The organism is Streptomyces sp. NPDC016845 (genome assembly GCF_044332585.1).
GTDB lineage: Bacteria > Actinomycetota > Actinomycetes > Streptomycetales > Streptomycetaceae > Streptomyces.
In genome coordinates, this window is record NZ_JBIRPI010000021.1 from 1 (window position 1) to 113,880 (window position 113,880).

A 113,880-nucleotide genomic window follows, 5' to 3' on the forward strand; every position below is an offset into this window, starting at 1 on the left:
TGGCGAGCATCGCCTTGATGCGCTCGTGCTCGCTCGGCGCGCGTCCGGTGGTCGGGTCGACCGTGACGTCGCCGACGGTGAAGATTCCGAACTGCATGATGCTCACCCTTCCCGGGTTTTTGTTGACTGTTCAACTATACCCCGGAACGGATGTGCCGGCTCCCCTATTCCCGGCCGCCGTGCTGTTCGGTCACCGCTGCTGCGGATGGCGTCCCGTCGCTGCCAGAAGCCGGTCGAAGGGCGACGCGTCGGCCCCCGCCGGTACGGGCTCGCCGAACACGCCCATCGCCCTGGCCGTCGGCGCCAGCTCCGCGACCGCCTCCGCGAGCGCCCCGACCACCTGCGGCGGAGCCTCGTACGGCTGTCCGGTGGCCCGCGCCAGGTCCCACGCGTGCACGGTGAGATCGAGCAGCGCCATCGCTCCGACGAGGCGGGCGGGCATGTTCATCGCGCCGCTCGTCCCGTCCTCGGCGCCGGGCGCCGACCACGCGGCGACCAGCTCCTGCGCCGCGCTCGCGAACCGCGCCCGCCAGTCGTCGCCCTCCCCCACGCGGTCCCGCGTCACGGCGAAGTCGGAGTCCTGCTTCGCGGCGAGCTTCCGGAACTCGACGACCACCTGGAAGACGTGGTTGACCAGGGCTTTCACGTCGTAGTCGGCGCACGGTGTGGGGGCTGTGAGCGCGGTGTCCGGGATACCGGCCACGACGGGGAGGGCGCGCTCGGCGGCGATGTCGAGGAGGTCCCCGATCCCGTGAGGCTGTCGCTGCCGCGTCTGCTGCTCGTCTGTGTCCATGGATCCGACGCTACGAGCGCGTCGTCCCACGCCTCTTGAACAAACGCGACGGGCCGTCGTCCAGGGCGGGCTGTCAGTGCCCCGCCGTACGATCCGGAGATGGAGCGGGACACACGGGACACCCGAGGGATCGTCGACCCGGCCGCGCTGCTCACGCGCGTGCGCTTCCGGCGCCACGAGCCCGCCGAGGCGTTGCGCCCGTACGTCGAGAACTACTGGTTCATCGACTGGGACCTGCCCGCGCCCTACGCCTCGCACATCGTGCCGCATCCGTCCGTGAACCTGACGTTCCAGTGGGACGAGGACGAGGGGCCGCCCTACGGGGAGCTGACCGGCGTCTCGGCGCCCGGTCTCTACACCCGCAAGATCGGTGGGCGGGGCCGGGTGTGCGGGGCGAAGTTCTGGCCGGGGGCGTTCCGGCCGTTCGTGCCCGGGGTGCCGGTCACCGAGTGGACCGGGCGGGTGCTGCCGTACGAAGAGGTGTTCCCGGCGACGGAGGTGGCGGCGATCGTCGACCCCGACCCCGACTCCCAGCGCGATCCCGGTCCGGATTCCGACCCGGATTCCGCTGCCGGTGACGACCGCGCCCGGGTCGCCGCCCTGGACGCCTATCTGCTCCCCCGCACACCCGCCGAGCCCGACCCGGTGGCCGAGCTGGCGCGCGGGCTCGTCGCCCGGATCCGGGCCGAGCGCGGGGTGCGCCGCGTCGCGGATCTCGCGCGGGACGAGGGGATGTCGGTGCGGTCGCTGCAGCGGCTGTTCTCGGGCCACGTCGGCGTGAGCCCCAAATGGTGCATCCTGCGCTACCGCATCCACGAGGCGCTGGAGACGGCCGCCGCGCGCGCGGGCGCCGACGGGGGCGGCGGGGTCGACTGGGCCGCGCTCGCCGCCGACCTCGGCTACGCGGACCAGGCACACCTCGTCCGCGACTTCACGGCGACGGTGGGCGTCCCGCCGACGGCGTACCCGACCTCCTGAGGCCCGTCCTCACCGCTGCTCGCGATGGACCTTCGTGTTGGAGGCCTGGGCGCGGGGCCGGACCACGAGCAGGTCGATGTTGACGTGGCTGGGCCGGGTGACCGCCCAGGTGATCGTGTCGGCGACGTCGTCGGCGGTGAGCGGCTCGGCGACGCCCGCGTACACCTTCGCCGCCTTCTCCTCGTCGCCGCCGAACCGGGTCAGCGCGAACTCCTCCGTCTTCACCATGCCGGGCGCCACCTCGATGACCCGGACCGGCGTGCCGACGATCTCCAGGCGCAGCGTCTCCGCGAGGACGTGCTCGGCGTGCTTGGCCGCCACGTAACCGGCGCCGCCCTCGTACGTGCTGAACCCGGCGGTCGAGGAGAGGACGACGACCGTGCCGTCGCCGGAGGCGGTGAGCGCGGGGAGCAGGGCCTGGGTGATGTTGAGGGTGCCGATGACGTTCGTCTCGTACATCTGCCGCCACTGCTCCGGGTCGCCGGTGGCCACGGGGTCCGCGCCGAGCGCGCCGCCCGCGTTGTTCACCAGGACGCCGACCGTCTTGAACGCGGTGGCGAACTCGTCGACCGCCGCCCGGTCCGTGATGTCCAGGGCGTACGCGGTGGCCTGGTGCCCGGCGCCGTTGATCTCCTCGGCGAGCGCCTCGATGCGGTCCTTGCGGCGGGCCGTGAGCACCACCCGGTACCCGGCCGCGGCCAGCTGCCGCGCGGTGGCGGCGCCGATACCGCTGCTCGCGCCGGTGACGACGGCGATACGGGAAGACGCGGCGGGGGCCATGAGCTACTCCTCGGACAGCGGGGCTACGGAACTTCCGCCCAGCGTACGTGCGGAAGATCGCCGGGTCAGTCGTTCCTCGGCGCGTACATGATCACCGCCATACCGGCCAGGCAGACCAGGGCGCCGACCACGTCCCAGCGGGTCGGCCGGTACCCGTCGGCGACCATGCCCCACGCGATCGAGCCCGCCACGAAGACGCCGCCGTACGCGGCCAGGATCCGCCCGAACTCGGCGTCCGGCTGCAACGTGGCCACGAACCCGTACACCCCGAGCGCGATCACCCCGGCCCCGGCCCACACCCACCCCCGGTGCTCCCGCACCCCCTGCCACACCAGCCACGCCCCACCGATCTCGAACAGCGCGGCGAGCACGAACAGGAACACGGAACGGGCGACGATCATGCGGCACAGGGTGCCACGCGCCGCCCGCCGAAGGCGGAAACGGCGGCTCAGCCCTTCACGCAGACGACCTGCTTCAGCTTCGCCACGACCTCCACCAGATCCCGCTGCTGGTCGATGACCTGCTCGATCGGCTTGTACGCGCCCGGGATCTCGTCCACGACGCCGGAGTCCTTGCGGCACTCCACGCCCCGTGTCTGCTCCTCCAGGTCCCGCGTCGAAAAGCGCCGCTTCGCCGCGTTCCGGCTCATCTTGCGGCCCGCGCCGTGCGAGGCGGAGTTGAAGGACGCCGCGTTGCCGAGGCCCTTCACGATGTACGAACCCGTGCCCATCGAACCGGGGATGATCCCGTACTCGCCCGAACCCGCGCGGATCGCTCCCTTACGGGTGACCAGCAGGTCCATCCCGTCGTAGCGCTCCTCGCTCACGTAGTTGTGGTGCGCGCTGATCTCCGGCTCGAAGGTCACCTTCGCCTTCTTGAACTCCCGCCGGACCACGTCCTTGAACAGCGCCATCATGATCGACCGGTTGTACTTCGCGTACTCCTGCGCCCAGAACAGGTCGTTGCGGTACGCCGCCATCTGCGGAGTCTCCGAGATGAAGACAGCCAGGTCACGGTCGACGAGGTTTTGGTTGTGCGACAGCTTCTGGGCTACGCCGATGTGGTGGTCGGCCAACTCCTTGCCGATGTTGCGGGATCCGGAGTGAAGCATGAGCCAGACCACTCCCTCAGAATCGAACGTAAGCTCGATAAAGTGGTTGCCGGCCCCGAGCGTTCCCACCTGCTTGCGCGCTCGCCCCTCCCGGAACTTCACCGCGTCCGCGACGCCCCCGAACCGCCCCCAGAAGTCGTCCCACCCCGCTGTCCCGAAGCCGTGCAGGCGGGTCGGGTCGACCGGGTCGTCGTGCATGCCTCGGCCCACCGGGATGGCCTGCTCGATCTTGGAGCGGAGGCGGGAGAGGTCGCCGGGGAGGTCGTTGGCGGTGAGGGACGTCTTCACCGCGCTCATGCCGCAGCCGATGTCGACCCCGACCGCCGCCGGGCACACGGCACCCTGCATCGCGATCACCGAGCCGACCGTGGCGCCCTTGCCGTAGTGGACGTCGGGCATGACGGCCAGGCCCTTGATCCAGGGCAGCGTCGCGACGTTGCGGAGCTGCTGCATCGCCACGTCCTCGACGGACGCCGGGTCCGCCCACATGCGGATGGGGACCTTGGCCCCCGGTACCTCTACGTACGACATGAAATCCCCTGAAAGGTGATGAAGCCTGCTGAACTCCACCGAAGTCGGCTGAAGTTCTTTGAAGTTCGGAAACGCAGATACCGGAGCCAAGGTCGACGAAACGGTCGCCGGACCGGCGTCCACGGCAGTGCGTGCGATAGACATTGTCATCATCGGCCGCCTCACCGCGGCAACCGATTAACCAGGCGCAACCCGCCGAGAGGAGCCCTTACGGTGCAGCGGAAGTCGTACGCGTACGTGCCGGGCGTCGCCGTACTCCTGACGGCACTGCTCGCCGGGTGCTCCGGAGGCTCCGGCTCCGACGACAGCGCGGGCGACTCCAAGCCGGGCGGCCTGAGCGCCTCCGCCCCGTCGGCCAAGCCGGGCAAGTACCGGACGCTGCCCGAGCCGTGTGCCCAGCCCGACCAGGGGATGCTCGACGCGATGCTCCCCGGCATCAAGGAGCTGACGGACGAGCAGACGCGGGAGAAGGCGTACGAGGGGACGGCGACGGCCACGTACGACACGGCCCGCCGGGCCGGCTGCGGCTGGAAGGACCAGTCGGCGACGGGCGGCACGCACCGTCTCACCCTGGACTTCGAGCGGGTCGTCTCCTACGACGCCGCGGTCAGTGACGATTCGCGCGCGGAGGACGTGTTCGCGGCGAAGGTGGCGAAGGCGGGCGTGCCGACGACGGCGCCGACCGGTTCCGTCACGCCGTCGAGCGGCACGGCAAGCGATGACGCGGACGGCGACGGGAAGTCCTCACCCGGCGCGGACACCGACGCCGGTACCGACGCCGACACCGGTACCGCCTCGCCCTCCTCCTCCGCCTCCGCCTCCGACGCCGCCGAACTGCAGCCCCGCATGCTCGAAGGGCTCGGTGACGAAGCCTTCATCGACGACGAGCTGTCGGGTCCGCTGGCGTCCCGGAGCCGGACGGTGACTGTGGTGTTCCGCACGTCGAACGCCTTGGTGACCGTCCAGTACGTAGCCCAGTCCGCGACCCCCGGAGAGGCCCCCGACAGCGAAGAATCGCAGGACAGGGCGCAGGAACTGGCGCAGAAGCTGGTCGGGAAATTCGACGAGTAGGGCGGTTCGGACGGCCGTTGCGGCTCCGGTGAAGTCGAGGCGTGCGGGGTGGCCACGGCGTACGGTGGCCCATCGGACCCGGGTTCGTGGTGGCTCTGTGAAGGAAGCCGCCGCATTTCCGGGACCGTGCTCCAGCCAGCGTCCTATGTAGAGGAACCATGCACCGTCCGACCAAGCGACTCACCCGCATACTCACCTGCGCAGCCGCCGTGCCGGTGGTTCTCCTCGCAGCAGGCTGCTCCTCCGACTCCGGCGGCGACTCCGGCTCCGGTGACAAGGCGGACAAGAAGTCCACGGCCACGTCCTCCGCCTCGACCGCCGCGGACGCGGCGAAGAAGGTGGCCCCGGCGACGTACAAGGCGCTGCCGCAGGCGTGCTCGGCGCTGTCGAAGAAGACGCTCGACGACCTGGTCCCGAAGGGTGACAGCAAGGCGGGCGCGTCGGACGACGAGTCGACGCGGGCCAACTGCTCCTGGTCGAGCCTGGACAACAAGGGCGTCAAGGGCTCCCAGTTCCGCTGGCTGAATGTCTCGATGGTCCGTTTTGAGTCGGATCTGAACCGGGGCAGCGGCGACAAGCTGGCCACGGAGTACTACACGAAGCAGGTCAAGGACGCGCAGGCGGCCGAGGGCGCGAAGAACGTGAAGACCGAGCCGGTCGCGGGCACGGGTGACGAGGCGACGCTGGTGCGCTTCGACAGCACGTACGAGGAAAAGAAGAAGAAGGACGTCACGTCCCGCCAGCAGACGGTCGTCTCGCGCGTGGACAACGTCGTGGTGACCGTCCACTACAACGGTTCGGGTCTCGCGGGTGAGAAGACGCCGGCCGTGGACGGGCTGGTGAAGGACGCGGAGAAGGCGGCCAAGGAGGTCGTGGCGTCGGTGGTGGACTCGAAGGCGTCTCCTTCCGCGTCCTCGCCCTCTTCCTCTTCCTCGTCCCCGTCGTCGTCCTCGTCGTCGTCCTCGTCGTCGTCGAAACCGAAGGCGTCCGCCTCCGCCTCCGCCTCGAAGAAGGCCGGCGACAAGGACAACTAGCCGTTGTCGTAAGCGGTTTGCGGAGCCCGGCCCCTTTTGGGCGCCGGGCTCCGGGCGTACCGGCCCACGGCCGTCCGCACACGTGTGCCAGTCTGTTGGGCGCAACATGCCGAACTGGGAGGGGAACTGGAGTGGCCGCGCCACTGAAGCTGACACGGACGCACCGGATACTCATCGGTCTGGTGGTGGCCGGTGCGGTCGTCATCGCGGGGATCGGCTTCGCCGGTTCCTACGCGGCCGTCCGCGAGCTGGCCCTGGAGAAGGGGTTCGGGAACTTCTCCTACGTCTTCCCGATCGGCATCGACGCGGGTATCTGTGTGCTGCTCGCGCTGGACCTGCTGCTGACGTGGATGCGTATCCCGTTCCCGATGCTCCGTCAGACGGCATGGCTGCTGACCGCGGCGACGATCGCGTTCAACGGTGCGGCGGCCTGGCCGGACCCGCTGGGCACCGGTATGCACGCCGTCATCCCGATCCTGTTCGTGGTCTCGGTCGAGGCCGCCCGGCACGCGGTCGGACGGATCGCGGACATCACCGCGGACAAGCACATGGAGGGCGTGCGCATCACGCGCTGGCTGCTCTCCCCGTTCCCCACGTTCCTGCTGTGGCGCCGGATGAAGCTGTGGGAGCTGCGCTCCTACGACGCCGTGATCAAGCTGGAGCAGGAGCGCCTCGTCTACCAGGCACGCCTGCGCTCCCGCTTCGGCCGGGCCTGGCGCCGCAAGGCCCCGGTGGAGTCGCTGATGCCGCTGCGCCTCGCCCGCTACGGGGTGCCGCTCGCCGAGACCGCCCCGGCCGGGCTCGCCGCCGCCGGGATCGAGCCGCAGCTGCTGCCGCCCGCGCCGGTCGCGGCGCAGGGCGGCCGGGAGTCCGTGCCCGAGCTGGAGCCGTCGGCGGTGCCGGCGGACCCGACGTCCGCCGTCGACGAGGTGGCCGCCGCCGACGCGCCGAGCCAGTGGTTCGCGACGCCGCGCGAGGTGGCGTACCAGGGTGACTACGACCCGAACTTCCAGCCGCCCACGTTCGTCCCCGAGCAGGAGCACCAGGAGTGGTACGAGGAGCAGCCGCAGCAGATCCCGGTGCCGCGGCCCCGTGCGGCTGAGCCCGAGCCCGCCCCCGCGCCCGAGCCCGAGCAGCAGTTCCCGGTGCCGAACGGGGCCGGGGGCACGCGCCCGCTCGGCGACGGCGCGCAGGACACGGTGAACACGGCGAACACGGCGGACACGGCGAACACGGCGCCGACCGTGGAGGACCTGTACCGGGTCTACCGGCAGGCGATAGACGGGGAGATGCCGTCGCCGGGGCGGTTCGCGGCGGACGTCGAGGCCTCGTTCGGCATCGAGCTGGACCCGCGTGACGTGAAGCGTCTCGCGGACCAGTTCGAGGCGCGGTACAACGCGGAGCTGATGGAGGACCACATCGCCTGAGACGTGGTCATGGGAAAGGGGCGGCACCGGAGAGACCCGGTGCCGCCCCTTTCCCGTCAGCTCACCTACGCGCCGAGCAGCCGGCGCACCCGGTCCGCGCCGACCGCGAGCAGCAGCGTGGGCAGGCGCGGGCCGGTGTCGCGGCCCACGAGCAGGTGGTAGAGCAGCGCGAAGAACGTGCGCTGGGCCACCTTGATCTCGGCCGGGAGCTCCTTGGCGGTGGCGTCGGCGGGGAAGCCCGCCTGCACCTTCGGGACGCCGTAGACGAGGTGGGTCAGGCCGTCGAGCGACCAGTGCGAGTCCAGTCCGTCCAGGAGGAGCTGGACGGACTTGCGGCTCTCCTCGTCGAGCGCGGCGAGCGCCTCGGTGTCCGGCTCGGAGCGGACGACGGTGCGGGACTCGGCGGGCACGTACTTGGAGATCCAGGTCTCGGCCTTGTCGAGCCGGGGGCGGACCACGGACAGGTCCGTGACCGGGTTCTCCGGGTCGAGCTCGGCGAGGATGCGCAGCGTCTGGCGCTCGTCCCCGGCCGTCACGTCGGCGACGGACGCCAGCGTGCGGTAGGGCAGCGGGCGCTCGGTGGGCTCCAGTTCACCGGCGGCGGTGCCGACGGCGCGGCTGTACGCGGCCGCGTCGGCGGGCAGCACTGAACCGTCGGCGACCTTCCCGGCGAGCTTGTCCCACTCGTCGTAGAGCCGCTGGATCTCCTGGTCGAAGGCGATCTTGAAGGACTGGTTGGGGCGGCGGCGGGCGTAGAGCCAGCGCAGGATCTGCGGCTCCATGATCTCCAGCGCGTCGCCCGGGGTCGGGACCCCGCCCTTGGACGACGACATCTTCGCCATGCCGCTGATACCGACGAACGCGTACATCGGGCCGATCGGCTGCTCGCCGCCGAAGATCGACACGATCTGGCCGCCGACCTGGAACGACGAGCCGGGCGAGGAGTGGTCGACGCCCGACGGCTCGAAGATCACGCCCTCGTACGCCCAGCGCATCGGCCAGTCGACCTTCCACACGAGCTTGCCGCGGTTGAACTCGCTCAGCCGGACGGTCTCGGTGTAGCCGTCGAGGGTGCAGGTGTAGGCCAGCTCGGTGCTCTCGTCGTCGTACGAGGTGACCGTGGTGAGGTCCTTGCCGCACTGGCCGCAGAACGGCTTGTACGGGTAGTAGCCGCCCGCGCCGCCGCTGCCGTCGTCCTCGGACGCGGCGCCGGAGCCCTCGGCGGCCTCGACCTCGGCCTCGTCCTTCGGCTTCTGCTGCTGCTTGGCCGGGGCCTTCTTCGTGCGGTACTGGGCGAGGATCGCGTCGATGTCGCCGCGGTGCTTCATCGCGTGCAGGATCTGCTCGCGGTAGACGCCGGACGTGTACTGCGCGGTCTGGCTGATCCCGTCGAACTCGACACCCATCTCGCCGAGCGCCTCGACCATGGCGGCCTTGAAGTGCTCCGCCCAGTTCGGGTACGCGGATCCGGCCGGGGCCGGCACCGAGGTCAGGGGCTTGCCGATGTGCTCGGACCAGGACGCGTCCGTGCCGGGCACGCCGTTCGGGACCTTGCGGTAGCGGTCGTAGTCGTCCCAGGAGATCAGGTGCCGCACCTCGTGGCCGCGGCGGCGGATCTCGTCGGCGACCAGGTGCGGGGTCATGACCTCGCGCAGGTTGCCCAGGTGGATCGGGCCCGACGGGGACAGGCCGGAGGCGACGACGACCGGTTTGCCCGGGGCACGACGCTCGGACTCGGCGATCACTTCGTCCGCGTAGCGCGACACCCAGTCCTGCTGGGCGCTCGGAGCGCTGCTGTCAGCCACGGTCGGCACGTCCTTCTCTCCTCGTTCGTCTCCTCCGTCGTGGAGGCCCGCCGTCCATTGTCACCCGCGCCGCTTCGTGCCGGAAAACGGATGAGGAAGCCGTACAACCTCGGGGGCCTGGCGTGTGTCCTCTCTTCGTGATCACAGACAGATTCCGCGCGGGGCTGCGCCTGGGGGCCGCCGGGCTCTCCATAGCCCTGCCGTCGGCTTGCCTCGTCCTCGCGGCGCCTTCCGCCGAAGCCGCCGTCACCTGCGGCGACACCACGTTCAAGAGGACGTTCTACAGCAATACCACCTTCTCCGGGACGCCGAAGAAGACGGACTGCGACACCACCATCGACCAGAAGTGGACCGGCGCGCCGCTCTCCGGGATGGCCACGAACAACTTCTCGGTGCGCTATTCACTCACCCGCGACTTCGGTTCGGGCGGCTGCTTCACCTACCGTCTCGCCGGTACGGACGGCCTGCGGCTCTACGTGGACAACGTCCGCAAGGTGAACAAGTGGACGAACACCGGTGACGGCGGCAACAGCGTCCCGGGCACGTTCTGCATCGGCTCGGGCAAGCACACCGTCCGCGTCGACCACACGAACTGGACCGGGCTCTCCCGGGTGAAGTTCACGTGGCCCGCCTCGTCCGACAGCAAGGCACCGCTGGCCCCGACCGGCATCACGACGTCGTACTCCACGTCGACCGGCAAGGCGTCCGCCCGCTGGACGAAGAACCGCGAGCTGGACATCGCCCGCTACCGGGTCTCGGTGGAGACCCCCGGGTCGGGTGTGTCGGGGTGGAACACCACCGGCACCAGCGCCACGTACACGCTGCCGAAGGACGGCCAGAAGTACCGGTTCTGCGTCCAGGCCGTCGACAAGTGGACGAACTACGGCAAGACCGCCTGCGGCCCGTACGTCACCCCGCCCGACAAGACGGCCCCGCCCGTCCCCTACGTGCGCACCTCGGACGTCACGGTCTCGAAGGTCTATTACGGGCCGCGCGTCAACGTCTGGCTGGGCCAGGTGCAGCCGTCCGAGGGCCCCGTCTTCAGGCTGTGGCGCGCCACGGCCGCGGCGGGCCCGTTCACCGAGGTCGCCACCATGGACCTGCGCAGGACGCCGGGTGAGCAGTACCTGTACGACGAGGCGCCGGGCGAGGGGAAGACGTACTACTACGCGGCGTCGGCGTCCGATGCCGCCGGGAACACCTCGGCGCGCACCACGCCCGTCAAGGTGAGCATCCCGGACACGACCGCGCCGGGTGCGGTGGCGGGTCTCACGGCCACACCCGACACCGACAAGAACGTGCTGACCTGGAACGCGTCGTCCGACGGCGCCGTGCGCTGGGAGGTCCACAGCGCGGACGGCAGCGCGGCTCCGACGCTGCTCGGCACCGCCACGGCCGCCGAGTACCGCGACACCACGGCCAAGCCGGGTGTGCGGCGCACGTACACGGTGTACGCGTTCGACGCGGCGGGGAACCGGTCGAAGCCGGCGACCGTCACGGCGACGCGTGAGGTGGCTCCCGCGATGCCCGTGAGCCTGCGGCCCGACGCGCAGGGCCGCCCCGAGCTGCACATCAGGGTCGCGGCGGACAACGACCACAGCGGCGGCTTCAAGGTCTGGTCGGGCTCCAGCGCGTCCACGGTCCGCACCACGCTGCGCGCCTGTGCGCCGCAGGAGGTCTTCCGGACCTCCCTGTACGTCGAGTACACCTGCGCGCTCACCGACTTCGGCGGCTCGACGGACCGCTACATCACGGTCCTCGCCGTCGCCGGGAACGGTGTGACGTCCAGCCAGTTCAAGGCCGTGCGGTACGAGGACACGGTCGCGCCGCCGGTTCCCGCCGCTCTGGACGCGACCCCCGAGCCGTGGGGTACGACCCTGCGCTGGGACGCCCCCGCCGTCGCCGACCTGCACTCCTACTGGCTGCGCGCCGGCCGCCCGGAGACGGTCGACGGCGTGCTGACCTGCGCGGGCGGGAACACGGAGGTCCTCGACAGCGACGCCACGTCCTACCAGGACACCGAGGGTCTGCCGGACGGCGAGGAGCGCTGCTGGGAGCTGCGCGCCGTGGACGGCTCGAACAACTACAGCGAGGCGGTCACGGTCTACGCGGCCGAGCAGGACACCCGGCCGACCGAGGCGACCGCGCCGGGTTCCCCTGTGAGCAGCCTGGAGGCCGCGGAGAACGCCGGTGACACCGTCCTGAACTGGGACACCCTCGACGGCGCCACCGGCTACCGGGTCTACCGCTGGGACCGGGCCGCGGGCGCGTACGAGCGCATCGCGGAGGGAGCGATGGAGAACCCGTACTCGGAGGAGTTCCGGCACTTCCGCGACGAGGACGCACCGTCCGGCACCGCCGCCTACTACCGCGTGAGCGCGGTGTTCGCGGACGGCACCGAGTCGGCCCCGGCCCTCGCGGCGGTGGCGCTGGCACCCGCGTCCTGACGTGGTGGACCGCGGGGGCGGGCGGGAATCCATGCGACCGCCCGTTCGCCCCCGTGGGAGACTGGACCGGGTTCAGGACTCAGTACACCTGACCCCCTGGACCCAGTCTCCTGGCACCTACGAGCGGAACGGCAGCTACTCCATGGCCTCGGTCACGTCCCTCACGTCCTCCGTCCACCAGCGTCTCGCCGACGCCCTCGGCACCGCCCTCCCCGAGGCCGGTGCGGGCGCGGACCCGCTGCTGCGACGTAGCGACCGGGCCGACTACCAGGCCAACGGCATCCTCGCGCTCGCCAAGAAGGCGAAGGCGAACCCGCGGGAGCTGGCCACACAGGTCGTGGAGAAGATCGTCAAGGGTGACCTCCTCGCCGACGTCGAGGTCTCCGGGCCCGGCTTCCTGAACATCACGGTCACCGACCGCGCGATCACCGAGACCCTCGCCGCCCGCTCCGCCGACGGCGACCGGCTCGGCGTGCCCCTCAAGGAGAACCCGGGCACCACGGTCATCGACTACGCGCAGCCGAACGTGGCGAAGGAGATGCACGTCGGCCACCTGCGCTCGGCCGTCATCGGCGACGCGCTGCGCTCCATGCTCGACTTCACCGGCGAGAAGACGATCGGCCGCCACCACATCGGCGACTGGGGCACCCAGTTCGGCATGCTCATCCAGTACCTGACCGAGCACCCGGGCGAGCTGGCCCCGGCCGACGAGGTCGACGGCGAGCAGGCCATGTCGAACCTGAACCGGATCTACAAGGCGTCGCGCGCGGTCTTCGACGCGGACGAGCAGTTCAAGGAGCGGGCCCGCAAGCGGGTCGTGGCGCTCCAGTCCGGCGACAAGGAGACCCTCGACCTGTGGCAGCGGTTCGTGGACGAGTCGAAGGTCTACTTCTACTCGGTCTTCGAGAAGCTCGACATGGAGATCCGTGACGAGGAGATCGTCGGCGAGTCGGCGTACAACGACCTGATGCCGGAGACGGCGCGGCTCCTTGAGGAGTCGGGTGTCGCGGTGCGCTCGGACGGCGCGCTCGTCGTGTTCTTCGACGAGATCCGCGGCAAGGACGGCGAGCCGGTCCCGCTGATCGTGCAGAAGGCGGACGGCGGCTTCGGCTACGCGGCCTCCGACCTCTCCGCGATCCGCAACCGCGTCAAGGACCTCAACGCGACGACCCTGCTCTACGTCGTCGACGTACGGCAGTCGCTGCACTTCAAGATGGTCTTCGAGGCGGCGCGCCGGATGGGCTGGCTGAGCGACGACGTCACCGCGCACAACATGGGCTACGGCACCGTGCTCGGCGCGGACGGCAAGCCGTTCAAGACCCGCGCGGGCGAGACCGTACGCCTGGAGGACCTCCTCGACGAGGCGGCCGAGCGGGCGACCGCCGTCGTGCGGGAGAAGGCCGAGAAGATCGGTCTCTCCGAGGAGGAGATCGTCGGGAACGGGCGGTACGTCGGGATCGGCGCCGTGAAGTACGCGGACCTGTCGACGTCGGCGAACCGGGACTACAAGTTCGACCTGGACCAGATGGTGTCCCTCAACGGTGACACCTCCGTCTACCTCCAGTACGCGTACGCCCGCATCAAGTCGATCCTGCGCAAGTCCGAGGGCGACACCCCCGCCGCCCGCCCGGAGCTGGCGCTCGCCCCGGCCGAGCGCGCCCTCGGCCTGCACCTGGACGCGTTCGGCGACCTGGTCTTCGAGGCGTCGGCCGAGTACGCGCCGCACAAGCTGGCCGCGTACCTGTACCAGCTGGCGTCGCTGTTCACGACGTTCTACGACCAGTGCCCGGTGATCAAGCCGCGCCCGGAGCAGGAGGTCGTGGAGAACCGGCTGTTCCTGTGCGACCTGACGGCCCGGACGCTCCACCAGGGCATGGCCCTGCTCGGCATCCGGACCCCCGAGCGCCTCTGAGCACTCAGTTCATCAGGGCCCGGCCGAGCCGCCGCAGCCCCTCCGCGATCTCCTCCGGTGTCTGCGTCACGAAGCAGAGCCGGAGGGTCGTGGAGTCGGAGTCGGCGATGTGGAACGGATCGCCCGGCACATACGCCACCTCGTACTCGACCGCCTTGCCGAGCAGGGCGGTCGAGTCGTATGCGCCGGTGCCGGGGAGCCGGGCCCACAGGAACATGCCGCCCTCGGGCCGGGTCCACGTCGAGCCCTCCGGCAGGGCTTCGGCGATGCCCGCGAGCATCGCGTCGCGGCGGCTGCCGTACGCGGCGGCGACCTTCGCGACATGCGCGTCGAGGTCGCGGTCGGCGAGGTAGCGGGCGGCGGCGAGCTGGGTGACGGTCGGGGTGTGCAGGTCGGCGGCCTGCTTGGCGACGGCGCAGGCGCGGCGCAGCGCGGCGGGCGCGCGCAGCCAGCCCAGGCGCAGGCCCGGCGCCATGACCTTGGAGAAGGAGCCGAGCAGGACGGTGCGGTCGCGGGCGTCCTCGTACGAGGCGATCCAGGGCACGCGCTCGCCCTCGAAGCGGAGTTCGCCGTACGGGTCGTCCTCGACGATCCACAGTCCGCGCCGCGCGGCGACCCGCGCGACGGCGGCGCGGCGTTCGGCGGGCAGGGTGCGGCCCGTCGGGTTCTGGAACGTGGGCACCGTGTAGAGGAACTTGGGCCGGTGCTCGGCGGCGAGCGCGTCGAGGGCGTCGGGGTCGATGCCGTCGGCGTCGCAGGGGACGGGGACGATCCGGGCGCCCGCGAGGCCGAAGGCTTGCAGGGCTGCCAGGTAACAGGGGTCCTCGACGAGGACGGTGTCGCCGGGTTCGATCAGCGCGGTCGCGAGGAGGGAGAGCGCCTGCTGGGAGCCGGTGGTGATCAGCAGGTCGTCTGCGGTGGTGGGCAGCGAGCGCGCGGTGTTGCGGGCGGCGAGCGCCTCGCGCAGGGCGGGTTCGCCCTCGGTGGTGGAGTACTGGAGCGCGCGCTGCGGGTCGGCGGCGAGGACGTGTGCGAACGCGGCCGCTATGCCGTCGGTGTCGAAGAGTTCGGGGGCCGGGAGGCCGCCCGCGAAGTTGATGACCTCGGGGCGGGCGGTGACCGCCAGGATGTCCCGGATCGGGGAGCCGCCGACGGTGGCGACGCGGGCGGCGAGCGGGGCGGGCGGCACGGGTGTGGTGACGGTCATGGGAGACGAGTCCTTCCGGGCGGTCGGCGGTTGTCCGGAACCCTAGATAGGTGATTGCCCCGTGCACCTGCTGTTTCGCGATACGGACGCGCGGACTCAACCGGCGCTCTGCTCCTCCCTCTTGACCCACTCGTTGTTGCCGAGGGGGTAGTCGTAGCCCGGGCGGCCGGTGTCGGCGCTGGTGCGGAACGGGGTGCCGGCGTTGTCGATGTGGACGGTGCCGTGCCGGTTGCCGCTGGACCACTCCAGGCTGAGGTCCCAGCGGATGTCGCGGGTCGTGGTGTGCGCGGTGACGTAGAAGACCTCGGGGTCGGACTCGCTGACCTTGTAGGGGAAGTCGCGCTGCCCGTTCTTGCCGCTGGCGGTCGGGCTTCCCGCGTCCAGGTTCACGTCGAAGGACTTGGTCCCGACACCGCCGCCGCAGCCGACGCCCATCGAGTAGTCGTTCCAGGCGAGCGGGGTGTTGCTGCTGACGACGCGGACGTGCAGCGCCTCCAGGACGACGGTGTCGTGCCCGGTGCCCTGCACGGTCAGCGCCACGCGCTGTTCCCTGGACGAGACCGCGCCGTACGCCGCCGCCCAGCGGGGGGCCTCCGGTTCGGAGGCGGGCGGGCCGACCTGCGCGGGTTCGCTGTCGACGAGGAAGTGCTGGCTGCACGGGCTCTCGTAGGCGTAGGGGCGGGTGGTGACGGTGAGCGGCGTACCCGTGGTTCCGCCATCGGCCCCGCCGGTGGTGCGGGAGGGGGCGGCGGGCGGGGCGCCCGTGCGGGCGGAGGCGGAGGCGGATGCCGGGGGACCGGCGGATCTGGACGCCGACTTGGAGGGTGACGGGGAGGCGGAGGGTGACGTCGACGGGGCACGGTCGGTGGTCCCCCGTTCCCCGGCGGCCGTGGCCCCGGCCGCCTGCGGCGCCCCGCCGCCCCCCTTGTCCCCCGCCTTCAGATTCACCGTCAGCGCGACGGCCCCGAGCACGGCGGCGACGGCGATCCCGGCGATGAGCACGGTGCGTTTGCGGCGGGGCCGGGGGTGGGGCCGGGCCTCGGCGGCACCGGGCAGGTCGATGGAGGCGGGTGCCTCCGGGGACGCGGCGGGCGGTTCCGGGTCACCAGCGGTGCCGGGCGCCTCCTGAGCCACGCGCGGCGTCGCCCCCTGAGCCGCGCTCGGCGTCGCCCCCTGAGCCGCGCTCGGCGTCGCCTCCAGGGCCGCGCTCGGTGTCGCCTTACGCCCCCGTCCCGCGTCCGCCAGGATCCAGGCCCGATGGAGTTCGACCAGCTCCTGTGGGGACGCCTTGCAGAGGCGGGCGAGGCGCTCCACAGGGGCGTAGTCCGTCGGCACCGCCGTGCCGTTGCAGTAGCGGTGCAGCGTCGACGTGCTCATGTGCAGGCGCTTGGCCAGCGTCCCGTAGCTGAGCCCCGACCGGTCCTTCAGCCCCCGCAGCAGCGTCGCGAACGCGTCCGCGCTGTCCCCCGGCAGATCCCCTGACACCCGTTCCTCCGTTCCCCCGCGTCCCGCCCAGGCGTTCCAGGCAGTGCGCATTTCCCCAGGCCAGAGCCTGTTCCAGCGTTCCAGTGTCCCGTACTGCCCGCGGATCGTGGCGGCTGGGACGGATCACCGCACAAGCTCTGGTCATCCAAGCACCACACCCACCGCAACGCCGAAGGGGACCACCAGAATGTCCAGCATCCGTACCTCCCGTACCCGCCGTGTCCGCCGTGCCCGCCTCGCCACCGCCGCCGCGACCGTCGCACTCGCGGCGTTCTCACTGACCGCCTGCAACGACGGTGCGGGCGTCAAGGACGAGGGCGCGTCGGCCGGTTCGAGCACGTCCTCGACCCCGGCCGGCACCGCCTCCCCCACCACGGACGCGAAGCCGGCCCCGGCCGGTTCGAAGCCCACCGCTTCCACGCCGGCCACCTCGGCCCCCACGAAGCAGCCGGCCGCGAAGCCCACCGCCGGCGCCGCCGCCGCCCCGAAGCCGGCCGCGTCCGAGCAGGCGTCCACCGAGCGCGCGGTCTGCGACGGCTCCAACACCCGCACCACCGCCTCGCCGGTCAACCGCCCCGTGAACCACATGCTCCTCACGGTCACCAACACCGGCTCCACCGCCTGCGACCTCTACTACTACCCGGCGGTCCGGTTCAGCGGGGCGCAGTCCGTGCCGCCGGTCATCGAGGACTCGCGGCCGCAGGCCGTGGTCTCCCTCGAACCGGGCCAGTCCGGCTATGCGGGTGTCACCCTCTCCGCGACGGACGGCAGCGGCGCGAACGGCTACTCGGCGAAGTCCCTCTCCGTCAACTTCGCGGGCCCCAAGGGCGTGTCCGACCACGACGGCGAGTCCGCACAGCCCGCGCTGCCCGCGAAGGGCGTCTGGATCGACAACACGCTCAAGGTCACGTACTGGCAGACGGAGATGGACGCCGCGCTGATGTGGTGACGTCTTCCCTTCGCGGGGCTGGAAAACTGCCCCTCATGCACTACGTAGACGAACTGGCGGCCCGCGCACACGCCCTGGCCACGGCAGCGGGCCCCCGCCGCGTCCTCGGCATCGCGGGCCCGCCCGGCGCGGGCAAGTCCACGCTGGCGGGGGCGGTCGTGGACGCCCTGGCCGGGCCGGCCGCCCTGGTCCCGATGGACGGCTTCCACCTGGCCGACGCGGAGCTGGACCGGCTCGGCCGCGCCGACCGCAAGGGCGCCCCCGACACGTTCGACGCCTACGGCTACGCGGCGCTCCTCGCCCGCCTGCGCGCACCGCACGCCGGGGAGACGGTCTACGCCCCGTCCTTCGAACGGGCCCTGGAACAACCGCTGGCGGGCGCGCTCCCGGTGCCGCCCGGGACCCCGCTGATCGTGACGGAGGGCAACTACCTCCTCCTGGACGAGGCCCCCTGGTCCACGGCGGTACGCCCGCTGCTCGACGAGGTGTGGTGGGTGGCGGTGGACGAGACCGTACGCGTCGACCGCCTGATCGCCCGCCACATCGCCTTCGGCAAGTCCCCGCGGGCCGCCCGTGACTGGGTCCTCCGCTCGGACGAGGCGAACGCCCACCGTGTGGCCTCCGGCCGGGCGCGGGCGGACGTGGTCGTGGACCTGGACAGGGGCGCGATCGCCGCCCGGTGACGAGGTCACTGCTTCCGCAGCCGCCCCTTCACCACCTTCCCGCTCGCGTTGCGCGGCAGTTCGCTGACGAAGGCGATCTCCCTCGGCACCTTGTAGTTGGCCATCTCACGGCGGGCCCAGGCGATCAGGTCGTCGCCGGTGAGGACGGAGTCGCGGCGGCGGACGACGTACGCCTTGCCGACCTCGCCGAGACGGCCGTCCGGAACGCCGACGACGGCCACGTCGGCGACGTCCGGATGCAGGCCGAGCAGCTGCTCTATCTCGGCGGGGTAGGCGTTGAAGCCACCGACGATGAACATGTCCTTGATGCGGTCGGTGATCCGGAGGTAGCCGTCGGCGTCGAGCACGCCGACGTCTCCCGTGCGCAGCCAGCCGTCCGCCGTGATCGCCTCGGCCGTCGCCGCCGGGTCCTCGAAGTACTCGCGCATGACGTTGAAGCCCCGGACCAGGACCTCCCCCGGCTCCCCGGGCCGCGCCGACCCGACCCGGAGCTCGGTACCGGGGATCGCCCGCCCCGAGGTGGCCGCGATCCGTTCGGCCGGGTCGCCGCGCCGGCACATGCTGACGATGCCGCCGGCCTCGGAGAGCCCGTACGCGGTGAGCACGGTGTCGATGTGCAGCTCGCCGCGCAACCGCTCGACCAGGCGCAACGGCACCACCGCCGCCCCGGTCACGACGAGCCGCAGCGCCGACAGGTCGTGGGCGTCGCGGCCCGGGTGGTCGAGCAGGGACTGGTGGAGGGTGGGCGGCCCGGGCAGCACGGAGACGCGTTCGGCGGCGATGTTGGCCAGGACGGTGTCCACGTCGAACACGGGCTGCGGGACCATCGTCGCGCCGCGCATCAGGCAGGCGATGATCCCGGCCTTGTAGCCGAAGGTGTGGAAGAAGGGGTTGACGATCAGGTAGCGGTCGCCCTCGCGCAGGCCCGCGAGGTCCGACCAGATCTCGTAGCCGCGCAACGTCTGCGCGTGCGTGATGACGGCGCCCTTGGGCCGCCCGGTGGTCCCCGACGTGAAGATGATGTCGGACGCCGAGGACGGGGCGATGGCGTCGGCCCGCTGCCGCACCTCCGCGCCCGTCACCCGGTCCCCGGCCGCGAGGAAGTCCTTCCAGGTGCGGTATCCGGGCACGTCGGGCGCGGTGTCGCCGAGCACCACCACCTGCTCCAGTGCGGGGAGTCCGGCGCCCGCCTGGTGGGCGCGGCGCAGCGAGGCCACGTACGACGTGCCCAGGAACGTACCGGTGACGAAGAGGAGCCGGGCCCGCGACCTTGCCAGGACGTCGGCGGCCTCGGCGCCCTTGAACCGGGTGTTGAGCGGCACGAGGACGGCGCCGGAGGTGACCGCGCCGAGTGCGGAGACGATCCAGTCGAGGGTGTTCGGCGCCCAGATCGCGACGCGGTCGCCCGGCTCGGTCCCGGCGGCCAGACAGGCGGCGGCGGACCGCTCGACGCGCTCACCGAGCTCCGCGTACGTGATCCGGACGCGCCCGTCGACGACCGCCTCGAGCCCGCCGTACCGCGCGGCCGCGTCCCGTACGAGCTCGGGGATGGTCCGCCGTCCGCCGCCTGTGTCCATCGCCCGCCGCCCTCCCGCACCACCCACGCACGCCATAGCTGACTAACCGTCAGATTAGCTGTAGCCTGACGCGCTGTCAGCAGACCGGGGACTGGGCACAGGCGGGGGCGGATACCCATGACGCACACGGCATCCGGCGGTCCGGGCAGCCTCGCATCCGGGATCAAGGACGCGACCGCCGTCGTCGGCATCGGCCGGACCGGCTTCGCGAAGCACCTCCCCGAGCCGGAGAAGACGCTGGCGTGCCGCGCGATCCTCGCCGCTCTCGACGACGCGGGCATCGAGCCGTCCGAGGTCGACGGCTTCGCCTCCTACACGATGGAGGAGACGGACGAGGTCGAGATCGCGAAGGCGATCGGCGCGGGCGACGTCACCCACTTCAGCAAGGTCGGCTACGGCGGCGGCGGTTCCTGCGCCACCCTCGCCCACCTCGCCTCCGCGATCGTCACCGGCCAGGCGAGCGTCGGCGTCGCCTGGCGCTCCCGCAAGCGCGGCAGCGGCCCCCGCCCCTGGAAGAACACCACGGCCCAACTCCCCACCCCGGCCCAGTGGACCCGCCCCTTCGGCCTCCTCCGCCCCGCGGACGAGATAGCCATGCTGGCCCGCCGCTACATGCACGAGTACGGGGCCACCCGCGACCATCTCTTCAACGTCGCCCTCGCCTGCCGCAACCGCGCCAACCAGAACCCGGCCGCGATGATGTACGAGCGCCCCCTGACCCGCGACATGTACATGAACGCCCGCTGGATCAGCGAACCCCTCTGCCTCTACGACAACTGCCTGGAGACGGACGGGGCGCTGGCCTGCGTCGTGGTCTCCGCCGAACGGGCCCGCGACTGCCGCCAGAAGCCCGTCTACATCCACTCCGCCGCGCAAGGGCTGCCCGCCCAGCACCACGGCATGGTCAATTACTGGAACGACGACCCGCTCACAGGGCCCGCCTGGACCGCCGCCCGCCACCTGTGGAAACACGCCGACCTCACCCCCGAGGACGTCGACGTGGCCCAGATCTACGACGCCTTCACCCCGCTCGTCCCGCTCTCCCTGGAGGGCTACGGCTTCTGCGGCCGCGGCGAGGGCGGCGCGTTCACCGAGGGGGGCGCCCTGGAGACGGGCGGCCGCCTCCCCATCAACACGGGCGGCGGCGGCCTCTCGGAGGCCTACGTGCACGGCTTCAATCTGATCACCGAGGGCGTCAGACAGCTGCGCGGCACGAGCACGGCCCAGGTCCCGAACGCGCGAACGTGCCTGGTGACAGCGGGCGAGGGAGTCCCCACCTCGGCGGTACTCCTGAGAAGCGCCTAGGGAAACGCCCCGCCAGGGGGCGCGGGGAACTGCGCGAACAGCCACAACGAATCCGCACCCGGCGAAGGACGGCACATGGCAGACGCGACGCGACCAGCCCTGCTGACCCCCACCATCGACGACGACGGCGCCCCCTTCTGGGCCTACGCGAGGCAGGGCGAACTAAGAATCCAGGCCTGCGCCGACCCACCCTGCGAAGAACTCCGCTTCCCGCCACGCCCCTGCTGCCCCACCTGCCACAGCTTCGACACCGAATGGCGCCAGATGACCGGCCGGGGAAAGATCTGGTCCTACGTGATCCCGCACCCCCCACTCCTCCCGGCCTATGCCGCCCAGGCCCCGTACAACGCCATCCTCGTAGAGCTGGCGGAAGCCCCCCGCATACGGCTGGTCGGCAACCTGGTCGCCTCCCCCGACGCCCGCCTCGACTCGGTGGCCCCGGACCGCGTCCGGATCGGCGCCCGCGTCCAGGTGGTCTTCACGGAGATCGACGGCGTGACGCTCCCCCGCTGGGTCCTGGAGCGCCCATGACCCTGCGCACGGAGAAGAACGCGAGAACGGGGGTGGCGGTGGTCACCCTGGACAGACCCGCCCGCCTGAACGCGATCGACACCGCCCTGGCCACCGAACTGCGCACCACCTGGCAGGGCTTCCGCTTCGACGACGAGGTACGGGCCGTCGTCCTGACCGGCGCCGGAGACCGCGCGTTCTGCACGGGCATCGACCGCGACACCGACGTACCGCAGCCCCGCTCCCCCTACTCCACGGACGACCCGCTCCTGACCGTCGGCCCGAAAGCGAACGACCTGTGGAAACCGGTGATCGCGGCGGTGGCGGGCATGGCGTGCGGCGGGGCGTTCTACCTGCTCGGCGAGGCGGAGTTCGTGATCGCCGACGAGACGGCCACCTTCTTCGACCCGCACACCACGTACGGCATGGTCAGCGCGTACGAGTCGATGCACCTGGCCCAGCGGATACCGCCCGGCGAGGTGGCACGCCTGGCCTTGATGGGCTCGGCCGAGCGGATGTCGGCGCGGCGGGCGTACGAGACGGGCCTGGTCTCCGAGATCACCGCGCCGGGCGCCGCCCTGGAGGCGGCGCTGCGGTGCGCGGAGACGATCGCCGGGTATCCGACGGCGGCGGTGCAGGGGACGGTGCGAGCGGTGTGGGCGGCCACGGAGACCGCCCGCACCCACGCGTTCGCGCAGGCCCCGCATCTGATCGCGCTCGGCAGCCTGCCGACCGCCGAACAGGCGGAGCTGTTCCGCGCGCGGACGCCGCGGAACCAGAGGATCCGGTAGTGCTACGTCCACGCCTCGGGGTCGACCTCGCAGCGGTCCACCTGGCTGACGAGCCCCTCCCCGACGTCGACCAGCACCTTCACGGTCGCCTTGTCGTCACCACCGACCTTGACCCGCGCCATCGCGTCGTCCACTTCGAAGCCCTGCTCGTCGCGGAAGGTCACGTGCACCGTGTACGTGGCGGTGCGGCTGTTCTCATTGATGACCTCGACCGTGGCGTACGGCTTCTGCGGGGTCGCGCAACGCACCAGCCGGGCCTTGGCGTACCGGGGGTCCCCGTCGCCGGCCGCCGACGACGACGGCGTGGACCGGTACCCGGGCCGCCGCGTGTACCCGCTGCCGCCCGAGGACGACGTCGACCCCGAGGAGTCGTCCCCGTACGAGGAGTCGTCGTCATCGTCGTCGTCGTAGCCGGAAGACCCCCCGGAACCGGACGAGCTCGACGAACCCGACGAGCTGTCATGGTCCTGCGACGAGCTGCTGCACCCGCCGCCCCCGCCACTCCCGCCGCTGTGCGAACCCCCGTGCCCCCGCCCGGTGGAGAACCCCGTCAGGGCCAGTACCACCATCGTCGCGACAGCCGTCAGCTTCATTCCCCGTTTCATCACGCGGGGACCCTACCGCCACGAGGCTGCCGCATGGCACCCCGCGCTCACCGGGCGTAGCGTCGTGAGGAGACCGAGGAGGCTGCTGATGCTGCGCAACGTCGTCGGATCGGTCCTCGCCCTAGTCGGAGCGGCGGCCGCCGTCACAAGCCCCTTCCGCGCCTGGAACGACGGCCGTCAGGGGCGTGCCTACCGGCTCCAGGAGCTGTTCTCGGGCGGCGGTGTCACGAGCGCCCGCGCCGAACTGTTCGGCTCCCTCTTCCTGCCGTTCGTCATCCTGGCGCTGCTCGCGCTCGTCGGCCTGGTGCTGCGCTCGCGGCTCCTGGTCGCGTTCGCCGGGGCCGTCGTGGTCGGGTTCACGGTGCTGTGGATGGTGCGGGTGGCCCAGGCGGAGGGCCGGCTGGTCCTCACGGCGGACGGGAACGGGCTCGACGACGGGGTCGCCGCCGCGCTCGGCGGTGGCGTGCTGCTCCTGCTCGGCGCGCTGGTGATGAGCGGCCGCCACCCGCACCAGGGCCGCCACAGCCACGCCCCTGCAGGGGAGCACGGGGAGCACGGGGAGCACGGGGAGCACGAGTCCGGGAACGGCTATGCCGCGCCCCCGGCGTGGCAGAACCCGCCGACCACCGCCCAGCCGCCCGTCACCTGGGGAAACGAGCGTCCCGGCACCTGGGGCCCGGCCTCCGACTCGGACCTCGACCGGACGCAGAACCTGCCGCCGGTGGACCCCGGCCCGGCCACCGACGAGGACCTCACCACGACCCGGCCCCAGCCCCGCGTCCAGCCACCCCCGGGCGGCAGCACACGCACACGAGGCGGCTGAGCCCGGCGTCTAGCGACTCGTCCCGGTCCCCTTCTCCGCGTCCAGCGCGTACACGCACCGGTCCTTGCTGCACGCGTAGACGACGCCGTCCCGCACGACCGGCGTCCCGGTGATCTCGCCGCCTGTGGCCAGCTTCCACCGGAGGCGGCCGTCGTCGGCCTTCAGCGTGTAGAGCAGGTGGTCCGTGGAGCCGAAGTGGACGCGGCCGTCGGCGACGACCGGGGAGCCGACGATCTCGCCGCCCGCCTGGAAGCGCCACTTCGGTGTCCCGGCGACGGCGTCCAGGGTGTAGAGGCCCTGGCCGCTGCCGACGTGGACGTGGCCGTGGGCGACGAGCACGGGGTCGATGGCGGCGGGCCGCGACTCGGTCGCGATGCGCCAGCGGTCGCGGCCGTCCGTGGCGTCGAGGGCGTAGACGGTGCCGAGGTGGTCGGCGAGGTAGACGCCGCCGCCGGTCACGGCGGGGCCGGGGGCGAAGGCGGGCGGCGACAGGAACACCGCGGGCGCCTCGAAGTGCCAGCGGACGTGCCCGGAGCCGGCCTCGATGGCGAGGACGCGGGTGCCCGCGGAGACGTAGACGTAGCCGTCGGGCGCGGGGGTCAGCCGGACGGGGACGCCGCCGCAGGAGGCCGCGTCGCCGATCGGGTACGACCAGCGCTCCTCGCCCGTACGCGCTTCGAGAGCGCGCAGCCGGGCGTTCTGCCACACGTAGACGGTGCCGTCGTGGACGACGGGGCCCGCCTCGGGGGTCTCGAAGTCGGTCTGGCAGCCGGTGATCTCCCACAGCTTGTCGCCGGTGACGGCTTCGCGGGCCTGGACGCCGCCGCCGCGGGTGCCGGTGACTACGGTGCCGCGGTCGGCCTGGAGCGCGTAGACCCAGGCGTCGGTCTGCAGGCGCCACAGGTCGCCGCCCTCGCGGGCGTCGAGGGCCCACAGGGTGGGGCCGTCGGAGGCGTGGATGCGGCCGTCGGCGACGGCCATGGACCAGGCGACGTCGCGGGTCTTGAAGCGGCGGCGGCCGGTGGCGACGTCGAGCGCGTGGACCTCGAAGGAGGTGACGTAGACCAGGTCGCCCGCGACCTTCGGGGTGCCCCACACATCGTTCGACATGCGGAAACGCCAGGGGCGCCAGGCCGAGCCCTCCGCCTGGGCGGGCGGCGGCACGGCCGGTTCCTGCGTCCCGTTGACGGCGGGCGCGGCGGGTTTGGCGCGGGTCCAGGACGCGACGAGCCCGGACTCGGCCGGGGGCGCCTTCACGGCCGCGGCGCGGGCGTCCGCGACGCGGGGTCCGGGGCCGATCGGCACCTGGGCACCGGCGAGGCGGACGGGGCCGTCGGCGACGCCCGCCCCCGCGAGCGCCGGGGCCGGGGACGGCCGGCGCGGCCCGTCGCCCGACACCGGGCCCGGCGGCTGCGCGGGCATGGCGGGTACCCGGGCGCCGTGGCCCGGGGTGCGGCCCGGCTGGGGCTTGGCGATGGTGCGGACGCCGCGCCGCGCCTCGATCAGCGCGACCGACCGCTCGGGCAGCCAGGCGGACGCCGTCCCGCTGTCGTCGCTGCCGGGCCCGAACAGATGCGGCGCGAGCTGCGCCTGGAGGTCGGCCGGTGAGGGCCGCAGGGAGGCGTCCATCTGCATGCACGACTCGATGAGCGGCCGCAGCTCGGCGGGCAGCCCCTCCAGGTCGGGGCCCTCGCGAAGGAGCATGAAGACCGTCTCGACGGGGTTCGCGCCGTGGAAGGGCGCGTGCCCGGTGGCGGCGAAGACGAGCGTCGAGCCCAGCGAGAAGACATCGCTGGCGCCGGTGACGCTGCGGGAGTCCTTCGCCTGCTCGGGCGACATGTAGGCGGGCGTGCCCACGGCCACGTTCGTCATGGTCAGGCGGGTGTTGGAGACGCCGGACGCGATACCGAAGTCGATGACGCGCGGCCCGTCCTCGACGACGAGGACGTTGGACGGCTTGAGGTCGCGGTGGACCAGTCCCGCGCCGTGGATGGACTGCAGCGCCTCGGCGACGCCCGCCGCGAGCCAGCGCACGGCCTGGGCGGGCAGCGGCCCGCACTCATTCACTATTTCCTCGAGGGAGGGCGCGGGCACGTACGCGGTGGCGAGCCACGGCACGGCGGCGCGCGGGTCGGCGTCGACGACGGCGGCCGTGTAGAAACCGGAGACCGCGCGGGCCGCCTCGACCTCGCGGGTGAAGCGCACCCGGAACAGCTGGTCCTCGGCCAGTTCCGTGCGCACCGTCTTGATGGCCACGCGCCGGCCGGACGCCGAGCGTGCCAGATAGACCAGACCCATGCCGCCCGCACCGAGCCGTCCCAGCACCTCGAACGGACCGATCCTTCTCGGATCGTGCTGCGTCAGCTGATCCATCACTTGCCTGCCACCTCCCCGAGCGATGCCGGAACCCCCGGGTTTCCAGGTACATCGCACATACGGCCCCCGTCAGCGTCTCACCACCGCAGCCCTACGGCGGCGCGCACCCTGATTCTTCCTGTCGAAGGCCCCGGTGGCGAACCTGGGGGCAAATCGGGGTGTCCCGCCCCCGTGCCGTGGCCTCAGACCGGCCCGAGCAGCACGAAGTCCGTCCCCTGGTCGTCGGCGAGGACGGCGATGTGCCCGTACGAGGTCGCGTGCGGCGCCACCCGGACGTGTCCGCCGAGCCGGACCGCCTCGGCGCAGCTGCCCGCGAGGTCGGCGGAGCCGAAGTACACCAGGAACCGCGCGGGCCACTCCGGGACCCGCCGCCGCCCCGCCCCGGGCGCGGCGCGGCCGGCCCCCGCCGGGGTCGCGGCCCGCCATATGCGCAGGTCGGAGCCGCCGACGGGGGTGGCCGTATAGCCGAGGACCGCCGCGTAGAAGGCGTCGCTGAGGGCCGCCTCCGGGGTCCACAGTTCGGCCCGGCAGACCGTGTCCGGCGCCCCGGCCCGCTCGAAGCCCTGGTGGCTGCCCGCCTGCCACAGCCCGAAGACCGCGCCGTCGGGGCCTCCGGCGAGCGCGACGGTGGCCACGGTGCCGGCCGACAGCGGCCCCGACAGGAGGTACCCGCCGGCCGCGACGGTCCGCTCGGCGGCGGCGTAGGCGTCCCGCACCGCGAAGTGCACGGTCCAGCCGCGCCCGCCGGGGGCGAGGGCGGCGACGGCCAGGTCACGGCTGTAGGCCGCCGTGTAGTAGCCGCGCTCGGCGCCCGCGCCCTCGTCGAAGGTCCACCCGAAGAGGTCCCCGTAGAACCGCTTGCCCGCCTCGACGTCGGGCAGCCGGGCGTCGGCCCAGCACGGTGCGCCTTCGGGGTGGTCCGGGTGCATGGCAGCACGCTAGCGAGGGGGCCGGGGGCCACGTACTTGAGTTTCGAACCTCTGGCCATTTCCCGCCCCCTCACGGGCCCCAACCCCATTTGCAGTCGGCCAGATCGCGCTCCGATCACCCCTCGGTAAGCTGACGGCATGACAGGACAAGTACGTACCGTCGACGGCCGTGTGGCCGGACGGCGTGGTCAGGCAACACGTCAGAAGCTGCTCGACTGCCTCGGCGAGATGCTCAGCTCCTCGCCCTACCGGGACGTCAAAGTCATCGATGTGGCCCGGAAGGCAGGCACGTCCCCGGCGACGTTCTACCAGTACTTTCCGGACGTCGAGGGCGCCGTCCTGGAGATCGCCGAGCAAATGGCGGCCGAGGGTGCCGGGTTGACCGACCTGGTCGCCGACCGCTCCTGGGTCGGCAAAGCGGGCTGGGCGACGGCCCAGGAGCTGGTCGACGGTTTCCTGGAGTTCTGGCGCCGCAACGACGCGATCCTGCGCGTCGTCGACCTCGGCGCGGCCGAGGGCGACAAGCGCTTCTACAAGCTCCGCATGAAGATCCTGAACTCGGTCAACAACTCCCTCGCGGACGCGGTGAAGGAGTTGCAGGGCAAGGGCAAGGTCGACAAGGACGTGAGCCCGGCGGCGGTGGCCGGTTCGCTGGTCGCGATGCTCGCGGCGGTCGCCTCGCACCAGAAGGGCTTCCAGTCCTGGGGCGTGAAGCAGGCCGAACTGCGTCCCAACCTCGCGCTGTTGGTGTACCTGGGCGTGACGGGCAAGAAGCCGACGAGGTAGCGCCCGCACCATTCCCTCTTGTCCTTTTCCGTCCTGTCGTACGGCGGCGGTTCGCGTGTGATGCGTGAACCGCCGCCGTTGCAGTTAGGGCCCGGTCCGCCTCTCCAGCCGGAACAGCCGGATCTCCCGCTCCACCCGCGCCTGGTACGCCGCGTACGGCGGCCAGAACTCCAGCGCGGCGGCCCACGCCTCCGCCCGCTCCCGGGAGTCGAGCAGCCGGGCCGTCACCGCGATGTCCTCGCCCCGCCAGCTGATCTCGGCGTCGGGATGCGCCAGCAGGTTCGCGGTCCAGGCCGGATGTCCCGGCCGCCCGAAGTTCGACCCGGTCAACAGCCAGGTCCCCCCGTCCTCGGGCATGCAGGCGAGCGGAGTACGCCGTACGATCCCGCTCCTCGCACCCCGGACGCTGAGCACGGTGCCCGGCAGCATCTGCGCGCTGAGCAGCACTTTCCCCCGGGTGAGGCGGTGCACGGCGCGGTCGAGGGCGGGGACGACGTGCGGGGCGACGCGGCCGAAGGCACGGGTCGAGGACACCTTCTGGACGAACCGGACGCCGGCCGGTGCGCCGGCCATCAGACGCTCACCCCCGCGGCGCCCGCGAACAGCGCGGCGGCCTGCGCGGCCCGCGCCCGCAGCAGGTGCACGGGCCCGAAGAGCAGCTCGTCACCGGCGGCCCGCTTGAGGTAGAGGTGCGCGTCGTGCTCCCAGGTGAACCCGATGCCGCCGTGCAGCTGGACGGCCTCGGCGGCGGCGGTGCGCAGCGCTTCGAGCCCCTGCGCGAGCGCGAGCCCGCCGACCCGCTCCCCGCCCCCGACGCCCGCGGCCCAGGCGGCGTAGTACGCGGCCGACCGCGCCGCCTGCACCTGTACGTACACGTCGGCGAGCCGGTGCTTGACCGCCTGGAACGAGCCGATGGGCCGCCCGAACTGCTCGCGCTCCTTGACGTACTCGACGGTCCGCTCAAGCACCCGGCCCGCGGCGCCGACGGCCTCGGCGGCGAGCAGGGTGGCGACCCCGTCCCCGACGGCGGCGAGCGCCCCGGGGACCCCGGCGTCCTCACCACCGAGCAACTCGCCACCCACCTGCCGCAGTTCCACCCGGGCCCGGGGCCGGGTCTCGTCGAGCGAGGTCTGCCGGGTCCGTACGAGTCCGGGCGCGTCGCCGGGTACGAGGAACAGCAGCGTCCGGGACCGGGCGAAGCCGCCGGTGTGCGCGGCGACGAGGAGCAGTCCGGCGCTGTGCCCGTCGAGCACCTGCTCCGCCTGCCCGTACAGCCGCCAGCCGGTGCCGTGCCGGGTGGCCTGGACCCCGCCCGCGCGGCCGCCGCCGGCCCAGTCGCCCACGTTGTCGGCGACGAGCCCGAGGGCGGTGGCGAGCCCGGTGCCGGGCACGGCGAGCGCGGCGGTCAGGCGGCCACCGGCGATGCGCGGGACCAGCGCGGCCTGCTGGTCCTCGGTGCCGAGGGCGGTGATCAGCGGGGCCGCGAGGCCGCTGGTGGCGAGCAGCGGGGTCGGCGCGAGCACCCGCCCCAGCTCCTCCTCGGCCAGTGCCAGCTCGGTGATCCCGGCCCCGGCCCCGCCCCGCCGCTCCGGCAGGGCGAGCCCCGGGAGCCCCAGTTCGCCGCCGAGGGTGCCCCACAGGGCGAGATCGTGCCCGCCGGGGGTGCGGACAGCGGCTTTGACGTCGTCCGGGGTGCAGCGTTCGGTGGTGAGTTCGCGCAGGGTACGGCGGATCTCCTGCTGCTCGTCGGTGAACCTGGCGTCCATACGGGCCCCTTCCTGACGGGCCGTCATGTTAGGCGGGCGGGGGCGGGATTCCCAGAGGCGGACGTCACGGTTCGAGGGGGCGACCGTCCACCCCACCTGATGTACCGTCAGCTCGCATGACCGGTGCCCATCGCAAGGCCGCCATCACGGGCATCGCCCTCTCCGACTGCGGCCGAGTGGACGAAGCCACCCCCTACACCCTGCACGCCCAGGCCGCGCGCCGCGCGCTGGCCGACGCGGGGCTCACCCCGGACGCCGTCGACGGCTTCGCGAGCGCGGGCCTCGGCACGCTCGCCCCGGTGGAGGTGGCCGAGTACCTGGGGCTCCGCCCCCGCTGGGTCGACTCGACGTCGGTCGGCGGCGCCACCTGGGAGGTCATGGCGGCGCACGCGGCGGACGCGATCGCCGCCGGGCACGCCCGCGCCGTCCTGCTCGTCTACGGTTCGACGGCCCGCGCCGACGTCAGGGCGGGGCGGCGCACGGCGAACCTGTCGTTCGGCGCGCGCGGCCCGCTGCAGTTCGAGGTCCCGTACGGCTACACGCTCATCGCCAAGTACGCGATGGCGGCCCGCCGGCACATGCACGAGTACGGCACGACGCTGGACCAGCTGGCCCAAGTGGCCGTCCAGGCACGGCAGAACGCGTCCCGGAACCCCGGCGCGATGTTCCGCGACCCCATCACCGTCGACGACGTCCTGTCCGGCCCGATGATCGCGGACCCGTTCACCAAGCTGCACTGCTGTCTGCGCTCCGACGGCGGCGCGGCGGTGCTGCTGGTGGCGGAGGAGCTGGTACGGGACTGCGCCAGGCCCCCGGCGTGGATCCTGGGCACAGGCGAGTACGTCTCGCACACCGCGATGTCGCAGTGGGAGGACTTCACCGTCTCACCGGCGGCCGTCAGCGGCCGCCTGGCCTTCGAACGGGCCGGGGTCGCCCCGGCCGAGATCGACATAGCCGAGATCTACGACGCGTTCACGTACATGACGCTGGTGACCCTCGAAGACCTCGGCTTCTGCGCCAAGGGCGAGGGCGGCGCCTTCGTGGAGAAGGGCCGCCTGCGGCACGACGGCGAGCTGCCGACCAACACGGACGGCGGCGGCCTCTCCGCCCAGCACCCCGGCATGCGCGGCCTGTTCCTGCTTGTGGAGGCGGTACGGCAACTGCGCGGCGAGGCGGGCGGCCACCAGGTGCGGCGGGCGGACGGCAGCGCGCCCGCGCTCGCGGTGGCCTCCGGCACGGGCGGCTGGTTCTGCTCGGCGGGCACGGTGGTACTGGGCCGGGACTGACCTCGAACGCCGCCTCCGAGGCACAACCGTTACTGATTGCGCACCCCACCCGATATGCCGACTCACCGCTTCCGCCCTTACCTTCGGATGCTGTGCGGGGACGTGTGATCAACGGCCGTTACCGGCTCCTGGAGACCATCGGCTCCGGCGGCATGGGCCAGGTGTGGCGCGCCCGTGACGAGGACCTCGACCGCGTCGTCGCCCTGAAACTGTTCGCCCCGCCCGACGACGTCGACGCGGCCGAGCGCCGGGAACTGGTGCGCCGCTTCCGGCGGGAGGCGCGGGCGGTGGCGGCGCTGTCCAGCGAGCACGTGGTGACGGTCCACGACCACGGCACCGACACCGCGACCGGCGCGCCCGTCCCCTACCTGGTCATGGAGGTGATCGACGGCGAGTCGTTGCAGGAGATCCTGCGGCGCGAGGTGCGCCTCCCCGTCGAGCGAGCCCTGGCCCTGGCCCGCCAGGCCGCGCTCGGCCTCGCCGCCGCGCACCGGGCGGGCATCGTCCACCGGGACATCAAGCCCGCGAACCTCATGGTCACCCCGGCCGGCACCCTCAAGATCCTCGACTTCGGGATCGCCGCGTTCCTGGAGGGCACGGAGGCGGCGACCCGCCTCACCCGCACGGGGGCGCTGCCGCTCGGGAGCGTGCTCTACATGGCCCCGGAACGGTTCCGCCAGGACCCGGCCGACGCCCGCACCGACCTCTACGCACTCGGCTGCGTCCTGTACGAGTGCCTGGTGGGCCGCCCCCCGTTCACGGGCCCGGCGGCCGGGGTCATGTACAACCACCTGCACGACACCCCAATGCCGGTCAGCCGCATACGGGCCGAAGTCCCGACGCCGGTCGACGGGTTGATCGCCGCGCTCCTGTCGAAGAGCCCGGAGGACCGCCCGGGGGACGCGGCGGAGGTGACGACGACACTGGAAAAGCCACGGCCCCCGACCCCGACCCCGGCCACACCGCCCCCATCACCGGCCCCACCGAACCCGGCCCCGCAACCACCCCCGGCCCGCACCCCCGGAGCCGAGCCCCGCCTCGCCCGCGCAAGCGCAAGCGCAAGCGCACGCGCCCCGCGTCGCCGGGCCCGTCGGCGCCGGCTGCTCCTCGGTGTCGTCTCGCTGATCTGTGTCGGTGCCGGGGTGGCGGTGCCCGTAGCGATGCGGGACGAGGGGCAGAGCCCCCCGAGGCGGCCCGTAGGAGCGATGCCCCCGGCCGCGGCGGGCACCCCGTTCCGTATCGCCGTCACGGGCACGACCGCCGGACACCCCGACACCCGGGCCGTGCGACAGGCCCTGGACGACTACGCCGGGTCTCTCCCCCTGGAGGCGGTGGCCGTACCGCCCCCGGAGGGGACCGCGCACGAGTACGCCGACGTCATCGCACTCATCGGAACCGAGCCCCGCTCCCCCGGCTTCCCGCACGACGCCCCGGCCCTGCGCACCTGCCGGCCCCCCGCGACGGAGCGGCCGACCGGCCGGACCGGCTCACCCGGCCTGGTCGAGCAGTTCGCCTCCTACCTGGAACGCGGCTTGCGCACACGAAGGCTGCTGGCCCCCGACGCCAAGGCCCTCGCACCGCTGGCGAGCCGGTTCAGCGCGGACCGGCGCCCCGGCCACGCCTACACGACGTACGGATCACCACCCCGCGCCCAGAGCGGGGCCGAGTTGCGCGCCCTCCTCGACCGGGCCGCCCCCGACACCGTCTACCTCGCCGACCAGTCGAACCAGCAGGCGGACGTCACCGCCCTGCGCGAAGCCGGCTACCGGGGCCGCGTCGTCCTGGCCCCGAACGACCGGGACGGCTGCCGTCCCCCCAGCGACACCGGCCTGACCGAGGACGAGGACAAGCGGGTCTACCGCTTCCGCACCACCTCGAACGCCCCCTTCCGCGAGGGCGAGTGCCTGCAGGATCCCGCCTGGTGCGACCGGGTCCGCCCCCTGATGACGCACCCGGGCGCGCTGGAGGAGTACGAGGCCGCGCAAGCGGTCATAGCGGCGTTCCGCACGGCGGCGCCCGACGCCACGGACCCCGCGGACGTCCGCCGCCACCTGAAGGCCGCCCTCCCCGCCGCCCGCGTCAACGGCCTCCAGGGCGACTACACCCTCGGCTCCCTGGGCGACACCGCCACCCGCCCCGCCTGGGTCGACCGCCGCACGGACGGCACCTGGACGACACTCGGCACCGTGGCGTCCCTGACCCGCACGTGACCGCGCCACCCACCAGCCACAATCGACGCATGGAACCCGAACCCGACCTGCATCCCTTGCTGAGGACCCTCCGCGTCTGGGACACGGACCTGCCGTCCTTCGACCCGGCGGCCGCCCCCGGGACCCCGCTCCAGCTCTTCGCGGAGTGGTTCGCGGCAGCGGTCGCCGCGGGCCAGACCGAACCGCACACCCCGACGCTGGCCACCACGGACACCCACGGCGACCCCGACGCCCGTACGGTGATGCTGCACGGCGCCGACGCCCGCACCCTCCACTTCGCCTCGCACGACACCAGCGCGAAAGGCCGCCAGCTCGCCGCGCACCCGTACGCCGCGCTGCACTTCTACTGGCCGGTGCAGGGCCGCCAGATCCGGCTGCGCGGCCCGGTCCGCACCGCGTCCCCCGAGATCGCGCACGCGGACCTGCACGCCCGCTCGACCGGCGCCCTGGCCTCGGCCCTGACCGGCCACCAGAGCGAACACCTGCCGTCCCACGACGAACTGGTACGCGCCTCGGAGGCGGCGTGGGACCGGGCGAAGCGCGACCCGGACGCGCCCGTGCCGTCGTGGACGGTGTACGAACTGGAGCCGCGGGAGGCGGAGTTCTTCCAGGGCGACGCGAGCCGCCGCCACGTACGCCTGAGATACGCGTACGGCGACGACGCCGGCTGGACCAGGGAGCTCCTCTGGCCCTGAACCCGGCGGAACCCGGCGGAACCCGGCAGCGGCCTCAAGCCCGCCGCTCGACCGGCCGGAAGACAGGCACGGCGAACCCGCCCTCGCTCCCGCCCCCGCCCTCCTCCCTCCGAAAGGCGACCCGCAGCTCCATCCCCACCCGAAGCTCCCCCTCCCCGCACTCCACGACCTCGGTCATCATCCGGGGCCCTTCGGCGAGGTCCACGACGGCGGCCACGTACGGGGTGCGCTCGCCGAAGGGCGGCAGGTCGTTGCGGTGGACGACGGACCAGGTGTAGAGCACGGCCCGCCCACTGGCGGCCTGCCACCGGACGACGTCGGGGTCGTCGTTCCAGCAGTACGGGCAGAACTCGCGCGGGTAGTGATGCGCGCGCCCGCACGCGTCGCATCGCCGCAGCAGCAACCGCCCCTCGGCGCAGGCGTCCCAGTAGACCCGCGTGAAGGCATCGGCCTCGGGAACGTCGGAACGCGCCGCCGTCGAGCCCATCAGAACAACCCCAGCGCGGCGTCGAGCGACCAGCTCTGCCAGGACAGCGCGAACAGCGCGACGACCGAGATGAGCGCCATCATCGCGTTCTGCCCCTGCTCGGCCCAGTCATGGATCATGAGCGTGAAGTACAGGAGATTGAGCAGCAGCCCGCCCACGAGCGCGACGGGGGTCAGGAACCCGGCCACGAGCCCCAGCCCCAGGGCGAGCTCGGCGTAGACGACGACGTACGCCATGGTCCTCGGCCGGGGTTTCACGACGACGTCGAACCCGCCGCGGACGACGTTCCAGCGATGTTTTTCCGCCACGTCCACCGCCCAGGCGATCCCGGTGCCGCGCTCGAACCACTCCTTCTTGTCCTTGTGCCGCCAGCTCTCCAGCCACCACAGGCCGAGGCCGATGCGGAGCACGGCGAACCATTCGGCGCCGCTGAGCCCTATCGCGTCCATGCGCGTCAGCCGCCTCCCGCCAGGTGAAGGAACCGCCATTTCTGACGGTACGTCAGTTCAGCGCAACGGCGCCGGGCGCGCAAGAGCGGGCACGCACACCCGCCCTCCCCCGTGATCGATTCGCAACCGATTCCGGTCTTGGCCGAGACCCATCAAGTAAGCGCGCGATTACGCTCCCGCACATGACCGCCCCCACACCTCCACAGTCCGCCCGCAGCCATGAACGTCCGCCCGTGTACGTGATCGGCGGCGGACCAGGCGGCCTGGCGGCGGCCGCCGGACTGAAGGCGCACGGCGTACGGGCCGTGGTCCTGGAGAAGTCCGACCGGGTCGGCGCCTCCTGGCGCCGCCACTACGACCGCCTCCACCTGCACACCACGCGCCGCCTCTCCGCCCTCCCCGGGCTGCCGATGCCGCGCCGCTTCGGCCGCTGGGTGGCCCGCGACAACGTCGTGCGCTACCTGGAGAAGTACGCCGAGCACCACGACCTGGAGGTGGTGACCGGGGTCGAGGTCACCCAGGTCGACCGCGCGCCCGACGGCGCCGGCTGGCTCCTGCGCGCGACCGGCGGCCGGGAGCTGACGGCGACCGCCGTGGTGGTCGCCACCGGCTACAACCACACCCCGCGCCTGCCCGACTGGCCGGGCGCGTCCTCGTTCACCGGGAAGCTGCTGCACGCGAGCGAGTACCGCGCCCCCGGCCCGTACGCGGGTCAGGACGTGCTGGTCGTCGGCGTCGGCAACACCGGGGCGGAGATCGCCGTGGACCTGGCCGAGGGCGGTGCCGCGCGCGTCCGCCTGGCCGTGCGCACAGCGCCGCACATCGTGCGCCGCTCCACGCTCGGCTGGCCGGCCCAGCGCACCGGCATCCTCTGCCGTCGCCTGCCGGTACGGCTGGTCGACCGGATGGCCCGCCCGCTGGCGAAGCTGAGCGTGCCGGACCTCTCGGCGCGGGGTCTGCCGCGCCCCGGGACGGGCCTGTACTCGCGGGCCCGCGCGGGCGCCATCCCGGTGCAGGACGTGGGCCTCGTAGCGGCGGTGCGCGCGGGCAGGGTCGAACCCGTGGCGGCGGTCGAGTCCTTCGAGGACGCGGACGTGCTCCTCTCCGACGGCACCCGGCTGACCCCGGACACGGTGATCGCGGCAACGGGCTACGACCACGGCCTGCACCCCCTGGTGGGCCATCTGGACGTCCTGGACCCGGCGACCGGCCGCCCCCGCCCCCACGGCCGCCGCACCCTGCCCTCCGCCCCCGGCCTCTACTTCACCGGCTATACGAACCCGATCAGCGGCATGCTCCGCGAGCTGGCCCTGGACGCGGACCGCATAGGCAAGGCGCTGGCGAAGTCGGCACACTAGGGCCGGGCCCGCCTTTACCTTCACGCCTGTTCCTGACGGAGCGTCAGTTAAGTAACCTGACTTGGCGTCAGTTACTTCTCGTCGTCGCTGTCACACAGGAGCGGGCGGACCGATGCTTGGATCGACATACGGCACCCTGACCACCGGCTCCCGCCGGGCCCGCGTGATCGCCTGCGGTGAGCGCCCCGGCCCCGCCGTGCACGGCACGACCGGCACCGACGACCGCGACGTGAGCGGCCGCCCCCTGCACCGCGACGTACCGGACCTGGACCGGTTCTTCCGCCCCGAGACGGTGGCCGTGGTGGGGGCATCGGACGCGGAGGGCCGCCCCAGCACGGGCATCACGCGCCAGCTGACGCGCTGGGCGGAGCGGGTTGGCGCACGCCTGTACCCGGTGCACCCGACGCGCGAGACCGTCTTCGGCATCCCCTGCTCCCCGTCCGTGCCGGAACTGCCGGTCCAGGTCGACCTGGCGGTGCTCCTGATCGCCGACCCGCTCCCGGTGATCGAGCAGCTGGCGGACGCGAAGGTCAGGTTCGCGGTGGCCTTCGCCTCGGGCTTCGCGGAGACCGGCGACGAGGGCGCGGCCGCCCAGAGGCGAATGGCCGAAGCGGTCGGACGCTCGGGCATGCGCCTCCTCGGCCCGAACACCAACCTCAACGCCTTCGAGCACTTCCGCGACGATCTCGAGGGCCCGGCGATCGCGCTCATCACGCAGTCGGGCCACCAGGGCCGCCCCGTCTTCGCCCTCCAAGAGCTGGGCATCCGCCTCTCGCACTGGGCCCCGACGGGCAACGAGGCCGACCTGGAGACGGCCGACTTCATCTCCTACTTCGCGCGGCAACCCGAGGTCGGCGCGGTAGCCGCCTACATAGAGGGGCTGAAGGACGGCCGCTCCTTCCTGCTGGCCGCCGACCGGGCCGCACGCGAGGGCGTGCCCGTGGTGGCGGTGAAGGTGGGCCGCACGGAGACGGGCGCCCGCACGGCCGCCTCGCACACCGGAAAGCTGACGGGCGCGGACACGGTGGTGGACGCGGCGATGCGCCAGTTCGGCGTGGTCCGCGTGGACGGCCTGGACGAACTCCAGGACACGGCGACGCTCCTGGCCCGCGCGCGGCCACCGCAGGCGGAGGGCGTGGCCGTCTACTCCATCTCCGGCGGCACGGGAGCCCACTTCGCGGACCTGGCGACAGCGGCGGGCCTACAGCTCCCGCCCCTTTCGGAAGCCGTCCAGTCCGAGCTGCACCAATGGATCCCCGGCTACCTGGACGTGACGAACCCGGTGGACAACGGCGGGCACCCGGTCGGCGACTGGCGAGGCCGAAAGATCATCGACGCGATACTCTCCGACCCCTCCATAGGCGTCCTGATCTGCCCGATAACGGGCCCTTTCCCCCCGATGAGCGACAAGCTGGCGCAGGACCTGGTGGAAGCGGCCGAGCACACGGACAAACAGATCTGCGTCGTATGGGGCTCCCCGGTCGGCACCGAGCGGGCCTATCGCGAAACGCTCCTCGGCTCGCCCCGGGTGGCGACCTTCCGCACGTTCGCCAACTGCATCACGGCGGTCCGCGCCTACCTCACCCACCACCGCTTCACCGCCGCCTACCGCTCCCCCTTCGACGAGGCGCCGCGCACCCCGTCCCCGTCCTTCCGCAAGGCACAGGCCCTGATGCGCCCCGGCAGGCAGCTCAGCGAACACGCGGCGAAACAACTGCTGCGGGCGTACGGCATCCGCGTACCGCGCGAACAGCTGGTGACCAGCGCGGCGGCGGCCGTGCGCGCCGCCTCCCTGGTCGGCTACCCGGTGGTGATGAAGGCCTCGGCGCCGCAGCTCGCGCACAAGTCGGAGCTGGGCCTGGTCAAGATCGGCCTGACGTCGGCGAGCCAGGTCAGGGACGCCTACCGCGACCTGACCGACATCGCCCGCTACGAGGGCATGGAGCTGGACGGCGTCCTGGTCTGCCAGATGATCGAGCGCGGGGTGGAGATGGTCGTAGGGGTGACGCACGACGACCTGTTCGGCCCGACCGTGACCGTGGGCCTGGGCGGCGTACTGGTGGAGGTCCTGCGGGACACGGCGGTGTGCGTTCCCCCCTTCACCGAACACCAGGCACGCGCGGCGCTCGACCGGCTACGGGGCCGCGCCCTCCTCGACGGGGTGCGGGGAGCCCCGCCCGCGGACATGGACGCACTGGTCGAGGTGGTCCTGCGCATACAGCGCATGGCGCTGGAGCTCGGCGACGAGTTGGCGGAGCTGGACATCAACCCGCTGATGGTCCTGGAACGCGGCCAGGGCGCGGTGGCCCTGGACGCGTTGGCCGTCTGCCACTGACGCGAGGAAGCAGACCCCGTATGGACCCGCAGGTACTGCACACCACGGAGAACAACGTCTCCTGGATCACGCTGAACCGCCCGGAGGTCATGAACGCGGTCACCTGGACCCAACGCGAACGCGTCATAGAGCTACTGGAGGAAGCCTCCGCGACCCACGCCGTCCGCGCGGTGGTCCTGACGGCGACGGGAAAGGGCTTCTGCGCGGGCGCGGACCTGCGCGACACACCACCACCCACCACCCCACGCGTCACGGGCGACGTCTCCCGCACGATCCGCCAGGGAGCCCAGCGCCTGATCGCCGCGGTGCTCGACTGCGAGAAGCCGGTGCTGGCGGCGGTCAACGGCACGGCGGCCGGCCTGGGCGCGCACCTGGCGCTCGCCTGCGACCTGGTCCTGGCGGCGGAGTCGGCCCGCTTCATCGAGGTCTTCGTCCGCCGCGGCCTGGTCCCCGACGGCGGCGGCGCCTACCTGCTCCCCCGCCTGATAGGCCCGCAGCGCACAAAAGAGCTGATGTTCTTCGGCGACGCGCTACCGGCCACCGAGGCGGAACGGATGGGCCTGGTCAACAGGGTCGTACCGGACGCGGACCTGCCGAAGAGGGCACGCGAGTGGGCGGAGCGCCTGGCGACGGGCCCGACCCGCGCCCTGTCCCTCACCAAGCGGCTGGTCGACGCGTCGCTCTCCACGGACCGGGCCACGGCGTTCGCCGCGGAGGCGGCGGCGCAGGAGCTGAACATGAACACGCTCGACGCGAACGAGGGAGTGGCGAGCTTCAGGGAGCGCCGCCCCCCGCGCTTCGGGGGCCACTGAACTTCTACCCCCAACGGCCCTTCCCATCTGATGCCCCGTCAGTTCTACTGCTGCACATGATGGGACACGCGGGCATGGCGGCCACGGTCGTCCGCTACCTCAGGTCGGTCGGCTCCCCCACCACGGCGGGCCCGGTGGACGCCCTCCCCCGCCCCGACCTGCGAGCGGTCGGCGACGACGAACGCGCTCCGGTGGACCCGGCCGAGTTCCGCCGGGTCCTGGGCACGTTCGCGACGGGCGTCACGATCATCACGGCGGCGCTCCCCGACGAGAGCCCGGCCGGTTTCGCCTGCCAGTCCTTCGCGTCGCTCTCCCTGGACCCGCCGCTGGTGGCGTTCATGGTGGCGCGTACGTCGACGACGTGGCCGCGGATCGCCCGCGCCGGCGCCTTCTGCGTCAACGTACTGAGCGCGAACCAGGACGAGCTGTGCAGGGCGTTCGCCGTCAGCGGGGCGGACAAGTACGCGGGCGTCGGCCACAGCGCGGCCCCGGTGTCGGGCGCACCGAGGCTCGACGGGGCGGCGGCGTGGATCGACTGCGCGATCCACGCGGTCCACACGGGCGGCGACCACCTGATCGTGGTGGGCAGGGTCACGGCCCTGGGCACGCACGAGGAGGACCGCACCCCGCTCCTCTTCCACCGGGGCCGCTTCACGCGCCTCAGCGACTGACGAGCGCACCCCGCCGGATGACGAGCGACATGAGAGCGGCAACGGCACACAACGCCCCGGCGGCGTACCAGACGACGTCATAGGCCCCGAAGACATCCCGCGCGAGCCCACCGAGAAAAGCCACGACAGCGGCCCCCACCTGATGAGAGGCGAGCACCCACCCGAAGACGATGGCGCTGTCCTCCCCATAATGCTCACGGCACAAGGCGATGGTCGGCGGCACGGTGGCCACCCAGTCGAGCCCGTAGAAGACGACGAAGAACACCATGGGCGGATGGACGCTGGGCGCGAGAAGAACCGGCAGGAACAGCAGCGATATCCCCCGCAGGGCGTAATACCCGGCGAGCAGCCGCCGCGCCTCGAACCGGTCGGTGAACCACCCGGAAGCGACGGTGCCGACGATGTCGAAGACCCCGATGACGGCGAGCAACGAGGCGGCGGCGGGCACCGGCATGCCGTGATCGTGAGCGGCGGGCACGAAGTGCGTCTTGACGAGCCCGTTGGTGGAGGCGCCGCAGATGGCGAAGGTCCCGGCAAGCAGCCAGAACGGCCCCGTACGAGTTGCCTTGAGAAGCACCGTGACGGCCCGCCGGGCGGCTCCGGAAACCGGAGCGGGCTTGGCGACGAACTCAACGGCCCCATAAGGCGCGACGCCGGCATCAGCAGGATGATCCCGGAGGAACAACCAGACGAACGGCACGACGGAAACAGCCGCGATCGCAACAGTGACGGCGGCGGGCCGCCACTGGTGCTCCTCGACGATCCAGGCCAGCAGAGGCAGGAAGATCAACTGCCCGGAGGCACCAGCGGCAGTCAACAACCCGGTGACGAGCCCACGCCGCGCGACGAACCACCGATTGGTGACGGTGGCGGCGAACGCGAGGGCCATGGCCCCGCTGCCGAGCCCGACGAGCACCCCCCAATACAACACAAGCTGCCAGGCCGCACTCATCCAGACGGTCAGCAACGACCCGACCGCGATGACGACAAGAGCGAGAGCGACAACCCGCCGGATTCCGAACCGGTCCATCAGAGCGGCGGCGAACGGAGCGGTGACCCCGTACAACGCGAGGTTGACGGAGACGGCGAACCCGATGGTCCCGCGCGACCAGCCGAAGTCGTCGTGAAGGGGCTCGATGAGCAGTCCGGGCAGTGAGGCGAAGGCGGCGGCGCCGATGATCGTCACAAAGGTGACAGCGGCGACGGACCAGGCCCGATGGGGCCGCCGCCGCCCGAGGGAAGACCGACCGACCGAAGGCCCCTGCTGCGTCTGCGTAGTCACGGACAGAGGCTCCCCCACCGCCCACCCCCGATCCAGTGGCCCGAGTGCCACCCTTCGCTAGGATCGGGCCATGCACCGTGTAGCAGTACTGGCCCTGGACGGAGTGATCCCGTTCGAACTGGGCATCCCGCAACGCATCTTCGGCCGCGCGAGGAAGAACGGCGCCCCCGCCTACTCCGTCATCACCTGCGCGGTCCGCGCGCCGGGCCCGGTGCGCACGGACGCGGACTTCGCGATCCTCCTGGAACACGGCCCCGAGGCCCTGGCCGAGGCGGACACAGTGGTCATCCCGGCCTCCTACGAACTGGGCGAGGTCTACGAGGAGGGCCGTCTGACCCCGGACCTCGAGAGGGCGATGGCCCGCATCCGTCCGGGCACGCGCCTGGTGTCGATCTGCACGGGCAGCTGGGTCCTGGCGGCGGCGGGCCACCTGGACAACCGCCCGGCGACGACGCACTGGGCGGACGCGGCAGCCTTCCAGCGCATGTTCCCCGCGGTCCGGGTCGACCCGGACGTCCTCTTCATCGACGACGGCGACGTACTGACCTCCGCCGGAGTAGCCGCGGGCATCGACCTGTGCCTCCACATCGTGCGCCGCGACCACGGAGCGGCCGTGGCCAACGATGTGGCCCGCCGCACAGTGGTCCCCCCGCACAGAGACGGCGGCCAGGCCCAGTTCGTCCGGCGCCCGGTCCCGGAACCGAGCCTGGCGACCACCACGAGAGCCCGGGCCTGGGCCCTGGCCCACCTCCACGCCCCCATCCAGCTGCGCGACATGGCGGCACAGGAATCCATGTCGGTCCGTACGTTCACACGCCGCTTCCGCGAGGAGGCCGGCATCAGCCCCGGCCAGTGGCTCACACAACAGCGCGTGGAACGGGCCCGTCACCTGCTGGAGACATCGGCCCTCTCGATCGACCAGGTGGCCCGGGACGCGGGCTTCGGCACGGCCCAGTCGATGCGCCAGCACCTGCAAGCAGCGCTGGGAGTGACACCGACGACCTACCGCAGAACGTTCAGGGCGGCAACAGACGCCTGAGGAACCCGCGTCAGAACGTGAGAACCCCCCGGGCAACCCGCCCGCCCAGGGCATCCGCCACAGCGGCCTCGAACTCCTCGACCGGATAGACCCGGGTGACCAGCTCATCCAGTAACAGCCGCCCCTCCTGGTACAGCTCGGCGTACAGCCGGATGTCCCGCTGCGGCCGGGACGACCCGTACCGGCAGCCGAGCACCGACTTGTCGAGGAACAACGCGGCAGGCACGAACGACGCCTCCGCGTCAGCGGCCGGCATCCCGAGCAGCACGGCCTGTCCATGCCGATCGAGCAGGTCGATGGCGGCCCGCACGAGCTCGACCCGCCCCACACACTCGAAGACGTGATCGGCCCCGTCCGCCAGGACACCCCGGACGTCCCCCACATCGCTCAGAAAATCAGTGGCCCCGAACTGCCGGGCAACGTCTTCCTTCCCCGGGTTGGAGTCAACGGCCACCACCCTCAACGCCCCGGCGATCCGGGCCCCTTGCAGAACGTTGAGCCCTACGCCCCCCGCCCCGATGACGACGACGGAGTCCCCCCGGTCGACCCGCGCCCGGTTCAGCACGGCCCCCACCCCGGTCAGCACCCCGCACCCGATCAACGCGGCGGAGGTCAGCGGAATCTCCTTGGGGATCTTTACCGCCTGCACGGCTTTGACCACGGTCCGCTCGGCGAAGGCGGAGTTGGAGGCGAACTGATAGACGCCCTCCCCGCCCCGCGAGAACGGCTGCCCCGGCGCCCCGATCGCCTTCCGGCACATGGTGGGCCGCCCCCGGTCGCATTCGCCGCAGGTCCCGCAGTTGGCGAGCGTGGAGAGGGCGACATGGTCCCCCACCCCCACATGCGTGACGCCGCCCCCCACCGCCTCGACGACCCCGGCCCCCTCATGCCCGAGCACGACAGGCCGAGGAAACGGAATCGTCCCGTCGACGACGCTCAGGTCGGAGTGGCAGAGCCCGGCCGCGACGACCCGGACCAGCACCTCCCCCGCCAGAGGCTCCCGCACCTCGAGGTCGTGCACCACATGAACCCGCCGCCCGTCGAACAGGACACCCTTCACGGCTACGCCTCCCTGGGCAGACCGAGCACCCGCTCGGCGATGATGGTGCGCTGGATTTCGTCGGACCCGCCATAAATGGTGTCGGCGCGACTGAAGAGAAAAAGCCGCTGCGCCTCCCCGAGCTCATAGGGCTTCTCAACAGACCAATCAAGAGCCGAAACACCCCCCGCGGCCCCCTGAACCCGAAGAGCGAGCTCCCCAAGCCGCTGGTGCCACCGCCCCCAGAGCAGCTTGGAAACACTGGAGCCCCCCTCAACAACCCCTCCGCCCAGCATCCGCAACGAGTTCCACCGCATGACCCGCAGCTCACTCCACAACCGCACGCACTCCCCACCCACCACGGAATCCTCGACGACCCCGCTTTCGACAGCCACCCGGACAACCCGCCGCAACTCCTCCTCGAACCCGACCTGCTGCGCGAGCAGGGAAACCCCCCGCTCGACCCCGAGCAGCCCCATGGCGACGGGCCACCCGCCCCCCACTTCCCCCACAACGTCCTCGGCAACGGCCCCGTCGAAGAAGACCTCGTTGAACTCACAGACCCCGGTGATCTGCCGAATGGGCCGCACATCGATCAGCCCGGGCTGATCCATGGGAACAAGCAGAAAGGACAGCCCCCGGTGGCGCCGGGACCCGGCCTCCGTACGGGCGAGCACAAAACACCAGTCGGCTTCGCGCGCGAGCGAAGTCCACACCTTCTGCCCGCTGACTCTCCACCGCCCGTCCGGCCCCCGCACGGCAGCGGTCCGCACCGAAGCGAGGTCGGACCCGGCCCCGGGCTCGCTGTACCCCTGGCACCACAGCTCCTCCCCCCGCGCGATACCAGGGAGAAACCGCTGCATCTGCGGCTCACTTCCATGGGCCAGCAACGTAGGCGCCAGCAGATTCTCCCCGATATGCCCGCACCGCCCGGGCGCCCGGGCCCGCGCGTACTCCTCGGCCCAGACGACCTGCCGAGTCGGACTCCCCACCCGATTCCCGAACCCCTCCCTCCCCCACCCGAGCCCGATCCACCCACCCCGCCCGAGCTCCCGCTCCCACTCCCTCCGCTCCGCGACGCACACATGCTCCTCACCGGGCCCGCCCCGCCCGACAACCCCGGCGAAGGCCGCTCCCCCAAGGCGCGAGCCAAGCCACTCCGCGGCCTCCCCCCGAAAGCCGGCGTCCTCATCCCCGAAACGGAACTCCACACCCCACCACCCCGCCCCTCACTGATTGGGCCGCTCTCCGGCCCCGGCGGCCCGAGCCATCTCCTCCACCTCCGCGAGCATCGGCATAGGATCGCTCCCCACGGCCGACGGCAGAATCTCGGCGATCCGCTCGGGAGTCCATTTCCCGTCCGCGTAAACGGCCCGCAGCTCCCGGGGCTGAGCCCACACAGCGATCTTCGGCCCGGCAACGGTGTAGACCTGCCCGGTGATCCCGGCCTCCCGAGCCGGGTCGCTCAGCAGATAAACGACGAACGCGGCAACATCCTCAGGCTCCCCGATCTCCTTCAACTCCACGGGAACATTGGCCGACATCCGCGTACGGGCAACAGGCGCGACCGCATTGGCCAGCACCCCGTACTTGTGCAACCCCAGAGCAGCGCTGCGCACCAACGAGATGATCCCGCCTTTCGCGGCGCTGTAATTGGCCTGGGCAACGGAGCCTTGATGATTGCCGCTGGTGAACCCCACCAGCACACCCCCGCCCTGCTTCCGCATGACAGCCGAAGCAGCCCGGAAAACAGTGAAGGTGCCCTTCAGATGAGTGGCGACAACGGGATCCCACTCCTCTTCGGACATATTGAAAAGCATCCGCTCCCGCAAGATCCCGGCAACACAGACAACCCCGTCGATCCGCCCGAACTCCTGAACCGCCACATCGACAACACGCTGTCCACCACCCATCGTGGATACGTCGTCGGCAACGGCGACGGCGACCCCACCCGCCGCCTCGATCTCCTTGACGACCCCCGCCGCGACATCGGAGGTGGGCTCGGCCCCTTCCACGCTGACCCCGTAGTCGTTGACGACTGTTCTCGCCCCCTCCGCGGCACACGCGAGCGCGACCGCCCGCCCGATGCCACGCCCGGCGCCCGTCACGGCGATGACCTTGCCGGCCAGGAAGTTCCCCACGTCCGTCCCCTTCCCGCCGTTTCTGACGGCCCGTTAGGTTTACCGACGGTCCAGATTCTACGGCCCGTCAGATACGGGTACACAAGACCCGGGAGGCCTTCGATGCCACTGCCCGCCGAGTTCCACGAGATCGCGAAGCGCGTGAACAACTGGGGCCGTTGGGGAGGGGCCGACGAGAAGGGAACCCTGAACCTGATCACGGACAGCACGGTCCTCCAAGCGGCGGCAGAGATCCGCACAGGCCGCAGGGTCCCCCTGGCCCTCCCCCTCGAGGAGGGCGGCGTCCAGTCGGGGCTGATCCCGGGCCGGATCAACCCGCACCACACGATGGTCCAGATCAACCAGCAGATCTTCGGCCCGGACACGGTCGCGACCAGCGACGACTCGGTGACGATGGGGCTGCAGGCGGCGACGCACTGGGACGCGCTGCCCCACGTCTCGCACTCGGGCCACCTCTACAACGGCCGCCCGGCGGACACGATCACGGCGCACGGCGGCGCGGAGTTCAGCGGCATCGACAAGGCCGGGTGCGTCGTCTCACGAGGCGTGCTCCTCGACGTGGCGGCGGCGAAGGGCCTGGACCGCCTCCCGGGCGACCACGCGGTGACGCCCGAAGACCTGGACGAGGCGGCGGAGTTCGGCCGGGTGACGGTCCGCGCGGGCGACATCGTGCTGGTCCGCACGGGCCAGATCCAGGTGTACCTGTCCGGCGACAAGCACGGCTACGCCTACCCGTCACCGGGCCTGTCGGTCCGCACCCCGGAGTGGTTCCACGCCCGCGACGTGGCGGCGGTCGCGAACGACACCCTGACCTTCGAGATCTTCCCGCCGGAGATCGAGAACCTGTGGCTCCCGGTGCACGCGCTCCACCTCGTCGAGATGGGGATGGTGCAGGGCCAGAACTGGAACCTGGAAAGTCTGTCCACAGCCTGTGGAGAAGAGAACCGCTACGCGTTCTTCCTCTCGGCGATGCCGGAGCCGTTCAAGGGCGCGACCGGCACCCCGATGGCCCCGGTGGCGGTGCTCTGAGACCGCGCCAGAGCACCTCCACGGCATGCACGACCCGAACTTCGCCGAGGGCCCCCGTCACAAGGGCCCTCGACGTCCCCTCGCAGCGAATCGCTGACCATAAGCGTGATTAAACGGACACTCGACGTCAACACCCGTCCGGGTATTTGCGGTTAATGCGCCAATCCTCCGACCGCGCACAGAAGCACGGCAAGGGGGCGGACCCGGCGCACACGACACCGCCCCGGGCCACCGCACCCGGTCAGACGGCCTCGAACGCCGCCCCGCCATAGGCACCCACGCCACCGACGACGGCCCCCGCACACCGATCGAGCTCGCACCAGATGGCTTTGCCGCCGCCCTCGGACCGCCAGCCCCACCGGTCGGCCAGCCCTTCGACGAGCTCCAGACCCCGTCCGTTGGTCTCCTCGCGGTCCGCGTGCCGGGGCAGGGGCGGCCGGGCGCTGGCGTCGGCGACCTCGACGCGGACGGTGCCGGGACACTGCTCCTGGACGCCGGGCAGCACCATGCGAAGGACGGCGGGCCGGCCGGTGTGCACGACGGCGTTGGTGACCAGTTCGGAGACGAGCAGGATCAGCGTCTCGGCCAGCGGCTCGTCGTCCTGTATCCCGGAACCGGCGAGGCGGGACCGCACCCACCTGCGGGCCCGTCCCACTTCCGCGGGGTCCGCCCCGACATCCAACTGAACCTGAAGCACCTGCACCGCTCACACCATCCGAATCCGGCGGGACCGTTGGAGTTCTGCCTCGCGCCACTGACCATCCTGGACACTGCCGAGGATCACAGTCCGTGATCCCGTTACTGCACAGCATGGTTGACGTACAGTCACCCCAACAAGCGCTTCGGGCATATTCCAGCACGAAGGAGTACGCGTGCGGCATACTGTGCGACGCGTCTCGCGGGGGGTCGAACAGGCGGGCATGCGGCTCCGTCCTGCGCTGCGAGCGGCACACATCCCTGGTCCCGGAGCCGCCTCTGAGGCGACACCGACACCTTCGCCGGGGTTCCGCACCACTCGCATCTGCCACAAGGTACCCGAGCCGACGGCCGACTCCGCGCCGTGACGAGCCTCCCGAAGGACACAACCCGATATCGACGCACGGTCACTGTCCGTACACCCCTCCTCAAGGCGTGCACAGGGCGGCGGCGAGCGTCTCCTCGGCGGCCCGCGCGCCGCCGCCCAACTCCGCGCGCACCCAGGCCCGCTTCAGATGCAGATGGACGTCGGCTTCCCAGGTGAAGCCCATGCCGCCGTGCACCTGGAGACAGTCGCGGGCGCCCCGCACGGCGGCCTCGTCGGCGAGCAGTCCGGCCGCGGCGATCTCGACGGGGTCCCGGGTGACGGCGGCGGCGTAGACGGCGACGCGGGCCAGCTCGACCCGTACGAGCATGTCGGCGCACAGGTGTTTTATTGCCTGGAACGCTCCGACGGGCCGGCCGAACTGCTGGCGCTGCCGGGCGTGTTGTACGGCCATGTCCAGGGTCCGTCCCGCGGACCCGAGCTGCTCGGCGGCGTACAGGAGCCGCCTCCCGCCCGGGACCGGGAGCTGGTCGCGGGACACGACATGCAACGGCGTGAGCGGATCAACCGATGCGATCGGAACGCCCCCCGCACCGCCGTCCCCCCGCACCACATCGGCCGCCCCCCTCCACGGCACAAGCCCCCCACTGGCCTCCGTCACCACCACCTCCCCCCGAGCCGCCCCCGCCACCTCCCCGGCGGCGAGGAACGTGGCCACGACCGGGCCCGGCAGCAGCGCCCGCCCACACTCCTCGAACACCACGACGGCCTCGGGAAGGCCGAGCCCGGTGCCGCCCTCCGCCTCGGGCAGGCAGAGCGAGAACAGCCCCGCCGCGCCGAGCTCCCGCCACAGAGCACGGTCGAGTACGGGCCGCTCCACCGTCCTGCGCAGAGCGTCCCGCCCGAACCGCCGTGCGAGCAGCCCCCGCATCCCGTTCCGCAAGTCGACCTGCTCGGCCGACAGCCGGAAGTCCACGTCAGCCCCCTCCCCCGGCCACCGGCCCCTTGGGCAGCCCGAGAATGCGCTCGGCGACGATGTTCCGCTGGATCTGCGACGTCCCGGCGGCGATGGTGTACGACAGCGACGACAGCCGGTCGAGCGTCCACTCCTGCCCGACGTCCAACGCGGCGGCACCCCCGAGCACCCCGGCGGCCACCTCGTACAGCCGCTGCCGCGCATGCGAGTACCGCAGCTTGAAGACGGACCCGCCGACGCCCGGCACACCCCCGCCGGCCTGCGCCTCGCTCACGTTCCACTGGGTGAGCCGCCACAGGGCCCCGAACTCCGCGCTCAGCAGGGCGAGTTCACGCCGCAGCACGCCATCGTCCCACCGCCCGCTCTTCCGGGCATGGGCGGCCAGCTCGCCAAGGACCCGCCGGCAGGCGACGACCTCCCCCACGAACGCCGTCCCGCGCTCGAACGACAGGGTCACCATCGTGACGCGCCACCCGTCGTTCTCGTCTCCGACCCGGTTGCCGACGGGCACCCGTACGTCGTCGAGGAACATCTCCGCGAACTCCGTGGACCCGGCGAGCGTCCGCAGCGGCCGCACGGTGATCCCGGGCGCGTCCATCGGCATGGCCAGCCAGGAGATGCCGCGGTGTTTGGGCGCGTCCGGGTCGGTGCGCACGAGCAGCTCGCACCAGTCGGCGACCTCGGCGTGGGAGGTCCAGATCTTGGAGCCGTTGACGACGTACGTGTCGCCGTCGCGCACCGCGCGCGTACGCAGGGCGGCGAGGTCGGAACCGGCGTCCGGCTCACTGAACCCCTGGCACCAGACGTCCTCCCCGCGCAGGATGGGGCCGAGCCACCGCGCCCGCTGGGCCTCGCTGCCCTCGGCGGCGACGGTCGGCCCGGCGTGCAGCAGGCCGACGAAGTTGGCGCCCACGTACGGCGCGCCCGCCTTCTCCGTCTCCTCCAGGAAGATCAGCCGGACGGTCGGCGAGGCGTCCCAGTGGACATCGCCGTACCCGGCGTCGTGCAGCCGGCGCTGCCACCCGGTGTCGTAGGCGCGCCGTCCGGGCCAGTCCCCGGGCGACGGCTTGGCGGGAAGGCCGGGCAGCACACGCCCCAGCCACTCCCGCAGCCGCACCCGGAACGCCTCTTCCTCATCGGTGTAGGTGAGGTCCATGGACGACGGGCCTACTCGCCCCGGCCGAGAGCCAGAGCCAGAGCCGGAGTGCGCATGGCGTTCCCCCGCATCGGCTTGTACACGGTCTCGTCGCCCCCTCCAGGGTCATTTCTTCCAGGTCGAGGCCGACGGCCGCGATGTCGCGCTCGAACGTGAGCGCGGCGGTTCCGTCGTGATCACTGATCACTGAGCCCCTCTACGGCACCGGGTGTCGGACCTGATGCCCCGTCAGGTGCAGGCTAGCCCCGCACCCCTGGACCGACAAGGAGCGCGGTCCTACGCTCGGGCCTAATTCTGACGCTCCGTCAGTTGTCGTACCCGGGGCGTCGGTCACTCCTTGGGGGTCACGCCATGACGCACGACACCGCACACGCCCTGGCCACCTCCCGCACCCTCTGGGAGCTGGTCGAACGCCGCGCCGCGCGCACCCCCGACCACCCGGTCCTGCTCCAGGGCGACCGGACCCTGACCTTCGGCGAGCTGCGGGACCGCTCCGAGCGCGTGGCGGCGGGGCTGCACGGCCTCGGCGTCCGTCCCGGCACGGTCGTCGCCTGGCAGCTGCCGACCCGCATCGAGACGGCCCTGCTCTCCTTCGCGCTGGCGCGCATCGGCGCCGTCCAGACGCCCGTCATCCCGTTCTACCGGGACCGCGAGGTCGGCTTCGCGCTACGGGAGTCGAAGGCCGGCTTCTTCGCCTCCCCGGGGGTGTGGCGCGGCTTCGACCACACGGAGATGGCGCGCGGACTCGGCGCGCGCGGCGTCTTCGAGGCGTACGAGAACCTGCCCGAGGCCGACCCCTCCGTCCTGCCCGCCCCGCCCGCCTCCGGCACCACGGTCCGCTGGATCTACTGGACCTCCGGCACCACCTCCGACCCCAAAGGCGTCCTGCACACCGACCGCTCCCTGATCGCGGGCGGCTCCTGCCTCGCGCACGCGCTGCGCCTGTCCGCCTCGGACGTCGGCTCGATGGCCTTCCCCTACGCGCACATCGCGGGCCCCGACTACACGGTGATGCTGCTCCTGTACGGGTTCCCGGCGGTGATGTTCGAGCAGTTCGCGCTGCCGGACGCGCTGTCGGAGTATCGACGCCACGGCGTCACGGTCGCGGGCGGCTCGACGGCGTTCTACTCGATGTTCCTCACCGAACAACGCAAGGATCCCGGCCGGAAGCTGATTCCGACGCTGCGTCTCCTGGCGGGCGGCGGCGCGCCCAAGCCGCCCGAGATCTACCACTCCGTGGTGCGGGAGATGGGCGTCCAGCTCACGCACGGCTACGGGATGACCGAGGTCCCGATGGTCACGATGGGGGCGCCGGACGACACGGCGCACCACCTGGCGACGACGGAGGGCCGCCCGCCCGAGGGCATGGAGATCCGCGTCGTGGACGAGGCGGGCAAGGAGGTCCCGGCCGGGGTCGACGGCGCGGTCCGGCTGCGCGGGGAGGCGGTCTGCCAGGGCTATCTGGACCCGCGCCAGAACACGGACGCCTTCGACGAGGAAGGCTTCCTCGTCACCGGCGACCTGGGCCATGTCCTGCCCACCGGCCACCTCGTCCTCACCGGCCGGGCCAAGGACATCATCATCCGCAAGGGCGAGAACATCTCCGCCAAGGAGATCGAGGACCTGCTGCACCAGCACCCGGCCGTGCAGGACGCGGCGGTCGTCGGCCTGCCCGACGCGGAGCGCGGGGAACGGGTCTGCGCCGTCCTCGAACTCCGGCCGGGCGCCGGGGCATTGTCGCTGGCCGCGATCGCGACGTACTTGCGCGATCGGGGCCTGTCCACGTTCAAGCTGCCGGAACAGCTGGAGGTGCTCGACGCCCTCCCCCGCAACGAGACGCTCCGCAAGGTCCTCAAGTACAAACTGCGCGAGCGGTACGCGCGCGGGGAGGGCCGGGAGGTCACTCCGGAACGGTGAAGTACCGGGCGAAGCCCTGGACGACCTCGTCCTCGGAGATCCGTCCGTCACCGTCCGCGTCGAGCGCGGTGACGGCCGTGGCGGCGGTCTCCTCCGCGACGCCCAGCGCCTTCAGCACGCGCCGCGCCGCGTCCGCGCCGACATCCGCGCCGTCCGGGTCGGCGATCGCGATGACGGCCCGCAGGAACGGCCGCGCGATCTCCGCGAACCGCTCCGGGCTGTCCCGCAGCCGCTTCACGGCCCCGGTGACGAACTCGCCCCGGGTGACCCGCTGGTCCCCGTCCACGTCCGCGATCCCGGCCATGCCCTGCCAGAACGCCTCCGCTCCGGCGAACAGCTCCTGGCCCTTGTCGCAGCGGGCCGTCGTTCCGAACTCGGCGAGCACCGCCTTCGCCGCGACGTAGAAGTCCTCGCGGTCGATGTAGCCGTTGCCGTCCTGGTCGAAGCCGGCGAACCGGTCCGCGATCCTCCGCTCGTCCATGCGCTTGAGCCGCCTCTCACATCGCTGGTCCTGGATCATGGGGCCTGTCACCAGGGAGCGTACGTCGGACCGGGCACGCCGGGCCGGGTCAGGCCGACATCGGCTCCGCCTCGTCGTCCACCGCCGCCGCGACGTCCGGGTAGCACTCGAAGAGGCGTCGGACGCCGAGGGCGCCGAGGACACGGTTCACGTGCGAGCCGTCGACCGCGCCCTGCGCCGGGAGTATCAGGCGCAGCCTGCCCTGGCAGGAGCGCATCAGCCGACGGGCGGCGACGAGGACACTGACCCCGCTGGAATCGCAGAACAGGACGTCGGAGAGGTCGAGCACGAGGCTGCGGCGGCCGTCGGCGACCGCTTCGTGGACCCGCTGGCGCAGCGCCGGTGAGGTCACGAGATCCATCTCGCCCGACACCCGCACGACGGCCCACCCGCCCCGTCCTGTCTCGCTCACGCTGAGCGTCACGCGCCACGCCTCCTCTCGCACCACCACCGAACCGGAACTGCTCATTACGTTTGCACTGCGCGGCTGCCCGGCCCGCAGCCCGCCGAAACACCCGGCGCACCCGGTTCCTTACCACCCACCAGCGTCCCACGACGCGCAATGCGGCAAAGGAGCGTGCGTTGTCGGCGCCGCGGACTACATTCGACTATTAAGGCAAGCAGTTCAGCGTCAAGCAGTTCAAAGTGCAGTGCAGCATTCAGTTCAGCATTCCAGGAGTACGGGCGGTCGGTGAGGGGGCCCCATGCCCAAGGACACTCCGTCCCGCTGGGACCGGAGGATGCAGCAGCGCCTCGCGCACGGCGAGGCCGCCGCGCTCGGCGAGCTGTACGACCGGTTCGCGTCCCTGGTGCACGGCCTCGCCCACCGCGTCCTGGAGGACGAGGAGGCGGCCGACCGGATAACCCGCGAGGTCTTCGCCCGGATCTGGGAGAACCCCGAGGCGTACGAGCCCAAGCGCGGCCCGCTGCGCTCCTTCATCGCCACGCTCGCCCACCACCAGGCCGTCCAGCTGCTGCGCCAGACCGAGTCCGCCGCCCTGGTCCGCACCGGCCTCGGCACCACCGAGGACCTGGAGCGCAAGGTCCGCCAGGCCTCCGCGGCGGCCCGCGCCGACTACATCGTGACATCGATGCCCGCCCCGCTGCGCGCCGCTCTGGAGCTCGCGTACTTCCAGCGCCGCGACTACCGCCAGACCGCCGCCGACCTCGGCGTCACCGAGGACGAGGCGCGCCGCCGCCTCCGCCTCGGACTGCAGCTGCTGTCCACGGCGCACGACAGCGGTACGCCACCGGACCGGTACGGGAGGCCGGCATGAGCGGGCCGCACGGTCCCGGCCGCTCCGGCCCCTTCGACGACGAGCCGGACCGCGGACAGTACGGCGCCGCGGACGCGCTCCGCATACCGGTCCCGCGCGTCTCCGTCGAGGACCGCGGGCCCCTCCCCGACCTACCGGCGGTGGAACCCCTCGTGCTCGAGCACCGCGTCCTCAAGTCCCTGCTCGGCGCGTGGGCCCTCGCCGCCTGCTCGCCCGAGGAGGCCGCGGCCGTCGACCTCCATCTGGAGGACTGCGGCGACTGCGCCGAAGAAGCGCTGCGGCTGCGCGACGCGGTCGGGCTGCTGCACGCCGAGGAGTCCCTCGACCTCGACCCGATGCTGCGCTCCCGCGTCCTGGAGAGCTGCCTCAGCCGGCGCCCCGCGCGCATCCCGGTCCCCGACTGGGCCACGCCGTACGACGCCGAGACCGCCCGCCTCGACGCGCTCCTCAAGGACATCGGCGACAGCGAGTGGCACGCGCCGGTGCGGCTGCGCTGGTACGAGCACGACGAGCAGGTCAGCCGCCGCACCACGGTCGCCGGGGTGATCGCCCACCTCACCAGCGTCGACGGCCTGGTCGCCCGGGCCCTCGGCCTCGACGACCCGTACCCGGGCGCCGCCACCGCCCTGGACGGGCTCGGGCCCGCCGCCCGTACGGAGGCGCACTGGAAGGCGGCTTCCGCCCCGCCCACCCGTACCGTCCGCGGCCCCTGGCGGGACCAGTCCCACGCGTTGATCCGCACCGTCTCCTTCGCCGGGTCCGGCACCGGTGGCTCCGGCGGTCTGCCCGTCCCCTACGGCGACTTCGACCTCGCCCTGCGCGACGCCATGATCGACCGGGCCTTCGAGTGCTGGATCCACGCCGGTGACATCGCCGACGCGGTCGACTACCCGTACGAGCCGCCCGCCCCGCGCCACCTCAACCGCATGATCGACCTTGCGGCGCGGATGCTTCCCGGGTCTTTGGCCGCGCGCGGTGCCTCCGGCGGGGGCGGGCGCAATGTCCGGCTCGAGATCGAGGGTGCGGGTGGCGGTGAATGGCTGATCGCCCTCGACGGGGACGTCCCGGGCCGCGAAGTGGCCCACGTCGCCCTGGACGGCGTCGAGTTCTGCCGCCTGGCCGCGGGCCATGTGTCCCCGGACGAGGCAGCAGCGGGCCAGGTGGGCGACCGCCAGGCAATCAGGGACGTCCTCTCGGCAACGGCCTCCCTGAGCCGCCTGTGACCGGCTTCGCGCGCGGCGCCGTCATGGTTGCTCGCGCAGTTCCCCGCGCCCCTGAGACGCGCACTGCGTGCGCCGTCTCAGCGCCCCTGGGGCTGCGGCGGAGCCGCATGCTCCAGGGGCGCGGGGAACTGCGCGACCAGCCACGACGGCGCCGCACCCGAGAACAGGGGGGAATGCCGCACGAAGTGCGCGTTCCAGGGGCGCGGGGAACTGCGCGACCAGCCACGACGTGAGCCACGGCCGCGTACGGACCTACGCGAACACCACGGTGCGCCGCCCGTTCAGGAGGATGCGCCGCTCCGCATGCCACTTGACGGCCCGCGCCAGCGCCTGGCACTCGACGTCCCGCCCGATCGCCACCAGCTGATCCGGCGTGACGTCATGCCCGACCCGCTCGACCTCCTGCTCGATGATCGGCCCCTCGTCAAGATCCGCCGTGACATAGTGCGCGGTCGCCCCGATGAGCTTCACACCCCGCGCATGCGCCTGGTGATACGGCTTCGCCCCCTTGAAGCTCGGCAGGAACGAGTGGTGGATGTTGATGATCCGCCCGCTGAGCTGCTTGCACAGATCGTCCGAGAGCACCTGCATGTACCGCGCGAGCACGACGAGCTCGACCCCCTCGTCCCGCACCAGATCGAGGACCTGCTGTTCGGCCTCGGCCTTGGTGTCCTTGGTGACCGGGATGTGGTGGAAGGGGATGTCGTACGAGGCGACGAGCTCGCGGAACTCCGTGTGGTTGGAGACGACCGCAGCGATGTCGACGGGCAGCGCGCCGATCCGGGCCCGGAAGAGGAGGTCGTTCAGGCAGTGCCCGAACTTGCTGACCATGAGGACGACCTTCATCCGGTCGGAGGCCCGGTGGATCTGCCAGTCCATCCGGAAGGAGTCCCCGATCGCGGCGAAGCTGGCCCGCAGCTTCTCGACGGTGACCGGGGCGTCCGCGCTGAAGTGGACGCGCATGAAGAACAGCCCGGTGTCATGGTCACCGAACTGCTGGCTGTCCTCGATGTTGCAGCCGGTCATGAAGAGGTAGCTCGACACGGCGTGCACGATGCCCTGCTTGTCGGGGCAGGAGAGGGTGAGGACGTACTGCTCGGGGCCGGTGGCGACAGGCGCGGACGAGTTCATGCGAAAAGGTTCGCACATCACTCTCCGCTCGCTCCATTCAAGCGGTGAGGACCTGCGCGCCCGCCGCCCGTCCTACGCGACCCGCGTCATGATCCGCAGCACCTCGAGGGTGTGCGGCGCCGTGTCCGGGTCCTCCTCGTCGCTCGTGGCGAGCCGTACGTGCGCGTCGCGCGCGGAGCGGACGGCGTCCGGCCATCCGGGGTCGTCGAGGTAGGCGGAGACCGGCGCGTCGGGCCCGACCTGGTGCATGATCCGCAGCACGCGCAGCACGGCCGTGTCGACGAGGGCCGCCTCCTGCGAGTCCCGGAAGACCGTGCCGACGTACTTCTCGGCGGACCAGTTGTCCAGCCAGGTGTCCTCGACGAGGCGGTACACGGCGTCCGTCACGTCTCCGTATCCGTCCACACCCGCCAGCCAGACGTCGCGCTGGAACGACGGGTCGGAGAGCATGTGCAGCGCGGAGCGCACATTGCTGCGCCAGCGCCACCACGGCATGTCGTTGAGTGGCATGCCGTCCATTTTCGATGAGCGACGGCCGCGACGGGAAGACTTCTCCGAGCTTTGCACGGTCATCGATCGTACGTCCCACGCGCGCGGACCCCGACCGCCCCCCGTAATTCACCGCCGCGTCACCATGTGTTGACCACGGGTCACTCGGTGGTTAGAAATGCGGGGGAATCGTGCGGGTCCATGACCGGTCGGCGTCACACCACGCTCAAGAACCTCTTCCGCCTCGCCGCCCTCGCCACGGGCGCGGCCCTGGTCGCCGGCTGTGGACTGGTCCCCGGGACCGCCGCGTCCGCCGAGGACGACACGATCACCGTGATGACCTGGGCCCCGGAGCGGACCGCCGCGACGAACATGCCCGGCATGCCCGCCATGGCGCAGGCGTACGCGCGCCGGGTCAACGCCCACGGCGGCATCGGCGGCCGCGAGCTGAAGGTCCTCACCTGCAACGACCAGAACGACAGCGTGGCCGCCGCGAAGTGCGCCCGCTCCGCCGTCGAGCAGCACGTCGTCGCCGTCGTCGGCTCCTACAGCCAGCACGGCCGCGCGTTCCTCTCACCGCTCGAATCCGCGGGCATCCCGTACCTCGGCGGCTACGGGGTGAGCGACGCGGAGTTCACCAGCCCGCTGTCCTACCCGGTCAACGGCGGCCAGGCGGCCCTCCTCGCGGGCAACGGCGAGCAGCTCGCCGCCGACTGCGGCCGCACCGTCCTGGTCCGCCCCGACACCATCACGGGCGACGGCCTCGCCGCGCTGCTCAGCACCGGCCTCGCGCTGCGCGACCGGCCCGCCGCGCACGACCTGCGCGCCGCCGAGGACGCCACCGGCTACGGCGACGAGGCGCGCGAGGCGCTGGCCACCGCGAGCGGCGACCCCACCGGCGAGGGCTGCGTCGCCGCCGCGCTCGGGGACCGTACGGACACGTTCTTCGACTCGTTCCGGCGGCTGCGCTCCGACTTTCCCGCGGTGCGCACGGCGACGGTCCTCGGCAGCGTCGACCAGTCGGTCATCAACCGCACGGGCGGCGCGAAGAGCCCGTACGAGGGCGCGTACGTCACCGGCTGGTACCCGGCGGCCGACGACGCGCGCTGGAGTCCGATGCGCGAGACCATCAACGAGCAGGCGTTCGGGGACAACCGGATCGACCCGGCGGACGCGGGCGTGCAGACGACCTGGATCGCGTACACCGTCCTCCAGCAGGTCATCGAGGGCCTCGGCGACGGCGAGGTGTCCGCGCGGACCGTCCGGATCGCCCTCGACAAGGGCAAGCAGGTCACGACGGGCGGCCTCACCCCGCCGCTGCGCTGGAGCTACGCCCACCTGTCGGCGGCCGCCGGCTTCCCGCGCCTGGTCAACGCGCGGGTCACCTTCCAGCAGGTCCGCCAGGGCCGCCTCGTCGCGACCCGCGAGGGCCTGGCCGACGTGACGGACATCCTGGCGAAGGCACCCTGAGCCCCTGACCCTCTACGCCTCTACGCCTCTACGCCTCTACGCCTCTTACAGCTGTACGGCGGTCCGCTCGGTGAGGCCGTACTTCGCGGCGATCTCGTTCCACATCTTCGAGGCCTTCGCCTTCTGCGTGGAGGCCGTCGAGCTGGCGGAGTCGCCCGCGTGGCGCTCGCCGGTCACCTTGGCGTGCCCCTTGTGGCAGCCCTTCTTCCCGGCCGCCTGGTCGCCCCACGCCGCGTAGTGGGTGTCCGCCGACGCGGACGCCTTCCACGCCTCGGTGAGCGCCGTCTTCAGCTCGGCGTTGGCCGGGAGCTTGTCGACCGCGAGGCCGTTGAGCCGCGTCACCAGGTTGTTGCGCTGGGTCGCGGCGTCCCGCAGGGCCTGCGAGGCCGGCCCGAGCTTCTTGCAGGCACCGATGTCGGCGACGGCCCCGACGACGGACTCGCGGCTGTTGCCCGAGTCGGCGAGCAGCTTGTCGAGGGCGACGGCCTGCTCCTTGGCCGGGTCCGCCGCGGGCGCCGACGACTGGGCGGAAGCGGCGGGGGAGGAGTTCGAGACGGTCTCGGTCGAGTCCGCCTTCTTGTCGTCGTCACCGCCGCTGCTGAGCATGGCGCCCGCGCCGATGCCCACGACGAGGAGGCCGACGCCGACCGCCGCGATCATCGGCAGCTTCGAACCGGTACGGCTCTTGCGGCGCGGCGGCTCGGGCTCGTGCGTCTGCTGCCGGCCGTACTGCTGCTGGGGCTGCTGGGGCTGCTGGGGCCGTCCGTACTGGTTGGGCGGCGGAGCCTGCTGGGCGTGCGGGTCGAACCGGGGCATCTGCTGCGTCGCCCCGGCCGCGCTCTCCGGCTCCGTACGGAACAGCGCGTCGAACTCGGCCGGCGGCTGCCGCTCGCCCGGCTCACCCGGCCGGACGTCGTACGCGGCACCCGGCGCCTGCTGATGCTGCGGCGCCTGGTGCATCGGCTGGGACGGCTGCGACGGCTGCGCGGGCACCGGCGGTATGTACTGGGTCGCCTCGCTGTCGGGGCCACCCGGCACCGCGTCGGGCAGCGCCCCGGGCATCGGCCGGCCGACCGCGCGGCCCAGGAACTGGGTGGCGTCGGGCGCGGGCGCCTCGGGCGGCAGCGGCGCGGCGGCGGGCTGCTGAGCCTGCTGCTGGTACTGCTGAGGCTGCTGCTCGTACTGCTGAGGCTGCTGGTGGTACTGCTGCGGCTGCTGCGGCTGCTGGGGTATCGACGGGATCGGCGCTATGTACTGCGTGGCGTCGCTGTCGGAGGCACCGCCGGGGATCCCCCCGGGAGCACCGGCGTACGGAGCGCCGTACGCCCCGCCCTGCGACGCGTCGTACCCACCGGGCACGGCAGGCGGCAACGGCTGCGCCTGATGTTGCTGCGGGGGCTGAGGCTGCTGCTGCTGTGCGGCCGGCTGACCCCACTCGTACGTCGGCATCGGCCCCGCCGCCTGCGCCTGCTGCGACTCGGGCCCCCACGGCTGGCCCCACGGGGACGCGCCCGCGGGCCCCGCCTGGTCGCCGAACGTGCCCGGCAACAGGGGCGCACCGCCGTCGGCGGGCAGCACGACGCCTTCATGCGCCTGCCGTGCCGCGGGAAGATGCGGATCTTCACCCTGTCCGCGCTGCTGCGTCACCGGGACTCCTACGTAGGGGGGTCGGAATCGTCGGCTCACGCTACCGGGTCCCCGGACGCCCGTGCTACGCACCTCAAATCCGGGGAGCCTCCCCCGCGACAGGAGTAACAAAACAAGCCTGGTGGGCGCTGTTTACCCAACCGCCCCGAGATCCTCGCCACGTTCCGGGAAATCAGGCGGCCTGGAGCTCCGTCCGCGCCCCGAACTCCCGTACGACGGCCTCCTCACCGAACGGTTCGAGCCGTTCCTTGAAGTCCTCCAGGTACTCCGCGCCCCGGTTGGACCGCAGTGTGCCGAGCAGCTCCACGGCGCGCAGCCCCGTGGCACAGCCCTGCTCCACCTCGCGCTGCTGCACCTGCGCCGTGGCGAGCAGGATCAGGCCGATCGCGCGCCGCCTGGCCCGCGACTCCGGATGCCCGTCGAGCGACTCCTGCGCGCATCGCGCCGCGTCCGCGTGCTGTCCCAGGTCGCGGTGGCAGTGCGCCAGTTCGTCGGCCAGATACGCGGGGCCGAAATGGCTGATCCACGCCGGGTCGTCCCCGGAGTCCGCCCGGCCGTCGGCCCGCTCCATCGCGTCGACCGCCGCGCCGGCGGCGGACTGAGCGGACCGGGCGTCCCCGAGAAGGGCGTGCCCACGCGCTTCGGCGGCATGGAACATCGCCTCCGCACGCGGTGTCACGCGCCCGCGCGCCCCCTCCTGCGCCGCGCGGGCGAGCTGTGCGATCTCCCGCGGGTTGCCGAGCTGCGCCGCCAAGTGGCTCATGGACGCGGCCAGTACGTAGCCGCCGTAGCCGCGGTCGCCGGCGGCCTGGGCGAGGCGCAGCGCCTGGATGTAGTAGCGCTGGGCGAGGCCCGGCTGCCCGGTGTCGACCGCCATGTACCCGGCCAGCTCCGTCAACCGCGCCACGGCGGCGAACAGTTCGCGCCCGACCGACTCCCGGTACGCCCCGGCGAGCAGCCCGCTCACGACGCTGTTCAGGTAGTGCACGAGCACCGGGCGGACGTGCCCGCTGCCGTACTGGTGGTCGAGTTCGGTCAGAGCGCGCGTCATGGCCCGTACGGCCGCCACGTCGGAGGGGCCGACCCGCGCCCCGGCCGCCCGCGCCACCTGCGGGTCCGGCACGGAGATCAGCCAGTCCCGGCTCGGCTCCACGAGGGCGGACGACGCGACCGACGCCCCGGACAGGAAGTCCCTGCGTCCTACGTCACTGCGCCACAGTTCACACACCTGCTCGACGGCGCCGACGACGGTCGGCGAGAACTGCAGACCGACCCCGGAGGCGAGGTTCTTGCCGTTGGCCATGCCGATCTCGTCGATCGTCACGGTCCGGCCCAGCTTGCGCCCGAGCGCCTCGGCGATGATCCCCGGCGCCCTGCCGCGCGGCTGCTGTCCGCGCAGCCACCGGGCCACCGACGTCTTGTCGTACCGAAGATCGAGACCGTGCTCCGCTCCGCACATGTTGACCCGGCGGGCCAGGCCCGCGTTGGAGCAGCCCGCTTCCTGGATCAGTGCTTGCAGCCGTTCGTTGGGCTGTCGCGCGACGAGTGGCCGTGCGGCCATGGCGTACCCCCTGCTGTGCCCGTCTCCCGGAATCCGGCTGCTCCGGCAGCCGGTCGTTGGATCACTGCCCGGCGGAGAAACGGAAGATGCACCACAAACGGGTACCAAACCGCGCACTGGGTGTGACACCACCCGTGGCGGACTCCCCACGCCCTCTGCCTCGTTCTCGGCTTCGTTCCTTGCTGTGTTCCTTGCGCTTCGTTCCTTGTTGCGCTGCGTTCCTTGCCGCGTTCTCTGCCTTGTCCTCCCACGGCACTACCCATCGCCCGCTGCCGCCTCGCGTGCGCGCCCCCATCCATGCATCCATGCGCCCCACATGCGGGAACGATGCTCCCGTGCCGCCCTCGCGCACGCCCGTAACCCGGATGGGCGACGGGAGTTGAGAACGTCGTGGAAGAGACCATCGCAGGTACATCGGACGTGACCGCCCCCGTCACCGCTGCCGGGCAGATCCCGCAACAGCGCGGAGATTCCCTGCTCGACACCGCCGTGCGCTATGCGGAGGAGCGGCACTGGGACGTGTTCCCCGGCACCTGGCTGGAGTTCGACGACGGCGTGCAGCACTGCTCGTGCGGCGACGCCCGCTGCACCGCGCCCGGCTCCCACCCCGCGCGCCCCGACTGGGCGGCGCAGGCCACCGGCAGCGCCACGGCCGCCCGCCGCCTGTGGGCCAAGACCCCGAGGGCGTCGATCCTGCTGCCCACCGGCCGCACGTTCGACGCGATCGACGTCCCGGAGACCGCCGGGTTCCTCGCGCTCGCCCGCATGAAGCGCATGGAACTGACGCTCGGCCCGGTCACCTGCACCCCCGACCGCCGCATGCAGTTCTTCGTCCTGCCCGGCGCCGGACTCAAGGTCCCCGACCTCGTCCGCAAACTCGGCTGGCCGCCCGCCTCCCTCGACCTGACCACCCTCGGCGAGGGCGGCTACGTGGCGGCGCCCCCGACCCGCTTCGGCAGCAAGGGCGCCGCCCAGTGGGCCTGCCGCCCCACCGCCGCCAACCGCTGGCTGCCCGACGCGGAGGAGCTGATCTCCCCACTGGCGTACGCGTGCGGACGCGAGGGACGACGCGGCTGAAGACCGCCGGTGACCGGACCGGCTCCGGGGGGCGGTCCGCGTAGGGTGCGCAGACGTACGCCGACGAAGGGAGCGCCCCCAGGTGACCTCCGCCGAGGAGACCGCAGCCGTACGCGTCCACGACCTCTGGAAGTCCTTCGGACAGCAGACCGCCGTAGCCGGGATCGAACTGACGCTCCCGGCGGGCCGGTTCATCGGGCTCGTCGGGCCGAACGGGGCGGGCAAGACCACCACACTCTCCATGGTCACCGGGCTGCTCCGCCCCGACCGCGGCACCGTGCACGTCGCCGGGCACGACGTGTGGGCCGACCCCGCCGAGGTCAAGGCCCGGATCGGCGTCCTGCCCGAGGGCCTGCGCCTCTTCGAACGGCTCTCAGGGCGTGAACTACTCGCCTACACGGGCCGCTTGCGCGGACTGCCCGGCGCCGAGGTCGACAAGCGCGCGGCCCAGCTCCTGGACGTGCTCGACCTCGCGCAGGCCCAGCACAAACTCGTCGTCGACTACTCGACCGGCATGCGCAAGAAGATCGGCCTCGCCGCGGCCCTGCTCCACAACCCGGAAGTCCTCTTCCTGGACGAACCGTTCGAGGGCGTCGACCCGGTCTCCGCGCAGACCATCCGCGGCGTCCTGGAACGCTTCACCCGCGGCGGCGCGACGGTCGTCTTCTCCTCCCACGTCATGGAGCTGGTCGAGTCGCTGTGCGACTGGGTCGCCGTGATGGCGGCGGGGCGCATCCGCGCGCAAGGCCCGCTGGCCGAGGTGAAGGGCGCGGCGCCCTCCCTCCAGGAGGCCTTCCTCACCCTGGTCGGTGCGAGCGGCCGGGACGACGGCACGACCCTGGACTGGCTGGGCGGCAAGCGGTGACCCGCGTCCTCGTCCAGCTCAAACTCGCCCTGCTCCGCAACGGCCTGCGCCAGTCCGCCGGACGCCGCGCGGCCTACATCGCCTCGGCCGTCGCCGTCCTGCTCGTCGCGGTGCTCCAGCTCCTCGGCCTGATCCTCCTGCACGGCACCGAGCACGCCGCCACCGTCGCCACGCTGCTCACGGCCGTGCTCGCGCTCGGCTGGGCGGTGTTCCCCCTCTTCTTCCCGAGCGGCGACGAGACCCTCGACCCGACCCGCCTCGCCATGCTCCCGCTCCACCCGGACCAGCTGGTGCGGGGCCTGCTCGTGGCGTCGCTCGTCGGCATCGGCCCGCTCTTCACCCTCACCCTGGCGGTGGGAGCGGCGTACGCGACAGCGGGTGACCCGGCCTCCACGGCCGTAGCGGTACTGGCGGTCCCCCTCACGGTCCTCACCTGCGTGGCGCTCGCCCGCGCCGTGGCCGCCGCGAACATCCGCCTCCTCACCAGCCGCAGAGGCCGCGACCTGGCGGTCCTCAGCGGTCTGGTCGTGGCGATCGGCGCGCAGCTCGTGAACTTCGGCGCGCAGAGGCTCGGTTCGGCGGGCGGGGTGGGGGCGCTCGACCCGGTGGCGCAGGTGCTGCACTGGGTCCCCCCGGCGTCGGCGATGGGAGCGGTGGAGGCGGCGGCGCGCGGCGCGTACGCGGTGTCGGCGGCGCGACTGTCCCTGACGGCAGCCGGTTTCATCGTCCTCCTGGGCGTATGGCGCAGGGCGCTGACCCGCCTGATGACGGCCCCCGACGGCTCGACGCTCGCGGCGGCGGAACCCACCCGGCGCGACCGCCGCACGACCGGCCCGCGCCGCCGCCTGCTCCCCGAGGGGCGTACGGGCGCGGTCATGGAGCGCGGCCTGCGCTATGTGTGGCGCGATCCGAAGACCAAGGCGGCCTGGGTGACATCCCTGGCCATCGGCCTGATCGTCCCTGTCTTCAACGCGCTCCAGGGCACCGGCTCCGTCTACTTCGCGTGCTTCGCCGCCGGGATGCTCGGCATCCAGATGTACAACCAGTTCGGGCAGGACACCTCGGCGTTCTGGACGGTGGCGATGACGATCTCCACCCCGCGCGACGCGTACGAGGAACTCCGCGCCCGGACCCTGGCCCTCCTCCTGATCACGCTCCCCTACGCGGCCCTCGTCACCGTCCTCACGACAGCGATGCTCGGCGCCTGGGCCGACCTCCCCGAGGTCCTGGGCCTCTCCTTCGCACTGCTCGGCGCGATGCTCGCGACGGGCGCCTGGTCCTCGGCGCGCTTCCCCTACTCGATCCCGCAGGAGGGCTACAAGAACGTGGCCCCCGGCCAGGCGGGCCTCGCCTGGATAGGGATCTTCGGCGGCATGGTGGCAGCGGCGCTCCTCTGCGCCCCCGTCCTGGCCCTCACGATCACCCTCCACGCCGCCGGCGCCGACACCTGGACCTGGACCCTGCTCCCCGTCGGAGCGGCCTACGGCGCCGCGGCGACCTACCTGGGCCTGCGCCTGGCGGCCCCGCGCACGGCGGCAAGGCTGCCGGAGATCCTGACGGCGGTGAGCAAGGGCTAGTACCCCGAAGACGCAGACGACCCGCGAGCCATGGTTCCTCCCGTACGAGACGGTCGGAAGCCGGCCGGACGTACCGGCGGCTCGCGGGTCGGGTGACTGCTTGGGAATAGGGCCGGCTGCACGCACGACACACGTGCTGGTCCGGCGCCGAATCCGAGATGCGACGTCGGGCCGCTAGCCCGCAGTCACCTCACGCGTCCGGTGTTCATACATCTGCCGAACCACCTCCCTTCCTGTGTACGGCCCACCTTAAGAAGCCCTCCTCCGCGCTTCAACCGGTTTTCCGAGACCTTGGGGATCGGCTGCTAGCTTCCCCCTCCATGACCGAACAGCAGGAGCGGACCAGGGCCGGGTACGACGGGGTCGTCGAGTTGTACGCGTCGTTGTTCGGGGCGCGGCTGGAGGGGCAGCCGTTCTCGCGCGGGATGGTTTCGGCCTTCGCCGGACTGGTACGGGAAGCCGGGGACGTGCGGGTGGCCGATGTGGGGTGCGGGCCGGGGCATGTGACGGGGCTGTTGGGGGAGATGGGGGTCGAGGCCGTCGGGTTCGATCTCTCGCCGGGGATGGTCGAGTACGCGCGGCGGGCCGAGCCCGGGCTGCGGTTCGAGGTGGGGCGGATGGAGGCCCTGCCGGTGGCGGACGGGGCGTTCGGTGGGGTGCTGGCGCATTACTCGGTGATCCATACGCCGCCCGGTGAGGTGCCCGCGCTGCTTGAGGAGCTGGTACGGGTGCTGGCTCCCGGGGGGTTGGTCCTGGTGTCGTTCTTCGCCGTCGAGGGAGGCGGGGAGGCGGTGCCCTTCGCGCACAAGGTGGCTCCTGCTTACAGCTGGCCCGTCGAGCGGTTCGCTGCGTTGATGGCGGACGCCGGGGCCGAGCCGTTCGCTCGGCTCGTGCATGATCCGCGGTCCGAGCGCGGGTTCCTCGACGCCCACTTGATGGCCCGCCGGAACTGAACCGCGCGGCACCGGGCATGCTGGTGGAGTGTGCTCACGGGATTCCGCGAAGTTGACCGAACCCCGTGTGGGATGCGTCACGTTCGAGTTGAATGATCTGGAGCAGTACACACAGCCTGCAGGGGGTGCCAGGTGAGTGCTTCCCGGCGTAGTGGGACCACCGACGCGCTCGGGCCCGACGAGCCCGAGCGGGACGGGGCCGATCTGCTGGCCGCGTTGCTGGACGGGATGGACGCCGCGCTCTGCGCCTTCGACGCCGACGGGGTCGTGACCCATTGGAACCGGGAGGCCGAGCGGATTCTGGGCTGGTCGGCGGCGGAGGCCGTGGGGCGGACCGGGTTCGCGGGGTGGGCCGTGCGCTCCGCCGACGCCGACGAGGTCCAGGGCCGGCTCCTCGCGGCCATGCACGCGCCGGGGCGGCAGGTGAACGAGTTCGCGCTCGTCACCAAGGACGGCGGGCGGGTGCTCGTACGGACGCAGTCCGCTGTCGTGCGGGGGGCCGACGGGAAGCCCGCCGGGGTGTACTGCGCCTTCAGCGAGGTGCACGCGCAGATCGATCTGGAGCGGTCCATCGCGCTGAGCGAGGCGCTGTTCGAGGACGCGGTGTGGGGTGTGGTCCTGGTCGACGCCGATCTGCGCCCCGCCGTGGTCAACGCGCACGCCGCGAAGGCGCTCGGCTCCGGGCGTACGGCGCTGCTCGGGCGGCCGCTGGGTGATCTGATCGCGCAGGGCGTGGAGGAGCTCGAGGGCGCGCTCACGCATGTCCTTTCGGAGGGGGTGCCGCCGCCTCCGATGGAGGTGTGGGTGACGTTGCGGCTGCCCGGTGAGGACGGGTCGCGGCAGGAGCGCAGATGCTGGCGGAGCGGGTTCGTGCGGCTCGCGTCGCCGCTGGCCGAGGAGCCGGTGCCGTTGGGCGTCGGGTGGCTGTTCCAGGACGTGACCGAGGCGAAGGTCATCGAGCAGGAGGCCGCGCAACTGCGGTTCCGGGCGCACCAGTTGCACCGGGCGGCGCGGGCCGCCGCCGAGTGCGAGGACCCGGGCGAGGCCGCGACCGTGCAACTGGACTTCGCGCTGGCCGGGTTCGCGGAGCACGCGGTGATCGATCTGGTGGTGAGCGAGGAGCCGCTGCGGCTCGTACGGGCGGCGGTGACTCCGTCGGGCGCGCCCGGGGCGACGCTGCTCGCGACGCGGAGCACGGTGCCGGTGCGGTACGGGGAGGGGCATCCGGCGTTGCAGTGCGTGGACCGGGCCGGTTCGGTGCGGGCCGCGGCACCCGATCCCGACGGGGCGGGTGCGGCGCGCTGGGCGGCGGCGCGGCAGTGGCCGGAGGGGTCGGTGTACGCGTTGTGCTCGGCGCTGCGCAGCCGGGGCCGGACGCTGGGCGTGGTGACGTTCCTGCGGGGCGCGAGCCGGACCGGCTTCGAGCGGGGGGACGCGATGTACGCGGAGAGCGTCGCCGTACGGATCGCCGCCGCGGTGGACCTGGCGCTGCTCGCGGCGGAGGGCCCGGAGAGGTCATAGGCGCCCGAGCCGGCTCAGTGCTGGTAGAAGATGCGGTCCCGGTACTCGGCGAAGACCCTGGCGTTCCAGGCGTGGCCGCCGTCCACGTTGCCCGAGCGGAGCAGGGGCGGCTGGATGCCGCGGTCGGCGAGGGTCGTGGCGCAGGTGGCGAGGGTGGCCTGCATGAGGGCGCTGGTGGTGACGGTGGAGGCGGAGGCGAAGGGGGCTTCGACGCCCTCGTGGTCGAGTTCCGCGTCGCCGACGTCGATCTTGGAGTCCAGGACGATGTCGCAGTGGTCGCGCAGGTACGTCCCGGAGACGTGGCGTGACTTCGGGGCGTCGGGCCCGCTCACGTAAGCGAGGGAGGTCACGCCGATGACCTTGAGGCCGAGGGCGCGGGCGTTCATGGCCATCTCGACGGGGAGGGCGTTGCGCCCGGAGAGGGAGATGATGACGAGCGCGTCGCCCGCGGTGGCGGGGCTGGAGTCGAGGACGGCGGCGGCGAGGCCGTCGACCCGCTCCAGGGCCGAGCCGAGGGTGGCGGGCATGACGTCGACGCCGACGGTGCCGGGGACGGCGAGCAGGTTCATCAGTGCGAGGCTGCCCGCGCGGTAGACGACGTCCTGCGCGGCGAGCGAGGAGTGCCCGGCGCCGAAGGCGAAGAGGCGGCCCCCGGCGACGACGGTGTCGGCGAGCAGCGTGCCGGCCGCGGCGATGTTCTCCGTCTCCTCGTCGCGGACCCGCTGGAGCAGGCCGATCGCGGCGTCGAGGTACTGCGTGGCCGGCTTGCTCTCGCGCATCGGCGTAGCCCCCTGAGTCGTGGTGTCGCGGATCACGGTGCGGTCTGGACCAGGGCCGTGTCAATACGTCCCCGGGCCCGCGGGGCCGCCGTTTCCCTGGTGCGGGACGGTTGTCAGCGGTATGCGTCAGAATTGAGGAGAGGGCGGGGCCCTGCTGACGATTCCCCCTGCGAGGGCGGAGTTCCGTGGGCACGGCCCGAGCGCAGGAGCGCCGTGGCGACCAGCGGGGCCGCACGCGGAGCAGGAAGCTACACGAGGGGCACGTATGTCCGGACTGATCGACACCACGGAGATGTACCTCCGCACCATCCTCGAGCTCGAAGAGGAAGGTGTGGTCCCCATGCGCGCCCGGATCGCCGAGCGGCTCGACCAGAGCGGCCCGACGGTGAGCCAGACCGTGGCCCGTATGGAGCGGGACGGCCTGGTGGCCGTCGCCGCCGACCGGCATCTGGAGCTGACCGACGAGGGGCGCCGCCTGGCCACGCGCGTGATGCGCAAGCACCGGCTCGCCGAGTGTCTCCTGGTCGATGTGATCGGCCTGGAGTGGGAGCAGGTGCACGCGGAGGCCTGCCGGTGGGAGCACGTGATGAGCGAGGCCGTGGAGCGCCGCGTCCTCGAACTGCTGCGGCATCCGACGGAGTCGCCGTACGGGAACCCGATCCCGGGCCTGGAGGAGCTGGGCGAGAAGGACGGGGCGGACCCGTTCCTGGACGAGGGCATGGTCTCGCTCGCGGATCTGGACGCGGGAGGGGACGGCAAGACGGTCGTCGTGCGCCGGATCGGTGAACCGATCCAGACGGACGCGCAGCTGATGTACACGTTGCGGCGGGCGGGCGTGCAGCCCGGGTCCGTGGTCAGCGTGACGCAGTCGCCGGGCGGGGTCCTGGTGGGCAGCAGTGGCGAGGCGGCGGAGCTGGCCTCGGACATCGCGTCGCACGTCTTCGTCGCCAAGCGCTGAGGTCCCAGCGCCGGAATCCGGCGTTCCGTGTGGTGCGCCGGCAGGTGTGCGGCGGGGGTCGGCCGGAGCCTCTCCTCACGTGGGGCGCCCGCCGCCGCGCCCGCGCGCAGAAAGCAAGATTCACTGTGCGGAATCGCAGCGGTGGGACGGCGGGCGTGCAAGGCTGTCGCGTGAGGCATATGACCGGAGGGGGCCTGGTATGGACCTGCCGTTCGGCGCGCGACGGGTTCGGGAAGTACGGGGCGTACGAGAAGGCGAGGGCCCCGGCGCCTTGCGGCGCCGGGGCCTGTCCTCCCCTGTGCTGACCCGGAGCCCCGAGCTCCCAGGGTCATCCCCTTCGGACCTTCATCCCCGAGCGGTCCGCCTCCCGAGGGAAAGATCCCCTCGGCGACGCAGGTCATTCCTTGAGCGACGTCACTCAAATGAGGGGTGTTGCCCCACCGCTTCATGGACAGCACCACGCTTTCGAAACAATGTTCGATAGCGTGCACGGGTACGCGACCGCAGGCGCGACCACAAGGGGGTGCCAGGGCCTATGGCGCAGCGCATCGACGTGACCGGGGCGGGCGGGGCCCGCCTGGCCGCTTGGGAATTCGCCGACCCGCCCAAGACGGGCAACGGCGTGCGCACACCGGGGGTCCTGTTACTGCACGGCTTGATGGGCCGGGCGTCCCACTGGGCGGGCACCGCGCGCTGGCTCGCCGAGCGGCACCGGGCGGTCGCCCTGGACCAGCGCGGCCACGGGCAGAGCGACAAGCCGCCGCAGGGCCCGTACGACCGTGAGGCGTACGTTCTCGACGCGGAGGCGGCGCTCGTCCAGCTCGGCCTGGAGCCGGCCGTACTGATCGGGCACTCGATGGGCGCCCTGACGGCCTGGCAGCTCGCCGCCCGCCGCCCCGACCTCGTCCGCGGCCTCGTCATCTGCGACATGCGGGCCTCGGCGCTCGGCGCCGCCTCGCAGCGCGAGTGGGAGGACTGGTTCAAGGCGTGGCCGCTGCCGTTCTCCACGCTCGCCGACGTACGGAAGTGGTTCGGCGAGGACGACCCCTGGGTGGAGCGGCCGAACCCCGCGCGCGGGGAGTTCTACGCCGAGGTGATGACCGAGTCCCCCGACGGCTGGCGGCCGGTGTTCTCCCGCCGCCAGATGCTGCAGGCCCGCTCCACATGGGTGTTCGACGCGCATTGGGAGGAGCTGGCCGCCGTGCAGTGCCCGGCGCTCGTCGTACGCGGGCTCGACGGGGAGCTGGGACGGGCCGAGGCACAGGAGATGGTCCGGGTACTGCCGCGCGGACAGTACGCGGAGGTGGCCGACGCGGGTCACCTCGTCCACTACGACCAGCCCGAGGCGTGGCGCACGGCGATCGAGCCGTTCCTGGACGGGGTCCTCGCGGAGCTGTGAGCCCGGGCCCCGCTTACGGGCTGAGGCGTTCGACGCGCCAGGACCCGTCCCCGGTGGCGACGTACCGCAGCCGGTCGTGGAGCCGGTTCTCGCGGCCCTGCCAGAACTCGACCTCCGACGGCGTGACGCGGAAGCCGCCCCAGTGCGGCGGCACCGGGATCTCCGCACCCGGCGGGTAGCGGCGGGTCAACTCGGCGTACGGGGCGTCGAGTTCGGTCCGGCCGGCCAGTACGGTCGACTGCGCGCTGGCCCAGGCGCCGAGCTGGGAGCCGTGCGGACGCGAGTGGAAGTACGCGGCCGTCTCCTCCCGCGACGTACGCGCGGCGGTGCCGGTGACGAGGACCTGGCGGTACATCGGGTGCCAGGGGAAGACCAGCGCGACGTGCGGGTTCGCGGCCAGGTCGCGGGCCTTGCGGGAGCCGTAGTTGGTGTAGAAGACGAAGCCGTCGTCGTCGTAGGACTTCAGCAGGACCGTACGGGAGCTGGGGCGGCCCTGGGCGTCGGCGGTGGAGACGACCATCGCGTTCGGCTCGGCCGACAGGGCGGCGGAGGCCGTCGCCTGCTTGAACCAGCGCGTGAACTGTTCCATGGGGTGCGGAGCGAGGTCGGACTCCAGGAGGCCGCCGTCGTCCGGGCGGTACTGCCTGCGCATGGCGGCGGGGTCGGGGGCGCGGTAACCATCGGCGTCGTGGGCGTTCACAGCGTCATCCTGCCGCAGTGAACACCCCGGGGGTGAGACATGGCACTCAGTGCCGCCAACTCTCGCCAAGAGTGGCACTGAGGGTTATCGTCCAGGGGCCGAATGACGCCGCGGTTCTCGGGGCATCACGGGGTTACCGACCCGGAGCGCGAGCCGCAGCGGCCGCGTATCCGAGGCCTCGGAGGAGCAGAGTAGCCAGCACAGTCCGCACCGTCCGTCTCACGCACACGTCCACGCAAACGCTGAAGCAGCCCATGCATGCAGAGGAGCCGCCTGATGTCCGACCCCGGCTTTGTACCTGGCCTCGAAGGAATCGTCGCGTTCGAGACGGAGATCGCCGAACCGGACAAGGAGGGCGGCGCCCTGCGGTACCGGGGCGTCGACATCGAGGACCTCGTCGGCCAGGTGTCCTTCGGGAACGTCTGGGGGCTGCTCGTCGACGGCGCCTTCGACCCCGGGCTGCCGCCGGCCGAACCGTTCCCCATCCCTGTCCACTCCGGTGACATCCGTGTCGACGTGCAGTCCGCGCTCGCCATGCTCGCGCCCGTCTGGGGCCTCAAACCGCTGCTCGACATCGACGAGGCGCAGGCCCGCGACGACCTCGCCCGCGCCGCTGTCATGGCCCTCTCCTACGTCGCCCAGTCCGCGCGCGGGCAGGGCGTCGCGATGGTGCCGCAGAGCGAGATCGACAAGGCGAAGTCGGTGGTCGAGCGGTTCATGATCCGCTGGCGCGGGGAGCCCGACCCCAAGCATGTCGCCGCCGTCGACGCGTACTGGACCAGCGCCGCCGAGCACGGCATGAACGCGTCCACGTTCACCGCTCGGGTCATCGCCTCCACCGGGGCGGATGTCGCTGCCGCGCTCTCGGGGGCCGTGGGGGCGATGTCCGGGCCGCTGCACGGTGGGGCGCCGTCGCGGGTCCTCGGGATGATCGAGGAGATCGAGCGGACCGGGGACGCGGAGGGGTTCGTCCGCAAGGCGCTGGACAAGGGTGAGCGGCTCATGGGGTTCGGGCACCGGGTGTACCGGGCCGAGGATCCCCGTGCGCGGGTGCTCCGCAGGACCGCGTGTGAATTGGGTGCCCCGCGCTTCGAAGTCGCCGAGGCGCTCGAGAAGGCCGCGCTTGCCGAGCTGCATGCCCGGCGGCCCGACCGGGTGCTTGCCACCAACGTGGAGTTCTGGGCGGCCATCGTGCTCGACTTCGCCGAGGTGCCGGCCCACATGTTCACGTCGATGTTCACGTGTGCGCGGACCGCTGGGTGGAGCGCGCACATTCTTGAGCAGAAGCGGACGGGGCGGCTTGTGCGTCCCTCGGCGCGTTATGTGGGGCCGGGGTCTCGTTCCCCGCGCGATATTGCCGGGTTCGCCGGGATCGCCGAGTAGCTCGGGGGTCCTGAGCGTCTGCCCCTGTCGCGCCATGCCCGAGCGCCGGTCGCCTCGTGGTTGCTCGCGCCGTTCCCCGCGCCCCTGAGGCGCGCATGCGCAAGGAGCGCGTCTCCTGAAGCCGCAAACCTCCGGAGGTGCGGGAACGGCGCGAGCGACCACGACGGCGTCGCACGTTACCGCCGGAGGAATGCCGCCCGCAGTGCGCGTTCCAGGGGCGCGGGGAACTGCGCGGCCAGCCACGACGCGAGGGTCAGCCGAGTACGCGGTCCACGATCGGGGTCCACTCCTCCACGACCCGTGCGCGACGAGCGCTGTCGTCCGTCAGGAGGTGGGCCAGGCCGAGCCCACGCCCCATGTCGAGGAGGCCCTGGACCACCTCCCGGACCCCGGGGACCGACTCGTCCGCCCCGAGCAGGCGCACAGCGATACGGTGCGTCTCCCGGCCGACTCTCGCCTCCAGCTCCGCGACCCGGTCGCCCAGCGCGGGCTCGTTGGACGCGGCGACCCACAGGTGCAGCGCCGCGCGGAACAGCGGGCCCGTATACAGATCGACCAGGGCCGCGACCGCCTCCGCCCGGCCCTGCGGACGCAGCCCGCGCAGAGCCGTGGACCGTTCCTCCGCGACGTACTCGACCGCCGCCGTGAACAGGTCCTCCCGGGTCGGGAAGTGGTGCTGGGCGGCGCCGCGCGAGACCCCGGCGTGCTCGGCGACGACGGAGACGGTCGAGCCGGACCAGCCGTGGGCGGCGAGGCACGCCACGGCCGATTCCAGGAGCTTCTGCCGGGTGGCGCGCGAGCGGTCCTGCTTCGGTGGGGTCACAACACCCATGCGGGGTCCCGTCGTTCGAGAAAGGCGGTCATCCCTTCGCGGGCCTGGGGCGAGCCGAACAGCTGCGCCGACAGCGCCGTGAGGGACTCGGCGTCCCGGTCGAAGGCTTCCAGGACCTTAACCGTGAGCAGGGTCTTCGTCTCGGCCAGCCCCTGGGGCGACGCCTTGCGCAGGCCGTCGAGGATGGGGGCGAGAACCGCTTCCACGTCCGGGCCCGCCCCCGTCACCAGCCCGATCCGCGCCGCCTCCGCCGCGTCGAACCTCTCCCCCGTCAGGTAGTAGCGGGCCACCGCGCGCGGGTCGAGCCGTGGCAGCAGTGGCAGGGAGATCACGGCGGGGGCGACCCCGATGCGTACCTCGGTGAAGGCGAAAGTGGAGACCTCCGACGCCACCGGGATGTCGCAGGCGCCGAGCAGCCCGAGCCCGCCCGCGCGCACGTGTCCGTCGACCCGCGCCACCACCGGTTTGGGCAGCTCGACGATCTGCCGGAAGAGTCCGACCAGGGCGTTCGGGTCCGGCGGGTCGCGCAGGTCCGCACCCGCGCAGAAGGTGTTGCCGGTGTGGGCCAGGACCACGGCCCGTACGTCGCGGTCCTTCTCCGCCTCCCTCAACCGGTCCGCGACTTCGCCCACCAGCGCCGACGACAGCGCGTTGCGGTTGCCCGGCGAGTCGAGGGTGCAGAAGGCGATGCCGCGCGTGTGCGCCACCCGCACCAGGGGTTCCGTCGGCACTAGCCCTCCCTCAGCTCGCGGCGCAGGATCTTGCCGGACGCCGCGCGCGGTACGCCGTCGATGAAGGCGACGCGGCGGACCTTCTTGTACGGGGCGACGCGTTCGGCGACGTACGCCGTCACGTCCTCGGCGGTGAGCGTCTTGTCCTCGCGGACGATGAACGCCTTCGGGATCTCGTTCCCGTCCTCGTCCGTCACCCCGATGACGGCCGCGTCCGCGATGCCGTCGTGGGTGAGGAGGAGCGCCTCCAGTTCGGCCGGGGCGACCTGGAAGCCCTTGTACTTGATCAGCTCCTTCACGCGGTCGACGATGAAGAGCCAGCCGTCGGCGTCCACCCGGCCGACGTCGCCCGTGTGCAGCCAGCCGTCGCGGTCGATCATGTCGACGGTGGCCTGGGGGCGGCCGAGGTAGCCCTTCATGACCTGCGGGCCCCGGATGAGGACCTCGCCGGGTTCGCCGGGGGCCGCGTCCTTCGCCGGGTCGTCGAGGGAGAGCAGCCGCATCTCGGTGGAGGCGACGAGTTTGCCCACGGTGCCGGGCGGCGCGTCCTGCGCGTGCAGCGGGACGACATGGGTGCCGGGCGAGAGCTCCGTCATGCCGTACGCCTGGCCGACGGGCGGCAGGCCGAGCCGGCGCGAGCAGGCCAGGGCGAGTTCGGCGTCCAGGGGCGCCGCCGCGCTGATGACGTACCGCAGCGAGGAGAGGTCGTACCCCTCCACCGCCGGGTGCTTGGCCAGGGCCAGGACGATCGGCGGGGCCACGTAGAGCGCGTTGATGCGGTGTTTCTCGATCGCCGCGAGGAACGTGCCGAGCTCGAAGCGCGGGAGGACGACCACCGTCGCGCCCTGCCGCAGCGGGGCGTTCATGAGCGCCGTCAGGCCGTAGATGTGGAAGAAGGGCAGGACGGCGAGGATGCGGTCGCCGGGGCCCATCGGGATGAGGGGTTCGAGCTGGGAGAGGTTGGTGGCGATGTTGCGGTGGGTGAGCATGACGCCCTTGGGGACGCCCGTCGTGCCCGAGGAGTACGGGAGCGCCGCCACGTCCTCGGCGGGGTCGAGGGTGACGGCGGGCGTGGGCGCGCTCGTGCCGAGCATGTCGAGGAGCGAGCGGTGGCCCGACTCCCCCGCCGGGTCGCAGACGAAGATCTCCCGTACGCCGCCCGCGAGTTCGGCGGCGGCGCGGGCCGCGTCGAGGAGCGGGGTGACGGTGACGATCCAGGACGCGGCGGAGTCCCGTAGCTGTTTGGCGAACTCCTCCGGGGTGGCCAGCGGATGCACGGTCGTCACGGAGGCGCCCGCGCGCGTGGCCGCGTAGAAGGCGACCGGGTAGGCGACCGTGTTGGGGCTGTGCAGGGCGACGACGTCTCCCTTGCGCACCCCTGCCTCCACCAGCCCGGCCGCGATCGCCCGGTGGAACTGGTCGAGCTGCGCGTACGTGATCGTCGTGCCGGCCACCCCGTCTACGAGGGCGGGGGTGTCGCCGCGGGCGGCGGCGCTCCCGAGCACGGCGTCGTGAATGGGCCGGTCGACGACGGCGACGTCCTCGTACTCACTCCTGTGCACCATGCTGAACTCCTCATCCGCGAATCCACGAAGGGCTTGCAGGGCTCTCAGTACGACTTGGGCAGTCCCAGGCTCTGGTGGGACACGTAGTTGAGGATCATTTCCCGGCTCACGGGCGCGATCCGGGCCACGCGCGAGCCGGTGATGAGCGAGGCGAGGCCGAACTCGCGGGTCAGACCGTTCCCGCCGAGCGTGTGGACGGCCTGGTCGACGGCGCGTACGCACGCCTCGGCGGCGGCGTACTTGGCCATGTTGGCGGCCTCGCCCGCGCCGATGTCGTCGCCCGCGTCGTACAGGCGGGCCGCTTTCTGCATCATCAGGCGGGCCAGTTCCAGCTCGATGTGGACCTGGGCGAGCGGGTGCGCGATGGCCTGGTGGGCGCCGATCGGGGCCTTCCACACGGTGCGCTCGTTGGCGTACTCGACGGCGCGGCGCAGGGCGTAACGGCCCATGCCGATGGCGAACGCGGCCGTCATCACGCGCTCCGGGTTGAGTCCGGCGAACAGTTGGAGGAGCCCCGCGTCCTCGTCACCCACGAGAGCCTCCGGGGGCAGCCGCACCCCGTCAAGGGTCAGCTCGAACTGCTTCTCGGGGGCTTGCAGTTCCATGTCGATGCGGCGGCGCTCGAAGCCCGGGGTGTCGCGCCCGACGATGAAGAGGCAGGGCTTGAGGTTTCCGGTGCGGGCGTCGGACGTGCGGCCCACGATGAGCGTGGCGTCGGCGATGTCCACGCCCGATATGAAGACCTTGCGGCCGGTGAGGATCCAGGAGCCGTCGTCGTCCTTGCGGGCGGTGGTGGTGATGCGGTGCGAGTTCGAACCGGCGTCGGGTTCGGTGATGCCGAAGGCCATGGTGCGGCTGCCGTCGGCGAGCCCCGGCAGCCAGGCGCGCTTCTGCTCGTCGGTGCCGAAGCGGGCGATGACGGTGCCGCAGATGGCGGGCGAGACGACCATCATGAGGAGAGGAGACCCGGCCGCGCCCAGCTCCTCCAGGACGATGGACAGCTCGCTGATGCCGCCGCCTCCGCCGCCGTACTCCTCGGGCAGGTTCACGCCCAGGTAGCCGAGTTCGGCGGCCTCGGCCCACAGCTCCTCGGGGTGCCCCCCGGCCGCGGTGACCTTGGTCATGTAGTCGCGGCCGAACCGCTTGCCGAGCGCGGCGACGGCGGCGCGCAGCGCCTGGTGCTCCTCGGTTTCGAGTACGGGGCTGTTCACGACGCTTCCTCCTGGACTACGGCCTCGGCCTCGGCCTGGACCACGGCGAGCAGAGCGCCGACCTCGACCTGGTGGCCGACGGCGGCGTGCAGAGCGGTGAGCGTTCCGGTGGCGGGAGCGGCGATGCGGTGCTCCATCTTCATCGCCTCCAGCCAGATCAGGGGCTGTCCCGCGGTGACGGTGGCGCCCTCGGCGAGCCCGTCGGCGACGCGGACGACGGTGCCGGGCATCGGCGCGAGCAGGGAGCCCGGGGCGCGTTGCGCGCTGGGGTCGGTGAAGCGGGGCAGGGCGGTGAGCGCGGCGCCGTTCACGTACACACGGTCGCCGTACGCCGCGACCGCGTACTTGCGCCGCACACCGCCCACTTCGAGGACGACACGGCCGGGCGCGGCGTGCACGACGCGCACCCCGTCGGCTTCGAGTCCGGCGCGGGTGTGGCGGTAGCGGACCTCGTGCTCGGTGCCGTCGGGTTCGGTGCGGTAGCGCTTGAGCAGGGGCTGCGAGGGCACGTTGCGGAAGCCGCCGAAGCGGTGGTGGCGCGTGGTGGCCAGGGCGGCGGCGAGCGGTGCGTACGGGTCCGGGTCCGGGGCCGTCAGGCCGGCGAGGTGCCGCTCGTAGAACCCGGTGTCCATACGGGCGCCGTTGAACTCGGGGTGGCGCAGGGACCGTACGAGCAGGTCGCGGTTGGTGACCGGGCCGTGCACCTCGGCGCGTTCCAGGGCCCCGGCGAGGGCGCGGACGGCGGCGGCGCGGGTCGGCGCGTGGGCGACGACCTTGGCGAGCATGGCGTCGTAGTGGACGCCGATGGTGTCGCCGTCGGTGTACCCGGTGTCGAGGCGCACCCCGTTCGGTACGGACAGCCGGTGCAGGGTGCCGGTCTGCGGGGCGAAGGCGGCGGCCGGGTCCTCGGCGTACAGGCGCGCCTCGACGGCGTGGCCGCGCGGGGCCGGCGGCTCTGGATCGAGCGCGTCGCCCTCGGCGATCCGCAGTTGCAGCGCGACGAGGTCGATGCCGAACACAGCCTCGGTGACCGGGTGCTCGACCTGGAGGCGGGTGTTCATCTCCAGGAAGTGCGCGGTGCCGTCGTCCGCGACGAGGAACTCGACGGTTCCGGCGCCGACGTAGCCCGTGGCCCGTACGGCGCGCTCGCTCAACTCGTGCACACGACGGGTGATTCCGTCGGTCAGTCCTGGGGCCGGCGCCTCCTCGATGACCTTCTGGTGGCGTCGCTGGAGCGAGCAGTCGCGCGTGCCGAGCGCCCAGACGGTGCCGTGCGCGTCGGCGAGGACCTGGACCTCGACGTGGCGCCCGCCCTCGACGTACGGCTCGACGAAGACCTCACCGTCGCCGAAGGCGGAGAGGGCTTCGGCGCGGGCGGCCTCCGTTTCGGCGTTCAGACGGTCCAGTTCGCGTACGACCCGCATGCCGCGTCCGCCTCCCCCGGCCGCCGCCTTCACGAGGACGGGCAGATCGGCCTTCGTGACCTCGCCGAGCGGGGCGATGCCCATCAGCTCCTTGGCGCGCGTCTTGGACGCCATCGCCTCGATCGCCCCGGGCGGCGGCCCGATCCAGACGAGCCCGGCGTCGGTGACGGCGCGCGCGAACGCGGCGTTCTCGGAGAGGAAGCCGTAGCCGGGGTGGACGGCGTCGGCGCCCGCGTCGAGGGCGGCCTTCACGATCAGGTCGGCGCGGAGGTAGGTGTCGGCGGGGGTGGCGCCCGGAAGGCGTACGGCGAGGTCGGCCTCGCGGACGTGGAGGGCGTCGGCGTCCGGGTCCGAGTGCACGGCGACGGTACGGATGCCCAGGTCACGGCAGGTGCGAAAGACGCGGCAGGCGATCTCGCCGCGGTTGGCCACGAGGACGGAGTCGATCACTGAGGTAGTCATTGGCGGGCTCACATCCGGAAGACGCCGAAGCCGCCGCGGGCGCCCTCGTACGGTGCGGTGTGCAGGGCGGACAGGCAGATGCCGAGGACGGTGCGGGTGTCGCGCGGGTCGATGACGCCGTCGTCGTAGAGCCGTCCGGAGAGGAACATCGGCAGGGACTCGGACTCGATCTGCTGCTCGACCAGGGCGCGGAGTGCGGCGTCCGCCTCGTCGTCGTAGGGCTGTCCCTTCGCGGCGGCGGACTGCCTGGCCACGATCGAGAGGACGCCCGCGAGCTGCTGCGGCCCCATGACGGCGGCCTTGGCGCTGGGCCAGGCGAAGAGGAAGCGGGGGTCGTAGGCGCGGCCGCACATGCCGTAGTGCCCGGCGCCGTAGGAGGCGCCCATGAGGACGGAGAGGTGGGGGACGCGGCTGTTGCTGACGGCGTTGATCATCATCGAGCCGTGTTTGATGATGCCGCCCTGCTCGTACTCCTTGCCGACCATGTAGCCGGTGGTGTTGTGGAGGAAGAGGAGGGGGATGTCGCGCTGGTTGGCGAGCTGGATGAACTGGGCCGCCTTCTGCGACTCCTCGCTGAACAGGACGCCCTGGGCGTTGGCGAGGATGCCGACGGGGTAGCCGTGGAGGGCGGCCCACCCGGTGACGAGGCTCGCCCCGTACAGCGGCTTGAACTCGTCGAAGTCGGAGGCGTCGACGACGCGGGCGATGACCTCGCGCGGGTCGAACGGCACCTTCAGGTCGTCCGGCACGATCCCGAGCAGCTCCTCGGCGTCGTACTTCGGCGGTTCGGCGAGGGCGGGCGGGTCCGCGTACGCCTTGCGGTGGTTGAGGCGGGCGACGACGCGGCGGGCCTGGCGGATCGCGTCCCGCTCGTCGACGGCGAAGTGGTCGGCGAGCCCGGAGGTGCGGGCGTGCATCTCGGCGCCGCCGAGCGATTCGTCGTCGCTCTCCTCGCCGGTCGCCATCTTCACGAGGGGCGGTCCGCCGAGGAAGACCTTGGCCTTCTCCTTGACCATGATCACGTGGTCGGACATGCCGGGGATGTAGGCGCCGCCGGCGGTGGAGTTGCCGAAGACGACGGCGACGGTCGGTATCCCGGCCGCCGAGAGGCGCGTGATGTCGCGGAAGATCGCGCCGCCGGGGATGAAGATCTCTTTCTGCGACGGCAGGTCGGCGCCGCCGGACTCGACGAGGGAGACGCAGGGGAGGCGGTTGGAGAAGGCGATCTCGTTGGCCCGGAGGGCCTTCTTCAGGGACCAGGGGTTGCTGGCGCCGCCGCGCACGGTCGGGTCGTTGGCGGTGATGAGGCACTCGACGCCCTCGACGACCCCGATCCCGGTGACGAGGGAGGCGCCCACCGTGTAGTCGCTGCCCCAGGCGGCGAGCGGCGACAGTTCGAGGAAGGGCGTGTCGGGGTCGAGGAGCAGCTCGATGCGTTCGCGGGCGAGCAGCTTGCCGCGCCCGCGGTGCCGCTGTACGTACTTCTCGCCGCCCCCGGCGAGGGCTTTCGCGTGCTCGGTGTCGAGCGCGTCGATCTTTTCGAGGAGGGCCGCGCGGTGGGCGGCGTAGTCGTCGGACCGGGTGTCCAGGGCGCTGGCCAGGACGGTCACAGGAGTGCCTCCGGTATGTCGAGGTGGCGGGAGCGCAGCCATTCGCCGAGCCCCTTGGCCTGCGGGTCGAAGCGGGCCTGCGCGGCGACGCCCTCGCCGAGGATCCCCTCGACGGTGAAGTTGAGGGCGCGGAGGCTGGGCAGGACGTGGCGGGTGACGGGCAGGCCGGCCGTCTCGGGGAGGAGTTCGCGGAGCCGTTCGACGGTGAGGGTGTGGGCGAGCCACGGCCAGGCGGCGTCGGTGGTCGCCCATACGCCGATGTTGGCGTCGCCGCCTTTGTCGCCGCTGCGGGCGCCGGTGAGCCGGCCCAGCGGGGCTCGGCGGGTGGGCCCCTCGGGTGGCGCCTGCGGAAGCGCGGGTCCGTCGACGGGGGCGAGCGCGCGGGTGGGCCCGGTGTACGCGGCCACGTCGCGGCGCTCCCCGTCCGGCAGCACGGCGATGTGCGGCACGTCCTCGCGGTCGACGTACGCGGCCTCGAAGACGCCGTACGGGGCGCCCTTGCCGGGCGGGGCGGTGACGTGGAACCCCGGGTAGGAGCCGAGGGCCAGCTCGACCGCGGCGCTGCTGAGGGCCCGTCCGACGGCGTCCTGGTCGGGGTCGCGCACGACGAGCCGGAGGAGGGCGCTGGAGGTCTCCTCGGTGCCGGAGTCGGGGTGATCGGTGCGGACGAGTGTCCAACGGGTGGAGTTGGGCCGGGCTTTGGCGGCGGCCAGTATGTCGTCCATCTGCTCGCGTACGAGCGCGGCCTTGGCCTCGATGTCGAGCCCGGTGAGGACGAAGACGACCTCGTTGCGGAAGCCGCCGAGCCGGTTCAGGCCGACCTTGAGGGTGGGCGGTGGCGCTTCGCCGCGTACGCCGTGGATACGGACGCGGTCCTCGCCGGCCTGCTGGATCCGGACCGTGTCGAGGCGGGCGGTGACATCGGGTCCGGCGTACCGGGCGCCGCCGGTCTCGTAGAGGAGCTGGGCGGTGACGGTGCCGGTGTCGACGAGGCCGCCGGTGCCGGGGTGTTTGGTGATGACGGCGGACCCGTCCTCGTGGATCTCGGCGAGGGGGAAGCCGGGGTGGCGCAGGGAGCGCGGGTCGTGCCGGGCGAACTGGGAGTAGTTGCCGCCGGTCGCCTGCGTGCCGCACTCCAGGACGTGCCCGGCGACGACCGCCCCGGCCAGCCGGTCGTACGCGTCGGGGGCCCAGCCGAAGTGCCGGGCGGCCGCTCCGCTGACCAGGGCGGCGTCGGTGACGCGGCCGGTGACCACGACGTCGGCACCGGCGTCCAGGCAGGCGGTGATCCCGGCGCCGCCGAGGTAGGCGTTGGCGGTGAGGGCGCCGGGGAAGCGGCCGGTGGGGAGCAGGTCGTCGCCCTCGACGTGGGCGACGCGGAGGGGGATGGAGAGGCGGTCGGCCAGGCCGCGTACGGCGGAGGCGAGCCCGGCCGGGTTGAGCCCACCGGCGTTGGTGACGACCTTGACGCCGCGCTCGACGGCGAGCCCGAGGCATTCCTCCAGCTGCCCGAGGAACGTACGGGCGTAACCGCGCTGGGGGTCCTTGAGCCGGTCGCGGCCGAGGATGAGCATGGTCAACTCGGCGAGGTAGTCGCCGGTGAGGACGTCGAGCGGCCCGCCGGTGAGCATCTCCTTCATGGCGTCGAAGCGGTCGCCGTAGAAGCCGGAGGCGTTGCCGATGCGGAGTGGGGGCCGGGTCACCGGGCGGCACCCTTCGGGGGCCGTCCCTGTCCGGGTGGCCCGGCGAAGGCCTGGGCGATGTCGAGCCAGCGGTCGGCGTCGGGCCCTTCGGCGCGCAGGCCGAGATCGGCGCGGTGGGCGCGCTGGGTGACGAGGAGGCAGAAGTCGAGGGCGGTCCCGGTGACGCGCTGGGGGGCGTCGTCGGGCCCGTAGACCCACGCTTGCCCGTCCGGCGCGACGAGTTCGACGCGGAACTCGGTGCCGGGGGCGGGGAGTCCGTGCACGGCGTGGGCGAAGTCACGCGCGCGGACGCCGATGCGGGCGACGTGGCGGAGCCGGTCGGTGGGCGGGCGTACGACGCCGAGCGCGTCGGCGACGTCCTGGCCGTGGGCCCAGGTCTCCATGAGCCGCCCGGTGGCCATGGAGGCGGCGGACATGGGCGGCCCGTACCAGGGGAATCTGGTCTTGGCGGCGGCGGCGCCCCGCAGCACCTTCTGCAACTCCTCGCGCCCGTCGCGCCATTGCGCGAGCAGCGCGGCGGGCTCTTGCGCGGCCCCGGCATCGGCGCCGTCGTCCACGAACGAGTCCGGCGCGGCGACGGCCTTCTCCACCTCCCCCGCGAACGCGTCCGGGTCGTTCATCGCGAGCAGCGCGGCGCGGTCGGTCCAGGCGAGGTGGGCGATCTGGTGGGCGACGGTCCAGCGGGGCGCGGGGGTGGCCCGGGCCCATACCTCCCGGCCCAAGTCCTGCACCAGCTCGTCGAGTTCCTGGCTCTCGGCCCGCAGGTCGTCGAAGACGGACAGCGGTTCGGACACGGGGCGCTCCCCTCCGGGGCGTTTCGTGGCGCGGTTGGTTCGGAGCATGGCAGCGGGCCCAGAAACAAGCAAGCGTGCTTGCATGAAAATCTCGGCACCGACGACGGGGCGTCTGCGACCCTGCTCCCCATAAACCTCCTCGATGTCCTGGTCACCATGGCGGGAACCGGCCGGCTCGGACCGGTCTCCGTCGGGGCCGGCCTGGACGCCGTGACGGCGGTGCTCGGTGCGCCCCAGGACTTGGGCCCGACAAGCAGGAGACGCGCCTGGCCCCGCCGCTTCGCCTACGGCGACCTGGAACTGCTCGTCTGCCGCTGCCGCAGGGTGAACCTGTTCTCGTTCCCGACGTGGCGCGACACGATCGCGCTCCCCGCACCCTCCGTCAACGGCGAGCCGTTCAGCTCCCCAGGAGCCCCATCCCGAGCGAACGTACTCGCGGCTCTGGACGAGGCATCCTGCCCTTGGGAACCAGCCCCGCCCTTCACCCTCCCCGGCCAGAGCACCCTCCGAGTGGCCCCGACGAACGCGGCGTTCACCTTCATGGACGCGGGGCACGACGACTTCATCCTGTACTCGATGTGCCTGCCGGGCGACGGGCACGGATGCCCGCCGCCCGGCACCAGGCCCTAGCTCACCCCGTACGCGACCGACTCCGCGCACGGCCCTGAGTTCACCCATGCCGAGGCCCAACTGGCCAAGTACCGTGCCCACCTTGACTGGATGAACGCCGCGGCAGCGCCCACGAGGGCGTCACGCGACCTCATCCGTGCCATCGCCCGCGACTTCTGACCGCTACGGAGTGACAGTGAACGCCGACATCACCTGGGAAGAGCCCTTCTGCGGCGAAGGCAACAACTGCTTCCGCCTCGGCACCGACACCATCGGCAACGCCTACATCACCCTCAACGGCGCCGAACACACCTACCTCACCGACACCCGCGAAGCACTCCGCGCCCTCATCCTCGACATCAAGGCAGGCAAGGCCGACCACCTGCTCTGACTCTGTGACGCATTGATCACGGCTGCTAATCTCGCCCTGCCCGCGCGGGGACGATCGGCGCCTTCAGCAGCCTCCTCCGTGGTGGGCACCCTGGGGAGGGACTTCTTTCGTGACTCATCCGTCGGACAGACGGGCCCCGCGCCGTTCGCGCGCCCTCGGCCCCCTCGCTCTCGTGGCCACGCTGGCCGTGGCTGGCACGCTGGCCGGGGCGGTGGGCGGCGCGACGCCCGCCGTCGCCGCGACCGCCTCCGCCGATCCCGTCGTGATCAGCCCGGGCGCCCGCTACGTGCCCCGCGCCACCATCGTCCTGAACGCCGGTGAGACCGGGTTCCTGACCGCCCAGGAGGGCGACGACCGCCTCCGTTGGATCGACTACGCCACCGGCGCGGCGACCGTCCTTGATCACCGGCTGCCGGAGCCGCTCGCGTACGACGTGGACAGCTTCCGCTTCGACGCGTACCCGGCGGACTTCGGGCACGGCTCCGACACCGTCGCCGTCTACGCCGACTCCCCCGCCCCGCACGTGACGCTCCAGCAGGGCGCCGGCACCAGCGGCACGGCTGTCACCGTGCCCGTCCCGGACGGGCAGTCCTACGTAGCGACCTACGGGGACACCGTCATCACCCGGACCGGCACGGAGACGGCCGTGGAGAGCCTGCACCTGCTGCGCGTCGGCGACGACGGGCAGGTGCGGGACCAGGAGCTGGCCGGGCTGCCGCAGGGGTGGAACCTCACCGTCGGCGAGGGCGATGCCCGGTCCGTGGCCGTGCGCGGCATCAGGTGGGAGGACGACATGATGTCCCAGGGGTGGTGGGTCGTCGACCTCGCCACCGGGAACCTGAAGGAACTCTCCTCCAGCGGCGACAGCGTCTCCTTCGACCAGGACACCGTGCTCCATGTCGGCGCCCCGGAGCCCTACGCCGCCCAGGTGTACCGCCGGGACGACCTGGACGCCGAGCCCGCCACCCTCGACCTGCGGGAGGTGCCATTCAACGACGTCGTCCGGCACTTCGGCGACGACCTCGTCACCGTCACTCCGCCCAACCCCGGCAACAACGAGTACCGGGGCAACACGCTCGTACTCCGCGACACCTCAGGGCAGTACCTGAAGTCGCTGCTCGCCGTCGCCTCCACCTCAGTGCACCGCACGCCCAACGGTTCGCTGCTCGTGACCGGGGCCGAGGAGAGGACCGACCAGGGCACCCTCGACTGGGGCTACTACCTCTTCACCCGCGCCGCCGACGGCACCATCACCCGCAAGCGCCTCGCGGACATCGAGGACCGGGAGGCCGAGCCCGCCGGTATCGCCCTGGGCAGCGGCATCCTCACCACGGCCGACGACTCGCAGGGCTACTCTCCCGGCACCGTCATCGGCGGGTACCGCAGCACCTGGCTGAGGACCTCCGGCCGCCCCGAGGAGCTGAACTCGACCACCGACAGCCTCGTATCCGGCCGTGACGACGACTGCGGCGTGGCCGGATACACCTACTGCATCACCATGTTCGCGAGCGGCGACGGCTACCACGGCCGCAAGGAGGCGACCGAGCAGGACGTCACCATGCTGTACAAGAACGGTGGCGCCTCGTGGGGGCCGAGGGTCGACTCAGGGCTCGGCAGTCCGCAACTCGTCGACCTGTCCGGGCGGTTCGGCGTGGTGAACCAAGGCTGGGGCGGACGCCAATCCGTTCTGCAGTTCACCGAGCCCGACTCCGGCAAGGGGCTGCTGAAGCGGGAGCCTGTCGCGGCCTCGGTCTGGGGCAGCACGTTGTGGAGCGCCGTCGGGAGGTGGAACGACACCGGTTCCGGGGTGTCCACCAAGGTGACGGCCCAGACCCTGCCGTCGGGCACCGCCAATGAGACCTTCGACGCCGGATGCGTCCCCGAGGACCTCCAGGCCGTGGGGCGATACGTCTACTGGCGGTGCAGCGACTCCTACGACTACTACAGGGGCGCCGGTGTCTACGACCGGCAGAGCAAGGCGGTCGTGCGGCTCGGCACCGACGACGCGCTCCTCGGTGACGGTTACCTGGTGCGCCGGTCCGACGCGGCCGGTCTCACCCTCGTGGACCTGCACGGCGGGCTGACGACCGCCACCAAGGAAGCGGACCTGCCGCAGCGCGTCGTCGTAAGCGCCGCCGACCTCGGTGACCGGACCGTGCGCCGCTCCGGCTGGACCGTCGACCGGTTCGGCGGGCACATCGCCTACGTCGGCGCGGACCGGCGCGTGCGCATCGTGCCGTCGGGTGTCCCCGCCTCCAAGGTCGCCGTCATCGACGCGGAGACCTCATCCACCCTGGACCTCAAGGCCGACGCTCCCGCATGGACGCCACGCTGGTGGCTGTCCAAGCCCGCCGCCTCCTGGTCCCTCGCCCTGAAGCACAAGGCGAGCGGCAAGGTCGTCCGGACGCTGACCGGCGGCGAGGTCCGCGGGCAGCTCGCCACCTCCTGGGACGGGAAGAACGCGAGCGGCAAGCTCGTCGCCAACGGCGCCTACACCTGGACCCTGACCGTGAAGCCCGCCGACGGGGCGGGCGGTGACCTCACGGCCTCCGGGAGCGTGGGTGTGCGCGGCGGCGCCGCCGTGTGGCGGGACATGGGCGGGGACGACGGCATCGGCGACCTGCTGACCATGGAGCCGGACGGTGGCACGTTCCTCTACAAGGGCGTGGGCGACGGCACGCTGGCCGCGCGTACCGCCGCGGGCGGCACCAAGTTCGACCCGAGCACGCTGCTCGTACCCGTCGGGGACGTCGACGGCGACCGCTGCGACGACGTGCTCGCCCGCGTCGGCAACCAGTTGCGCGCCTACCGCCCCGGCTGCGGGAAGATCGTCTCCGCGTCGTCGCCGTACACGGTGATCGGTTCCGGCTGGGGACAGTACGACCGTCTGACCTCGCCCGGCGACCTCAACGGTGACGGCTACGTCGATCTGATCGCGCGCCAGACCACCACCGGCGACATGTACTTCTACGCCGGTACGGCCGACCACACCCTGAAGACGAAGGTGCGGATCGGCACCAACTGGAAGCTGTACACGCGCGTCGTCGGCGCGGGCGACCTCAACGGTGACGGGCGCGGCGACCTGCTCGGCGTCGACAAGTCCGGCTATCTGTGGCGCTACTACGGCACGGCCGCGGGCGGCGTGACCGCGCGGGTCAAGATCGGCCCCGGCTGGTCCGCGTACACCGCGCTCGTCGGACCCGGTGACCTCACCGGTGACGGCCGCGCCGGGCTCCTCGCCCGCGACTCCGCGGGCAAGCTGTGGCGGTACGCCTCCACCGGTGACGGCAAGTACGCGCCGCGCGTGCTGGTCGGCACGGCCGGCTGGAACAGGTTCAAGGACCTGCACTGAAACACCGAAGCACCGAAGCACCGAAGCACCGAAGCACCGAAGCGCTGAAGAGGGGTTGAGACGCGCGCGCGGCTCAGCCCCTCTTCGGCCGCCGCCCCACCTGCGTCCGCACCGCCCCCATGCTCGCCCCGATGACCAGGGCGATCGCCAGGGCCTGCAGCCACGTCAGGGCCTGGCTCAGGACGAGGAAGCCGGCCAGGGCGGCGATCGCCGGTTCGAGGCTCATCATGACCGCGAACGTGGACGCGGGCAGGCGGCGCAGCGCGATGAGTTCGAGGGTGTAGGGCAGGACCGAGGAGAGGACCGCGACGGCCGCGCCGAGGCCGATCGTCACCGGGTCGAGGAGCCGGGTGCCGGCCGTCGAGATGCCGAGCGGGAGGCTGAGCACGGCCGCCACCGCCATCGCGAGGGCGAGCCCGTCGGCCTGCGGGAAACGGCGGCCCGTGCGGGCGCTGAAGATGATGTACGCCGCCCACATGCCGCCCGCGGCGAGCGCGCAGGCCACGCCGACCATGTCCAGGCCGCCGACACTCTCCCCGGCGCCGCCGAGCAGGAAGACGCCGCACAGGGCGAGCCCCGCCCACAGGAAGTTGATCAGGCGGCGCGAGGCGATGACGGAGAGGGCGAGCGGGCCGAGCACCTCGAAGGTGACGGCGAGGCCGAGCGGGATACGGGCCGCGGCCTGGTAGAAGATCATGTTCATCCCGCCCATGGCGACGCCGAACGCGACGACCGTGCCCCAGTCCGCGCGCGAGTGCCCGCGCAGCTTCGGCCGGCAGACCACTATCAGCACCAGCGCCGCCACGACCAGGCGCAGCGTCACGACGCCGACGGCGCCGGTGCGCGGCATCAGGCTCACCGCGAGCGCCCCGCCGAACTGCACGGACACGCACCCGGCGAGGACCAGACCGACCGGGCCGAGGGCTCCCCGGCGGCCCGTGTGCTCCGTACCGGCTCCGTCGTTCCCGACGAGGGCGGCGGCCTCCGGCACCGGAATCTGCTGCTGTTCGGTGTGCGAGCCGCTCACTGTGCCCTCGCCCCTTTCCACCTGAGTTCACTCTGTTGGACTTACCAGTCCACGGTACTGCACTACATGTATCGCGTGGAACTCCACGCTAAAAGCCCCGGGCGCGGCCTGTGAAATGCCTTCTGCGCTGAACTGAGCTGAGCGTCAGTCGGGGAGCCCGTCGGCCAGCACCTCCGCCAGATGCCGGGCCCGTACCCCCGCCAGCTGTTCCACCTGCGTCCGGCACGAGAACCCGTCCGCCAGGACCAGCGCGCCCTCCCCCGCCGCCCGGACGCCCGGCAGCAGCGACTCCTCCGCGCAGGCGACGGACACCTCGTAATGCCCGCGCTCGAACCCGAAGTTCCCGGCGAGCCCGCAGCAGCCGCCGCTCAGCTCCCCCTCCAGGCCGGCCCGTTCCCGTAGCCTCCGGTCGGCCGCGTCCCCGAGCACCGCGTGCTGATGGCAGTGCGTCTGCCCGACGACCGGCCGGTCGATCCGGGGCGGCGTCCACTCCGGCGCGAACCGCTCCAGCGCCTCCGCGAAGGTGACGACGCGCTCCGCGAGCGACCCCGCGCGCGGATCACCGGACAACAGCTCGGGCAGGTCCGAACGGAGCGCCGCCGCGCAGGACGGCTCCAGGACGACGACGGGCAGCCCGGCGGCGAGCACCGGTTCCAGCAGTTCCAGGGTGCGGCGCTGCACGGCGCGGGCACGGTCGAGCTGCCCGGTGGACATATAGGTCAGGCCGCAGCAGACCCGCGCGGGTGGCAACGCCACCGTCATCCCGGCCACCTCCAGGACCCGTACCGCCGCGTCCGCCACGCCGGGCGCGAGATGGTCGGTGAACGTGTCGGGCCAGAGCACGACGGCCGGTCCCGGCCCACTGCTCGGCGCGAGCGCGCGATGCCGCCGCCCCCGGCTGAAGGCCCTCGTCGCGAGCCGGGGCACGTCCCGCTCCCCGGCGATCCCGCCGACCCGCTTCACGAGGGAGGCCAGCCCCCTCACCCGTACGAGCCGGTTGACGGCCCGCGCCGTCCGCGTCCGCTCGACCAGGCGGAGCCACCTCGGCAGCCACCCCATCGCGTAGTGCGCCATCGGCCGCCGCCGCCCCGCGTAGTGGTGGTGCAGGAACTCGGCCTTGTACGTGGCCATGTCGACGCCGACCGGACAGTCGCTCCTGCACCCCTTGCAGGACAGACACAGATCGAGCGCGTCCCGCACCTCCGTGGACCGCCAGCCGTCGGTGACGACCTCACCGGCGAGCATCTCGTGCAGCAGCCGCGCCCGCCCGCGCGTGGAGTGCGCCTCCTCGCCGGTGACGCGGAACGAGGGACACATGACACCGCCCCCTGGAGCGGGCTCGTGGGTCCGGCACTTGGCGACGCCGACACACCTGCGCACGGCGGCCGAGAAGTCCCCGCCGTCCTGCGGATACCCGAAGGCGACGTCCACCGGTTCGCGCGGCAGCACGGCGAACCGCAGGTTCTCGTCCAGCCGGGCGGGCCGTACGAGCATGCCCGGGTTCAGCACGTCGGCCGGGTCCCACACGCCCTTGACCCGCTCGAAGAGGGCGACGAGCTCCGGCCCGTACATGGCCGGCAGCAGCTCGGCGCGGGCCTGACCGTCCCCGTGCTCACCGGAGAGCGACCCGCCGTGCGCGACGACCAGCGCGGCCAACTCCTCCGAGAACCGCCGGAAGCGCGCGACCCCGCCCCCGGTCAGCAGATCGAAGTCGATCCGGACGTGAATGCACCCGTCACCGAAGTGCCCGTACGGGGTTCCGCGCAGTCCGTGCTCCCGCAGCAGCCCCCGGAACTCCCGCAGGTACGCGCCGAGCCGCGCGGGCGGCACCGCGCAGTCCTCCCAGCCGGGCCACGCCTCGCTGCCGTCCGGCATCCGCGTCGCGGTGCCGCTGGCGTCCTCACGGATGCGCCACAGCGCACGCTGCCCGGCCCGATCGTCGACGACCAGCGCGTCGTGCACGTCCGCCGCCCGCACGATCCGCTCGGCGGCGGCCCGCGCCTCGGCGGGCGTCGCGCCCCCGATCTCGACGAACAGCCACGCACCGCCCTTCGGCAACCCCGCTCCGCTTGCCGGTACGAGGTCGGCGGCCATCCCCTCCACGGTCAGCGGCCCGTACGGGAGCAGGCCCGCGGCGGCTTCGGCGGCGGCGCTCTCGTCCCCGTACCCGAGCACGGCGAGGGCGGTGGCCGCCGGGGCCTCCACCAGCCGGACCGTCGCCTCGGTCACGAGCCCGAGGGTGCCTTCGCTGCCGCAGAAGAAGCGGGCCAGGTCGGTGCCGTGCTCGGGCAGCAGCGCGTCCGCGGCGTAGCCGGAGATACGGCGGGGCAGGCCGTCGTACGGGGCGAAGCCCGTCCTGAGGGTGCCCAGCTCCTGGGCGACGAGCGTGCGGAGTCCCCGCGGGGCGCCGTCCCACCCCTTCCCGAGCCGGTACGAGGATCCGTCCGCGCCCGCGACGTCCAGCGCGGCCACGCTGTCGGCGGTCGTCCCCCAGGCCACGGAGTGCGAGCCGCACGAGTTGTTGCCGATCATTCCGCCGAGCGTGCAGCGGCTGTGCGTGGAGGGGTCGGGGCCGAACCGGAGCCCGTGCGGTTCGGCTGCCGCCTGGAGCCGGTCGAGTACGAGGCCGGGCTGTACGCGGGCGATGCGCGCGGCGGGGTCGATGTCGATCAGCCGGTTCATGTACCGGGTGAAGTCGATGACGATGCCCGTGCCGGTGGCCTGCCCGGCGATGGAGGTGCCGCCGCCGCGCCCCACGACCGGGACGGCTCGCTCCGCGCAGAGGTCGAGGACGGCGCGGACGTCCTCCTCGTCCCTGGGCGCGACGACGCCGCGCGGGACCCGGCGGTAGTTGGAGGCGTCCATGGTGTGCAGCGCACGGGCCCCGCCCCCGAAGTCGACGTCACCCCGTACCCGCCCCCGCAGGGCCCTCTCAATGTCCTCAGCCATACGCCCAGCATGACGGGGCCCACCGAAGGCCGCGCACGTTCCCGACTGCCACACCTCTATGGGGCTGCGGCGGAGCCGCATGCCTCAGGGGCGCGGGGAACTGCGCGAGCAACCACGACGCGGCCCGCACCCGACAACGCGCCCACCCAAGACAGCGGCGCAGCCGCGTCGCAGGGGCGCGGGGAACTGCGCGACCAGCCACGACGCGACCCGCACCCGGCGACGATCCCGCCCGGCCCTCGGCCGAGACCCCGTATCTCAGACGCCGGACAAGCCCAAGGCCCGCCAAATCCACCCGCTACCCTCCAAGACGTGGCTGAGATCCAGATTCCCGCTGACATCAAGCCCGCCGACGGACGTTTCGGCGCTGGCCCCTCCAAGGTGCGGACCGAGGCGCTGGACGCCCTGGCCGCCACCGGTACCTCCCTGCTCGGCACGTCCCACCGCCAGGCCCCGGTGAAAAACCTGGTCGGCCGCGTGCGCGAGGGCGTGAAGGACCTGTTCTCCCTCCCCGAGGGCTACGAGGTCGTCCTGGGCAACGGCGGCTCGACCGCGTTCTGGGACGTGGCGACGCACGGCCTGATCGAGAACAAGTCGCAGCACCTGAACTTCGGCGAGTTCTCCTCCAAGTTCGCGAAGGCGTCGAAGCTGGCCCCGTGGCTGGCGGAGCCCACCGTGATCGCCTCGGACCCGGGCACGCACCCGGAGCCCAAGGCCGAGTCCGGCGTCGACGTCTACGGCCTGACGCACAACGAGACCTCGACCGGTGTCGCCGCCCCCATCAAGCGCGTGGCCGGTGCCGACGAGGGCGCCCTCGTCCTGGTCGACGCCACGTCCGGCGCGGGCGGCCTGCCCGTCGACATCGCCGAGACGGACGTCTACTACTTCGCCCCGCAGAAGTCGTTCGCCTCGGACGGCGGCCTGTGGATCGGGATCTTCTCCCCGGCGGCGATCGAGCGCGCCGAGCGCGTCCACGCGTCGGGCCGCCACGTCCCGGAGTTCTTCTCGCTGCCGACGGCGATCGACAACTCCCGCAAGAACCAGACGTACAACACCCCGGCGCTCGCCACGCTCTTCCTGCTCGGCGAGCAGCTGGAGTGGATCAACGGCCAGGGCGGCCTGGACTGGTCGACGGCGCGGACGAAGGACAGCTCGACCCGCCTGTACTCGTGGGCGGAGGAGTCGAAGCACGCGACGCCGTTCGTGCCGGACCCGGCGAAGCGTTCGCAGGTCATCGGCACGATCGACTTCTCGGACGACATCGACGCGGCCGCCGTCGCGAAGGTGCTCCGCGCCAACGGCATCGTCGACACGGAGCCGTACCGCAAGCTGGGCCGCAACCAGCTGCGCGTCGCGATGTTCCCGGCGATCGACCCGGCCGACGTGCAGGCGCTGACGGCCTGCGTCGACTACGTCATCGAGAAGCTCTGACGTTCACCGCGCCACCGGGGGGACGCGCAACGCGACAGCCCTCCGGTGGCGCGGCTCACTTCGCCTTGGGCTTGCGGACCATGCGCCCCACGCCGAGCACCAGGAGCAACACCACGGCCGCCCCGACGGCCCCGGTCTTCCCGGTGAGCCCGCTGTCCCCGCCGCCCCCGTCGGACGCGCCCCCGCTCTTTCCGGAACCGGTACCGGAGCCGGAGCCGGAATCACCCGCTCCCTCGACCTCCACCGGCTCCACCGAGCTGTCTCCGCCCTCGCTCCCGTAGAGAAGCGTCCGGCCGTCGACGGTGTACGTCACGGATTCGCCCTGCCGCTGCATCGGCACGCTCAACTGCCCCTCGCGCTCGGGCTTCCCGTTGTTCCACGCGTACGAGACGCCGCCGAAGTAACCGCGTAGAGCGAGCTGCTCGCCATCGGGCGAGAAGGCGCCGTCGGTCACCCACAGGTCCATGTCCGCGACGCGCTTGAAGACGTTCGTGCCCGACGAGTTCAGCGGGTCCGGGCCCTCGTAGAGGCCGCCGCCGTCCTCGTCCTTCTCGACGATGTAGACCCGGCCGGTCTTGGGGTGGACCATCATCGCCTCGGCGTTGCGCGGCCCGTCCGCGTACTTCACGACGTACTGGGTGGCGCGCACGGTCTGGTCGCGCAGCTCCTTCGGCTCGGGCAGCTTGTAGATCCACACGTGGTCCCACTTGCCGCCGAGGTTGTCGCCGATGTCGCCGACGTAGATGTTCCCGTCGGGGCCGACGGAGATCGCCTCGACGTCGCGCGGGTCGCCGATGCCGGTGAGGGTGAGCCGGGCGACGGTCTTGCCGCTGCGCCCGTCGACGGCGTAGATGTACGGGCCGTCGTCGCTGTCGTTGTGGGTCCAGTAGACGCCGGGGTGGGCGCGGGATGCGGCGAGGCCGCTGGACTCGGTGATGCGCGGGTCCTGGATGGTGAAACCGTCGGAGCCGGCGGGCCGGTCGTCGGCGAGCGCCGGACCGGCGGCGAGACCGCCGAGCAGCACAGCGGCGGCGGCGACCCCACCCACCCGCGAGGACACCCACGGGAACACGCGCGAGGACAGCTTGTACGAACGCATGCCCCCAGCTTGCCAGGCGTGTTCGGTCTCACACGCACGCGGTCCGAGTGATCGACGATGATGAGCGGATGCTCAGGTTCATGTGCGTCGGTGACTCGATGACGATAGGAAGCGCGGGCGAACACACCTGGCGCCACCGCATGTGGCTCCACCTGCGCGCCACCGGCACCGACTGCGCCTTCGTCGGCCCGCGCACCGCCCTGCACGGCGGCGGCCACGCCTACGCCGACCCGGACTTCCCGCAGGCGCACTTCGCGGGCTGGGGCGAGGGCTGGCAGCACATGGCCCCGGCGATAGCGGACGCGGTCACCGAGACCCGCGCCGACGTCCTCCTGATCTCCCTCGGCCTCATAGACCTCGGCTTCTACACGAACGCCGAGCAGACCGCCGAGAACGTCCGCCGCTTCGTCACCGAGGCCCGCACCGCCGACCAGGCCCTGCGCATGGTCGTCCTGCCGGTGATCCCCAACATCCGGGCCGAGTCCGACGCCCCCTTCGCCGCGCAGGTCGCCCACTTCAACACCCTGCTGGCCAAGGTGGTCGCCGACCTCGACGAGCCCCGCTCCCCGCTCCTCCTCGCCTCGGTCCCGGACTCGTACGACATCCACACGGACACCTACGACGGCACCCACCCCAACGCCTCCGGCGAACACAAACTGGCCGCGTCCTTCGCCAACGCCCTCCACCAGGCGTGGGGCATAGGCGCCCCGTACGCCGCCCCGCTGTCCCTGGCGTGATCCCGGCGTGCCCTGGTGACCGTGCGTATCGTTGTACTGCGCGGTCGCCCGTTCTCGTCGGGCGGCCGGGGAGGAGCGCCAGGATGACCGCCGAGGCAATCGACAGGATCGACATGGCGACGATGAACGAGCAGATCTTGGACGAAATGTTCGCGCAGATGACCATCCCCGAGGGCTACAAGGCCGAGATCGTCGAGGGGAACGTCTACATGTCGCCGCAGCGGGACACGCACTGGGACATCATCCTGGGCATCATCGAGCAACTGCGGGTCAAATATCCGCGCAGGAGCATCAAGTCCGACGTTCGCATCGACTATCCGGGCCACCTGAACGGCTTCGCCACGGACCTGACCCTCGTGTCGGAGACCGCGGTGAAGAACGCCAAGGGCTTGTGGCTCTGGCAGGACGTCATGTTCGTCGTCGAGGTCATCTCCCGGGGCACCGGAACCAACGACTACGGCCCCAAGAAGGCCGCCTACGCCGCCGCCGAGATCCCCGCCTACCTGATCGTCGATCCCTACCAGGGCCGGTGCCATCTCTACGCCCGGCCCAAGGACGGTGACTACCTCACCGAGACCACGGTCGCCTTCGGCATGGATGTCGACCTCACCTGCACCCCGGTCGGCCTGACCATCGACACCGTCGACTTCGACCGCGACTGACACCCGGCGATACCCCCAACCCTTGCCTAGAGCGCACTCCACGTCCTTGGCTTGTGGACCATGAAGTACACGCAGCTCGGACGCACAGGACTCAAGGTCAGCAGGCTCGTTCTCGGCACGATGAACTTCGGGCCCGAGACCGACGAGGCCGACAGCCACTCCCTCATGGACGCGGCGCTGGCCAGTGGCATCAACTACTTCGACACCGCGAACGTGTACGGCCGCAGCGAGAAGGGCCGTACCGAGGAGATCATCGGCAACTGGTTCGCCAAGGGCGGCGACCGGCGCGACAAGACCGTCCTCGCCACCAAGGTCTACGGGAACATGGCCGGCACCACGCCCGTCTGGCCCAACCACGACCGGCTCAGCGCGGTGAACATCCGCCGCGCCGTCGACGCCAGCCTCAAGCGGCTGCAGACCGACTACATCGACATCTACCAGTTCCACCACATCGACCGCGCCACCCCGTTCGAGGAGATCTGGCAGGCGATCGACGTCCTCGTCCAGCAGGGCAAGATCCTCTACGCGGGCTCCTCCAACTTCCCCGGCTACAAGATCGCCCAGGCCAACGAGGCCGCCGCCCGCCACGGCCGGCTCGGCCTCGTCAGCGAGCAGTGCCTGTACAACCTGGCCGAGCGCCGCGCCGAGATGGAGGTCATCCCGGCCGCGCAGGACTATGGCGTCGGCGTCATCCCGTGGTCCCCGCTCGGCGGCGGCCTGCTCGGCGGCGTCCTCAAGAAGGAGAGTGAGGGCAAGCGCCGCAAGGACGGCCGCAGCGCGAACTCCCTGAAGAACTCCAAGGTGCGCGAGCGGGTCCAGGCGTACGAGGACCTGCTCGACAAGCACGGCATCGAGCCCGGTGAGGCGGCCCTGGCGTGGCTGCTCACCCGGCCGGGCGTCACGGGCCCGATCGTCGGCCCGCGCACCCAGGAGCAGCTCGACTCGGCGCTGCGCGCGGTCGAGCTCGAACTGAGCGAGGAGGTTCTGACGGGCCTCGACGAGATCTTCCCGGGGCCTGGCCCGTCCCCGGAGGCGTTCGCCTGGTAGCGGCGCCGCCCGGGCACGCACGGGTACGGGGCGGCGGCCGACGGTGTCAAGCGCCGACGGCCGCCGCCACCGCCACCACGACGAACATCAGCACAAGCACCCCGGCCATGATCCGGTTCCGCGTCTTCGGGTCCACACCACGAGCCTAACGCGCGCCGCCCAGCGCCCATCCCTCGACCTTCTCGTAGCGCGGCCGTTCCCCGGGCACTCCGGACACCGGCAGGTCGCTGCGTACGAGCGCCAGCTCGGCCACGGTCCAGGGTGTGCCGGTGAAGGTGTCCAGGGCGGTGACGTACGGCGTGAGATCGGCCGTCTCCCGGCTGCGGGCCAGCGTCAGGTGCGGCCGGTAGCGGCGGTGCTCGCCCGGCAGCCCGGCCTTGCGGCCCGCCGCCTCGGCCCGGTCCGCGAGGAGCCTCAGCTCGTCCGTCCGGCCGTGCACCCCGGTCCACAGCGTCCGTCCGCCGAACTGTCCGCCGCCGCGCAGCGCGAGGTCGAACGCCTCCGTGCGGGCGGCGGCCCGCGCGAGCCGCTCGCGCAGTTCCGGCACGGTCGTCTCCGGTACGTCGCCGTAGAAGGCGAGGGTGAGGTGCCATCCGGGGCGCCCGGCCCAGCGCAGCCCGTCGCCGGGCGGCAACCGGTCCACGTGGGACCCGAGTTCGATCATGGCCACGGCGGGCGGCAGCACGGCGGCGAAGAGCCTCATGGGATCAGTCTCGCTCGCACGCGCGGCCGGTGGGGAAGCCGCGCGCGGCGCATGCTTCAGGGGCGCGGGGAACTGCGCGAGAACCCCCACCGGCCGGCAGACCGCGAACAACCCTCGCCCGCGACGGCGCTAGGCCACCGCGGCCAGCTCCCGCGCGTCGCGCGGCACGAACTGCACATGCCGCTCGCCGCGCCGCAGGTCGACCTTGAGGCGCAGGTTCGCCGCGCGGGCCAGCATCAGGCCGACGCCGACCGCCGCGGCGCCGCAGATCACGCCGCCCAGCGTGAAGCTGACGCGGACCCCGTACTGGTCGGCGAGCCAGCCGAAGAGCGGGCCGCCCAGCGGGGTGCCGCCGGTGAAGACCATCATGAACAGGGACATGACGCGGCCGCGCATCTCCGGGTCCGTACCCATCTGGACCGTGGAGTTGGCCGTCACGTTGACGGTCAGGCCGAGGATGCCGAGCAGCACGATCAGCGGGGCGAACGCCCAGACGCCCGGCGCCCACGCGGCCAGGACCTCCAGGACGCCGAAGCCGATCGCGGCGCCGGCCAGGACCCGCAGCCGGGTCGAGCGGCGGCGGGCCGCGAGCAGGGCGCCGGCCAGGGAGCCGATCGCCATGAGCGTGTTGAACATGCCGTACTGGCCGACGCCGCCGTGGTAGACGTCGTTCGCGTACGCGCTCAGCCAGATCGGGAAGTTGAAGCCGAAGGTGCCGACGAACCCGACGAGCACGATCGGCCAGATCAGCTCAGGGTGCGCGGACACGTACCGCAGGCCCTCCCGCAGCTGTCCCTTGCCGCGCGGGGAGCGCTTGATCTCGTGCAGCTCGCGGGTGCGCATCAGCGCGAGACCGGTGAGCGGCGCGAGGAAGGACAGGCCGTTGGCGAGGAACGCCCAGCCGGGGCCGACGGCGGCGGTCAGCGCGGAGGCGACGGCGGGGCCGATGAGCCGCGCGGACTGGAAGTTCGCGGAGTTGAGGGAGACCGCGTTACGGACCTGGTCGGGACCGACCATCTCCGACACGAAGGACTGCCGGGTCGGGTTGTCGACGACCGTGACGAGGCCGGTGAAGAACGCGGCGACGTAGACGTGCCAGACCTGCACATGGCCGGAGAGCGTCAGCGCGGCCAGGAACAGGCCGGACAGGCTCATCGCGCCCTGCGTGCAGAAGAGCAGGTTCCGCTTGGCGAACCGGTCGGCGATCACACCGCCGTACAGACCGAAGAGGAGCATCGGCAGGAACTGCATCGCCGTGGTGACACCGACGGCGGTCGACGAGCCCGTGATGGACAGGACCAGCCAGTCCTGGGTGATCCGGGCCATCCAGGTGCCGGTGTTGGAGACGACTGCCCCGGTCGCGAAGAGACGGTAGTTACGTACCTTCAGGCTCGCGAACATCGAGGTCTTGCGGGGACCATCGTTACTGCGCCGGCGCAGCGGGCTCCGCCAGGAGCGGCGGCCGGGTGACGGACGGGGGTCGTGGGCGGCTGGTGCGGGGGCGGAGTCTGCTCCGGATCCCGTACTCAAAGTGCGTTCGCCTCCTCGGCGGGGGTCGTACTAAAGATGGGCGAGCTTCTCCAGGACGGGCGCGGCCGCGCGCAGCTTGGCCCACTCGTCCTCGTCGAGGCCGACGGCGAGCTCGGCCAGCCACGCGTTCCGCTTGCGGCGGGACTCGGCGAGCATGGCCTCGGCCCGCTCGGTCGACGTGACGACCTTCTGCCTGCGGTCCTCGGGGTGCGGCTCGAGGCCGACCAGGCCCTTCGCCTCGAGCAGCGCGACGATGCGGGTCATCGACGGCGGCTGCACGTGCTCCTTGCGGGCCAGTTCGCCCGGGGTCGCCGAGCCGCAGCCGGCGAGGGTGCCGAGCACCGACATCTCGGTGGGGCTCAGCGATTCGTCGACCCGCTGGTGCTTGAGTCGACGGGACAGGCGCATCACGGCGGAGCGCAGGGAGTTCACGGCGGCTACGTCATCGCCATGGGAGAGGTCCGGCATGTTCGTTAGGGTAACTCATTACTGTGTCTAACTACTACCGGGAGAGGCGCAAGGGGCCCGTGATACGCGCCACCACACCGCCATATCACCCGTACGAGTGAGTCGGCAGCAGAAAGTGACCCGCCGGGCGGGCCGGGGCCGCGACCCTGTTCCGCATGGGATCGACAGTGCTCAGCCTGCGGATAGACGGTGAGCTGCTCGACCGGCTCAAGGGACACGCCGCGAAAAGGGGAATGAGCGTCCAGGACTACGTGGTCCGGACGCTCATTCGAGACGACTTCGACGAACGCTTCAAATCAGCGGTCGAGGAGACGGAGAGGTTCTACGGGGCGGCTTGAGCCGCCACCCCGCGGCAGGTTCGGCGGCTCAGGTCAGACCGAGCGCCGGCATCAGGTAGTAGAAGGCGAAGACGGCCGAGACCGCGTACATCGCGACCGGCACCTCCTTGGCCCGGCCCGCGACGACGCGCAGCACGGTGAAGGTGATGAAGCCCATGCCGATGCCGTTGGTGATCGAGTACGTGAACGGCATCATCAGCATCGTTACGAACGCCGGGATCGCGATCGTGTAGTCGCCCCAGTCGATCGCGCGGATGCCGCCGGACAGGATCAGGAAGCCGACCGCGAGCAGCGCGGGGGTGGCCGCCTGGGACGGGACCATCGTGGCGATCGGCGTGAGGAACAGCGCGACCGCGAAGAGACCGCCGGTGACCACGTTGGCGAAGCCGGTGCGGGCGCCCTCGCCGACGCCCGCCGTGGACTCGACGAAGCAGGTCGTGGCGGAGGCCGAGGAGGCACCGCCCGCGGCGACCGCGATGCCGTCGATGAAGAGGACCTTGTTCATGCCGGGCATCTGGCCGTGCTCGTCGGTCAGGTGCGCCTCGTCGCTGATGCCCATGATCGTGCCCATCGCGTCGAAGAAGCACGAGAGCAGCACGGTGAAGACGAAGAGGACGCCGGTCAGGATGCCGACCTTCTCGAAGCCGCCGAAGAGGCTGACGTCGCCGACGAGGCCGAAGTCGGGCGTGGAGACCGGGTTGCCGGGCCACTTCGGGGAGGTCAGACCCCACGAGGGGATGTCGGCGACGGCTTCGACGATCACCGCGACGACCGTCATCACGACGATGGAGATCAGGATCGCGCCCGGCACCTTGCGCACGAGGAGCGCGAGGGTGAGCAGCACACCGAGGACGAAGATCAGGACGGGCCAGCCGTTGAGGTGGCCGTCGGCGCCCAGCTGGAGCGGCACCGTGGTGTGCGCGGCGTCGGGCATGCGGGAGACGAAGCCGGAGTCGACGAGGCCGATCATCATGATGAAGAGGCCGATACCGATCGCGATGCCCTTGCGCAGGCCGAGCGGGACGGCGTTCATGACGCGCTCGCGCAGACCGGTGGCGACGAGGAGCATCACCACGAAACCGGCGAGGACGACCATGCCCATCGCGTCCGGCCACGACATGCGCGGCGCGAGCTGGAGGGCGACGACGGTGTTGACGCCGAGGCCCGCCGCGAGCGCGATCGGCACGTTGCCGATGACGCCCATGAGCAGCGTGGTGAAGGCGGCGGTCAGCGCGGTCGCGGTGACGAGCTGGCCGTTGTCGAGCTGGTGCCCGTACATGTCCTTCGCGCTGCCGAGGATGATCGGGTTCAGCACGATGATGTAGGCCATCGCGAAGAAGGTGGCGAACCCGCCACGGACCTCACGGCCGACCGTCGAGCCGCGCTCGGAGATCTTGAAGTACCGGTCGAAGCCGTTCTTCGGCGCCGACGGCGGCTGTTCGTGGGCATCGACCGGGGCGGTGGCCGAAGTGGACATGGATGACCTCAGCGGTATTTCGGAGCGGAGCCATCGAAGCGGCGGTGCTTCTGCGGGCGGGAACGTGATCGAGTCTGATCCTCGCGTGACCGCCAACCGGTTTCCCCGATGTTCCGTTGGCGTTTCGTACGAACAGAAGTGGCCAGACTCAGGCGGTTTCAGTATGAACATATGAGCCCGAATTCGCTATCTCCGCGCGTAGACCCTTGCGGCGCACGGGCGAGCCGGGGCTGCGGGGGGTCCGGTCCCCCGGCCCTCGTAAGCTAGGGGCATGGCGAAGTGGACCCCGCAGCACGAGGCACCGGAACCCCTTGAGGGTCCCGTGGTCGCCACCATCACCGGCGGCACGATCCTGTGGTTCGTCCTCTTCCTCGTACAGCTGCCGTTCTACGGCTGGTTCGACGACCGCGGACGCACCTGGTGGATCTGGACCTGCCTAGCCGGCGGCGGCCTCGGACTCATCGGCGTCTGGTACGTGCGCAAGCGCGACGCGGCGATCAGGCGGGCGGCCGCGGAAGGGGCGTCCGCGGAAGCGGCCTGATGCCGCGCATCCCCGCGAAATCGCCCGTACTGTCGATTGCATGACGCACATCGACGCGGGCGCCGAGCTGGACCCGGTGCACCCGGTACCCGTCCCGGAGCGCGCGAAGGGGCTCACCGGCGAAGAGGTCGCGGAGCGCGTCGCCCGTGGCGAGGTCAACGACGTACCGGTGCGCAGCTCACGCTCGCTCACCGAGATCGTCCGCGCCAACGTCTTCACCCGGTTCAACGCGATCATCGGCGTCCTGTGGCTGATCATGCTGTTCGTCGCACCGATCCAGGACAGCCTCTTCGGCTTCGTGATCATCGCCAACACGGGCATCGGCATCATCCAGGAATGGCGCGCGAAGAAGACCCTGGACTCCCTCGCCGTGATCGGCGAGTCCCGGCCCACGGTCCGGCGCGACGGCGCCGCGACCGAGATCGCCACCTCCGGGATCGTGCTCGGCGACCTCATCGAGATCGGCCCGGGGGACAAGATCGTCGTCGACGGCACCTGCGCCGAGTCCGACGGCCTGGAGATCGACGAGTCACTGCTCACCGGTGAGGCCGACCCGGTCGTGAAGCGGTCCGGCGACACCGTCATGTCGGGGTCGTTCGTCGTCGCGGGCGGCGGCGCGTTCACCGCGACGAAGGTCGGCCGCGAGGCGTACGCGGCGCAGCTCGCCGAGGAGGCCAGCCGGTTCACGCTCGTCCACTCCGAGCTGCGCTCCGGTATCTCCACCATCCTCAAGTACGTGCAGTGGATGATGATCCCCACCGCGATCGGCCTGGTCATCAGCCAGCTCTTCGTCAAGGAGCACGGCTTCAAGGACTCGGTCGCGCGCACGGTGGGCGGCATCGTGCCGATGGTCCCCGAGGGGCTCGTCCTCCTCACCTCGGTCGCCTTCGCGATCGGCGTGATCCGGCTCGGCCGCCAGCAGTGCCTGGTGCAGGAGCTGCCCGCGATCGAGGGCCTGGCCCGCGTCGACACGGTGTGCCTGGACAAGACGGGCACGCTCACCGAGGGCGGCATGGACGTCGCCGGGCTGCGCCCCCTCGACGGCGCCGACGAGGGTCACGTACGCAAGGTCCTCGGCGCGCTCGGCGCGTCCGACCCGCGCCCGAACGCCTCCCTCCAGGCCGTCATCGACGCCTACCCGGACGAGGCGGGCTGGCGCCGCACGCACGCCCTCCCCTTCTCCTCGGCCCGGAAGTACAGCGGCGCCGCGTTCAGCGAGGGCGACGGGGCGGAGAGCGCGTGGCTGCTCGGGGCGCCCGACGTGCTGCTCCCCGACGGCCATCCGGCGCTCGCCGAGACCGACGACCTCAACAAGCAGGGCCTACGGGTCCTGCTCCTGGCCCGCGTGGACGGCGATCTGGAGAACCCGGAGATCACGCGAGGCGCCGAGCCCGCCGCCCTGGTCGTCCTGGAGCAGCGCCTGCGCCCCGACGCCGCCGACACCCTGCGCTACTTCGCCGAGCAGGACGTACGGGCCAAGGTCGTCTCCGGCGACAACGCGGTCTCCGTCGGCGCCGTGGCGGGCAAGCTCGGCCTCGACGGCGCGGAGAACACGGTCGACGCGCGGAACCTGCCCACGGACCACGCGGAGATGGCGGACGCGCTGGACGCGGGCACGGTGTTCGGCCGCGTCACCCCGCAGCAGAAGCGCGACATGGTGGGCGCGCTCCAGGCGCACGGCCACACGGTGGCCATGACCGGCGACGGCGTGAACGACGTACTGGCCCTGAAGGACGCCGACATCGGCGTCTCGATGGGCTCGGGCTCGGAGGCGACGCGCGCGGTCGCCCAGATCGTGCTCCTGAACAACTCGTTCGCGACGCTGCCCTCGGTCGTCGCGGAGGGCCGGCGCGTCATCGGCAACATCACGCGCGTGGCGACGCTGTTCCTGGTGAAGACGGTCTACTCGGTGATCCTGGCGCTGCTCGTGGTCTGCTGCCAGGTGGAGTACCCGTTCCTGCCGCGCCACCTGACTCTGCTGTCGACCCTGACGATCGGCGTCCCGGCGTTCTTCCTCGCGCTCGCGCCCAACAAGGAGCGCGCGAAACCGCACTTCGTGAAGCGGGTGATGCGGTACGCGATCCCGGGCGGCGCGGTCGCGGGGCTCGCCACGTTCGCGATGTACATGATCGCCCGGCACTCCTACACGGGCGACGGGGCGCTCGACGCGGAGACCAGCTCGGCGACGCTGACGCTGTTCCTGATCTCGATGTGGGTGCTCGCGATCATCGCCCGCCCGTACACGTGGTGGCGGGTGTGCCTGGTGGCGGCGATGGGGGCCGGGTTCCTGCTCGTCCTGGTGGTGCCGTGGCTGCAGGACTTCTTCGCGCTGAAGCTGGTGGGCACGGCGATGCCGTGGACCGCCGTCGGGGTGGCGGTGGTGGCGGCGGCCGTCCTGGAACTCCTGTGGAAGTGGGTCGGCCGCCGCGGTCCCGTCTAGCGGGGGTGTGCCGTGATCAGCGGACGTCGACGAAGTCGATCGGGGACGTGGCCGCCGGGGTGGTGGACGTACCGGCGAACTTGTAGCGGAAGTAGCCGTCCACGGAGGACTTGACCGTGGTCTTCAGGTTGCCCTTGGTGTCCGACGTCACGGTCTTGATGGTCGAGTAGGAGCCGGCGGTCTTCGCCCGGAACTGGAGCGACACCTTCTGCTTGGTGTAGCCCATGTACTTGTTGGTGTCCCAGTTGGCACGCACGAGCGAGCCGGTGACCGTGAGGGTGCTGCCCTTCTTGACGGGCTCCGGGGCGGCGTTGGTGGTCAGCTTCGAGTAGCGCTGGAAGGCGGCCTTCTTGGCGACGCCGAACTGCTCGGCGACGCCGACCTTGCTCCAGTTGACGTTGGCGCTGTTGAGGTTCTGGCCGTTCGGCGCGATGGCGAGCCCCTCGACGTTCCACTTGGCGCCCGCGTCGCTGTTCATCAGCTGGGTCTTCGGGTCGTAGGTCAGCGTGGACGTGCAGTTGGCCACGCCGGCCGAGACGTCCTGGCAGTGCGAGATGCCGGTGCCGAGGAAGTTGCCGTCCGAGTCGTCGGCGGCGGCCCAGTAGAGGTTGATGCCGATCATGAAGTCGTCGGCCCAGATGCCCTGGTCCGCACCGTACGTCACGGTGTAGCTGACCGGCACGGAGCCCTTGGCGGAGGTACCGGCGACGAGCGGCTTGCCCTTGTTGACCGAGACCTTCGAGAACTTCACGTCCAGCGCGTAGGCCTGGCTCGGGTCGCTCGCGAGGGCACGGGCGGACTTGTCGGCCTCGCCCGAAGGCGCGTGCTTCTGCACGAGTTCGACGAGGGACTCCTTGGCGGTGCCCGCGCCGGACCAGTTGTCGTCCGCCTGCGCCGCCGGGACGGCGAGCGCGGTGAGGGCCAGGGCGCCGGAGACCGTCACGGCGGCCGCGGTGGCACGAATGCGCATGTGTTCCCCATGGTGAGGATGGGGACCCGCGGTGCTGTCGCTGTCACGCGGGTCCCAAGTGGTCTAGGAGTCTGTTGACTCGTGAAATAGACCTGTCAAGCATGCAACTGGTTGCACGGCCTTCGCCGAATCTTCACGTGATCTACATCTCATCCCGCTTCGGCAGGGCACCTCAGTCGAACCAGCGGTCCCGCGCCAGCTCCTCGGTCCTGGACGGGTCCTCGAGCAGCGCCGCCACCTCGAACCGCCGCGGCCACTGCCCCGCCGCCCACGCGAGACCGGCCGCGACCCCCTCCAGGGTCGCCGCGTGCACCGTGCCGTCGGCCGTGTGCCGCCAGTCGGCCTCGGCCCCGGCGACGTACAGCTCCTCGTGCTCGACGTACGAGGCCGGGGTCGCGGGCCCGAGCAGAGTGCGCACGGAGTCGGGGACAGGGTGCTCCACGCCCTCCCCGCTCACCTCGGCGTCGACGGCCTCGCTCAGCCGCCGCACCTGGAACAGCTCGGCGAGGTGCGCCGCGCCCGCCGGGGCGACGGGCAGCAGCGCGCGTCCGGCGGCGAGCGGAAGCAGGTCGGGCGCGTCGGCGACGACGGCGTCCGGCGCGTCGACGACGACCACGGCCCCGTCCCGCACGGCACGCAGTTCGTCGGGGAGGGTCACCTGCTCGGGGTCGAGGTTCGACAACCTGCCGTACAGGGCGTGCAGTTGGGCAGCGTCCACGGGCAGCCCGGGATCGGCGAGCCGGTCGAGGAGCTCGGCCGCGCCGCCCGGTTCGTCGAGCAGAGCCGCGACGGAGGTCCGCACCCCCAGAGCCCGCAGCACCTGCTCGTCCTCGAAGCCGCGGGCGTCGGCGGCCTCGTACAGGCCGTCGAGGAGCGGGTCGGAGCCCTCGGCGCGCAGCCCGGCGGGGCGGCGGCCGTCGAGGACCGGGTGGCCGCGCAGCCACCAGGCGGTGTACGGGCGGACGGTCTCGTGGGTGCCGTCGGGCAGCAGGATCCGGACGGGCTGGGTGAGGGCGTCGCGCAGCGGCGGCTGGGAGAGGAGCGCGAGCGCCTGCGGCCAGCGGTCCTCGTCGACGAGGTCGAGGTCGCGGACGGCGATGAGTTCGGTGGCGACGGGCGGCACCGGCGTGTCGGGAAGCTGGTCGAGGACGTCCTCGCACCACACGTCGACGGCGTCGAGGAGCCCGGCGTCGTCGGGCTCGGGGAAGTCGCTGTCGCGGGGTTCGAGTTCGTCGGGGTCGAGGACCACGTCCGTCGCCCGCACCAGGGCGAACGTGGCGAGCACCCCGCAAGCGGCCAGCGGCTGCTCACCGAACCGCTCGGCCAGCTCCTCGTCGACGTACGGAAGCTCGCCCTCCCGCAGGACGGAGGCGATCGGGCTGCCGGGGAGGACCAGTTCGGCGGCGGGGGCGAGGTCGCCGTGCTCGTCGGGGAGGGCGAGGGCGCCGAGCCACGGTTCGTCGCCGACGTCGAGGTGGGCGTCGCGTACGAGGGTGAGCACGACGTCGGCCAGCTCGTCGACGCTCAGGACGCCGTCGTCGTCCCAGGCGGGCTCGTCGTCCAGGGACGCGGCGACGGCGGCCCGCAGCTGCGGGGTCGTCAGGACGGCGCGGGGCGTGGCGGGCAGCGCGCCCAGCTTCTCCAGGAGCGGATGGGTGGCGTCCGGGTGGGCGGCCTTGAGACCGAGCCGGGCGAGCGCGTCGCCGGGCACGGCGGACGCCTCGGCGGTCGGCAGCAGGACCTGGCGCGGGCCGATGACGGTGCGGCCCCCGGCGAGCGGTACGGGCAGCCCGCTGAGCCGGTCGGGGTCGACCCCGGCGAGCGAGTCGTAGAGCCGCCACCACCAGCCGGGCTCCTTCTCCAGACCGGCCAGCCGGTCGACGGCCTCGGTCAGCGGTACGCGCGCGACGCCGACCGTCCGCAGCTCGGTACGGCGTTCGAGCCCGGCGGGCAGCAAGCTGGGCAGCACCTCGGCGAGGACCCGCACGGTGTCGGCGCCGACGCTCTCGACGACCTCGGCGTCGCGCGGGCGCAGGGAGACGGGCCGCTCGTCGTCGTCCGAGGCGGGCGTGAGCGCGGGCGGCAGGAACGCGGTGCGGGGCAGCCGGTCGAGGATGGCGGCGCGCAGGGCCCCGTCCAGCTCGCTCTTGCCGAGCGGTCCGGGGACGAGGTCGAGGATGCCGGTGCCGACGGGCGACCAGCCGCCGAGCAGCTCGGCGTAGGCGTCGGCGGCGCGCTCGGTGAGGAACCCGGTGAGCGGGCCAGGCGCGACGTGGCGCCGGGCGGTGTCCAGGGGGAAGGACCCGATGAGCAGCGCGGGCACGCCGAGGGCCTCGTCGCTCGGGGTCGGGGCGTACAGCACGGGCGCGCTGACGGGCCGCGCCGGAGCGCCCTCACCGTCGACGGGGACCGCCCAGGTGAGCGACCAGTGGGGGCGGAGCCGCTCCTCGACGGGCCGGTCGGCGAGCAGCTCGGGGGCGAGCGCGCCGGTCCGGGTGACGGTGCGCCAGCGCAGCTCGGCGGGGTCGCGGGCGTCGTCCGAGACGACGGTGTACGCGTCCTCGGTCCGGCGGCGCAGCACGCGCGTCCCGGCGTCGGTGGTGACGGTGACCTCGGCGAGCCCGGGCAGGGCGAGCAGCAGGGTGTCGTCGACGTCGTCGAGCAGCCGGGCGGCGAGCGCCTCCGCGGCCTCGTCCCGCAGCGGCAGGATGACGACGGTGTCGTAGGACTCGGGCGCCTGCCCCTCGGCCGCGAACGGCAGCCGCAGCAGCGGTACGTGGCCGTCCCGGCGGCGCAGCTCGTCGCCGAGGGCGGGGCTGTGCACGGCGGCGTCGGCGGCGGCCATCCGGGCCTCGCCGAGCGACCACCTGACGCCTCCGGTCCGTCCCACGACGGCGGGCTCGTCACTGACCGCGAGCACGGCGGCGAACCCGACACCGAACCGGCCCACGGCCCCCTCGGTGTCCTCCCGCTTCGCGGACGCCCGCAGCGTGGAGAGCGACTCGACGCCGGCGGCGTCCAGCGGGGCGCCCGTGTTCGCGGCCGCGAGGACTCCGTCGCGCAGGGTGAGGGCGAGGCGGCCCTCCGTCTTGGCTCGGGCGGCGGCGTCGGCGGCGTTCTGCGCCAGCTCGATCACGAGGCGGTCGCGGTAGCCGCCGAGCGCGAGGTCCTCCTCGGCGTTGGCGTCCTCCCGGAACCGGGCCGCGCTTCCGGCCCAGGCGTCGAGCACGCCGCGCCGCAGTCTGGCGGTGCCGAACGGGTCCGTGTCACCCGGCGCGATGTTGCTGACGCTCACCAGTGTCTCCTTCGGGGGGCTGTCATCGGTCGGGCCGCACGTTATCGCGGGCCCGGCCCTGCCCCTTTCGGCGCCGTCGCCGAGTGCGGGTGCGATGGGGCTGGTCGCGCAGTTCCCCGCGCCCCTGAGCGGCGCACTGCGTGCGCCCGCTCATGGGGCTGCGGCGCAGCCGCATGCTCCAGGGGCGCGGGGAACTGCGCGACCAGCCACGACGAGAGCCGCACCCGCCGACGGGACAGCTCCTGGCAGACGAGAAGGCGCGACCCCGCTACGAATGCCCCAGATCGTCCGCGCCCTCGACCGGGGCAGCACCGACCGATCCCTCGTCCGGCTCCGACCGAAGGGGCAGCACGTCGACGAGGTTCTCGTCGATCACCGGCGGCGCGGGACGCGGAGCGCTCGGCATGACCGCGGCCTCGGAATGCCCCCCGCACCCGTACGAGAGGGAGACGACCCGCCCGTCCGCAGGCGAGAACTCGTTGGCGCAGACGCCGAACGCCTGCCCGAGGGAGCCCCCGATGGGCTGGAGGAAGCCACAGGAGACACAGGTGGCGGGCGCGGCCTGCGCCATCGCGGTCTTGGCGCCGTACGACTCCTCCCACCGGTCGGCGGCGACGTGCAGCCCGTACCGGGACAGGACGCGCGCCCGGCGCATGCCGAGCTCCTCGGCGACGGAGGCGATGGAGCCGCGGGCCGGGGCGACCGGCAGCTCGGCGACGGGCCCGGCCGTGATCTCGGCGTCCTCGGCCTCGACCAGCTCGGCCATGTCCTCGGAGAGCGGCGAGTTCGGCGGCGGCCCGTCGTCCCCGGTGTAGCCGGGCTCCAGGCGCAGGTCGTCGGCCTCGGTGGGCAGGAGGTCGCCGGGCCCCATGTCGCCGGGGCGGAGCCGCTCGCTCCAGGGCACCCACTCGGGGGCGAGGAGGGCGTCGGGACCGGGCAGCAGCACGGTCTCGTCGAGGGTCACGTACCGGGCGCGGGAGGCGCGGGCCACGGTGACGGCCCAGCGCCAGCCGCGGTAGCCGAACTCCTTGCACTCGAAAAGGTGCGTGACGACGCGGTCGCCCTCGACGACCATCTCGACGTGCTCGCCGACCACACCGGGCGCGGCGGCCTCCTCGGCCGCCGTGCGGGCGAGGTCGACCGCCTCGGCGCACAGACGGTCAGGGGTGCGGCTTCGCGTTGTCGCTGCGCTCACAGGTATCGCTTCTCTCCTACGCCGTCTCTCGAGTGCGCCGTCCTGTGTGCGGGGGCGCGGACGGAGCGGACCGGAGGGCCGCGTCGACGTCCGCACCCGAGCGTTCCGGGCGCACCTACGTCATCCATTCTGCGGGATGGCCGAGAGGCGCGCGGCCGATAACAACCGCCGCGGGCGCGCTACGCACGCTACCTCCTTCTACGCCCGTCGCCCACACCGACGTACGAGCCGCACCCGACGCGGAAGCCGACCCGCGTACTCATAACGGCACTAGTACGACCGATCCCGGGGCACTATGACTGCGTGGCAACCGCAAGGTCGGCGTACGAACACAGCGGTTCGGGCCCGGTGCGCGGGGCCGTCCGCAAGGTCGGGCGCGCCCTGAGGCTGCCGTTCACGGGCACGGCGCGCGGCATCAGAAAAGCGACACACGCGCACGGCGCGGGCGAGTCGGGCCTCGGAAAACTCATCGAACTCCACGCGGTGAACGGCGCGGGCGATGTCATGATCACGGTCGCGCTCGCCTCGACCGTGTTCTTCTCCGTGCCGACGGACGAGGCGCGCGGCCGGGTCGCCATGTATCTGGCGATCACGATGGCGCCCTTCGCCCTCCTCGCCCCGGTGATCGGCCCGCTCCTGGACCGGCTGCCGCACGGGCGCCGGGCGGCGATGGCGGGCTCGATGCTGGCGCGGGCGCTCCTTGCGCTCGTCCTGTCCGGCGCGGTGGTGACGGGCGGCATCGAGCTGTACCCGGCCGCGCTGGGCGTCCTGGTCTCCTCGAAGGCGTACGGAGTGGTCCGTTCGGCGGTGGTGCCACGCCTGCTGCCGCCACGCTTCTCCCTGGTCAAGGCGAATTCGCGGGTGACGCTCGGCGGGCTGCTCGCCACCGGGGCGGCGGCGCCCGTCGGAGCCGGACTCCAGGCACTCGGCCCGCGCTACCCGCTCTACGGCGCCTTCGTGATCTTCGTGGCGGGGATGTTCCTGTCGTTCTCGCTGCCGCCCAAGGTGGACTCGGCGAAGGGTGAGGACAAGGCGCTGCTGGCGGCCGACGAGGCGCATCTGCACGGCCCGGTGAAGAAGCAGCGCAAGCCGGGCCTGCGCACCGTCGGCACCGCCGTGACCCATGCCCTCGCCGCCAACGCGGCGCTGCGCTGCCTCTCCGGCTTCCTCATCTTCTTCCTCGCGTTCCTGCTGCGCGAGCATCCGCTGACCGGGCAGAGCGCGGCGGTCTCGCTCGGACTGGTCGGTGTGTCGGCCGGGGCGGGCAACGCGCTCGGCACGGCCGTAGGGGCGTGGCTGAGATCCCGGGCGCCCGAGATCATCATCGTGACGGTGGTGGCTGTCGTGCTCGGGGCCGCGGTGACCTCGGCGATCTTCTTCGGGGCGGTCATGACGGCGTGCCTGGCGGCGTTCGCCGGGTTCGCCCAGGCCCTCGCCAAACTGTCGCTGGACGCGACGATCCAGCGGGATGTGCCCGAGGCGGTCCGTACGTCGGCGTTCGCTCGCTCTGAGACGTTGTTGCAGGTGGCGTGGGTGTTCGGCGGGGCCATCGGTATCGCCCTGCCGCTGAACGGGGCGCTGGGACTGTCCGTCGCCGCGGCGATCGTGGCCGTGGGCTGGCTGACAACAGTCCGGGGTCTCCTCTCGGCGGCGCGCCATACGGGCCCGGCGCGAGCACGAGTGGTCTAGCACCTGCCCGTCGATACAACGTCGCTGGGCGCGGGCGCGTCGTGGCTGGTCGCGCAGTTCCCCGCGCCCCTGGAATGCGCACTGCGTGCGGCATTCCCCGGCCCGTCGTGGTTGCTCGCGTCCCGGAGGTGCACTGGCGTGCGCCCTTATGGGGGTGCGGCGGAGCCGCATGGTCCAGGGGCGCGGGGAACTGCGCGACCAGCCACGACGAGAGTCGGGCGGCGCCGGCCGGACGGCGCGCCGTACCCGCCTCGCAACCGATGCCGGGGCGCCAGATAACCTGCGCCCATGACCTCCCAGCGTTTCGTTGTGCGCCACAGGCGCACCGTGGCCGCCGTCGGTGCCGTCGGCGCCGGACTGCTCGTCCTCTCCGCCTGCGACAAGCCGACCCCGCTGGCCACCGTGACGGTGGGCCGCGACACGGTGAACTCCGAGGCCTCCTGCTACAAGGACGGCAAGGCGCTCGCCTCGTCCTCCCTGGAGGGCTGCCTGAAGGACAAGGACGCCAAGTCCGTCAAGGTCGATCCCGACGAGACGGTCCGCTTCGGCGTCGACCCGGAGATCGCGGACAAGGGCTGGACCCTCCTGATGAACGGTCAGCCGCTCACCGAGTCCAGCAAGAAGACGTACCGCACGGTCCCGGGCAGCGTCTTCTTCAACCAGCAGTACGGCGCCACCGGCGACAGCACCACGGTGACGATCCTGCAGGGCGGCGACTCCAAGGCGTACGGCCTGTGGTCGTTCAAGCTCGAGAAGAAGAAGGACTCCTGACGGACACCGGCACCGCGCGCGGGCGCGTACTGATCGCCACCGCCGTCCCGGCCGAACGGGACGCGGTGGCGCGCGGGCTGCGTGCGCACCACCCGACGATCGACGTGGTGGCCGTGGGCGTGGGCCCCGCGGCGGCCGCCGCGGGCACAGCGACCGCCCTCACGACGGCGGCCCTGGCCGACCGCCCCTACACGCTGGTCGTGTCGGCGGGCATCGCCGGCGGCTTCAGCACCCCGCCCGGCGCGGTCCTGATCGCCGACGCCATCACGGTGGCCGACCTCGGCGCGGAGACCCCGGAGGGTTTCGTCCCGGTCACCGAACTCGGCTTCGGCACCGTCACCCACCGTCCGCCGCCGTCCCTCGTACGAGACCTCGCCGAGGTGACCGGCGCCGAGACGACCGGCACGGTGCTCACGGTCTCCACCGTGACCGGCACCGCCGACCGCGCCGCGCTCCTGGCCCAGCGCCACCCCGGCGCCGTGGCCGAGGCGATGGAGGGCTTCGGCGTGGCCGAGGCCGCCGCCGCGCACGAGGTGCCGGTGGCCGAGATCCGCACCGTCTCCAACGCGGTGGGCCCCCGCGACCGCGCGGCGTGGCGGATAGGCGACGCGCTCGCGGCCCTCACCGAGGCGTTCGGGAAGGCAGCGCCAGTCCTGGAGAGTTGGAAGAACACATGACGACACCGAACGACACCCCCACCCCCGCCACCACACCCACCCCCACCCGCATCGCCTTCTCCCCTTGCCCGAACGACACATTCGTCTTCGACGCGTGGGCCCACGGCCGGATCCCCGGCGCCCCGCCGCTGGACGTCACCTTCGCGGACATCGACATCACCAACGGGATCGCGGAGCGCCGCGAGGAGGCGTACGACGTCCTGAAGGTGAGCTACGCGGTCCTGCCGTACGTGCTCGACGACTACGCGCTGCTGCCGTGCGGCGGCGCCTTGGGCAGGGGCTGCGGCCCCTTGGTCCTGACCCGCGAGCCGAACGTGGACCTCTCGGACAAAAGGGTCGCGGTTCCGAGCGAGACGTCCACCGCCTACCTCCTCTTCCGCCTGTGGGCGGCGGACACGGTCCCGGGCGGCGGAGTCGGCGAGATAGTCGTGATGCCGTTCCACGAGATCATGCCGGCGGTGCGGGACGGCAAGATCGACGCGGGCCTGGTGATCCACGAGGCGCGCTTCACATACCAGAACTACGGTCTGCACAAGCTGGCGGACATGGGCGAGCACTGGGAGGCGACGACGGGCCTGCCGATCCCGCTCGGCGCGATCATCGCCCGCCGCGACCTCGGCACGGAAACCCTGACCGCCTACGCGAACGCGATCCGCACCTCGGTCCGCCAGGCATGGGACGACCCGGAGACCTCCCGCCCGTACGTGATGGCGCACGCGCAGGAGATGGATCCGGCGGTGGCGGACCAGCACATCGGCCTGTACGTCAACGAGTTCACGGCGGACCTGGGCGAGGACGGCTACGCGGCGATCCGCGGCCTGCTCACACGGGCAGCGGCCGAGGGCCTGGTCCCAGCGCTGGCCCCCGACGCGCTCCGGTTCCCGTGAGGGAGCCTCAGACGTCCAACTGATCGGCGACGGCCCGCAACAGCCCGGCGATCTTCGCCCCGGCGGCCTTGTCGGGATAGCGTCCCCGCTCCAGCATGGGCGTGATGTTCTCCAGCAGAGTCGTCAAGTCCTGGACGATGGAGGCGAGTTCGTCGGGCTTGCGGCGCTGGGCCGCCGCGACCGAAGGGGTCGGATCAAGGATGGCAACGGAGAGCGCCTGGTCACCGCGTTGACCGGCGACCACTCCGAACTCGACGCGCTGGCCGGGCTTGAGGGCGTCGACACCGTCGGGAAGTACGGAGGAGTGCACGAAGACGTCGCCGCCGTCGTCGCGGGAGAGGAAGCCGAAGCCCTTCTCGCTGTTGAACCACTTGACCTTGCCGGTAGGCACGTGAAGTCCTCGTCCTCGTACTAGAAAGAAAACGCTCTGGATAGCAGTACAGCGGGTCGTGGTACGACCCGCCGCCACCAAGACTATGGGTCCCGGGGCCGCTGGCAAGACGGCGCCGACTTGTTCTCTCGGGCCAGGAACTACCCTGGCCGGGTGCGTGACAAAACCCAAGTCATTTCCCGGGCGACCGAGACAGGACCCGGCGACGGCCTCGTGAAAGCGGGCGGCATCGTCTTCATCGTGGGAGCGATCGCCACCCTGGTGACGGTGGCCCCACTCTTCCTGGACACAACGCCGTTCCCACCCCTCGCTTATGCGGTCTGCATGCTCATGGGCGTCGGTTTCCTCGTGGCCGCCGCGGGCGTTCTGCGAGGGGTGGCGGCTCAGCGCCGGGCGGCCCGCTCCACGTAGCCCGAGAGCCAGTCCGGGAAGGCCGCCAGCCCGTCGAGCACCACATCGGCACCGGCGGCCAGCAACTCGTCGACACTGCAGGGCCCGGTGGCCACGGCGACCGAGACGGCGTCGGCGGCACGCGCTCCCCGCACGTCCCCGATGTGATCCCCGACATACACACCGGCCTGGTGCTCCCGCAGAGCACCGGCCTTCCCCTCGGCCCACAGATCACCGACCACCACATCCGCGTCGATCCCCAGATGCGCAAGGTGCAGCTTGGCGTTCGGCTCGTACTTGGCGGTGACGACCATGGTGCGCCCTCCCACCGCGTGCACCGCATCCATCGCCTCGTGGACACCGGGCAT

99 protein-coding genes and 1 pseudogene (1 of these 100 only partly in view) are annotated in these 113,880 nt (G+C 72.1%); 50 read left to right on the forward strand and 50 right to left on the reverse strand.

The window, feature by feature from the left end:
• Window positions 1-190: 190 nt before the first annotated feature.
• Window positions 191-793 carry a TIGR03086 family metal-binding protein gene (locus tag ACH4RC_RS33305; RefSeq protein ID WP_398207525.1) on the reverse strand — a complete coding sequence of 201 codons (603 nt, stop codon included), beginning with the start codon at window positions 791-793 and terminating at the stop codon, window positions 191-193.
• Between the two features lie 99 nt (window positions 794-892).
• Between ACH4RC_RS33305 and ACH4RC_RS33310 the strand changes: the two genes are divergently transcribed.
• Window positions 893-1,771 carry a DUF6597 domain-containing transcriptional factor gene (locus tag ACH4RC_RS33310; protein ID WP_398207526.1) on the forward strand — a complete coding sequence of 293 codons (879 nt, stop codon included), beginning with the start codon at window positions 893-895 and terminating at the stop codon, window positions 1,769-1,771.
• A gap of 9 nt (window positions 1,772-1,780) precedes the next feature.
• On the opposite strand, the gene ACH4RC_RS33315 is transcribed toward ACH4RC_RS33310, so the two are convergent.
• From ACH4RC_RS33315 to ACH4RC_RS33325, 3 genes are all read right to left on the reverse strand, one after another.
• Entirely contained in the window at window positions 1,781-2,551 is a 771-nt protein-coding gene (locus ACH4RC_RS33315; RefSeq protein ID WP_398207527.1) for an SDR family NAD(P)-dependent oxidoreductase, read from the reverse strand.
• 65 nt (window positions 2,552-2,616) lie between these two features.
• Window positions 2,617-2,952, reverse strand: coding sequence for a YnfA family protein (locus ACH4RC_RS33320; RefSeq protein WP_398207528.1), 336 nt, complete (start codon window positions 2,950-2,952; stop codon window positions 2,617-2,619).
• 47 nt (window positions 2,953-2,999) lie between these two features.
• A complete protein-coding gene (locus ACH4RC_RS33325; protein WP_398207529.1) occupies window positions 3,000-4,193 on the reverse strand; it encodes an RtcB family protein in 1,194 nt (397 codons plus the stop codon).
• Between the two features lie 213 nt (window positions 4,194-4,406).
• On the opposite strand from ACH4RC_RS33325, the gene ACH4RC_RS33330 reads away from it, so the two are divergent.
• The 3 genes from ACH4RC_RS33330 to ACH4RC_RS33340 all read left to right on the forward strand — a co-directional run bounded on the left by ACH4RC_RS33330 (window position 4,407) and on the right by ACH4RC_RS33340 (window position 7,725).
• Window positions 4,407-5,264, forward strand: a complete 858-nt coding sequence (locus tag ACH4RC_RS33330; RefSeq protein WP_398207530.1) for a DUF3558 domain-containing protein — start codon at window positions 4,407-4,409, stop codon at window positions 5,262-5,264.
• Window positions 5,265-5,422: 158 nt separating this feature from the next.
• Window positions 5,423-6,298 (forward strand): DUF3558 family protein, encoded by an 876-nt coding sequence (locus tag ACH4RC_RS33335; RefSeq protein WP_398207531.1) that lies wholly within the window; start codon window positions 5,423-5,425, stop codon window positions 6,296-6,298.
• A gap of 131 nt (window positions 6,299-6,429) precedes the next feature.
• Window positions 6,430-7,725, forward strand: a complete 1,296-nt coding sequence (locus tag ACH4RC_RS33340; protein WP_398207532.1) for a DUF2637 domain-containing protein — start codon at window positions 6,430-6,432, stop codon at window positions 7,723-7,725.
• Window positions 7,726-7,790: 65 nt separating this feature from the next.
• Here the strand turns inward: ACH4RC_RS33340 and lysS are convergent, their stop codons facing one another.
• The gene (gene lysS, locus ACH4RC_RS33345) at window positions 7,791-9,539 is read right to left on the reverse strand and encodes a lysine--tRNA ligase (protein WP_398207533.1); all 1,749 of its coding nucleotides are present in this window, start codon (window positions 9,537-9,539) and stop codon (window positions 7,791-7,793) included.
• Between the two features lie 128 nt (window positions 9,540-9,667).
• On the opposite strand from lysS, the gene ACH4RC_RS33350 reads away from it, so the two are divergent.
• Together ACH4RC_RS33350 and argS are read left to right on the forward strand one after the other, a co-directional pair.
• Complete coding sequence (locus ACH4RC_RS33350; protein ID WP_398207535.1) at window positions 9,668-11,977, forward strand: hypothetical protein; 2,310 nt, start codon at window positions 9,668-9,670, stop codon at window positions 11,975-11,977.
• Window positions 11,978-12,119: 142 nt separating this feature from the next.
• Window positions 12,120-13,889, forward strand: a complete 1,770-nt coding sequence (gene argS, locus ACH4RC_RS33355) for an arginine--tRNA ligase (RefSeq protein WP_398207537.1) — start codon at window positions 12,120-12,122, stop codon at window positions 13,887-13,889.
• 4 nt (window positions 13,890-13,893) lie between these two features.
• On the opposite strand, the gene ACH4RC_RS33360 is transcribed toward argS, so the two are convergent.
• Both ACH4RC_RS33360 and ACH4RC_RS33365 read right to left on the reverse strand, forming a co-directional pair.
• A complete protein-coding gene (locus ACH4RC_RS33360; protein WP_398207539.1) occupies window positions 13,894-15,096 on the reverse strand; it encodes a PLP-dependent aminotransferase family protein in 1,203 nt (400 codons plus the stop codon).
• A gap of 96 nt (window positions 15,097-15,192) precedes the next feature.
• The gene (locus ACH4RC_RS33365) at window positions 15,193-16,581 is read right to left on the reverse strand and encodes a helix-turn-helix domain-containing protein (RefSeq protein ID WP_398207541.1); all 1,389 of its coding nucleotides are present in this window, start codon (window positions 16,579-16,581) and stop codon (window positions 15,193-15,195) included.
• A 187-nt stretch (window positions 16,582-16,768) separates the two neighbouring features.
• Between ACH4RC_RS33365 and ACH4RC_RS33370 the strand changes: the two genes are divergently transcribed.
• Together ACH4RC_RS33370 and ACH4RC_RS33375 are read left to right on the forward strand one after the other, a co-directional pair.
• Window positions 16,769-17,530 (forward strand): DUF4232 domain-containing protein, encoded by a 762-nt coding sequence (locus ACH4RC_RS33370; RefSeq protein WP_398207543.1) that lies wholly within the window; start codon window positions 16,769-16,771, stop codon window positions 17,528-17,530.
• Between the two features lie 35 nt (window positions 17,531-17,565).
• Window positions 17,566-18,213 (forward strand): nucleoside/nucleotide kinase family protein, encoded by a 648-nt coding sequence (locus ACH4RC_RS33375; protein WP_398207545.1) that lies wholly within the window; start codon window positions 17,566-17,568, stop codon window positions 18,211-18,213.
• A gap of 5 nt (window positions 18,214-18,218) precedes the next feature.
• Here the strand turns inward: ACH4RC_RS33375 and ACH4RC_RS33380 are convergent, their stop codons facing one another.
• Entirely contained in the window at window positions 18,219-19,790 is a 1,572-nt protein-coding gene (locus ACH4RC_RS33380) for a FadD3 family acyl-CoA ligase (RefSeq protein ID WP_398207547.1), read from the reverse strand.
• A gap of 117 nt (window positions 19,791-19,907) precedes the next feature.
• Here ACH4RC_RS33380 and ACH4RC_RS33385 point away from each other — a divergent pair, with 117 nt between their 5' ends.
• From ACH4RC_RS33385 to ACH4RC_RS33395, 3 genes are all read left to right on the forward strand, one after another.
• Entirely contained in the window at window positions 19,908-21,095 is a 1,188-nt protein-coding gene (locus ACH4RC_RS33385; protein ID WP_398207549.1) for a lipid-transfer protein, read from the forward strand.
• Window positions 21,096-21,194: 99 nt separating this feature from the next.
• Entirely contained in the window at window positions 21,195-21,626 is a 432-nt protein-coding gene (locus tag ACH4RC_RS33390) for a Zn-ribbon domain-containing OB-fold protein (RefSeq protein ID WP_398207735.1), read from the forward strand.
• Window positions 21,623-22,396 (forward strand): enoyl-CoA hydratase/isomerase family protein, encoded by a 774-nt coding sequence (locus ACH4RC_RS33395; RefSeq protein ID WP_398207550.1) that lies wholly within the window; start codon window positions 21,623-21,625, stop codon window positions 22,394-22,396. Before ACH4RC_RS33390 ends, ACH4RC_RS33395 begins: the two co-directional genes overlap by 4 nt.
• A 2-nt stretch (window positions 22,397-22,398) precedes the next feature.
• Here the strand turns inward: ACH4RC_RS33395 and ACH4RC_RS33400 are convergent, their stop codons facing one another.
• Window positions 22,399-23,001, reverse strand: coding sequence for a hypothetical protein (locus ACH4RC_RS33400; protein ID WP_398207736.1), 603 nt, complete (start codon window positions 22,999-23,001; stop codon window positions 22,399-22,401).
• A gap of 88 nt (window positions 23,002-23,089) precedes the next feature.
• Here ACH4RC_RS33400 and ACH4RC_RS33405 point away from each other — a divergent pair, with 88 nt between their 5' ends.
• Complete coding sequence (locus ACH4RC_RS33405; protein ID WP_398207552.1) at window positions 23,090-23,824, forward strand: hypothetical protein; 735 nt, start codon at window positions 23,090-23,092, stop codon at window positions 23,822-23,824.
• A 9-nt stretch (window positions 23,825-23,833) separates the two neighbouring features.
• Here the strand turns inward: ACH4RC_RS33405 and ACH4RC_RS33410 are convergent, their stop codons facing one another.
• Together ACH4RC_RS33410 and ACH4RC_RS33415 are read right to left on the reverse strand one after the other, a co-directional pair.
• The gene (locus tag ACH4RC_RS33410; protein WP_398207553.1) at window positions 23,834-26,200 is read right to left on the reverse strand and encodes a PQQ-binding-like beta-propeller repeat protein; all 2,367 of its coding nucleotides are present in this window, start codon (window positions 26,198-26,200) and stop codon (window positions 23,834-23,836) included.
• Between the two features lie 182 nt (window positions 26,201-26,382).
• Window positions 26,383-27,129: a VOC family protein gene (locus ACH4RC_RS33415; RefSeq protein ID WP_398207555.1), complete on the reverse strand. Its 747-nt coding sequence runs from the start codon at window positions 27,127-27,129 to the stop codon at window positions 26,383-26,385.
• 138 nt (window positions 27,130-27,267) lie between these two features.
• On the opposite strand from ACH4RC_RS33415, the gene ACH4RC_RS33420 reads away from it, so the two are divergent.
• Window positions 27,268-27,915 carry a TetR family transcriptional regulator gene (locus ACH4RC_RS33420; RefSeq protein ID WP_361073532.1) on the forward strand — a complete coding sequence of 216 codons (648 nt, stop codon included), beginning with the start codon at window positions 27,268-27,270 and terminating at the stop codon, window positions 27,913-27,915.
• Between the two features lie 84 nt (window positions 27,916-27,999).
• Here ACH4RC_RS33420 and ACH4RC_RS33425 read toward each other — a convergent pair whose 3' ends face one another.
• Both ACH4RC_RS33425 and ACH4RC_RS33430 read right to left on the reverse strand, forming a co-directional pair.
• On the reverse strand, window positions 28,000-28,488 hold the full coding sequence (locus ACH4RC_RS33425; RefSeq protein ID WP_398207557.1) for a nitroreductase family deazaflavin-dependent oxidoreductase: 489 nt from the start codon (window positions 28,486-28,488) through the stop codon (window positions 28,000-28,002).
• Window positions 28,488-29,681: an acyl-CoA dehydrogenase family protein gene (locus ACH4RC_RS33430; protein ID WP_398207558.1), complete on the reverse strand. Its 1,194-nt coding sequence runs from the start codon at window positions 29,679-29,681 to the stop codon at window positions 28,488-28,490. Before ACH4RC_RS33430 ends, ACH4RC_RS33425 begins: the two co-directional genes overlap by 1 nt.
• Before the next feature lie 116 nt (window positions 29,682-29,797).
• On the opposite strand from ACH4RC_RS33430, the gene ACH4RC_RS33435 reads away from it, so the two are divergent.
• The 3 genes from ACH4RC_RS33435 (at window position 29,798) to ACH4RC_RS33445 (ending at window position 33,872) form a co-directional block, all read left to right on the forward strand.
• Window positions 29,798-30,967, forward strand: coding sequence for a thiolase C-terminal domain-containing protein (locus tag ACH4RC_RS33435; RefSeq protein ID WP_398207560.1), 1,170 nt, complete (start codon window positions 29,798-29,800; stop codon window positions 30,965-30,967).
• 92 nt (window positions 30,968-31,059) lie between these two features.
• The gene (locus ACH4RC_RS33440) at window positions 31,060-33,177 is read left to right on the forward strand and encodes a serine/threonine-protein kinase (protein WP_398207562.1); all 2,118 of its coding nucleotides are present in this window, start codon (window positions 31,060-31,062) and stop codon (window positions 33,175-33,177) included.
• 29 nt (window positions 33,178-33,206) lie between these two features.
• Entirely contained in the window at window positions 33,207-33,872 is a 666-nt protein-coding gene (locus tag ACH4RC_RS33445; protein WP_398207564.1) for a pyridoxal 5'-phosphate synthase, read from the forward strand.
• 34 nt (window positions 33,873-33,906) lie between these two features.
• Here ACH4RC_RS33445 and ACH4RC_RS33450 read toward each other — a convergent pair whose 3' ends face one another.
• Together ACH4RC_RS33450 and ACH4RC_RS33455 are read right to left on the reverse strand one after the other, a co-directional pair.
• Window positions 33,907-34,359, reverse strand: a complete 453-nt coding sequence (locus tag ACH4RC_RS33450; protein ID WP_398207566.1) for a Zn-ribbon domain-containing OB-fold protein — start codon at window positions 34,357-34,359, stop codon at window positions 33,907-33,909.
• Window positions 34,359-34,808 carry a DoxX family protein gene (locus ACH4RC_RS33455; RefSeq protein ID WP_398207568.1) on the reverse strand — a complete coding sequence of 150 codons (450 nt, stop codon included), beginning with the start codon at window positions 34,806-34,808 and terminating at the stop codon, window positions 34,359-34,361. Before ACH4RC_RS33455 ends, ACH4RC_RS33450 begins: the two co-directional genes overlap by 1 nt.
• A gap of 182 nt (window positions 34,809-34,990) precedes the next feature.
• Here ACH4RC_RS33455 and ACH4RC_RS33460 point away from each other — a divergent pair, with 182 nt between their 5' ends.
• From ACH4RC_RS33460 to ACH4RC_RS33475, 4 genes are all read left to right on the forward strand, one after another.
• Window positions 34,991-36,166 (forward strand): flavin-containing monooxygenase, encoded by a 1,176-nt coding sequence (locus ACH4RC_RS33460; RefSeq protein ID WP_398207569.1) that lies wholly within the window; start codon window positions 34,991-34,993, stop codon window positions 36,164-36,166.
• A 112-nt stretch (window positions 36,167-36,278) separates the two neighbouring features.
• Window positions 36,279-38,501, forward strand: coding sequence for an acetate--CoA ligase family protein (locus ACH4RC_RS33465; protein WP_398207571.1), 2,223 nt, complete (start codon window positions 36,279-36,281; stop codon window positions 38,499-38,501).
• Window positions 38,502-38,521: 20 nt separating this feature from the next.
• On the forward strand, window positions 38,522-39,313 hold the full coding sequence (locus ACH4RC_RS33470) for an enoyl-CoA hydratase/isomerase family protein (protein WP_398207573.1): 792 nt from the start codon (window positions 38,522-38,524) through the stop codon (window positions 39,311-39,313).
• A 59-nt stretch (window positions 39,314-39,372) separates the two neighbouring features.
• Window positions 39,373-39,984, forward strand: a complete 612-nt coding sequence (locus tag ACH4RC_RS33475) for a flavin reductase family protein (RefSeq protein ID WP_398207738.1) — start codon at window positions 39,373-39,375, stop codon at window positions 39,982-39,984.
• Here the strand turns inward: ACH4RC_RS33475 and ACH4RC_RS33480 are convergent.
• Window positions 39,974-41,266 (reverse strand): MFS transporter, encoded by a 1,293-nt coding sequence (locus tag ACH4RC_RS33480; RefSeq protein ID WP_398207740.1) that lies wholly within the window; start codon window positions 41,264-41,266, stop codon window positions 39,974-39,976. The genes ACH4RC_RS33475 and ACH4RC_RS33480 overlap by 11 nt on opposite strands.
• A gap of 70 nt (window positions 41,267-41,336) precedes the next feature.
• On the opposite strand from ACH4RC_RS33480, the gene ACH4RC_RS33485 reads away from it, so the two are divergent.
• The gene (locus ACH4RC_RS33485; RefSeq protein WP_398207575.1) at window positions 41,337-42,305 is read left to right on the forward strand and encodes a GlxA family transcriptional regulator; all 969 of its coding nucleotides are present in this window, start codon (window positions 41,337-41,339) and stop codon (window positions 42,303-42,305) included.
• A gap of 10 nt (window positions 42,306-42,315) precedes the next feature.
• On the opposite strand, the gene ACH4RC_RS33490 is transcribed toward ACH4RC_RS33485, so the two are convergent.
• The 3 genes from ACH4RC_RS33490 to ACH4RC_RS33500 are packed head-to-tail and all read right to left on the reverse strand — an operon-like array spanning window position 42,316 to window position 45,485.
• Window positions 42,316-43,365 (reverse strand): alcohol dehydrogenase catalytic domain-containing protein, encoded by a 1,050-nt coding sequence (locus ACH4RC_RS33490; RefSeq protein WP_398207577.1) that lies wholly within the window; start codon window positions 43,363-43,365, stop codon window positions 42,316-42,318.
• Window positions 43,366-43,367: 2 nt separating this feature from the next.
• Window positions 43,368-44,555, reverse strand: coding sequence for an acyl-CoA dehydrogenase family protein (locus tag ACH4RC_RS33495; RefSeq protein WP_398207579.1), 1,188 nt, complete (start codon window positions 44,553-44,555; stop codon window positions 43,368-43,370).
• Window positions 44,556-44,573: 18 nt separating this feature from the next.
• Window positions 44,574-45,485, reverse strand: a complete 912-nt coding sequence (locus ACH4RC_RS33500; RefSeq protein WP_398207581.1) for an SDR family oxidoreductase — start codon at window positions 45,483-45,485, stop codon at window positions 44,574-44,576.
• A 102-nt stretch (window positions 45,486-45,587) separates the two neighbouring features.
• On the opposite strand from ACH4RC_RS33500, the gene ACH4RC_RS33505 reads away from it, so the two are divergent.
• On the forward strand, window positions 45,588-46,514 hold the full coding sequence (locus tag ACH4RC_RS33505) for a cyclase family protein (protein WP_398207584.1): 927 nt from the start codon (window positions 45,588-45,590) through the stop codon (window positions 46,512-46,514).
• A 241-nt stretch (window positions 46,515-46,755) separates the two neighbouring features.
• On the opposite strand, the gene ACH4RC_RS33510 is transcribed toward ACH4RC_RS33505, so the two are convergent.
• The 3 genes from ACH4RC_RS33510 to ACH4RC_RS33520 all read right to left on the reverse strand — a co-directional run bounded on the left by ACH4RC_RS33510 (window position 46,756) and on the right by ACH4RC_RS33520 (window position 49,667).
• Complete coding sequence (locus ACH4RC_RS33510) at window positions 46,756-47,217, reverse strand: ATP-binding protein (RefSeq protein WP_398207586.1); 462 nt, start codon at window positions 47,215-47,217, stop codon at window positions 46,756-46,758.
• A 421-nt stretch (window positions 47,218-47,638) separates the two neighbouring features.
• Window positions 47,639-48,511: an acyl-CoA dehydrogenase family protein gene (locus ACH4RC_RS33515; protein WP_398207588.1), complete on the reverse strand. Its 873-nt coding sequence runs from the start codon at window positions 48,509-48,511 to the stop codon at window positions 47,639-47,641.
• Between the two features lies 1 nt (window position 48,512).
• Window positions 48,513-49,667, reverse strand: a complete 1,155-nt coding sequence (locus ACH4RC_RS33520; protein WP_398207590.1) for an acyl-CoA dehydrogenase family protein — start codon at window positions 49,665-49,667, stop codon at window positions 48,513-48,515.
• A 351-nt stretch (window positions 49,668-50,018) separates the two neighbouring features.
• Here ACH4RC_RS33520 and ACH4RC_RS33525 point away from each other — a divergent pair, with 351 nt between their 5' ends.
• Window positions 50,019-51,584, forward strand: a complete 1,566-nt coding sequence (locus ACH4RC_RS33525; RefSeq protein ID WP_398207592.1) for a class I adenylate-forming enzyme family protein — start codon at window positions 50,019-50,021, stop codon at window positions 51,582-51,584.
• Here ACH4RC_RS33525 and ACH4RC_RS33530 read toward each other — a convergent pair.
• Together ACH4RC_RS33530 and ACH4RC_RS33535 are read right to left on the reverse strand one after the other, a co-directional pair.
• Window positions 51,568-52,065 (reverse strand): EF-hand domain-containing protein, encoded by a 498-nt coding sequence (locus ACH4RC_RS33530; RefSeq protein WP_398207594.1) that lies wholly within the window; start codon window positions 52,063-52,065, stop codon window positions 51,568-51,570. The two genes, ACH4RC_RS33525 and ACH4RC_RS33530, sit on opposite strands and share 17 nt — an antisense overlap.
• Window positions 52,066-52,153: 88 nt before the next feature.
• Window positions 52,154-52,528, reverse strand: a complete 375-nt coding sequence (locus tag ACH4RC_RS33535; protein WP_398207596.1) for an STAS domain-containing protein — start codon at window positions 52,526-52,528, stop codon at window positions 52,154-52,156.
• A 280-nt stretch (window positions 52,529-52,808) separates the two neighbouring features.
• Here ACH4RC_RS33535 and ACH4RC_RS33540 point away from each other — a divergent pair, with 280 nt between their 5' ends.
• Together ACH4RC_RS33540 and ACH4RC_RS33545 are read left to right on the forward strand one after the other, a co-directional pair.
• A complete protein-coding gene (locus ACH4RC_RS33540) occupies window positions 52,809-53,381 on the forward strand; it encodes a sigma-70 family RNA polymerase sigma factor (protein WP_398207598.1) in 573 nt (190 codons plus the stop codon).
• Window positions 53,378-54,604 carry a maleylpyruvate isomerase N-terminal domain-containing protein gene (locus tag ACH4RC_RS33545; protein ID WP_398207599.1) on the forward strand — a complete coding sequence of 409 codons (1,227 nt, stop codon included), beginning with the start codon at window positions 53,378-53,380 and terminating at the stop codon, window positions 54,602-54,604. Before ACH4RC_RS33540 ends, ACH4RC_RS33545 begins: the two co-directional genes overlap by 4 nt.
• A gap of 252 nt (window positions 54,605-54,856) precedes the next feature.
• On the opposite strand, the gene purU is transcribed toward ACH4RC_RS33545, so the two are convergent.
• Window positions 54,857-55,735, reverse strand: coding sequence for a formyltetrahydrofolate deformylase (purU, locus tag ACH4RC_RS33550; RefSeq protein WP_398207600.1), 879 nt, complete (start codon window positions 55,733-55,735; stop codon window positions 54,857-54,859).
• A gap of 72 nt (window positions 55,736-55,807) precedes the next feature.
• Window positions 55,808-56,308 (reverse strand): hypothetical protein, encoded by a 501-nt coding sequence (locus tag ACH4RC_RS33555; RefSeq protein WP_398207602.1) that lies wholly within the window; start codon window positions 56,306-56,308, stop codon window positions 55,808-55,810.
• Window positions 56,309-56,425: 117 nt separating this feature from the next.
• Here ACH4RC_RS33555 and ACH4RC_RS33560 point away from each other — a divergent pair, with 117 nt between their 5' ends.
• Complete coding sequence (locus ACH4RC_RS33560) at window positions 56,426-57,694, forward strand: ABC transporter substrate-binding protein (protein ID WP_398207604.1); 1,269 nt, start codon at window positions 56,426-56,428, stop codon at window positions 57,692-57,694.
• A gap of 45 nt (window positions 57,695-57,739) precedes the next feature.
• On the opposite strand, the gene ACH4RC_RS33565 is transcribed toward ACH4RC_RS33560, so the two are convergent.
• Entirely contained in the window at window positions 57,740-59,341 is a 1,602-nt protein-coding gene (locus ACH4RC_RS33565; protein WP_398207606.1) for a hypothetical protein, read from the reverse strand.
• A gap of 172 nt (window positions 59,342-59,513) precedes the next feature.
• Complete coding sequence (locus tag ACH4RC_RS33570; protein ID WP_398207608.1) at window positions 59,514-60,902, reverse strand: transcriptional regulator; 1,389 nt, start codon at window positions 60,900-60,902, stop codon at window positions 59,514-59,516.
• 390 nt (window positions 60,903-61,292) lie between these two features.
• Here ACH4RC_RS33570 and ACH4RC_RS33575 point away from each other — a divergent pair, with 390 nt between their 5' ends.
• The 5 genes from ACH4RC_RS33575 to ACH4RC_RS33595 all read left to right on the forward strand — a co-directional run bounded on the left by ACH4RC_RS33575 (window position 61,293) and on the right by ACH4RC_RS33595 (window position 66,895).
• Entirely contained in the window at window positions 61,293-61,979 is a 687-nt protein-coding gene (locus ACH4RC_RS33575) for a bifunctional DNA primase/polymerase (RefSeq protein WP_398207610.1), read from the forward strand.
• 82 nt (window positions 61,980-62,061) lie between these two features.
• Window positions 62,062-62,844 carry an ABC transporter ATP-binding protein gene (locus ACH4RC_RS33580; RefSeq protein ID WP_398207612.1) on the forward strand — a complete coding sequence of 261 codons (783 nt, stop codon included), beginning with the start codon at window positions 62,062-62,064 and terminating at the stop codon, window positions 62,842-62,844.
• Window positions 62,841-64,421, forward strand: a complete 1,581-nt coding sequence (locus ACH4RC_RS33585) for a transporter (RefSeq protein WP_398207614.1) — start codon at window positions 62,841-62,843, stop codon at window positions 64,419-64,421. Before ACH4RC_RS33580 ends, ACH4RC_RS33585 begins: the two co-directional genes overlap by 4 nt.
• A 320-nt stretch (window positions 64,422-64,741) precedes the next feature.
• Window positions 64,742-65,374, forward strand: a complete 633-nt coding sequence (locus tag ACH4RC_RS33590; RefSeq protein ID WP_398207616.1) for a class I SAM-dependent methyltransferase — start codon at window positions 64,742-64,744, stop codon at window positions 65,372-65,374.
• 132 nt (window positions 65,375-65,506) lie between these two features.
• Window positions 65,507-66,895 (forward strand): PAS domain-containing protein, encoded by a 1,389-nt coding sequence (locus ACH4RC_RS33595; protein WP_398207617.1) that lies wholly within the window; start codon window positions 65,507-65,509, stop codon window positions 66,893-66,895.
• A gap of 14 nt (window positions 66,896-66,909) precedes the next feature.
• Here the strand turns inward: ACH4RC_RS33595 and ACH4RC_RS33600 are convergent, their stop codons facing one another.
• A complete protein-coding gene (locus tag ACH4RC_RS33600) occupies window positions 66,910-67,674 on the reverse strand; it encodes an SIS domain-containing protein (RefSeq protein ID WP_398207619.1) in 765 nt (254 codons plus the stop codon).
• A 265-nt stretch (window positions 67,675-67,939) separates the two neighbouring features.
• Between ACH4RC_RS33600 and ACH4RC_RS33605 the strand changes: the two genes are divergently transcribed.
• Window positions 67,940-68,632: a metal-dependent transcriptional regulator gene (locus ACH4RC_RS33605; protein ID WP_398207621.1), complete on the forward strand. Its 693-nt coding sequence runs from the start codon at window positions 67,940-67,942 to the stop codon at window positions 68,630-68,632.
• Window positions 68,633-69,167: 535 nt separating this feature from the next.
• Window positions 69,168-70,031: an alpha/beta fold hydrolase gene (locus ACH4RC_RS33610; RefSeq protein WP_398207623.1), complete on the forward strand. Its 864-nt coding sequence runs from the start codon at window positions 69,168-69,170 to the stop codon at window positions 70,029-70,031.
• Between the two features lie 13 nt (window positions 70,032-70,044).
• On the opposite strand, the gene pdxH is transcribed toward ACH4RC_RS33610, so the two are convergent.
• Window positions 70,045-70,749, reverse strand: a complete 705-nt coding sequence (gene pdxH, locus ACH4RC_RS33615; protein ID WP_398207742.1) for a pyridoxamine 5'-phosphate oxidase — start codon at window positions 70,747-70,749, stop codon at window positions 70,045-70,047.
• 258 nt (window positions 70,750-71,007) lie between these two features.
• Between pdxH and ACH4RC_RS33620 the strand changes: the two genes are divergently transcribed.
• A complete protein-coding gene (locus ACH4RC_RS33620; RefSeq protein ID WP_398207625.1) occupies window positions 71,008-72,114 on the forward strand; it encodes a citrate synthase 2 in 1,107 nt (368 codons plus the stop codon).
• Between the two features lie 253 nt (window positions 72,115-72,367).
• On the opposite strand, the gene ACH4RC_RS33625 is transcribed toward ACH4RC_RS33620, so the two are convergent.
• The 8 genes from ACH4RC_RS33625 to ACH4RC_RS33660 are packed head-to-tail and all read right to left on the reverse strand — an operon-like array spanning window position 72,368 to window position 82,446.
• Window positions 72,368-72,946 (reverse strand): TetR/AcrR family transcriptional regulator, encoded by a 579-nt coding sequence (locus ACH4RC_RS33625; protein WP_398207627.1) that lies wholly within the window; start codon window positions 72,944-72,946, stop codon window positions 72,368-72,370.
• Window positions 72,934-73,677 carry an enoyl-CoA hydratase family protein gene (locus ACH4RC_RS33630; RefSeq protein ID WP_398207628.1) on the reverse strand — a complete coding sequence of 248 codons (744 nt, stop codon included), beginning with the start codon at window positions 73,675-73,677 and terminating at the stop codon, window positions 72,934-72,936. Before ACH4RC_RS33630 ends, ACH4RC_RS33625 begins: the two co-directional genes overlap by 13 nt.
• A complete protein-coding gene (locus tag ACH4RC_RS33635) occupies window positions 73,677-75,242 on the reverse strand; it encodes a 4-coumarate--CoA ligase family protein (RefSeq protein WP_398207630.1) in 1,566 nt (521 codons plus the stop codon). Before ACH4RC_RS33635 ends, ACH4RC_RS33630 begins: the two co-directional genes overlap by 1 nt.
• Window positions 75,243-75,286: 44 nt before the next feature.
• Window positions 75,287-76,453 carry an acyl-CoA dehydrogenase family protein gene (locus tag ACH4RC_RS33640; RefSeq protein WP_398207631.1) on the reverse strand — a complete coding sequence of 389 codons (1,167 nt, stop codon included), beginning with the start codon at window positions 76,451-76,453 and terminating at the stop codon, window positions 75,287-75,289.
• On the reverse strand, window positions 76,450-78,327 hold the full coding sequence (locus ACH4RC_RS33645; RefSeq protein ID WP_398207743.1) for an acetyl/propionyl/methylcrotonyl-CoA carboxylase subunit alpha: 1,878 nt from the start codon (window positions 78,325-78,327) through the stop codon (window positions 76,450-76,452). The genes ACH4RC_RS33640 and ACH4RC_RS33645 overlap by 4 nt, the downstream gene beginning before the upstream one ends.
• 20 nt (window positions 78,328-78,347) lie before the next feature.
• The gene (locus ACH4RC_RS33650; protein ID WP_398207633.1) at window positions 78,348-79,949 is read right to left on the reverse strand and encodes an acyl-CoA carboxylase subunit beta; all 1,602 of its coding nucleotides are present in this window, start codon (window positions 79,947-79,949) and stop codon (window positions 78,348-78,350) included.
• The gene (locus ACH4RC_RS33655; protein ID WP_398207744.1) at window positions 79,946-81,589 is read right to left on the reverse strand and encodes an acyclic terpene utilization AtuA family protein; all 1,644 of its coding nucleotides are present in this window, start codon (window positions 81,587-81,589) and stop codon (window positions 79,946-79,948) included. The genes ACH4RC_RS33650 and ACH4RC_RS33655 overlap by 4 nt, the downstream gene beginning before the upstream one ends.
• A 59-nt stretch (window positions 81,590-81,648) precedes the next feature.
• Window positions 81,649-82,446: a TIGR03084 family metal-binding protein gene (locus tag ACH4RC_RS33660; protein ID WP_398207635.1), complete on the reverse strand. Its 798-nt coding sequence runs from the start codon at window positions 82,444-82,446 to the stop codon at window positions 81,649-81,651.
• Window positions 82,447-82,524: 78 nt separating this feature from the next.
• On the opposite strand from ACH4RC_RS33660, the gene ACH4RC_RS33665 reads away from it, so the two are divergent.
• The 4 genes and pseudogenes from ACH4RC_RS33665 (at window position 82,525) to ACH4RC_RS33680 (ending at window position 86,798) form a co-directional block, all read left to right on the forward strand.
• A complete protein-coding gene (locus tag ACH4RC_RS33665; RefSeq protein ID WP_398207637.1) occupies window positions 82,525-83,076 on the forward strand; it encodes a hypothetical protein in 552 nt (183 codons plus the stop codon).
• 18 nt (window positions 83,077-83,094) lie between these two features.
• Window positions 83,095-83,235: pseudogene (locus ACH4RC_RS33670) on the forward strand (transcriptional regulator); the annotation flags it as partial.
• A 16-nt stretch (window positions 83,236-83,251) separates the two neighbouring features.
• Window positions 83,252-83,446 carry a hypothetical protein gene (locus ACH4RC_RS33675; RefSeq protein ID WP_398207639.1) on the forward strand — a complete coding sequence of 65 codons (195 nt, stop codon included), beginning with the start codon at window positions 83,252-83,254 and terminating at the stop codon, window positions 83,444-83,446.
• A gap of 109 nt (window positions 83,447-83,555) precedes the next feature.
• Complete coding sequence (locus ACH4RC_RS33680) at window positions 83,556-86,798, forward strand: FG-GAP-like repeat-containing protein (protein WP_398207640.1); 3,243 nt, start codon at window positions 83,556-83,558, stop codon at window positions 86,796-86,798.
• Between the two features lie 73 nt (window positions 86,799-86,871).
• Here ACH4RC_RS33680 and ACH4RC_RS33685 read toward each other — a convergent pair whose 3' ends face one another.
• Window positions 86,872-87,789 (reverse strand): EamA family transporter, encoded by a 918-nt coding sequence (locus ACH4RC_RS33685; RefSeq protein ID WP_398207746.1) that lies wholly within the window; start codon window positions 87,787-87,789, stop codon window positions 86,872-86,874.
• A gap of 180 nt (window positions 87,790-87,969) precedes the next feature.
• The gene (locus ACH4RC_RS33690; protein ID WP_398207642.1) at window positions 87,970-90,774 is read right to left on the reverse strand and encodes an FAD-binding and (Fe-S)-binding domain-containing protein; all 2,805 of its coding nucleotides are present in this window, start codon (window positions 90,772-90,774) and stop codon (window positions 87,970-87,972) included.
• Between the two features lie 312 nt (window positions 90,775-91,086).
• Between ACH4RC_RS33690 and serC the strand changes: the two genes are divergently transcribed.
• Window positions 91,087-92,205: a phosphoserine transaminase gene (serC, locus tag ACH4RC_RS33695; RefSeq protein WP_398207643.1), complete on the forward strand. Its 1,119-nt coding sequence runs from the start codon at window positions 91,087-91,089 to the stop codon at window positions 92,203-92,205.
• Window positions 92,206-92,260: 55 nt separating this feature from the next.
• Here serC and ACH4RC_RS33700 read toward each other — a convergent pair whose 3' ends face one another.
• Complete coding sequence (locus tag ACH4RC_RS33700; RefSeq protein ID WP_398207645.1) at window positions 92,261-93,304, reverse strand: WD40 repeat domain-containing protein; 1,044 nt, start codon at window positions 93,302-93,304, stop codon at window positions 92,261-92,263.
• Between the two features lie 68 nt (window positions 93,305-93,372).
• Here ACH4RC_RS33700 and ACH4RC_RS33705 point away from each other — a divergent pair, with 68 nt between their 5' ends.
• From ACH4RC_RS33705 to ACH4RC_RS33715, 3 genes are all read left to right on the forward strand, one after another.
• Entirely contained in the window at window positions 93,373-94,041 is a 669-nt protein-coding gene (locus ACH4RC_RS33705) for a GDSL-type esterase/lipase family protein (RefSeq protein WP_398207647.1), read from the forward strand.
• An 83-nt stretch (window positions 94,042-94,124) separates the two neighbouring features.
• A complete protein-coding gene (locus ACH4RC_RS33710; protein WP_398207648.1) occupies window positions 94,125-94,703 on the forward strand; it encodes a Uma2 family endonuclease in 579 nt (192 codons plus the stop codon).
• A gap of 60 nt (window positions 94,704-94,763) precedes the next feature.
• Complete coding sequence (locus ACH4RC_RS33715) at window positions 94,764-95,750, forward strand: aldo/keto reductase (protein WP_398207650.1); 987 nt, start codon at window positions 94,764-94,766, stop codon at window positions 95,748-95,750.
• 145 nt (window positions 95,751-95,895) lie between these two features.
• Here ACH4RC_RS33715 and thpR read toward each other — a convergent pair whose 3' ends face one another.
• The 3 genes from thpR to ACH4RC_RS33730 form a co-directional block, all read right to left on the reverse strand.
• Window positions 95,896-96,453, reverse strand: coding sequence for an RNA 2',3'-cyclic phosphodiesterase (gene thpR / locus ACH4RC_RS33720; protein ID WP_398207652.1), 558 nt, complete (start codon window positions 96,451-96,453; stop codon window positions 95,896-95,898).
• Between the two features lie 129 nt (window positions 96,454-96,582).
• On the reverse strand, window positions 96,583-97,983 hold the full coding sequence (locus ACH4RC_RS33725; RefSeq protein WP_398207654.1) for an MFS transporter: 1,401 nt from the start codon (window positions 97,981-97,983) through the stop codon (window positions 96,583-96,585).
• Window positions 97,984-98,013: 30 nt separating this feature from the next.
• Window positions 98,014-98,451, reverse strand: a complete 438-nt coding sequence (locus tag ACH4RC_RS33730; RefSeq protein WP_398207656.1) for a MarR family winged helix-turn-helix transcriptional regulator — start codon at window positions 98,449-98,451, stop codon at window positions 98,014-98,016.
• A 155-nt stretch (window positions 98,452-98,606) separates the two neighbouring features.
• On the opposite strand from ACH4RC_RS33730, the gene ACH4RC_RS33735 reads away from it, so the two are divergent.
• On the forward strand, window positions 98,607-98,789 hold the full coding sequence (locus ACH4RC_RS33735) for a ribbon-helix-helix protein, CopG family (RefSeq protein ID WP_164306159.1): 183 nt from the start codon (window positions 98,607-98,609) through the stop codon (window positions 98,787-98,789).
• A 28-nt stretch (window positions 98,790-98,817) separates the two neighbouring features.
• On the opposite strand, the gene ACH4RC_RS33740 is transcribed toward ACH4RC_RS33735, so the two are convergent.
• On the reverse strand, window positions 98,818-100,266 hold the full coding sequence (locus ACH4RC_RS33740; protein WP_398207658.1) for an NCS2 family permease: 1,449 nt from the start codon (window positions 100,264-100,266) through the stop codon (window positions 98,818-98,820).
• Window positions 100,267-100,537: 271 nt separating this feature from the next.
• Here ACH4RC_RS33740 and ACH4RC_RS33745 point away from each other — a divergent pair, with 271 nt between their 5' ends.
• Together ACH4RC_RS33745 and ACH4RC_RS33750 are read left to right on the forward strand one after the other, a co-directional pair.
• Complete coding sequence (locus ACH4RC_RS33745; protein WP_398207659.1) at window positions 100,538-100,807, forward strand: DUF2530 domain-containing protein; 270 nt, start codon at window positions 100,538-100,540, stop codon at window positions 100,805-100,807.
• 40 nt (window positions 100,808-100,847) lie between these two features.
• Window positions 100,848-103,247: an HAD-IC family P-type ATPase gene (locus ACH4RC_RS33750; RefSeq protein WP_398207661.1), complete on the forward strand. Its 2,400-nt coding sequence runs from the start codon at window positions 100,848-100,850 to the stop codon at window positions 103,245-103,247.
• Window positions 103,248-103,263: 16 nt separating this feature from the next.
• Here the strand turns inward: ACH4RC_RS33750 and ACH4RC_RS33755 are convergent, their stop codons facing one another.
• The 3 genes from ACH4RC_RS33755 to ACH4RC_RS33765 form a co-directional block, all read right to left on the reverse strand.
• On the reverse strand, window positions 103,264-104,217 hold the full coding sequence (locus tag ACH4RC_RS33755) for a hypothetical protein (protein ID WP_398207663.1): 954 nt from the start codon (window positions 104,215-104,217) through the stop codon (window positions 103,264-103,266).
• Window positions 104,218-104,389: 172 nt separating this feature from the next.
• Entirely contained in the window at window positions 104,390-107,512 is a 3,123-nt protein-coding gene (locus ACH4RC_RS33760; RefSeq protein ID WP_398207664.1) for a sacsin N-terminal ATP-binding-like domain-containing protein, read from the reverse strand.
• Window positions 107,513-107,780: 268 nt separating this feature from the next.
• On the reverse strand, window positions 107,781-108,707 hold the full coding sequence (locus ACH4RC_RS33765) for a DUF3027 domain-containing protein (protein WP_398207666.1): 927 nt from the start codon (window positions 108,705-108,707) through the stop codon (window positions 107,781-107,783).
• A gap of 348 nt (window positions 108,708-109,055) precedes the next feature.
• Here ACH4RC_RS33765 and ACH4RC_RS33770 point away from each other — a divergent pair, with 348 nt between their 5' ends.
• The 4 genes from ACH4RC_RS33770 (at window position 109,056) to ACH4RC_RS33785 (ending at window position 112,731) form a co-directional block, all read left to right on the forward strand.
• Entirely contained in the window at window positions 109,056-110,396 is a 1,341-nt protein-coding gene (locus ACH4RC_RS33770) for an MFS transporter (RefSeq protein WP_398207747.1), read from the forward strand.
• A gap of 288 nt (window positions 110,397-110,684) precedes the next feature.
• Window positions 110,685-111,167, forward strand: a complete 483-nt coding sequence (locus tag ACH4RC_RS33775) for a DUF2771 domain-containing protein (RefSeq protein ID WP_398207668.1) — start codon at window positions 110,685-110,687, stop codon at window positions 111,165-111,167.
• A complete protein-coding gene (locus ACH4RC_RS33780; RefSeq protein ID WP_398207670.1) occupies window positions 111,131-111,844 on the forward strand; it encodes a futalosine hydrolase in 714 nt (237 codons plus the stop codon). The genes ACH4RC_RS33775 and ACH4RC_RS33780 overlap by 37 nt, the downstream gene beginning before the upstream one ends.
• Window positions 111,841-112,731, forward strand: coding sequence for a 1,4-dihydroxy-6-naphthoate synthase (locus ACH4RC_RS33785; protein WP_398207671.1), 891 nt, complete (start codon window positions 111,841-111,843; stop codon window positions 112,729-112,731). The genes ACH4RC_RS33780 and ACH4RC_RS33785 overlap by 4 nt, the downstream gene beginning before the upstream one ends.
• A gap of 7 nt (window positions 112,732-112,738) precedes the next feature.
• Here ACH4RC_RS33785 and ACH4RC_RS33790 read toward each other — a convergent pair whose 3' ends face one another.
• Window positions 112,739-113,122, reverse strand: a complete 384-nt coding sequence (locus ACH4RC_RS33790) for a cold-shock protein (RefSeq protein ID WP_361081238.1) — start codon at window positions 113,120-113,122, stop codon at window positions 112,739-112,741.
• A 153-nt stretch (window positions 113,123-113,275) separates the two neighbouring features.
• Here ACH4RC_RS33790 and ACH4RC_RS33795 point away from each other — a divergent pair, with 153 nt between their 5' ends.
• Entirely contained in the window at window positions 113,276-113,533 is a 258-nt protein-coding gene (locus ACH4RC_RS33795) for a hypothetical protein (protein WP_398207673.1), read from the forward strand.
• Here the strand turns inward: ACH4RC_RS33795 and ACH4RC_RS33800 are convergent.
• Window positions 113,506-113,880, reverse strand: partial view of an HAD family hydrolase gene (locus ACH4RC_RS33800; RefSeq protein ID WP_398207675.1) — the 3' portion only. Its footprint extends 261 nt past the window's final position; the window shows 375 of its 636 coding nt (coding positions 262-636); its start codon lies beyond the right edge, outside the window; its stop codon occupies window positions 113,506-113,508. The genes ACH4RC_RS33795 and ACH4RC_RS33800 overlap by 28 nt on opposite strands.

What these genes read in the sequence shown, in the direction of transcription:
- ACH4RC_RS33305 (WP_398207525.1), bottom strand. Translation starts at nt 793, where the DNA reads ATGGACACAGACGAGCAGCAGACGCGGCAGCGACAGCCTCACGGGATC.
- ACH4RC_RS33310 (WP_398207526.1), top strand. Translation starts at nt 893, where the DNA reads ATGGAGCGGGACACACGGGACACCCGAGGGATCGTCGACCCGGCCGCG.
- ACH4RC_RS33315 (WP_398207527.1), bottom strand. Translation starts at nt 2,551, where the DNA reads ATGGCCCCCGCCGCGTCTTCCCGTATCGCCGTCGTCACCGGCGCGAGC.
- ACH4RC_RS33320 (WP_398207528.1), bottom strand. Translation starts at nt 2,952, where the DNA reads ATGATCGTCGCCCGTTCCGTGTTCCTGTTCGTGCTCGCCGCGCTGTTC.
- ACH4RC_RS33325 (WP_398207529.1), bottom strand. Translation starts at nt 4,193, where the DNA reads ATGTCGTACGTAGAGGTACCGGGGGCCAAGGTCCCCATCCGCATGTGG.
- ACH4RC_RS33335 (WP_398207531.1), top strand. Translation starts at nt 5,423, where the DNA reads ATGCACCGTCCGACCAAGCGACTCACCCGCATACTCACCTGCGCAGCC.
- argS (WP_398207537.1), top strand. Translation starts at nt 12,120, where the DNA reads ATGGCCTCGGTCACGTCCCTCACGTCCTCCGTCCACCAGCGTCTCGCC.
- ACH4RC_RS33360 (WP_398207539.1), bottom strand. Translation starts at nt 15,096, where the DNA reads ATGACCGTCACCACACCCGTGCCGCCCGCCCCGCTCGCCGCCCGCGTC.
- ACH4RC_RS33370 (WP_398207543.1), top strand. Translation starts at nt 16,769, where the DNA reads ATGTCCAGCATCCGTACCTCCCGTACCCGCCGTGTCCGCCGTGCCCGC.
- ACH4RC_RS33375 (WP_398207545.1), top strand. Translation starts at nt 17,566, where the DNA reads ATGCACTACGTAGACGAACTGGCGGCCCGCGCACACGCCCTGGCCACG.
- ACH4RC_RS33380 (WP_398207547.1), bottom strand. Translation starts at nt 19,790, where the DNA reads ATGGACACAGGCGGCGGACGGCGGACCATCCCCGAGCTCGTACGGGAC.
- ACH4RC_RS33385 (WP_398207549.1), top strand. Translation starts at nt 19,908, where the DNA reads ATGACGCACACGGCATCCGGCGGTCCGGGCAGCCTCGCATCCGGGATC.
- ACH4RC_RS33395 (WP_398207550.1), top strand. Translation starts at nt 21,623, where the DNA reads ATGACCCTGCGCACGGAGAAGAACGCGAGAACGGGGGTGGCGGTGGTC.
- ACH4RC_RS33400 (WP_398207736.1), bottom strand. Translation starts at nt 23,001, where the DNA reads ATGAAACGGGGAATGAAGCTGACGGCTGTCGCGACGATGGTGGTACTG.
- ACH4RC_RS33405 (WP_398207552.1), top strand. Translation starts at nt 23,090, where the DNA reads ATGCTGCGCAACGTCGTCGGATCGGTCCTCGCCCTAGTCGGAGCGGCG.
- ACH4RC_RS33415 (WP_398207555.1), bottom strand. Translation starts at nt 27,129, where the DNA reads ATGCACCCGGACCACCCCGAAGGCGCACCGTGCTGGGCCGACGCCCGG.
- ACH4RC_RS33420 (WP_361073532.1), top strand. Translation starts at nt 27,268, where the DNA reads ATGACAGGACAAGTACGTACCGTCGACGGCCGTGTGGCCGGACGGCGT.
- ACH4RC_RS33425 (WP_398207557.1), bottom strand. Translation starts at nt 28,488, where the DNA reads ATGGCCGGCGCACCGGCCGGCGTCCGGTTCGTCCAGAAGGTGTCCTCG.
- ACH4RC_RS33430 (WP_398207558.1), bottom strand. Translation starts at nt 29,681, where the DNA reads ATGGACGCCAGGTTCACCGACGAGCAGCAGGAGATCCGCCGTACCCTG.
- ACH4RC_RS33435 (WP_398207560.1), top strand. Translation starts at nt 29,798, where the DNA reads ATGACCGGTGCCCATCGCAAGGCCGCCATCACGGGCATCGCCCTCTCC.
- ACH4RC_RS33445 (WP_398207564.1), top strand. Translation starts at nt 33,207, where the DNA reads ATGGAACCCGAACCCGACCTGCATCCCTTGCTGAGGACCCTCCGCGTC.
- ACH4RC_RS33450 (WP_398207566.1), bottom strand. Translation starts at nt 34,359, where the DNA reads ATGGGCTCGACGGCGGCGCGTTCCGACGTTCCCGAGGCCGATGCCTTC.
- ACH4RC_RS33455 (WP_398207568.1), bottom strand. Translation starts at nt 34,808, where the DNA reads ATGGACGCGATAGGGCTCAGCGGCGCCGAATGGTTCGCCGTGCTCCGC.
- ACH4RC_RS33460 (WP_398207569.1), top strand. Translation starts at nt 34,991, where the DNA reads ATGACCGCCCCCACACCTCCACAGTCCGCCCGCAGCCATGAACGTCCG.
- ACH4RC_RS33465 (WP_398207571.1), top strand. Translation starts at nt 36,279, where the DNA reads ATGCTTGGATCGACATACGGCACCCTGACCACCGGCTCCCGCCGGGCC.
- ACH4RC_RS33470 (WP_398207573.1), top strand. Translation starts at nt 38,522, where the DNA reads ATGGACCCGCAGGTACTGCACACCACGGAGAACAACGTCTCCTGGATC.
- ACH4RC_RS33475 (WP_398207738.1), top strand. Translation starts at nt 39,373, where the DNA reads ATGGGACACGCGGGCATGGCGGCCACGGTCGTCCGCTACCTCAGGTCG.
- ACH4RC_RS33485 (WP_398207575.1), top strand. Translation starts at nt 41,337, where the DNA reads ATGCACCGTGTAGCAGTACTGGCCCTGGACGGAGTGATCCCGTTCGAA.
- ACH4RC_RS33505 (WP_398207584.1), top strand. Translation starts at nt 45,588, where the DNA reads ATGCCACTGCCCGCCGAGTTCCACGAGATCGCGAAGCGCGTGAACAAC.
- ACH4RC_RS33520 (WP_398207590.1), bottom strand. Translation starts at nt 49,667, where the DNA reads ATGGACCTCACCTACACCGATGAGGAAGAGGCGTTCCGGGTGCGGCTG.
- ACH4RC_RS33525 (WP_398207592.1), top strand. Translation starts at nt 50,019, where the DNA reads ATGACGCACGACACCGCACACGCCCTGGCCACCTCCCGCACCCTCTGG.
- ACH4RC_RS33530 (WP_398207594.1), bottom strand. Translation starts at nt 52,065, where the DNA reads ATGGACGAGCGGAGGATCGCGGACCGGTTCGCCGGCTTCGACCAGGAC.
- ACH4RC_RS33540 (WP_398207598.1), top strand. Translation starts at nt 52,809, where the DNA reads ATGCCCAAGGACACTCCGTCCCGCTGGGACCGGAGGATGCAGCAGCGC.
- ACH4RC_RS33545 (WP_398207599.1), top strand. Translation starts at nt 53,378, where the DNA reads ATGAGCGGGCCGCACGGTCCCGGCCGCTCCGGCCCCTTCGACGACGAG.
- purU (WP_398207600.1), bottom strand. Translation starts at nt 55,735, where the DNA reads ATGAACTCGTCCGCGCCTGTCGCCACCGGCCCCGAGCAGTACGTCCTC.
- ACH4RC_RS33555 (WP_398207602.1), bottom strand. Translation starts at nt 56,308, where the DNA reads ATGACCGTGCAAAGCTCGGAGAAGTCTTCCCGTCGCGGCCGTCGCTCA.
- ACH4RC_RS33560 (WP_398207604.1), top strand. Translation starts at nt 56,426, where the DNA reads ATGACCGGTCGGCGTCACACCACGCTCAAGAACCTCTTCCGCCTCGCC.
- ACH4RC_RS33570 (WP_398207608.1), bottom strand. Translation starts at nt 60,902, where the DNA reads ATGGCCGCACGGCCACTCGTCGCGCGACAGCCCAACGAACGGCTGCAA.
- ACH4RC_RS33590 (WP_398207616.1), top strand. Translation starts at nt 64,742, where the DNA reads ATGACCGAACAGCAGGAGCGGACCAGGGCCGGGTACGACGGGGTCGTC.
- ACH4RC_RS33600 (WP_398207619.1), bottom strand. Translation starts at nt 67,674, where the DNA reads ATGCGCGAGAGCAAGCCGGCCACGCAGTACCTCGACGCCGCGATCGGC.
- ACH4RC_RS33605 (WP_398207621.1), top strand. Translation starts at nt 67,940, where the DNA reads ATGTCCGGACTGATCGACACCACGGAGATGTACCTCCGCACCATCCTC.
- ACH4RC_RS33610 (WP_398207623.1), top strand. Translation starts at nt 69,168, where the DNA reads ATGGCGCAGCGCATCGACGTGACCGGGGCGGGCGGGGCCCGCCTGGCC.
- ACH4RC_RS33620 (WP_398207625.1), top strand. Translation starts at nt 71,008, where the DNA reads ATGTCCGACCCCGGCTTTGTACCTGGCCTCGAAGGAATCGTCGCGTTC.
- ACH4RC_RS33625 (WP_398207627.1), bottom strand. Translation starts at nt 72,946, where the DNA reads ATGGGTGTTGTGACCCCACCGAAGCAGGACCGCTCGCGCGCCACCCGG.
- ACH4RC_RS33635 (WP_398207630.1), bottom strand. Translation starts at nt 75,242, where the DNA reads ATGGTGCACAGGAGTGAGTACGAGGACGTCGCCGTCGTCGACCGGCCC.
- ACH4RC_RS33655 (WP_398207744.1), bottom strand. Translation starts at nt 81,589, where the DNA reads ATGAAGGAGATGCTCACCGGCGGGCCGCTCGACGTCCTCACCGGCGAC.
- ACH4RC_RS33690 (WP_398207642.1), bottom strand. Translation starts at nt 90,774, where the DNA reads ATGGCTGAGGACATTGAGAGGGCCCTGCGGGGGCGGGTACGGGGTGAC.
- ACH4RC_RS33700 (WP_398207645.1), bottom strand. Translation starts at nt 93,304, where the DNA reads ATGCGTTCGTACAAGCTGTCCTCGCGCGTGTTCCCGTGGGTGTCCTCG.
- ACH4RC_RS33705 (WP_398207647.1), top strand. Translation starts at nt 93,373, where the DNA reads ATGCTCAGGTTCATGTGCGTCGGTGACTCGATGACGATAGGAAGCGCG.
- ACH4RC_RS33710 (WP_398207648.1), top strand. Translation starts at nt 94,125, where the DNA reads ATGACCGCCGAGGCAATCGACAGGATCGACATGGCGACGATGAACGAG.
- ACH4RC_RS33715 (WP_398207650.1), top strand. Translation starts at nt 94,764, where the DNA reads ATGAAGTACACGCAGCTCGGACGCACAGGACTCAAGGTCAGCAGGCTC.
- thpR (WP_398207652.1), bottom strand. Translation starts at nt 96,453, where the DNA reads ATGAGGCTCTTCGCCGCCGTGCTGCCGCCCGCCGTGGCCATGATCGAA.
- ACH4RC_RS33730 (WP_398207656.1), bottom strand. Translation starts at nt 98,451, where the DNA reads ATGCCGGACCTCTCCCATGGCGATGACGTAGCCGCCGTGAACTCCCTG.
- ACH4RC_RS33735 (WP_164306159.1), top strand. Translation starts at nt 98,607, where the DNA reads ATGGGATCGACAGTGCTCAGCCTGCGGATAGACGGTGAGCTGCTCGAC.
- ACH4RC_RS33740 (WP_398207658.1), bottom strand. Translation starts at nt 100,266, where the DNA reads ATGTCCACTTCGGCCACCGCCCCGGTCGATGCCCACGAACAGCCGCCG.
- ACH4RC_RS33745 (WP_398207659.1), top strand. Translation starts at nt 100,538, where the DNA reads ATGGCGAAGTGGACCCCGCAGCACGAGGCACCGGAACCCCTTGAGGGT.
- ACH4RC_RS33750 (WP_398207661.1), top strand. Translation starts at nt 100,848, where the DNA reads ATGACGCACATCGACGCGGGCGCCGAGCTGGACCCGGTGCACCCGGTA.
- ACH4RC_RS33755 (WP_398207663.1), bottom strand. Translation starts at nt 104,217, where the DNA reads ATGCGCATTCGTGCCACCGCGGCCGCCGTGACGGTCTCCGGCGCCCTG.
- ACH4RC_RS33775 (WP_398207668.1), top strand. Translation starts at nt 110,685, where the DNA reads ATGACCTCCCAGCGTTTCGTTGTGCGCCACAGGCGCACCGTGGCCGCC.
- ACH4RC_RS33785 (WP_398207671.1), top strand. Translation starts at nt 111,841, where the DNA reads ATGACGACACCGAACGACACCCCCACCCCCGCCACCACACCCACCCCC.